Annotated in this window: 82 protein-coding genes, 3 tRNA genes and 1 pseudogene; 43 read left to right on the top strand and 43 right to left on the bottom strand. The window is 70.5% G+C overall.

Annotated elements, in window-relative coordinates; genetic code table 11:
• From ABD366_RS39910 to ABD366_RS39890, 5 genes and pseudogenes are all read right to left on the bottom strand, one after another.
• Positions 1-186: pseudogene (locus tag ABD366_RS39910) on the bottom strand (DUF475 domain-containing protein); the annotation flags it as partial.
• Positions 187-268: 82 nt separating this feature from the next.
• Positions 269-844: a TerD family protein gene (locus ABD366_RS39905; RefSeq protein ID WP_324776043.1), complete on the bottom strand. Its 576-nt coding sequence runs from the start codon at positions 842-844 to the stop codon at positions 269-271.
• Between the two features lie 105 nt (positions 845-949).
• Positions 950-1,525, bottom strand: a complete 576-nt coding sequence (locus ABD366_RS39900; protein ID WP_324776040.1) for a TerD family protein — start codon at positions 1,523-1,525, stop codon at positions 950-952.
• A gap of 153 nt (positions 1,526-1,678) precedes the next feature.
• Positions 1,679-2,137, bottom strand: coding sequence for a peroxiredoxin (locus tag ABD366_RS39895; protein WP_324776038.1), 459 nt, complete (start codon positions 2,135-2,137; stop codon positions 1,679-1,681).
• A 164-nt stretch (positions 2,138-2,301) separates the two neighbouring features.
• The gene (locus tag ABD366_RS39890; RefSeq protein WP_324776036.1) at positions 2,302-2,733 is read right to left on the bottom strand and encodes a DUF3052 domain-containing protein; all 432 of its coding nucleotides are present in this window, start codon (positions 2,731-2,733) and stop codon (positions 2,302-2,304) included.
• A gap of 455 nt (positions 2,734-3,188) precedes the next feature.
• Here ABD366_RS39890 and aceE point away from each other — a divergent pair, with 455 nt between their 5' ends.
• Positions 3,189-5,936 carry a pyruvate dehydrogenase (acetyl-transferring), homodimeric type gene (gene aceE, locus ABD366_RS39885; protein WP_324776034.1) on the top strand — a complete coding sequence of 916 codons (2,748 nt, stop codon included), beginning with the start codon at positions 3,189-3,191 and terminating at the stop codon, positions 5,934-5,936.
• Between the two features lie 831 nt (positions 5,937-6,767).
• On the opposite strand, the gene ABD366_RS39880 is transcribed toward aceE, so the two are convergent.
• From ABD366_RS39880 to ABD366_RS39870, 3 genes are all read right to left on the bottom strand, one after another.
• On the bottom strand, positions 6,768-7,079 hold the full coding sequence (locus tag ABD366_RS39880; RefSeq protein WP_324776032.1) for a small hydrophobic protein: 312 nt from the start codon (positions 7,077-7,079) through the stop codon (positions 6,768-6,770).
• A gap of 83 nt (positions 7,080-7,162) precedes the next feature.
• The gene (locus ABD366_RS39875; protein ID WP_324776030.1) at positions 7,163-7,549 is read right to left on the bottom strand and encodes a peptidase inhibitor family I36 protein; all 387 of its coding nucleotides are present in this window, start codon (positions 7,547-7,549) and stop codon (positions 7,163-7,165) included.
• A 259-nt stretch (positions 7,550-7,808) separates the two neighbouring features.
• Positions 7,809-9,419, bottom strand: coding sequence for an MFS transporter (locus ABD366_RS39870; protein WP_324776028.1), 1,611 nt, complete (start codon positions 9,417-9,419; stop codon positions 7,809-7,811).
• 110 nt (positions 9,420-9,529) lie between these two features.
• Here ABD366_RS39870 and ABD366_RS39865 point away from each other — a divergent pair, with 110 nt between their 5' ends.
• From ABD366_RS39865 to ABD366_RS39835, 7 genes are all read left to right on the top strand, one after another.
• Entirely contained in the window at positions 9,530-10,171 is a 642-nt protein-coding gene (locus tag ABD366_RS39865; protein WP_324776026.1) for a TetR/AcrR family transcriptional regulator, read from the top strand.
• 182 nt (positions 10,172-10,353) lie between these two features.
• A complete protein-coding gene (locus ABD366_RS39860) occupies positions 10,354-11,565 on the top strand; it encodes an alpha/beta hydrolase (RefSeq protein WP_324776024.1) in 1,212 nt (403 codons plus the stop codon).
• Positions 11,566-11,641: 76 nt separating this feature from the next.
• Positions 11,642-12,520: a DUF4429 domain-containing protein gene (locus tag ABD366_RS39855; protein ID WP_324776022.1), complete on the top strand. Its 879-nt coding sequence runs from the start codon at positions 11,642-11,644 to the stop codon at positions 12,518-12,520.
• Positions 12,521-12,621: 101 nt separating this feature from the next.
• Positions 12,622-14,007 (top strand): sensor histidine kinase, encoded by a 1,386-nt coding sequence (locus tag ABD366_RS39850; protein ID WP_324776020.1) that lies wholly within the window; start codon positions 12,622-12,624, stop codon positions 14,005-14,007.
• 15 nt (positions 14,008-14,022) lie between these two features.
• A complete protein-coding gene (locus ABD366_RS39845) occupies positions 14,023-14,697 on the top strand; it encodes a response regulator transcription factor (RefSeq protein WP_324776018.1) in 675 nt (224 codons plus the stop codon).
• A gap of 247 nt (positions 14,698-14,944) precedes the next feature.
• Positions 14,945-16,075 (top strand): alpha/beta hydrolase, encoded by a 1,131-nt coding sequence (locus tag ABD366_RS39840; protein ID WP_324776016.1) that lies wholly within the window; start codon positions 14,945-14,947, stop codon positions 16,073-16,075.
• Complete coding sequence (locus ABD366_RS39835) at positions 16,072-17,301, top strand: acyltransferase family protein (RefSeq protein WP_324776014.1); 1,230 nt, start codon at positions 16,072-16,074, stop codon at positions 17,299-17,301. The genes ABD366_RS39840 and ABD366_RS39835 overlap by 4 nt, the downstream gene beginning before the upstream one ends.
• A gap of 144 nt (positions 17,302-17,445) precedes the next feature.
• Here the strand turns inward: ABD366_RS39835 and ABD366_RS39830 are convergent, their stop codons facing one another.
• A complete protein-coding gene (locus ABD366_RS39830) occupies positions 17,446-18,579 on the bottom strand; it encodes an aldo/keto reductase (RefSeq protein ID WP_324776012.1) in 1,134 nt (377 codons plus the stop codon).
• Positions 18,580-18,602: 23 nt separating this feature from the next.
• Positions 18,603-19,067 carry a MerR family transcriptional regulator gene (locus ABD366_RS39825; RefSeq protein WP_324776010.1) on the bottom strand — a complete coding sequence of 155 codons (465 nt, stop codon included), beginning with the start codon at positions 19,065-19,067 and terminating at the stop codon, positions 18,603-18,605.
• 240 nt (positions 19,068-19,307) lie between these two features.
• Between ABD366_RS39825 and ABD366_RS39820 the strand changes: the two genes are divergently transcribed.
• Complete coding sequence (locus ABD366_RS39820) at positions 19,308-20,117, top strand: serine hydrolase domain-containing protein (protein ID WP_324776008.1); 810 nt, start codon at positions 19,308-19,310, stop codon at positions 20,115-20,117.
• A gap of 69 nt (positions 20,118-20,186) precedes the next feature.
• Here the strand turns inward: ABD366_RS39820 and ABD366_RS39815 are convergent, their stop codons facing one another.
• Entirely contained in the window at positions 20,187-20,843 is a 657-nt protein-coding gene (locus ABD366_RS39815; RefSeq protein ID WP_324776006.1) for a pirin family protein, read from the bottom strand.
• Positions 20,844-20,937: 94 nt separating this feature from the next.
• Between ABD366_RS39815 and ABD366_RS39810 the strand changes: the two genes are divergently transcribed.
• The 5 genes from ABD366_RS39810 to ABD366_RS39790 all read left to right on the top strand — a co-directional run bounded on the left by ABD366_RS39810 (position 20,938) and on the right by ABD366_RS39790 (position 25,937).
• On the top strand, positions 20,938-22,170 hold the full coding sequence (locus ABD366_RS39810; protein WP_411293882.1) for a PucR family transcriptional regulator: 1,233 nt from the start codon (positions 20,938-20,940) through the stop codon (positions 22,168-22,170).
• A gap of 89 nt (positions 22,171-22,259) precedes the next feature.
• Positions 22,260-23,207 carry an ACP S-malonyltransferase gene (locus ABD366_RS39805; protein ID WP_324776002.1) on the top strand — a complete coding sequence of 316 codons (948 nt, stop codon included), beginning with the start codon at positions 22,260-22,262 and terminating at the stop codon, positions 23,205-23,207.
• An 18-nt stretch (positions 23,208-23,225) separates the two neighbouring features.
• Positions 23,226-24,257 (top strand): ketoacyl-ACP synthase III, encoded by a 1,032-nt coding sequence (locus tag ABD366_RS39800; protein ID WP_324776000.1) that lies wholly within the window; start codon positions 23,226-23,228, stop codon positions 24,255-24,257.
• Positions 24,258-24,329: 72 nt separating this feature from the next.
• Positions 24,330-24,578 (top strand): acyl carrier protein, encoded by a 249-nt coding sequence (locus ABD366_RS39795; protein ID WP_324775998.1) that lies wholly within the window; start codon positions 24,330-24,332, stop codon positions 24,576-24,578.
• Between the two features lie 87 nt (positions 24,579-24,665).
• Complete coding sequence (locus ABD366_RS39790; RefSeq protein WP_324775996.1) at positions 24,666-25,937, top strand: beta-ketoacyl-[acyl-carrier-protein] synthase family protein; 1,272 nt, start codon at positions 24,666-24,668, stop codon at positions 25,935-25,937.
• A gap of 125 nt (positions 25,938-26,062) precedes the next feature.
• Here the strand turns inward: ABD366_RS39790 and ABD366_RS39785 are convergent, their stop codons facing one another.
• Entirely contained in the window at positions 26,063-26,557 is a 495-nt protein-coding gene (locus ABD366_RS39785; RefSeq protein WP_324775994.1) for a DUF3145 domain-containing protein, read from the bottom strand.
• Between the two features lie 324 nt (positions 26,558-26,881).
• Here ABD366_RS39785 and ABD366_RS39780 point away from each other — a divergent pair, with 324 nt between their 5' ends.
• Entirely contained in the window at positions 26,882-27,871 is a 990-nt protein-coding gene (locus ABD366_RS39780) for an SGNH/GDSL hydrolase family protein (protein WP_324775991.1), read from the top strand.
• A gap of 31 nt (positions 27,872-27,902) precedes the next feature.
• A complete protein-coding gene (locus ABD366_RS39775; RefSeq protein ID WP_324775989.1) occupies positions 27,903-28,898 on the top strand; it encodes an aldose epimerase family protein in 996 nt (331 codons plus the stop codon).
• Positions 28,899-28,964: 66 nt separating this feature from the next.
• Here the strand turns inward: ABD366_RS39775 and ABD366_RS39770 are convergent, their stop codons facing one another.
• Entirely contained in the window at positions 28,965-31,430 is a 2,466-nt protein-coding gene (locus ABD366_RS39770; protein WP_324775987.1) for a beta-glucosidase family protein, read from the bottom strand.
• A 131-nt stretch (positions 31,431-31,561) separates the two neighbouring features.
• Between ABD366_RS39770 and ABD366_RS39765 the strand changes: the two genes are divergently transcribed.
• Positions 31,562-32,266 (top strand): TetR family transcriptional regulator, encoded by a 705-nt coding sequence (locus tag ABD366_RS39765; RefSeq protein WP_411293881.1) that lies wholly within the window; start codon positions 31,562-31,564, stop codon positions 32,264-32,266.
• A 44-nt stretch (positions 32,267-32,310) separates the two neighbouring features.
• Here the strand turns inward: ABD366_RS39765 and ABD366_RS39760 are convergent, their stop codons facing one another.
• The 4 genes from ABD366_RS39760 to ABD366_RS39745 all read right to left on the bottom strand — a co-directional run bounded on the left by ABD366_RS39760 (position 32,311) and on the right by ABD366_RS39745 (position 35,150).
• A complete protein-coding gene (locus tag ABD366_RS39760) occupies positions 32,311-32,640 on the bottom strand; it encodes a YrdB family protein (RefSeq protein WP_324775985.1) in 330 nt (109 codons plus the stop codon).
• Positions 32,637-33,461 (bottom strand): EI24 domain-containing protein, encoded by an 825-nt coding sequence (locus ABD366_RS39755; protein ID WP_324775983.1) that lies wholly within the window; start codon positions 33,459-33,461, stop codon positions 32,637-32,639. The genes ABD366_RS39760 and ABD366_RS39755 overlap by 4 nt, the downstream gene beginning before the upstream one ends.
• Positions 33,462-33,510: 49 nt before the next feature.
• Complete coding sequence (locus tag ABD366_RS39750) at positions 33,511-33,933, bottom strand: organic hydroperoxide resistance protein (RefSeq protein ID WP_324775981.1); 423 nt, start codon at positions 33,931-33,933, stop codon at positions 33,511-33,513.
• A gap of 191 nt (positions 33,934-34,124) precedes the next feature.
• Positions 34,125-35,150: an NADP-dependent oxidoreductase gene (locus ABD366_RS39745; RefSeq protein ID WP_324775979.1), complete on the bottom strand. Its 1,026-nt coding sequence runs from the start codon at positions 35,148-35,150 to the stop codon at positions 34,125-34,127.
• A gap of 100 nt (positions 35,151-35,250) precedes the next feature.
• Between ABD366_RS39745 and ABD366_RS39740 the strand changes: the two genes are divergently transcribed.
• Positions 35,251-35,688 (top strand): MarR family winged helix-turn-helix transcriptional regulator, encoded by a 438-nt coding sequence (locus ABD366_RS39740; protein ID WP_324775977.1) that lies wholly within the window; start codon positions 35,251-35,253, stop codon positions 35,686-35,688.
• A gap of 145 nt (positions 35,689-35,833) precedes the next feature.
• Here ABD366_RS39740 and ABD366_RS39735 read toward each other — a convergent pair whose 3' ends face one another.
• Positions 35,834-36,517 (bottom strand): SCO2400 family protein, encoded by a 684-nt coding sequence (locus tag ABD366_RS39735; RefSeq protein ID WP_344443422.1) that lies wholly within the window; start codon positions 36,515-36,517, stop codon positions 35,834-35,836.
• Positions 36,518-36,740: 223 nt separating this feature from the next.
• On the opposite strand from ABD366_RS39735, the gene ABD366_RS39730 reads away from it, so the two are divergent.
• The 8 genes from ABD366_RS39730 (at position 36,741) to ABD366_RS39695 (ending at position 46,543) form a co-directional block, all read left to right on the top strand.
• Positions 36,741-37,898 (top strand): mandelate racemase/muconate lactonizing enzyme family protein, encoded by a 1,158-nt coding sequence (locus tag ABD366_RS39730; protein ID WP_324773189.1) that lies wholly within the window; start codon positions 36,741-36,743, stop codon positions 37,896-37,898.
• On the top strand, positions 37,895-38,899 hold the full coding sequence (locus tag ABD366_RS39725; RefSeq protein WP_324773187.1) for a zinc-dependent alcohol dehydrogenase: 1,005 nt from the start codon (positions 37,895-37,897) through the stop codon (positions 38,897-38,899). Before ABD366_RS39730 ends, ABD366_RS39725 begins: the two co-directional genes overlap by 4 nt.
• A 67-nt stretch (positions 38,900-38,966) precedes the next feature.
• Entirely contained in the window at positions 38,967-39,923 is a 957-nt protein-coding gene (locus tag ABD366_RS39720) for a hypothetical protein (RefSeq protein WP_324773185.1), read from the top strand.
• A gap of 142 nt (positions 39,924-40,065) precedes the next feature.
• On the top strand, positions 40,066-41,184 hold the full coding sequence (chvE, locus tag ABD366_RS39715; RefSeq protein WP_324773183.1) for a multiple monosaccharide ABC transporter substrate-binding protein: 1,119 nt from the start codon (positions 40,066-40,068) through the stop codon (positions 41,182-41,184).
• Positions 41,185-41,220: 36 nt separating this feature from the next.
• Entirely contained in the window at positions 41,221-42,783 is a 1,563-nt protein-coding gene (mmsA, locus tag ABD366_RS39710) for a multiple monosaccharide ABC transporter ATP-binding protein (protein ID WP_324773182.1), read from the top strand.
• Positions 42,780-44,024 carry a multiple monosaccharide ABC transporter permease gene (mmsB, locus tag ABD366_RS39705; RefSeq protein WP_324773181.1) on the top strand — a complete coding sequence of 415 codons (1,245 nt, stop codon included), beginning with the start codon at positions 42,780-42,782 and terminating at the stop codon, positions 44,022-44,024. The genes mmsA and mmsB overlap by 4 nt, the downstream gene beginning before the upstream one ends.
• Positions 44,025-44,090: 66 nt before the next feature.
• On the top strand, positions 44,091-45,260 hold the full coding sequence (locus ABD366_RS39700) for an aldose epimerase family protein (RefSeq protein ID WP_324773179.1): 1,170 nt from the start codon (positions 44,091-44,093) through the stop codon (positions 45,258-45,260).
• Positions 45,261-45,343: 83 nt separating this feature from the next.
• Positions 45,344-46,543, top strand: coding sequence for a pyridoxal phosphate-dependent aminotransferase (locus tag ABD366_RS39695; protein ID WP_411293834.1), 1,200 nt, complete (start codon positions 45,344-45,346; stop codon positions 46,541-46,543).
• A 6-nt stretch (positions 46,544-46,549) separates the two neighbouring features.
• Here ABD366_RS39695 and ABD366_RS39690 read toward each other — a convergent pair whose 3' ends face one another.
• The 10 genes from ABD366_RS39690 to ABD366_RS39645 all read right to left on the bottom strand — a co-directional run bounded on the left by ABD366_RS39690 (position 46,550) and on the right by ABD366_RS39645 (position 56,224).
• Positions 46,550-47,008 carry an RrF2 family transcriptional regulator gene (locus ABD366_RS39690; protein ID WP_324773177.1) on the bottom strand — a complete coding sequence of 153 codons (459 nt, stop codon included), beginning with the start codon at positions 47,006-47,008 and terminating at the stop codon, positions 46,550-46,552.
• Positions 47,005-47,925 carry a sulfite exporter TauE/SafE family protein gene (locus tag ABD366_RS39685; protein ID WP_324773175.1) on the bottom strand — a complete coding sequence of 307 codons (921 nt, stop codon included), beginning with the start codon at positions 47,923-47,925 and terminating at the stop codon, positions 47,005-47,007. Before ABD366_RS39685 ends, ABD366_RS39690 begins: the two co-directional genes overlap by 4 nt.
• A gap of 200 nt (positions 47,926-48,125) precedes the next feature.
• On the bottom strand, positions 48,126-49,634 hold the full coding sequence (arfA, locus tag ABD366_RS39680; protein ID WP_324773173.1) for an arabinosylfuranosidase ArfA: 1,509 nt from the start codon (positions 49,632-49,634) through the stop codon (positions 48,126-48,128).
• Positions 49,635-49,703: 69 nt separating this feature from the next.
• Positions 49,704-50,675, bottom strand: a complete 972-nt coding sequence (locus tag ABD366_RS39675) for an arabinan endo-1,5-alpha-L-arabinosidase (RefSeq protein WP_324773171.1) — start codon at positions 50,673-50,675, stop codon at positions 49,704-49,706.
• Complete coding sequence (locus ABD366_RS39670; RefSeq protein WP_324773169.1) at positions 50,672-51,535, bottom strand: carbohydrate ABC transporter permease; 864 nt, start codon at positions 51,533-51,535, stop codon at positions 50,672-50,674. The genes ABD366_RS39675 and ABD366_RS39670 overlap by 4 nt, the downstream gene beginning before the upstream one ends.
• A complete protein-coding gene (locus ABD366_RS39665; protein WP_324773167.1) occupies positions 51,532-52,476 on the bottom strand; it encodes a carbohydrate ABC transporter permease in 945 nt (314 codons plus the stop codon). Before ABD366_RS39665 ends, ABD366_RS39670 begins: the two co-directional genes overlap by 4 nt.
• Positions 52,473-53,822, bottom strand: a complete 1,350-nt coding sequence (locus tag ABD366_RS39660; RefSeq protein ID WP_324773166.1) for an extracellular solute-binding protein — start codon at positions 53,820-53,822, stop codon at positions 52,473-52,475. The genes ABD366_RS39665 and ABD366_RS39660 overlap by 4 nt, the downstream gene beginning before the upstream one ends.
• Before the next feature lie 437 nt (positions 53,823-54,259).
• On the bottom strand, positions 54,260-55,120 hold the full coding sequence (locus tag ABD366_RS39655; protein ID WP_324773165.1) for an SMP-30/gluconolactonase/LRE family protein: 861 nt from the start codon (positions 55,118-55,120) through the stop codon (positions 54,260-54,262).
• Positions 55,117-55,890: an IclR family transcriptional regulator gene (locus ABD366_RS39650; RefSeq protein ID WP_324773163.1), complete on the bottom strand. Its 774-nt coding sequence runs from the start codon at positions 55,888-55,890 to the stop codon at positions 55,117-55,119. Before ABD366_RS39650 ends, ABD366_RS39655 begins: the two co-directional genes overlap by 4 nt.
• A gap of 121 nt (positions 55,891-56,011) precedes the next feature.
• Entirely contained in the window at positions 56,012-56,224 is a 213-nt protein-coding gene (locus ABD366_RS39645) for a hypothetical protein (protein ID WP_324773197.1), read from the bottom strand.
• Between the two features lie 132 nt (positions 56,225-56,356).
• On the opposite strand from ABD366_RS39645, the gene pgfA reads away from it, so the two are divergent.
• The 8 genes from pgfA (at position 56,357) to ABD366_RS39605 (ending at position 66,496) form a co-directional block, all read left to right on the top strand.
• The gene (gene pgfA / locus ABD366_RS39640; RefSeq protein WP_324773161.1) at positions 56,357-57,361 is read left to right on the top strand and encodes a cell envelope lipid trafficking protein PgfA; all 1,005 of its coding nucleotides are present in this window, start codon (positions 56,357-56,359) and stop codon (positions 57,359-57,361) included.
• Positions 57,362-57,490: 129 nt separating this feature from the next.
• A complete protein-coding gene (locus ABD366_RS39635; protein ID WP_324773159.1) occupies positions 57,491-58,684 on the top strand; it encodes a glycosyltransferase family 4 protein in 1,194 nt (397 codons plus the stop codon).
• Positions 58,681-59,418: a class I SAM-dependent methyltransferase gene (locus ABD366_RS39630; RefSeq protein ID WP_324773157.1), complete on the top strand. Its 738-nt coding sequence runs from the start codon at positions 58,681-58,683 to the stop codon at positions 59,416-59,418. The genes ABD366_RS39635 and ABD366_RS39630 overlap by 4 nt, the downstream gene beginning before the upstream one ends.
• A complete protein-coding gene (locus ABD366_RS39625) occupies positions 59,415-63,578 on the top strand; it encodes an alpha-(1->3)-arabinofuranosyltransferase domain-containing protein (protein WP_344443432.1) in 4,164 nt (1,387 codons plus the stop codon). Before ABD366_RS39630 ends, ABD366_RS39625 begins: the two co-directional genes overlap by 4 nt.
• A complete protein-coding gene (locus ABD366_RS39620; protein WP_324773155.1) occupies positions 63,575-64,840 on the top strand; it encodes a condensation protein in 1,266 nt (421 codons plus the stop codon). The genes ABD366_RS39625 and ABD366_RS39620 overlap by 4 nt, the downstream gene beginning before the upstream one ends.
• Positions 64,837-65,556 carry a class I SAM-dependent methyltransferase gene (locus ABD366_RS39615; protein ID WP_324773153.1) on the top strand — a complete coding sequence of 240 codons (720 nt, stop codon included), beginning with the start codon at positions 64,837-64,839 and terminating at the stop codon, positions 65,554-65,556. The genes ABD366_RS39620 and ABD366_RS39615 overlap by 4 nt, the downstream gene beginning before the upstream one ends.
• Before the next feature lie 60 nt (positions 65,557-65,616).
• Complete coding sequence (locus ABD366_RS39610) at positions 65,617-65,844, top strand: Trm112 family protein (RefSeq protein ID WP_324773151.1); 228 nt, start codon at positions 65,617-65,619, stop codon at positions 65,842-65,844.
• Between the two features lie 55 nt (positions 65,845-65,899).
• Positions 65,900-66,496, top strand: coding sequence for a hypothetical protein (locus ABD366_RS39605; RefSeq protein WP_324773149.1), 597 nt, complete (start codon positions 65,900-65,902; stop codon positions 66,494-66,496).
• On the opposite strand, the gene ABD366_RS39600 is transcribed toward ABD366_RS39605, so the two are convergent.
• Entirely contained in the window at positions 66,459-66,674 is a 216-nt protein-coding gene (locus ABD366_RS39600; RefSeq protein WP_324773193.1) for a DUF397 domain-containing protein, read from the bottom strand. The two genes, ABD366_RS39605 and ABD366_RS39600, sit on opposite strands and share 38 nt — an antisense overlap.
• Before the next feature lie 8 nt (positions 66,675-66,682).
• The gene (locus ABD366_RS39595) at positions 66,683-67,534 is read right to left on the bottom strand and encodes a helix-turn-helix domain-containing protein (protein WP_324773147.1); all 852 of its coding nucleotides are present in this window, start codon (positions 67,532-67,534) and stop codon (positions 66,683-66,685) included.
• A gap of 215 nt (positions 67,535-67,749) precedes the next feature.
• Between ABD366_RS39595 and ABD366_RS39590 the strand changes: the two genes are divergently transcribed.
• Complete coding sequence (locus tag ABD366_RS39590; protein WP_324773146.1) at positions 67,750-68,157, top strand: ATP-binding protein; 408 nt, start codon at positions 67,750-67,752, stop codon at positions 68,155-68,157.
• Positions 68,158-68,174: 17 nt separating this feature from the next.
• Here ABD366_RS39590 and ABD366_RS39585 read toward each other — a convergent pair whose 3' ends face one another.
• The 3 genes from ABD366_RS39585 to ABD366_RS39575 form a co-directional block, all read right to left on the bottom strand.
• Entirely contained in the window at positions 68,175-69,050 is an 876-nt protein-coding gene (locus ABD366_RS39585) for an ATP-grasp domain-containing protein (protein ID WP_324773144.1), read from the bottom strand.
• A gap of 220 nt (positions 69,051-69,270) precedes the next feature.
• Positions 69,271-69,555 carry a DUF4190 domain-containing protein gene (locus ABD366_RS39580; RefSeq protein WP_324773191.1) on the bottom strand — a complete coding sequence of 95 codons (285 nt, stop codon included), beginning with the start codon at positions 69,553-69,555 and terminating at the stop codon, positions 69,271-69,273.
• Between the two features lie 163 nt (positions 69,556-69,718).
• Positions 69,719-70,441 carry a FadR/GntR family transcriptional regulator gene (locus tag ABD366_RS39575; protein ID WP_324773142.1) on the bottom strand — a complete coding sequence of 241 codons (723 nt, stop codon included), beginning with the start codon at positions 70,439-70,441 and terminating at the stop codon, positions 69,719-69,721.
• Between the two features lie 126 nt (positions 70,442-70,567).
• On the opposite strand from ABD366_RS39575, the gene ABD366_RS39570 reads away from it, so the two are divergent.
• Entirely contained in the window at positions 70,568-72,025 is a 1,458-nt protein-coding gene (locus ABD366_RS39570; protein WP_324773140.1) for an acyl-CoA synthetase, read from the top strand.
• Positions 72,018-73,460, top strand: a complete 1,443-nt coding sequence (locus ABD366_RS39565; RefSeq protein WP_324773138.1) for a carboxyl transferase domain-containing protein — start codon at positions 72,018-72,020, stop codon at positions 73,458-73,460. The genes ABD366_RS39570 and ABD366_RS39565 overlap by 8 nt, the downstream gene beginning before the upstream one ends.
• A 249-nt stretch (positions 73,461-73,709) precedes the next feature.
• Here the strand turns inward: ABD366_RS39565 and ABD366_RS39560 are convergent, their stop codons facing one another.
• Together ABD366_RS39560 and ABD366_RS39555 are read right to left on the bottom strand one after the other, a co-directional pair.
• Positions 73,710-74,648 carry an LLM class flavin-dependent oxidoreductase gene (locus ABD366_RS39560; protein ID WP_324773136.1) on the bottom strand — a complete coding sequence of 313 codons (939 nt, stop codon included), beginning with the start codon at positions 74,646-74,648 and terminating at the stop codon, positions 73,710-73,712.
• Positions 74,649-75,095: 447 nt separating this feature from the next.
• Positions 75,096-78,764, bottom strand: coding sequence for a S8 family serine peptidase (locus tag ABD366_RS39555; protein ID WP_324773134.1), 3,669 nt, complete (start codon positions 78,762-78,764; stop codon positions 75,096-75,098).
• A 349-nt stretch (positions 78,765-79,113) separates the two neighbouring features.
• Here ABD366_RS39555 and ABD366_RS39550 point away from each other — a divergent pair, with 349 nt between their 5' ends.
• Both ABD366_RS39550 and ABD366_RS39545 read left to right on the top strand, forming a co-directional pair.
• Entirely contained in the window at positions 79,114-80,154 is a 1,041-nt protein-coding gene (locus ABD366_RS39550) for a rod shape-determining protein (protein ID WP_324773132.1), read from the top strand.
• 32 nt (positions 80,155-80,186) lie between these two features.
• Positions 80,187-81,665, top strand: coding sequence for a sensor histidine kinase (locus ABD366_RS39545; protein WP_324773130.1), 1,479 nt, complete (start codon positions 80,187-80,189; stop codon positions 81,663-81,665).
• 113 nt (positions 81,666-81,778) lie between these two features.
• On the opposite strand, the gene ABD366_RS39540 is transcribed toward ABD366_RS39545, so the two are convergent.
• The 3 genes from ABD366_RS39540 to ABD366_RS39530 form a co-directional block, all read right to left on the bottom strand.
• Positions 81,779-81,855, bottom strand: a tRNA-Ile gene (locus ABD366_RS39540).
• A gap of 177 nt (positions 81,856-82,032) precedes the next feature.
• Positions 82,033-82,105 (bottom strand) — tRNA-Asn (locus ABD366_RS39535).
• A 5-nt stretch (positions 82,106-82,110) separates the two neighbouring features.
• Positions 82,111-82,183: transfer RNA gene (locus tag ABD366_RS39530), tRNA-Asn, on the bottom strand.
• A gap of 146 nt (positions 82,184-82,329) precedes the next feature.
• On the opposite strand from ABD366_RS39530, the gene ABD366_RS39525 reads away from it, so the two are divergent.
• From ABD366_RS39525 to ABD366_RS39510, 4 genes are all read left to right on the top strand, one after another.
• The gene (locus ABD366_RS39525; RefSeq protein WP_324773128.1) at positions 82,330-82,641 is read left to right on the top strand and encodes a YtxH domain-containing protein; all 312 of its coding nucleotides are present in this window, start codon (positions 82,330-82,332) and stop codon (positions 82,639-82,641) included.
• A gap of 71 nt (positions 82,642-82,712) precedes the next feature.
• A complete protein-coding gene (locus ABD366_RS39520) occupies positions 82,713-84,143 on the top strand; it encodes an FGGY family carbohydrate kinase (RefSeq protein ID WP_324773126.1) in 1,431 nt (476 codons plus the stop codon).
• A gap of 190 nt (positions 84,144-84,333) precedes the next feature.
• Entirely contained in the window at positions 84,334-86,073 is a 1,740-nt protein-coding gene (locus ABD366_RS39515) for an ABC transporter ATP-binding protein (protein WP_324773124.1), read from the top strand.
• Positions 86,073-88,001 carry an ABC transporter ATP-binding protein gene (locus ABD366_RS39510; protein WP_324773122.1) on the top strand — a complete coding sequence of 643 codons (1,929 nt, stop codon included), beginning with the start codon at positions 86,073-86,075 and terminating at the stop codon, positions 87,999-88,001. Before ABD366_RS39515 ends, ABD366_RS39510 begins: the two co-directional genes overlap by 1 nt.
• Before the next feature lie 107 nt (positions 88,002-88,108).
• Here the strand turns inward: ABD366_RS39510 and ABD366_RS39505 are convergent, their stop codons facing one another.
• The 5 genes from ABD366_RS39505 to ABD366_RS39485 form a co-directional block, all read right to left on the bottom strand.
• Entirely contained in the window at positions 88,109-89,395 is a 1,287-nt protein-coding gene (locus tag ABD366_RS39505; protein WP_324773120.1) for an RNA polymerase sigma factor, read from the bottom strand.
• A gap of 156 nt (positions 89,396-89,551) precedes the next feature.
• Complete coding sequence (gene dnaG / locus ABD366_RS39500; protein WP_324773118.1) at positions 89,552-91,456, bottom strand: DNA primase; 1,905 nt, start codon at positions 91,454-91,456, stop codon at positions 89,552-89,554.
• Positions 91,457-91,490: 34 nt separating this feature from the next.
• Positions 91,491-92,765, bottom strand: a complete 1,275-nt coding sequence (locus ABD366_RS39495; protein ID WP_344443410.1) for an NAD(P)/FAD-dependent oxidoreductase — start codon at positions 92,763-92,765, stop codon at positions 91,491-91,493.
• A gap of 115 nt (positions 92,766-92,880) precedes the next feature.
• Complete coding sequence (locus ABD366_RS39490; RefSeq protein ID WP_324770673.1) at positions 92,881-94,221, bottom strand: deoxyguanosinetriphosphate triphosphohydrolase; 1,341 nt, start codon at positions 94,219-94,221, stop codon at positions 92,881-92,883.
• Between the two features lie 49 nt (positions 94,222-94,270).
• Complete coding sequence (locus ABD366_RS39485) at positions 94,271-95,116, bottom strand: sirohydrochlorin chelatase (RefSeq protein WP_324770672.1); 846 nt, start codon at positions 95,114-95,116, stop codon at positions 94,271-94,273.
• Positions 95,117-95,209: the final 93 nt, after the last annotated feature.

Here is a 95,209-nt window from a genome sequence, read left to right as displayed (position 1 = left end):
CTGCCAGAAGGCATTCATCTTCTTCAGGATCCCGGCGTTGACCACCGCGTTGTCGAAGGAGAGCGAGATCTCCATGATGGCGAGGATCGCGACGAGCCCCAGCGCGGTCCATCCGTCGTAGAACACCGCCGCGATCAATCCGAGCACGGTGATCGCGAACGACCAGCCGAAGGTTTTCAGAACCACTGACTAACCCCATCGTGTGTACGGGTTTCCCCGTGCTGGTTGTACGGGGCTCCCCCGCTCCGTGCACGGCTTTAGGAACGCTTTATGAAACGTTGACTCCGAAGTCTAGAGCGATGCCGCGCAGACCGGACGCGTACCCCTGCCCGACTGCACGGAACTTCCACTCCCCGCCGTAGCGGTACAGCTCACCGAAGATCATCGCGGTCTCGGTGGAAGCGTCCTCGGAGAGGTCGTAGCGGGCGAGCTCTTGGCCGTCCGCCTGGTTCACGACACGGATGAAAGCGTTGCTGACCTGGCCGAAGGTCTGCCCGCGGTTGTCCGCGTCATGGATCGAGACAGGAAAGATGATCTTGTCGCAGCCGGCCGGCACGGTGGCCAGGTCCACGATGATCGACTCGTCGTCACCCTCGCCCTCACCCGTGAGGTTGTCCCCGGTGTGCTCGACCGAGCCGTCGGGGCTCTTGAGCTGGTTGTAGAAGATGAACCATTCGTCGCCCATGACCCGGCCGCCACTGCACAGCAGCGCGCTGGCGTCCAGGTCGAAGTCGGCCCCGGTGGTGGAACGCGCGTCCCAGCCGAGCCCGACCAGGACCTGGGTGAGATTCGGTGCGGCCTTGGAGAGGGAGACATTGCCCCCCTTGGCGAGCGTGACGCCCATGATCGTGATCCTCCCCGCGTGTAGGCAGTGCTGTTGTCGAGCACGTCCGGCGCCGCACTGAAGGAGTGCGGCGCCGGACGGGTGAGCGTGGTGGTGCGCTTCGGCTCAGACGTTGACGCCGAAGTCCTGCGCGATGCCGCGCAGACCCGAGGCGTAGCCCTGGCCGACGGCGCGGAACTTCCACTCCGCCCCGTTCCGGTACAGCTCACCGAAGACCATGGCGGTCTCGGTGGAGGCGTCCTCGGAGAGGTCGTAGCGGGCGATCTCGGTGCCGCCCGCCTGGTTCACGACGCGAATGAACGCGTTGCGCACCTGGCCGAAGGACTGCTGGCGGTTCTCGGCGTCGTAGATCGAGACCGGGAACACGATCTTGTCGACGTCGGCCGGAACCGTCGCGAGGTCGACCTTGACCTGCTCGTCGTCGCCCTCGCCCTCACCGGTGGTGTTGTCACCGGTGTGCTCGACCGAGCCGTCCGCGCTCTTCAGGTTGTTGAAGAACACGAAGTCCTGGTCGTTGCGGACCTTGCCCTCCGCGTTAATCAGAATGGCGCTGGCATCGAGGTCGAAGTCCGTACCGGTGGTGGTGCGAACATCCCAACCCAGGCCCACGACGACCGCCGTGAGGCCAGGGGCCTCCTTGCTCAGCGATACGTTGCCGCCCTTGCTGAGGCTGACTCCCACGAGTCCTCCCTATGGTCTGTAGGGGCGGGGAGCCCCGTAGTGCGTCTGGTATCGGATCAACGTCTGGATCCTAGTGAGGGGTTCCCGTCCCCGGCGAGGCTTCCTGCCGGGTGTCGTACCCCAGGAGCGCTCGAACGAGCGCCGCGGCGGTGCTCAGAGGGTTTCGAGCGCCTTCGCGTACTCGTTCAGGTCACGGGCGTCCGGCAGGCCGTTGACGACGGTCCAGCGGACCACGCCCTCCTTGTCGATGATGAAGGTGCCGCGCACCGCGCAGCCCTTCTCCTCGTCGAAGACGCCGTACGCGCGCGACGCCTCGCCGTGCGGCCAGAAGTCGCTCAGCAGGGGGTACTCGAGCCCCTCCTGCTCGCCGAATACCCGCAGCGTGAACGGGGAATCGTTCGAAACGGCGAGCAGCTGCACGTCGTCGTTGACGAACTTGGGCAGCTCGTCGCGGAGCGCGCACAGCTCGCCCGTGCAGACCCCGGTGAAAGCGAACGGGTAGAAGAGCAGCACCACGTTCTTCTCGCCGCGGAAGTCCGAGAGCTTCACGGTCTCCCCGTGCTGATTCCTGAGCTCGAAATCCGGAGCCTTGGTGCCGACCTCGATCGCCATGGTGAAGCTTCCCTTCGGTGGGGCTGTTCGGGTGGCTTCACCCTAGTTGGCGACGGAAAAGGGCCCGTCACCGGCTGCCGGCCCATGCGCATGCGTGAGGCCCCGCGGGCGCACTCTCGCGCCCGCGGGGCCTCACCTGGGGTATCCCGTTCCGCCGGGACGGCTTACCGCTTCTTGGCCGCCGTCTTGGGCGTCACCAGCCTGCTCCCGGTCCAGTCCTTGCCCACGCTGACGCCCTTGGTCTGCGAGAGCCCGGCGGTCGTGGCAGCCTCACCGATCTCACTCGGCTCGACGTACCCGTCCCGGCCGGTCTTCGGCGTCAGAAGCAGGATGTAACCGCCGTCTTCGATGTACGTGGTGGTGTCCACCAGCGCATCAGTAAGGTCCCCGTCGTCCTCACGGAACCAGAGCACCACGGCATCAGCCACGTCGTCATAGTCCTCGTCGACGAGCTCTGTGGTGGTTGTGGCCTCGATGGCCTCACGGAGCTCCTGATCGACGTCCTCGTCGTAGCCGATCTCCTGGACCACCATGTCGGTCTGGAAACCCAGCCTTACGGCAAGGTTCGTCTCCGCGTGGTCCGCGGTCGCGCTCACGGATTGCCTCCTGATCATGTTTACGAAGTTGTCTGCAGCATCGCGCACGCGCGAAGCGTTGGCCGTAGTCCACACGTGCGCGACGGATCGCGCAAGTACCCGGCCGTCGAGACCGCCGAAACGGTGACGTTCCAGGCCGTGCCACCACAACTCCTGTCAAGGATTCCCGCAGGCCGGTGATGTACGCCACAGCATTCTGCCGGGTTTGCCCGCCCTGCTCCCGCACACAGCGTAACCAGGGCCGAACAGCCCCACAGAACACCTGCTCGAGATGGGCATAACGGGGTGATTTGTTCACAGCTGCTCACCCGCCGCCCGCCGGACCTCTGTTTTACCTCTCGGTAGAGATGACGATTCCGATTCCGAGGTACACGATGAGGTACACGATGGACAACGGCGTACCGACGGCGTACCCGACAGTGGAACAGTGGCATCACCGACAGTGAAGGAACAGCGTGGTTTCCGGATCCGATCGCAACCCGATCATCATTGGCGGTCTTCCCAGTCAGGTCCCGGACTTCGATCCAGAAGAGACTCAGGAGTGGCTCGACTCCCTTGACGCGGCAGTCGACGAGCGCGGCCGCGAGCGAGCCCGCTACCTGATGCTCCGGCTGATCGAGCGGGCCCGCGAGAAGCGTGTGGCCGTGCCCGAGATGCGCAGCACGGACTACATCAACACGATCGCCACCAAGGACGAACCGTTCTTCCCCGGCAACGAGGAGATCGAGCGCAAGGTCCTCAACGCCACGCGGTGGAACGCCGCGGTGATGGTCTCCCGCGCCCAGCGCCCCGGCATCGGCGTCGGCGGCCACATCGCCACGTTCGCTTCCTCGGCGTCGCTGTACGACGTGGGCTTCAACCACTTCTTCCGCGGCAAGGACGAGGGCGACGGCGGCGACCAGATCTTCTTCCAGGGCCATGCCTCGCCCGGCATCTATGCCCGCGCGTATCTCCTGGACCGCCTCACCGAGGACCAGCTCGACGCGTTCCGCCAGGAGAAGTCGAAGGCGCCCAACGGGCTTTCCTCGTACCCGCATCCGCGTCTCATGCCGGATTTCTGGGAGTTCCCCACCGTCTCCATGGGCCTCGGCCCGCTCGGCGCGATCTTCCAGGCGCGGATGAACCGCTACATGGAGGCCCGTGGCGTCGCCGACACCTCCAAGTCGCACGTGTGGGCCTTCCTCGGCGACGGCGAGATGGACGAGCCCGAGTCCCTCGGTCAGCTCTCCATCGCCGCCCGTGAGGGCCTCGACAACCTCACCTTCGTCGTCAACTGCAACCTGCAGCGCCTCGACGGCCCGGTGCGCGGCAACGGCAAGATCATTCAGGAGCTGGAGTCCCAGTTCCGCGGCGCCGGCTGGAACGTCATCAAGCTGGTCTGGGACCGCAGTTGGGACCCGCTGCTCGCGCAGGACCGCGACGGCGTCCTGGTCAACAGGCTGAACACCACCCCCGACGGCCAGTTCCAGACCTACGCCACCGAACCCGGCTCCTACATCCGCCAGCACTTCTTCGGCGACGACCACCGCCTGCGCGCCATGGTCGAGAACATGACCGACGACCAGATCCTGCACCTGGGCCGCGGCGGGCACGACCACAAGAAGATCTTCGCGGCGTTCACGGCGGCCAAGGAGCACAAGGGCCAGCCGACGGTCATCCTCGCGCAGACGGTCAAGGGCTGGACCCTCGGCCCGAACTTCGAGGGCCGCAACGCCACGCACCAGATGAAGAAGCTGACGGTCGACGACCTGAAGGGCTTCCGCGACCGCCTGCACATCCCGATCTCCGACGCACAACTGGAGGGCGGCGCCCCGCCGTACTACCACCCGGGACGCGACTCCGAAGAGATCCAGTACATGCACGACCGCCGCAAGTCGTGCGGCGGCTACGTCCCGACCCGTGTCGTCCGCGCGAAGCCGCTCCAGCTTCCGGACGACAAGACGTACGCGACCGTGAAGAAGGGGTCCGGCCAGCAGTCGATCGCCACCACCATGGCCTTCGTCCGGCTCCTGAAGGACCTCATGCGGGACAAGGAGATCGGCAAGCGCTTCGTGCTGATCGCACCCGACGAGTACCGCACCTTCGGCATGGACTCCTTCTTCCCGAGCGCGAAGATCTACAACCCGCTCGGCCAGCAGTACGAGTCCGTGGACCGCGAACTCCTGCTCGCCTACAAGGAGTCGCCGACAGGACAGATGCTCCACGACGGCATCTCGGAGGCCGGCTGCACGGCGTCCCTGATCGCCGCGGGCTCTGCTTACGCGACACATGGCGAACCCCTCATCCCGGTCTACGTCTTCTACTCGATGTTCGGTTTCCAGCGCACCGGCGACCAGTTCTGGCAGATGGCCGACCAGTTGGCGCGCGGTTTCGTCCTCGGCGCGACCGCGGGCCGCACGACTCTGACCGGCGAGGGCCTTCAACACGCCGACGGCCACTCGCAGTTGCTGGCCTCGACCAACCCCGCCTGCGTCGCCTACGACCCGGCGTACGGCTACGAGATCGCGCACATCGTCAAGGACGGCCTGCGCCGGATGTACGGCCCGACCGCCGACGGCCAGCCCGGCGAGAACGTCTTCTACTACCTCACCGTCTACAACGAGCCGATCCAGCACCCCGCGGAACCGGCCGACGTCGACGTCGAGGGCATCCTCAAGGGCATCCATCGCATAAGCACCGGGAGTTCGGGCACGATCCCCGCGCAGATCATGGCCTCCGGTGTCGGCGTCCCCTGGGCCATCGAGGCCCAGCAGATCCTCGCCCAGGAGTGGAACGTGCGGGCCGACGTCTGGTCCGCGACCTCCTGGAACGAACTGCGCCGCGAGGCGGTGGACGTGGAGCGGCACAACCTGCTGCACCCCGAGGAGGAGCAGCGCACGCCTTACGTCACTCAGAAGCTGTCCGGTTCACAAGGTCCTTTCATCGCGGTCTCGGACTGGATGCGGTCCGTGCCCGACCAGATCTCCCGCTGGGTGCCCGGCACGTACCAGTCGCTCGGCGCCGACGGGTTCGGCTTCGCCGACACCCGGGGTGCCGCGCGCCGCTTCTTCCACATCGACGCGCAGTCGATCGTGGTCGCGGTCCTCACGGAGCTGGCGCGTGAGGGGAAGGTCGACCGGTCGATCCTGAAGCAGGCGATCGACCGCTACCAGTTGCTGGACGTCATGGCCGCGGACCCGGGAGCGGCCGGGGGCGACGCGTAGCGGTTTGTGGGGGCGGTCTGTTGGGGGCGGCCCGTACGGGGCGGTCCCTGGGGGCGGTCTGTTGGGGGCGGCCCGTACGGGGCGGTCCCTGGGGGCGGTCTGTTGGGGGCGGCCCGTGCAGGGCGATCCCTGGGGGCGGTCTGTTGGGGGCGGCCCGTGCAGGGCGATCCCCGGGGACGGTCTTTGGGGGCGGCCCGTGCAGGGCGGTCTCGTAGGGGCAGTTTGTAGGAGCGGGCTGTTCCAGGGCGGTGGGGCCGTTGGTCTCGCCGCCTTTTGGCGTTTCGGGCTCTGCGGCGCCGGGGGCGTTTGGTGCGGCGGCTGTGGGCGGTGCGTGCAGGTGGGGCCGGGTGCGGCACCCGTTGGTGATGCGGGTGGGACCGAGCGCGCGGCACGCCAGCGTTACGGGGCGGGGCCGGGTGCGGCGCCCGTTGGCGATGCGGGTGAAACCGGGGCACGCGGCACGCCAGCGATGCGGGTGGGGCCGGGTGCGGCGCCCGTTGGCGATGCGGGTGAGACCGGATGCGGCGCACGCCGGTGGTGCCAGGTGACACCAACTACGCCGCACGCCCGCAGTGCGGGTGACGCCAGCTACGTCCCGCGCCAGCGGTGCGGGTGACGCCAGCTACGTCCCGCGCCAGCGGTGCAGGTGACACCAGCTATGCCACACGCCGGCGATGCGGGTCCCTTGAGTGCGGGAGCGCAACTCATGACGCAGGTGACCCGAGATGCGAGGCACGCCGGTGACACAGGCTCCTCGGCGGACGACCCCGGGAACTACCCCGGGGCCGCGTCGAGTTCCCGCTCGGAGCGGTCAGTCGCTCGTACTCGGACTCAGAACAGTCCACCCGCCGCCGAGCCGGTCGCTGAGGCCAGCCAGACAATCGCGAGCAGCGTGTCGATCGCGCCGAGAACGAGGGCGACCAGCGCCGGCACCGACTGCGTACCGGTCCAGCGTCGGCCCATGGCCAGCCAACCGCAGACGACGGCGACCGGCCCCAGCACGATCCCCAGGACGAAGAACCCGGCGATCGCGCAGATGAGTCCGATGATTCCGAGCGACGCGCGGTCCGGCCCGCTCCGCGATCCTGCGCGGCCGCGTGAACGGGGGTGCTTGCGCGTGGTGTGACCGAAGCCCGCCATCATCACTCCTCGAGTTCGTCCGGACTCGGGCGATGAATCGAGTACCCCGTCTCCCGGCGTCTACCGCCACCGGCACCCCCTTTTGCTCATCTTTCCCAGACCTTGAACGCCCGCGCCCGGTAAGGCGATTCGGGCTCCCAGGTACCGCTGCCGGGATAGGTCTGGAACTCCCCGGTCTCCCCGCACTCCACGGACTGGTAGGTGGTGACGGGACGACCGGTCCGATTCGCGAGGGACGCCGCGCTGCTCCCCTCCGGCAGCGCGACGCAGCTCTCGATGTCGATCCCGGCCAGCTCGTAGGTGTGCCGGGGCCCCTTGAACCCGGTCTTGCCCCACAGGCACAGCTCCCCCGCCCCGCAGTCGCCGAGTGTCGGTGGCGCCGCCGCTGTGGCAAGGCCGGGAGTGAGAGCCATCGCGGCCAATGCGGCTGCGGCAACGGTGAAGGTGACGGTCTTGGTCAACGGAATGTGCATGGGCATGGACGTACTCACGTGTTTGAACCCCCGTGTCATGTCGACCAGTTGCGGTCGCGGCTGATCGCTTGACACACACTTTGGCCCGGCGGATCCGGTTCCGGGAAGGGCTTCCGATGGACGTCACTCGGATAAGCGAAAGCCCCCGGATAGTTCCCGGGGGCTTCCCTCACAAGAGCGGTTTCAGCACCTTGCGCACGGCTGAGGACGGCGCCGTCCAAAGCCCATGGGCCGGGCTTCGGACGCGGGACCGTCGGTGTCAGATGTGCGCGGCGCCCGCCGCGGCGTCCGCGTTGGCACCACGCTTGGTCAGCATCGCGACGAGAACCGCGACGACCGCGACCCCCGAGGCGACCAGGCAGGCCAGGCTCATGCCGGAGATGAAGGTGTCGTGCGCGACGCCCGTGATCTTCTCGGCGATTGCGGCCGGCGTGCCGGGCGGCACCGGCGCCGCGCCGACCTGGACGGCTTCGGACGCCTGGTCCAACTGGCTGGACGAGAGCGGCGGGAGCTTGGCGTCCGCCCAGTTGCCCGCGAGGTCGTTGTCCACCTTCGACGCCATGACGGCGCCGAGGACGGCGGTGCCGAGGCTGCCACCGATCTGCATGGCGGCCTGCTGGAGTCCACCGGCGACACCGGACAGCTCCATCGGCGCGTTGCCCACGATGACTTCGGTGGCGCCCACCATGACCGGCGCGAGACCGAGGCCGAGCAGACCGAACCAGACGGACATGATGCCGCTTCCGGTGCCTGCCTCCAGCGTGGACATGCCGTACATCGCGATGGCCGTGCACGCCATACCGCCCGCGAGCGGGATGCGAGGGCCGACCTTCGTGATCATCGCGCCGGCCAGCGGCGAGGCGACGATCATCATGCCGGTCAGCGGCAGCAGATGCAGACCGCTGTCGATCGGGCTCATGCCGTGCACGTTCTGCAGGTAGAAGGTGACGAAGAACAGGCCGCCCATGAACGCGATGGCCATGAGCACCATCAGCACCACACCGGCCGACAGCGGCACGGAACGGAACAGACCCAGCGGGATGAGCGGCTCGGCGACGCGCGTCTCCCAGAGCGCGAACACGACGAAGCACAGCACGGCCGCCGCGAGGAACGTCCACGTCAGGCCATCGCCCCAGCCCCACGCAGGCGCCTTGATGAGGGCCCAGACCAGGCAGAACATCGCGCCGGACAGCAGCAGGATGCCGGGGATGTCGAAGGACCGCGGCGCGTTCTTGGCGCGGTGGTCCAGGAGGATCACGAGCCCCAGGACGAGCGCGAGGACGCCCACGGGAACGTTGATGAAGAAGACGGACTGCCAGCTGACGTGCTCCACGAGCACACCGCCGAGGATGGGGCCGCCCGCGGTCGACGCGCCGATGACCATGCCCCAGATGCCGATCGCCATGTTCAGCTTCTCGGCGGGGAAGGTGGCGCGCAGCAGTCCGAGCGCGGCGGGCATGAGCAGCGCGCCGAACAGACCCTGGAACACGCGGAACGTGACGACGAACGCGATGCTGTGGGACAGGCCGATGGCCCCGGAGGCGGCGGCGAACCCGACCACGCCTATGAGGAAGGTCTGCCGGTGCCCGAACCGGTCGCCGAGCTTGCCCGCGGTGATGAGCGTGACCGCGAGGGCGAGGAAGTAGCCGTTGGTGATCCACTGGACGTCGGCGAAGCTCGCGCCTAGGTCCTTCTGAATGGCCGGATTGGCGATGGCGACGATGGTGCCGTCGAGGGCGACCATCATCACGCCGATCGCGACGGAGAAGAGGGTCAGCCAGGGGTGGCCGCGCAGCCCCTTGGCCGGTGCCGGGACGGGGTCGGGCTCCGGAACCCGGTTCGCCTTGTCGACAGTGGTCTGACTAGTCATACGTTCGAGGCTAGTGACAGTCCCTGACAGTTGACAAAGCATTTCACAAGTCGGTAACTGTCACGTCGCTCACACTACGATGGGTAGTACAAACAGCAAGAAAGAGGACCATGGCGACGCGATTGAACCTGCGTGAACTCAAGAAGCAGCGCACCCGGAACGCGCTGCTGCGCTCCGCCCTTGAGCTCTTCACCTCGCAGGGATTCGACCGCACCACGGTCGATGAGATCGCCGAAGCCTGTGAGGTCTCCCAGCGCACCTTCTTCCGCTATTTCGCGAACAAGGAGGAGGTCGCTTTCGCCGTACAGGAGATGGTCGAGTCCCGTTTCGTCGTCGCCCTGCGTGAACGTCCCGCACAGGAGAGCCCCTTCGAGGCCCTGCGCCACACGGTTCTGGGCACCTGGGAGGCCCTGAGCCGCTCGGTGGAGGAGGTCATCCCGGTCGAACTCCACATGCGCACCTACCAGATGATCGAGTCGACGCCGGCCTTGCTCGCCGCCCATCTGCGCCGCTCCATCGAGCTGGAGGAGGAGGTCGCGCGCGTGATCGCCGAGCGGGAGGGGCTCGACGTGGACGTCGACCCCCGGCCGCGCGTGGCGGTGGCCGCGTTCAGCGGGGTGATGCGGATGACGGGCCGCCTGTGGGGTGCGGGCGAGGACGCGAGCGTCGACGCCATCCGTCGGCTCACCGAGTCCTACCTCGACCACCTGAAGCCGTCGTTGGGCGAGCGATGGACTCATGACCGAGTGTGAGGGACGTGGGCGCCGTCACGTGACACCCGTCGCACCCCGCGCGCGTGGGGCACTTCGCCTCCTTACGTAGCGTGAAGGCTTCCCTGCAACTGCGCCCGCTTTTACCCAAATAACCCGCCGAAAACGTGATCCGCCTCACCCGAGCCACGGGGGCCCGTGCGCTTCTCCTAGGGTGTCCCGCAGTGACTTCCTTCGACACCTCCCCCCAGCTCAACGTTTGGCGCGCGCTGCTTGCGCTGGCCGTCGTGTTCGTCATGTTGGCGACCACCGGCTGGACCGCGGTGCGTCAGCACCAGAGCGTCACATCGCCGCTCCGGACCGCGCTCACCGCATGGGAGCACGGCCGCCTGAACGGTCACGCCCTGCCCGCGCCCGACGGTTCCCCCACCCGCCTCGCGCACTTCTTCGCCTCGCTGCCACCGCACCAGCGCAGTCGGCTCGTCAACCGCTATCCACTCGCGGTCGGCAACATGAACGGCGCACCCGTCGAGCTCCGATATCGCGCGAACCGGATCGCCCTCGACCAGGCCCGCAAGGTCGAGGCCGAACGCGTACACGACGCCCGGCTGTCCACTGTCGGCCACTCCGACGCCGCTCGGCGCATGAAACGCTTCGCCCTTCTGAGCGACCCCGACCGCAAGATCCTCGCCTTCGACCCGATGGGCAACGGCCGTGTGGCCGAGGTCTTCGGCAACCTCGACAAGGCGCAGCGCGTCTCCGTCGTAGTGCCGGGCGTCGACACGAATGTGCTGACTTTCCAGCGCACCTTCCGTAAGTACTCGGCTCCCGTCGGCATGGCCCGCTCGCTGTACGCCGCCGAGCGCACGGCGAGCCCGCGCACCCGTACCGCGGTCATCGCGTGGGCCGACTACACCGCCCCGGTCGGCCTCGGCGTGGACGCCGCCACGTCGATGCGCGCCGACGACGGCGCTCCGCGGCTCAACGCGATGCTGCGCGGCCTGCCCGGCCGCTCCCCCGTCGCCCTGTACTGCCACAGCTACGGCTCCGTGGTGTGCGGTGTGGCGGCGCACCACCTGCCCTCGCGGGTGAGTGACATCGCGGTGGCCGGCAGCCCGGGCATGCGGGCCGACAACGCTGCGGGCCTGGGCACCCACGCGCGCGTGTGGGCCGCCCGCGACGAGGACGACTGGATCCAGGACGTGCCGTACATGGAGGTGGGCGGTCTCGGGCACGGCGCCGACCCGGTCTCCTCGGAGTTCGGGGCGCGGGTCATCTCCTCAGCGGACGCCAAGGGCCACACCGGTTACTTCGAACCGGGCACCGAGAGCCTCAGCAACTTCGCCGAGATCGGAACTGGCTCGTACCGATCGGTGCGCTGCGCGGACGCGGATCACGACTGTCAGGAGGGTTTTTCCGGTAGTGCCTCCGCCTGACGCGCGTAGAAATCAGCGAAACGATGGTCCGACGCAACAGGCGACGGAGGCGCGCGTGCCGCATACGATGAGCCGCATGGGTGATGTACTGGCCGGATTTCATGCCGCCTGGGAGTTCGAGTCGGACTCCGTGCTCATCCGCTTCGAACGGGGGATCCGTACGCCGAAGCTCTTTCAGGCGCTCGGCGAACGCCGCATCCCTCTGGAAGCGATTGCGGCCGTGACTCTGACTCCTGGTAAGCGCGGGACCGTGGTCCTGCATGCCGTGCCGAGACCTGGCACCGATCCGTTGATGGACGCCGCGGCGGGCCAGCTCAAGGAGGGCAGCGACCCATACCGTCTGGTGCTGCCCGCCGAGCGGGAGACACTCGCCGAGTACTACGCGGACGAACTGCGCGGCAAGCTCGTCGCCGACGAGGACGTCTGGCCGGACGGGTACCTGGTGCCTCCACCCGAAGCGCCGCTGCAGTTCAAGGCGTACGACGGCAAGGCCTCCTTCGACGGTGCGGCGGTCTCGTTCCGCTGGTTCTGGACGGGAGCGTCGTCCGCGAAGTGGAAGGCGGGGGACAAGACGTTCCCGGTCTCGGACCTCAGCGGAGTGGACTGGCGCTCCCCCGAGCTCTTCGAGGGGCATCTGCGCCTTCTGCACCGTGAGACCACCGATGGGCAGCCGGGGCAGGCCGACCAGGATCCGGCCGCCGTGGTCTTCGGACTCGGCTACGGGCCCGTGCACGAGTCACTGCCTTTCGCCGCATCGGTGCTCGCCGCTGTACGGTCCACGAGTCCCGCGCCACCGGCAGCCGGGCAGTTGCACACCGGAACTGCTTCGGCGGGGCGCCGTGACCCGGCGGACATCGCCGATCGCATCCGCCATCTCGGCGAGCTGCATCAGGCGGGCCTTGTCACGGACGCGGAGTTCTCGACGAAGAAGGCCGAACTGCTCGCGGAGCTGTGACCGCCGTACCCGGCGCCGCCGGTGATACCTGAGTATGAGGTGCGGTTGAGCACCTCGGTATGACGGCACGCACAGTCCTCATTGCCTACGCTGATCTGGCGATGAGTACTCCACCGCCCCCTCCCGAGCAGGTCCCCCGCCCACCGGACGAAGACTCCGGGCGTGCGGGGCGCCGGCGCATGCGTGATGTGCTGGGTCGTGATCTGCGCAGCACCGGCGCCAGGCTGGGCACGGCCGGTGCGGCACTCACGGTCGCCGTGGGGGGCGATCGCTCCGAGCCGCTGCTGGCCCAGGCACCCAAGCGCTGGATGCGGCTGCTGCCGTATCTGGTCGCCTTCGGGTTCGTCGTGGTCCTCATCCCGGTCACGACGCAGGTCCTGTCGCACGACTACGGCGTGAACAGCGGCCTCGCCGGCGCCATCGCCGTCGCACAGTCCGCTCCTCTGCTTCTTGCCGTCGGCCGTCCACTGACCGCTTGGTACATCACGATCGTCGCCGCCGTACTGGGCACGATCCCGCTGTTCCCGGGCGACGCACACAATCCCTCGCCGTGGACGCCCATGGTCGTCATCGGCTACGTGGTGCTGTGCATAGCCCTGGCGCTGCGGGAGAGCCGCCGCACTCTCATCGGCATCTGGCTGGTCACGGTCGTCGTCAGCATCATCCTCGGCTCTTTCCGCGACGGGAGCAGTCAGGACACGGGTGTGCTGCTCATCGTCCTGAGTGGCGGAGTTCTGTTGCTGGGTGCCCTGTTGAGAGAGCGAGGCGAGACACAGCGCAAGCTCGTCGAGCAGGAGACGATCAGCGAAGCCGAGCGGACCCGCCGGACGCTGCTGGAGGAACGGGCGCGAATCGCACGCGAGTTGCACGATGTCGTGGCCCATCACATGTCGGTGATCACCGTGCAGGCCGACTCCGCGCCCTACCGGCTCCACGGTCTGAGCGGGGAGACGCGCGAGGAGTTCGAGTCCATCGCCGCGGGTGCACGCGAGTCGCTGACGGAGATGCGCCGTCTCCTGGCCGTCCTGCGCAGCGAGGGCACACAGAGCGATCTGGTGCCCCAGCCCGGCCTCGCGCATTTGGAACAGCTCGTGGAGGCGACGATACGAGGCGGGGTGCCGGCCGAGCTGTCGTACCCGGAGCTGACGCTCGTGGGTCAACTGGCGGATGTGCCGCCCGCGGTGGACCTCTCCGCGTACCGCATCGTGCAGGAGGCGCTCGCGAACGTGGTGCGGCACGCCCCCGGGGCGCGGGCGCAGATCTCGGTCGGCCTGGACGAGGACGCACTGCTGGTGATCGTGGTCAACGGGCCGGCAAGGGAGCCCGTCTCCCCCATCGAGTCCACCGGCACGGGACACGGCCTGATAGGGATGCGCGAGCGCGTACGGTTGGTCGGCGGCACGCTGGACGTGGGACCGCTGCCCGCCGGGGGATTTCGTGTCGCGGCCCGGCTCCCCTTGACCGTGACCGACTCTCCTCCGGCGTAAAGGAATTCAGCACGCATGACCATCCGCGTGATCATCGTCGATGACCAGAGCATGGTGCGGGCGGGGTTCGCCGCGCTGCTGTCCGCGCAGAGCGACATCGACGTCGTGGGCGAGGCGCCGGACGGCAGGCAGGGTGTCCATGTCAGCCGGTCCACCCACCCCGATGTGGTGCTCATGGACGTGCGCATGCCCGAGATGGACGGACTGGCGGCGACGCGCGAGCTGCTGACCCCGCCACCGGGGGTGGTGCACCGTCCCAAGGTGCTCATGCTCACCACGTTCGACGTGGACGACTATGTGTACGCCGCGCTGCGGGCGGGTGCCTCCGGCTTTCTGCTCAAGGACGCGCCGCCGGCGGACCTCATCAGCGCGGTGCGCGTCGTCGCGGCCGGGGAAGCATTGCTCGCGCCGACCGTCACCAAGCGCCTCATCGAGGACTTCGCCAAGACCCGCCCGACGCGCAGGGACCGTTCTCCGCGGCTCAAGAGCCTGACGCCGCGCGAGATCGAGGTTCTTGAGCTGATCGCGCGCGGCCTGTCCAACCAGGAGATCGCGCAGAAGCTGGTCCTGGCCGAGCAGACCGTGAAGACCCATATCGGCCGTGTGCTGGCGAAGTTGGGGCTGCGCGACCGGGCCCAGGCCGTGATCTTCGCCTATGAGTCCGGGCTCGTCACGCCAGGCGATCAGTAACACCCGGTACCCGGGTATCTGTTTTCCCGGCGAGCACCTCGCGTCGGCCTGCGTCCACCAACTCCAACCGTTGCGGTAGCACCTCCTTTTACGGGGTCAGTGGTGTGCGGCGACGCCACCCCCTACTGCGGTATGAGGTACGGATACCCAGGTATCAGGCCCGAGTTGGCTCCGCGGTGTGACGTGTCGACCGGAGCCGGCTCTTTACCTTCCCCTCGTCATGCCAACGGTGGAGGGGAGACGGGCGATGGGCCTGGGTTCATGGAAACGACGCGGTCGCCGTACTTTGGTTGCCGTCGCGCTCACGACGACGATCGTCGCGGGTACCGCAGGCTGGGCATCCGGCCACGAGCAGCGTCCTCTCACCGGGCCGCCGCCGGGCACCGCTTCCTGGCGCGCGGACGGCATGCTGGGGATGCCCCTGCCCGACCCCGCGACCGCGAGCCCCATCCGTATGGCGGCCTTCTTCCGCGGGCTGAGCGCGACAGACCAGCGCAAACTGACCGCCCGGCACCCGTCGGTCGTCGGCAACCTGGACGGCGCGCCGATCCCCCTGCGCTACAAGGCGAACGCGCTCGCGCTGCGCGCCGAGAAGGCCAGGGCCCACGCCGACGCACAGGACACGACCCTGACTCCACAGGCCCGAGCGACAGCGCGTGCCCTCGCCGAGCGCTGCGCCGATCTACTCGCCCCCGACCGCCGGATACTCGCCTTCGACCCGCGCGGCCGAGGGCAGGTGGCCGAGGTCTACGGCGACTTGCGCACCGCCCGCCACACCTCCGTCGTCGTACCGGGCTCGGACATCGATCTGCACTCCTTCGACCGGACCAAGGACGTGTACGGGACGCCCGCCGGGATGGCGAAGTCGTTGTACACAGCGGCACTTGGGCGTACGGCTGTGGTGGCGTGGGTCGGATACACCACGCCGGTCGGCCTCGGCCCGGACGCCGCCACGGGCCGGCTCGCCGAGGCGGGCGCCCCTCGCCTGAGCCGCTTCGTGCAGGGCCTCACCGCGGTCGGCACACCGAAACCGTCCGTCTTCTGCCACAGCTACGGATCGGTGGTGTGCGGGCTCGCCGCCTCCCGGCTGCCCGCGTCGGATCTGGTCGTCCTCGGATCCCCCGGCCTGCGCGCGGACAACGTGTCCGAGCTGCGCACTCGGGCCCACGTCTGGGCGGCGCGGGACGACAGCGACTGGATCGCCAAGGTGCCCCACGTCGAGCTGCTCGGCCTGGGCCACGGAGCCGACCCCACCGATCCCTCCTTCGGGGCCCGACGAGTGCCTGCCGAGCGCGCCAAGGGCCACACCGGCTACTTCGCGCCCGGCACGGACTCGCTGCGCGCCTTCACCGACATCGCCACCGGAGTCTCGTCATGACCCTCACTGCCCTGCGGAGCTCCGCAGCCTCGGCTGTCACCACGATCGACGCGAAGACTCCGGCCCACCGTGACCGGGCGGTCGACGGGCTGCGCGCCCTGGCCCTGCTCGCCGTTCCGACCGGCCATTGGCTTCTCGGGGGCTTCACTCTGGACACCCACGGCGCCCTGCACAACGCGAGCCCGCTGACCGCGTTCGGCTTCTTCGCCCCAGTGAGCTGGGTGCTGCAGATGCTCGGTGTCTTCTTTCTCGTGGGCGGATACGCGTCGGTCCTGTCCTACCGCCGGGCACAGGAGCGCGGTACGTCTACGACGCGCTGGCTGCGGGGCCGACTGGCCCGACTCGGCCGCCCGGTTCTGGGGGTGACGGCGGTCTGGGCCGCGATGATTCCGGTGTTGTACGCACTGGGCGTGCCGGAGACGACGCTGCGGACGGGATCCACCCTGGTGATACAGCCCCTCTGGTTCGTCGGGGTCTACACCGTGATCACCGCGCTCACACCCTGGTGTATTCGAGTCTCCAGCAGGCTCGGCGCCTGGGCTGCCGCACCGCTCCTGGGCGCCGTCGTCACCGTCGACTTCCTTCGGTACGGGCCCTTCGCGTCGGCCATGCCGTCCTGGCTCAGTCTGCTGAATCTGCTGCCGGGCTGGATGTTCGCCTACCAACTGGGCGTCAGCTGGGGCGAGAAGAGGCTGGGACGACGTGCCGCCTGGATGCTGCTCGTCGGCGGAACAGCACTGTTCGCGGCGCTCCTGCTCGCCTTTCACTACCCGATGTCGATGGTCGGTGTACCGGGTGAGACACGGACGAACTCTCATCCGCCGTCGCTTCTGGTCCTGGCGCTGGCTGCCGCGCAGAGCGGCGCAGCGATACTGCTGCGAGATCGCATCGGCCGAGCGCTGCGCCGGCCCGCGCTGTGGGCGCCGGTCGTGATCATCAACCTGTCGGCGATGACCATTCTGTGCTGGCACCAGACAGCGATGCTCGCGGCAGCGGTCCCCGCGTCCTTCGCCGGGCAGATACCGGGCCTGACCGCGGGGCCGGACACCGTGGCCTGGATAGCGGCCCGCCTGGCGTGGTTGCCGCTGTTCGCGGCGCTGCTCGCCCTGATAGGTCGCTATGCGCGGGGTTTCGAATCGCCGTGGCAGCAGGTGAGCCGGGGCCGCCGAGCACTGGCCGGGCTGCTCGCCGCCGGGTTCACGGTGTTCGCGCTGGGGCTGGCGTGACGGGGGCCTGCACCGTCCTCGGTGGCAGGACAGGACCGGTCCGGCTGCGCCTCTCGCCCCGCAACCCACGCACCCCACAACCCACCAGCCCACCAGCCCACCAGCCCACCAGCCCACCAGCCCACCAGCCAGGCTCCGACTCTGCTACTCGCGGCCCGCCGACGTGAAGGTCATGTCGGCGTAGCGGTCACCGGACACCTGGGCGGCGATCGGTTCCAGGAGCGCCATCTCGTCCTCGGTGAGGGCGATGTGGGTCGCCGCAGTGTTCTCCTCGACGCGGCTGCGCTTCCGGGTGCCGGGGATGGGGACGGCGACGACGCCGAAAGTCTCGGCCTTGCGCTGCACCCAGGCCAGGGCGATCTGGCCGAGGGAGGCACCATGGGCGTCGGCGACCCGGCGGACCGGTTCGAGGAGGGCCGCGTTGGCCGACGCGTTGTCGCCGGTGAACCGGGGCTGCTGGCGGCGGAAGTCGTCCTCGGCCAACTCCTTGTCGGCGCTGACGAAAGCACCGGTGAGGAAGCCGCGGCCGAGGGGTGAATAGGGGACGAGCGCGATGCCGAGTTCCGCGGCGGCCGGCACCACCGACCGTTCGATGTCGCGGCTGAACAGCGACCACTCGGACTGGACGGCCGCGATCGGGTGGACGGCCTGGGCGGCGCGCAGTTCGTCGGCGGTGACCTCGCTGAGGCCGAGGTGCTTGACCTTGCCGGCGGCGACGAGTTCGGCCATCGCGCCGACCGTCTCCTCGATGGGCACCTTCGGGTCCCGGCGGTGCATGTAGTACAGGTCTACCGAGTCGACGCCCAAGCGCTGAAGGCTGGCGTCGATGCAGGTCCGGATGTAAGCGGGGTCGTTGTTGATGACGCGCTTGTACGGAGCGCTGGGATCGACCCCGATGGCGAACTTGGTGGCCAGGACGATCTCGTCCCGGTGCGCCTTGACGAAAGGAGCAAGGAACTTCTCGTTCTCGCCGGCACCGTAGGCGTCGGCGGTGTCGTACAGGGTGACGCCGAGCTCCAGCGACCGCTCCAGGGTGGCTCGTGCCTCGTCGGCATCGGTCGGACCGTAGGCCCAGCTCATGCCCATGCAGCCGAGGCCTTGAATGCCCACCACGGGCCCGTTGCTTCCCAACTCAACAGTGCGCAGGCGCTCCGCACCGGAGGGGTGCACCTCGGTGGTGGGGTGCACCCCACCGGAGAAGCGGTCTCCGGTGGGGATGCGGCCCCCGGTGGAGCTGCGGTCTTCGTCCGCTCGCGGCGTTCGTTCCGTGCCGGTCATGTGGTTCAGGTCCTTTCCGACGCCTACTGGGCACCCGCGTAAAAGTTGATCTTGTGGTCGAGTACGGCCAGGGTGTCCTGGAGTTCGGCCATCCGGTTCACCACGTCGCGACGGGTCGACTCGAGGAGTTCGCGGCGCTCCTCGAAGGTCTGCTCGCCGAGGCGGACGAGTTCGGCGTAGCGGACCATGTGGGCGACCGGCATTCCGGTGAGCCGCAGCTTGCCCACGAAGGCGAGCCAGTCCAGGTCGCGATTGGTGTAGCGGCGCTGCCCGGTGTGAGAGCGGTCGACGTCGGGCATCAGGCCGATCCGCTCGTACCAGCGCAGGGTGTGCGCGGTCAGTCCGGTGAAGGCGACGACCTCACTGATCGTGTACCGGTCCTGGCCGTCCGGACGCGGATGGGCGCTCGGTGCCGAGGCACAGGCGTCGACCTTGGTCGGATCGTCGTCGGTCGAGGTGGGTGCGGGCGGGCTCTCCATCACCGTCATGCTCCCCACGCTAGAACCTTGGAGTGCGCTCCAAGCAAGCATTCGCGGGGAATTCCTGACGACAGCCGCACGGGGGCTACTCGCGCGCCTGCCTGGAGGCGCTCCTCGACTGGTACCGGGAGCGCGGCGTGCGCCGGATCGATCTGCACGCGACCGCGCAGGGCGAGCCGCTGTACACGTCGCTCAGGTTCGCCCGCACCCCTTCACCCGCGATGAGACTGACGCTCTAGGCTCGTACGTATGCAGAGCCTCGCGTTGATCGAGAACTGGCCGGTCCCGACCGCCGCCGCAGCCGTCGTCCGTGCGGACGGCACGGTGCTGGGCACGCACGGCCCGACGGAGCACCGTTTCCCGCTGGCCTCGGTCACCAAGCCGCTCGCGGCCTACGCGGCGCTCGTGGCGTACGAGGAAGGGGCGATCGAGCTCGACGAGTCGGCCGGCCCGGAGGGCTCGACGGTGCGGCATCTGCTGGCGCACACCAGTGGGCTCGCTTTCGACGAGCACCGGACGACGTCGGCGCCGGGGACCCGGCGGTTGTACTCGAACGCGGGCTTCGAGGTGCTCGGGGACCACATCGCGAAGGCGACGGACATCCCGTTCGCCGAGTATCTGCGCCAGGCCGTGCTCGAGCCGCTCGGGATGACCGCGACCTCGCTGGACGGCTCACCCGCCAAGGACGGGGTGTCGACGGTGGACGACCTGATGCGGTTCGCCGCGGAGGTGCAGGCGCCGCGGCTGCTCGATCCGCGGACGGTGGCCGAGGCGATGACGGTGCAGTACCCGGGGACGAAGGGCGTGCTGCCGGGCTACGGGCACCAGAACCCGAACGACTGGGGCCTCGGGTTCGAGATCCGGGACCACAAGTCGCCGCACTGGACGGGCGGTTCCTCGTCCCCGCGGGCGTTCGGGCACTTCGGGCAGTCCGGCACGCTTCTGTGGGTCGACCCGGATGCCGGGGCGGCGTGCGTCGCCCTGACGGACCGGGCGTTCGGGCCCTGGGCGGTCGAGGTGTGGCCGCCGTTCACCGACGCGGTGCTCGCCGAGCTCTGACCGGAGCCCGGTGCTCGCCGAGCTCTGACGGGGGCCCGGTGCTCGCGGAGCTCTGACGGGGGCCCGGGCTCAGCCGTTCATCTCCCAGATCAGCAACTGCGCGCCCGTGAACGCCAGTAGCTCGGGGCCGGCGGGCTCCGTGATCCGGGCGGCGTCCCCCTCCCCCAGCTCCTTGCCGTCCAGCAGCACTGCGCCGTGGACCACGTGGAGGTAGACGTACGGGGCGGTCGGCAGCTCGGTCCGCTCGCCCTCGGCCAGGCGCCGCACATGGAGCATGGCGCCGGCCGCGGGGACGTCATAGGGCGTCGAGTCGGCGATCCCATGCACTACTTCGTACGCGGGGTCACCGCCCGGGTCGCGGGGGGCCAGCCACATCTGGATGAAGGTGAGGGGCTCGATGCCGTCGTTGCGTTCGACGTGACGGACGCCGCCGCCCGAGCTCAGGCGCTGGACGTCTCCGGGCCGCACAACGGTCTCGTGCCCGGTGGAGTCGCGGTGGGTGAGTTCGCCGGAGACGACCCAGGTGATGATCTCGGTGTGGCTGTGCGGGTGCTCGTCGAAGCCGGCACCGGGGGCAAGACGTTCCTCGTTGCAGGCCAGGATGGCGCCGAAGCGCAGGTTGTCCGGGTCGTAGTGCGGGCCGAAGGAGAACGCGTGGAAGGACTGGATCCCCGCATCGGGTTCGCCTCCGGGATAGCGGAAGCCGGCACGGCGCACATCAATCACGCGCTACACCGTAGCCGTCGTTTCCGGTCGCCCGCCGGGGTCTGCCCGGACCCTCGGCTCCGCCGGGCCGCCCCGGTAAGGCAGTCTTGTCCCCGTGCCCCATTCGGAATCAGCGCAGCCTTCAGCGAACGAAACATCGGACCGCCGCCGGGACGCCCGTGTGGACCCCCATCCGAACTCGGCGACCCTGAAGCGCCTGGAGAAGTCATCCGGGGCGCTCGCCGCGCAGGCGATCACGCGCATGGACGAGACGCTGTCCTGGTACCGGGCCATGCCTCCGGAGAACCGGTCGTGGATCGGGCTGGTGGCGCAGGCGGGTATCGCCGCGTTCACCGAGTGGTTCCGGCACCCGGACGCCCCGCAGGCCATCTCGACGGATGTCTTCGGCACCGCGCCGCGCGAGTTGACGCGGGCGATCACCCTGCGCCAGACCGTGGAGATGGTGCGGACGACCATCGAGGTCATGGAATCGGCCATCGACGAGGTGGCCGCGCCCGGTGACGAGAGGGTCCTGCGCGAGGCGCTCCTGGTGTACGCGAGGGAGATCGCGTTCGCGACCGCCCAGGTGTACGCGCAGGCGGCGGAGGCTCGGGGCGCATGGGACGCGCGGCTCGAGTCCCTCGTGGTGAACGCCGTGCTCTCCGGGGAGGCCGACGAGGGCGCGATCAGCCGGGCCGCGGCACTGGGCTGGAACTCGCCGGAGCATGTGTGCGTGGTGCTCGGGACCGCGCCGGACGGCGACAGCGAGCTGACCGTGGAGGCGATCCGGCGGGCGTCGCGGCACGCCAAGCTGCAGGTGCTGACCGGGGTGCTCGGGGACCGCCTCGTGGTGATCGCGGGCGGCAGCGACAATCCGCTGGCGGTGGCCAAGTCACTGATCGGACCGTTCGCGGCGGGGGCCGTGGTGGCCGGGCCGGTGATGCCGGACCTGCTGGCCGCCACCCGGTCCGCCCAGGCCGCGGCCGCCGGACTCAAGGCGTGCGGGGCCTGGCAGGACGCCCCGCGTCCGGTTCTGGCGGACGATCTGCTTCCGGAGCGCGCGATCGCGGGTGACCCCTCCGCGCGGGACCAGTTGGTGGAGGAGATCTACAGACCGCTGGAGGAAGCGGGCTCGGCGCTCCTGGAGACGCTCAGCGTCTATCTGGAGCAGGCAAGCAGTTTGGAAGGGGCGGCCCGGATGCTCTTCGTGCACCCGAACACCGTCCGCTACCGGCTTCGACGTGTGACCGACGTCACCGGATGGTCTCCGTCGGATGTCCGCTCGGCGTTCACCTTGAGGATCGCGCTGATCCTGGGGCGTCTGGCCGACGCAGATCCTCAGTCATAGTCTTTTGTCGGGGGTCTACAATTCCCCCTTCGGTTCTTCGTCCCTGTCCCCACGGGCGGCCCGCACCGTCCACAAGAGAGAGTGTGAGAGTGCTCGTACTCGTCGCTCCCGGCCAAGGCGCTCAGACGCCCGGCTTCCTGACTCCCTGGCTCGACCTCCCAGGCGCGGCGGACCGCCTCGCCGCGTGGTCCGACGCCATCGGACTCGACCTTGCCCACTACGGCACGCAGGCCGACGCCGACGCGATCCGTGACACGGCCGTGGCCCAGCCGCTCCTTGTCGCGGCCGGGCTCCTTTCGGCGACCGCGCTCGGCGACGTCACGCCGGATGCGGTGGCGGGGCACAGCGTGGGCGAGATCACCGCGGCCGCGTTCGCCGGGGTACTCGACGACACCGCCGCCCTGAAGCTGGTGCGCCGGCGTGGCGTGGCCATGGCCGAGGCCGCCGCGGTCACGCAGACCGGTATGTCGGCGCTGCTCGGCGGTGACCCCGAGGTCACCGTGGCGCACCTGGAGAAGCTGGGCCTGACCCCGGCGAATGTGAACGGCGCGGGCCAGATCGTGGCCGCCGGCACGCTCGAGGAGCTTGCCGCGCTCGCGGAGGACAAGCCCGAGGGCGTGCGCCGCGTGGTGCCGCTGAAGGTGGCCGGCGCGTTCCACACCCGGCACATGGCCCCGGCGGTGGCGAAGCTGGCGGAGGCCGCGAAGGAGCTGACTCCGGCCGACCCCCGGGTCACGTACGTGTCGAACAAGGACGGCAAGGCGGTCGCGACCGGCGCCGAGGTGCTGACCCGGCTGGTGGGCCAGGTGGAGAACCCGGTCCGCTGGGACCTGTGCATGGAGACGTTCCAGGAGCTCGGCGTGACCACGCTGATCGAGGTGTGCCCGGGCGGCACTCTCACCGGCATCGCCAAGCGCGCCCTGCCCGGCGTCAAGACCCTCGCCCTCAAGACCCCCGACGACCTCGACGCAGCCCGCGCCCTGATCGCCGCCGAGACATCTGCCGCTGCCGCGGCGGGTCCCGAAGCCACGGCCTGACAAGGAGATCCGAGCAGCATGTCGAAGATCAAGCCCAGCAAGGGTGCCCCGTACGCGCGCATCCTCGGCGTCGGCGGATACCGGCCGACGCGGGTCGTGCCGAACGAGGTGATCCTCGAGAAGATCGACTCGTCGGACGAGTGGATCCGTTCGCGCTCCGGTATCTCCACCCGCCATTGGGCGAACGACGAAGAGACCGTGGCGATGATGTCCGTCGAGGCGTCCGGCAAGGCCATCGCGGACGCGGGCATCCGGCCCGAGCAGATCGGCGCCGTGGTCGTGTCGACCGTCTCGCACTTCGCGCAGACGCCGGCCATCGCGACGGAGATCGCGGACAAGCTGGGCACGCAGAAGGCGGCGGCGTTCGACATCTCCGCCGGCTGTGCCGGGTTCGGCTACGGTCTGACGCTGGCCAAGGGCATGATCGTCGAGGGCAGCGCGGAGTACGTGCTGGTCATCGGCGTGGAGCGGCTCTCGGACCTGACCGACCTGGAGGACCGGGCGACGGCCTTCCTGTTCGGTGACGGCGCCGGTGCCGTGATCGTCGGTCCGGCCCAGGAGCCCGCGATCGGCCCCACCGTGTGGGGTTCCGAAGGCGACAAGGCCGGGACGATCAAGCAGACCGTGCCGTGGGACCAGTTCAGGATCGGCGACGTGTCCCAGCTGCCTCTCGACTCCGAGGGCAATGTCAAGTTCCCTGCGATCACGCAGGAGGGCCAGGCGGTGTTCCGCTGGGCCGTGTTCGAGATGGCGAAGGTCGCCCAGCAGGCGCTGGACGCGGCCGGGATCAGCCCGGACGACCTGGATGTCTTCATTCCTCACCAGGCCAACGAGCGGATCATCGACTCGATGGTGAAGACTCTGAAACTGCCGGAGCATGTCACGGTCGCCCGTGACGTGCGTACCACCGGCAACACCTCGGCCGCCTCGATTCCGCTCGCGATGGAGCGGCTTCTGGCGACCGGCGAGGCGAAGAGCGGCGACACCGCGCTCGTCATCGGCTTCGGGGCGGGTCTCGTGTACGCCGCCACGGTCGTTACCCTCCCCTAGGCATCCCGTCCGGATCACCGGTCCGTACGGATGCCGCCACACCCTCTGGATACACACCGAAGGAGCGCCCTAATGGCCGCCACTCAGGAAGAGATCGTCGAAGGTCTCGCAGAAATCGTGAACGAGATCGCCGGGATCCCCGTTGAGGACGTCAAGCTGGACAAGTCCTTCACCGATGACCTGGACGTCGACTCGCTGTCCATGGTCGAGGTCGTCGTCGCCGCCGAAGAGCGCTTCGACGTCAAGATCCCGGACGACGACGTCAAGAACCTCAAGACCGTCGGCGACGCCACGAAGTACATCCTCGACCACCAGGCCTGAACCACCAGGTTCAGACCGTAGGTCAGTCGCTCCGCCACCCGGCGGTGGCGCCGCTGAATCCCTCGCATCCGTTGGAGAAGAATTCCTGTGAGCTCGACCAATCGCACCGTGGTCGTCACCGGTATCGGCGCAACCTCACCGCTGGGTGGCGACGCGACAACCACCTGGGAGGGCCTGGTCGCCGGACGTTCCGGTGTCAAGCCCCTCGAGCAGGAGTGGGCCGCCGAGCAGGCGGTCCGCATCGCGGCGCCGGCCGCCGTGGACCCGAGCGAGGTCATTCCTCGCCCGCAGGCCCGCAAGCTGGACCGTTCCGCGCAGTTCGCGCTGATCGCCGCCAAGGAAGCCTGGGCCGACGCCGGGTTCACCGACAAGGCGGGCGATGACCCGGCCGTCGAGCCGGAGCGTCTGGGCGCTGTCATCGCGTCCGGCATCGGCGGCGTGACCACGCTTCTCGACCAGTACGACGTGCTGAAGGAGAAGGGCGTCCGCCGCGTCTCCCCGCACACCGTGCCGATGCTGATGCCCAACGGCCCGTCCGCCAACGTGGGCCTGGCCGTGAACGCCCGGGCTGGTGTGCACACTCCGGTGTCCGCCTGCGCGTCGGGCGCCGAGGCCATCGGCTACGGCATCGAGATGATCCGCACCGGCCGCGCCGACGTCGTCGTCTGCGGTGGCACCGAGGCGGCCATCCACCCGCTGCCCATCGCCGCGTTCGGCAACATGATGGCGATGTCCAAGAACAACGACGACCCGCAGGGTGCCTCGCGCCCCTACGACACCGCCCGGGACGGCTTCGTCCTCGGTGAAGGTGCCGGCGTCGTCGTCCTGGAGTCGGCCGAGCACGCCGCCGCCCGCGGCGCCCGCGTCTACGCGGAGGCTCTCGGCCAGGGCATCTCCGCCGACAGCCACGACATCGTGCAGCCGGAGCCGGAGGGCCGCGGGATCGCGCAGGCTCTGCGGAACCTGCTGGACAACACCGACCTGGACCCGGCCGAGATTGTGCACGTGAACGCGCACGCGACGTCCACGCCGGCCGGTGACGTGGCCGAGCTGAAGGCGCTGCGCAAGGTCTTCGGTGACGACACCGACCACATCGCCGTCTCCGCGACGAAGTCCATGACCGGGCATCTGCTCGGTGGCGCCGGTGGCGTCGAGACCGTGGCTTCGGTGCTGGCCCTGTACCACCGGGTGGCTCCGCCGACCATCAACGTGGAGAACCTGGACCCCGAGGCCGAGGCTGCCGCGGACATCGTCCGCGGTGAGGCGCGCAAGCTGCCCGTCGAGGGCCGTATCGCCGCGCTGAACGACTCGTTCGGCTTCGGTGGGCACAACGTGGTTCTGGCGTTCCGTTCCGTCTGAGACACGTGATCGCAGCGGGGCCGGAGCCCCGCGAACGTGCGGTGGGCCCGCCCGGGGAATCCCGGGCGGGCCCACCGCCGTACAGTCCGCGGATCCGCGGATCACGCCGCCTGTCACACCACCTGTCACACCACTTGATGGAGCCAGCGGACCGGCGCGCCCTCTCCGGCATAGCGGAACGGCTCCAGTTCGTCGTCCCAGGGCTTGCCGAGGAGCCGGGCGACCTCCGACTCCAGATCGGTCTCGCCGCCCGTGGAGCGGGCCAGTGCGGCGCGCAGACGGTCCTCCGGGATGAGGATGTCGCCGTGGATTCCGGTGACGGCGTGGAAGATGCCGAGTTCGGGCGTGGCGCTGTAGCGCTCTCCCTCGGCGCTCGCGCAGGGTTCGGCCGTCACCTCGAAGCGGAGCAGTTGCCAGCCGCGCAGCGCGGAGGCCAGCTTGGCGGCCGTGCCCGCCTCGCCCCGCCAGCTGAATTCGGATCTCCAGGTGCCAGGCGCCGCGGGCTGCCTGATCCAGTCGAGGCTGACGCGCACGCCTAGTACGCCCGCGACCGCCCATTCGACGTGCGGGCACAGCGCGCGCGGCGCGGAGTGCACGTACAGAACTCCACGTGTCGTCACCGGACCTCCAGTGTGGGTCGAGGTTCGCCTTCCCCAGCGGCCTCGCGCCCGTGCCGAGCCTTCTTCCCTCTGTGCCCGGATCGAAAAGGTCCAGACAAAAAGGGACACATCTGACGTGTTGTAATTTAGCGGAACCGGTACAGCGGGGTCTCACTGGGTCGACCGGGGACCCCGGGGCGAGGCTATCGCGCAGCGGTGCAAGGAGTGTGACGTACTGTCGGTCCCGGGGCGCACAAACGCCGACCTTTCACCCGGCGGGGCGCAACCTCGGCCACGCGGAGGACGGTAGCCGCGGCGACAGCGAGTAGTGGAGGGGATATCCGGATGCGGAAGCGAAGCCACGAACCGACCGCGGCCCGGCGCTCCCTCACCTCCCGGCGCTCCCTCGCCTCCCGGCCGTCCCCCCTCTCCCAGCGGTCGATCACCTCCCGGGCTGTCGTCGCCGCCGTGTCCGCGGCTGTGCTCGGTGTCACGGCGCTGACCGCGTGTGACGCCTCCGGTGGTAACTCCCCGGGTCCGAAGGGGTCCACGGCGCCCGCGAAGCCGTCGCCGACCGCTCCGGTGTGGGACACGAGCCCGCGTTCCGTTGCCGCGGTGGGCGATTCGATCACGCGGGGTTTCGACGCGTGCAGCGTGTTGTCCGACTGTCCCGAGGTGTCGTGGGCGACGGGGACGGACGCGCGGGTCAAGAGTCTGGCCGTACGGCTGCTCGGCAAGAGCCGGGCCAAGACGCACAGTTGGAACTATGCGCGGACCGGGGCGCGGATGGCGGATCTGCCGGCGCAGATGCGGCAGGCCGGTGCGGTCCGGCCCGAGCTGGTGACGGTGATGGCCGGGGCGAACGACGCGTGCCGGCCGACGGCCCGGTCCATGACGCCGGTGGCGCGCTTTCGGACCGATTTCGAGGAGGCGCTGCGGCAGTTGCGGCGGGCGGCTCCCAAGACGCAGGTGTACGTGATGAGCGTGCCGGATCTGAAGCGGCTGTGGTCCGAGGGACGGGCCAATCCGCTGGGCAAGCAGGTGTGGAAGCTGGGGATCTGCTCGTCGATGCTGGCCGACCCGGACGCCATGGACGTCGCGGCCACCTCGCGGCGTGATGCGGTGCAGGAGCGCGTAGAGGCGTACAACGAGGTGCTGAAGGACGTGTGCGCGAAGGACCGGTTGTGCCGGTCGGACGAGGGCGCGGTCTTCGGGTACCGGTTCGGCGAGAACCAGTTGAGCCAGTGGGACTGGTTCCATCCCAGCAGGGACGGGCAGGCGCGGCTCGCGGCGCTGGCGTATCGCGGGGTGACCGCGAAGGAGCCGCTCGTCTGAGGGCCCGGGCGGCGGGCGTAGGGTCTCGATCATGCGCAGTGAACTCTTCGACGCCCTTCCCGATGGCACCGACGTCCACCGCTGGATCCTGGAACGGGACCGGGTGCGGGTACGCGTCCTGACGTACGGGGGCGTCCTGCAGACGGTCGAGGTGCCCGACCGTGAGGGGGCCACGGACAATATCGTGCTCGGCTTCCCCGACCTGGCCACGTATCTGGCCCGTCCCCAGCCCTACTTGGGCGCTCTGGTGGGGCGGTACGCGAACCGGATCGCGGGTGGCCGTTTCACGCTCGACGAGCAGGTCTACCACCTCGCGCGGAACAACGGGGCGAACTCGTTGCACGGCGGTGAGCGCGGTTTCGACAAGCGGGTGTGGGACGCGGAGGCGGTCGGGGAGCATGCGCTGCGGCTGACCCGCGTCTCCCCGGACGGCGAGGAGGGGTTCCCGGGCCGGCTCGAGATCGCGGCGACGTACACGCTGGAGGAGGGCGGGGTGCTGCGCCTGTCCTACGAGGCCACGACCGATGCCCCGACGGTCGTGAACCTGACCAACCACAGTTACTGGAACCTGGGCGGAGCGGGTTCGGGGAACGCGGCGGGCGGTCATGAACTGCGGATCGACGCAGCGCTGGTGACGGCCGTGGACGACGAGCTGATTCCGTCCGGTGAGGCGGCGGCGGTCGACGGGACCCGGTTCGACTTCCGGCAGAGCCGCAAGCTCGGCGCGGGGTACGACCACAACTATGTGCTCGACAAGGGGGTCACGGCGACGGCCGAGGAGATCGCCGAGCTGCACGATCCGGCGTCCGGCCGGGTGCTGAGCATCGCCACGACGGAGCCGGGGATCCAGCTCTACACCTCGGACGGGTTCGACGAGACGCTGCCGTTCGCGCCGGGTGACGGGATCGCGCTGGAGACGCAGCACTTCCCGAACTCGCCGAACCGGCCCGACTTCCCGTCCACCGTGCTGCGGCCGGGCGAGGTGTACCGGTCGCAGACGGTGTACGGGTTCGGAGTGCGCCCGTAGAAGGACGCAAGCGCACAGGGGCGGCGGGGTCAGGTGCCGCCGCCCCTGAGTGAAGGGGGCCGGGCGTCAGGCGACGATCGTCTCGCTGACGCGGCCGTCGGTGAGCGAGCGGCCTGCCGTCAGCTCGTACCGGCCGGGCTGGTGGGCCCAGGCGCCCGCGTCCTCGTCCCAGATCTCGAAGGTGCGGCGCGGGAGTTCGACGACGGCCTCGACGCTCTCGCCGGGGGCGGCCGTGACGTTCGCGAAGCCGGCCAGCCAGCGGGCCGGGCGGGCCTCGTCGGGCCCGCTCGGGGACAGATAGAGCTGGACGGTCTCGCGGCCGGGGCGGGCTCCCGTGTTGCGGACGCGGACCGTGGCGGTCGTGCCGGTCACGTCGAGCGACTCGTACGTCCAGTCGGTGTAGCCGAGACCGTGGCCGAACGGGTACGAGGGGGTGGCCCCCGATTTGTCCCAGGCGCGGTAGCCGATGAACACGTCCTCGGTGTACGTGAGTTGGCCGTCGGTCGGCGTCACCCGGGTGACCGGGGCGGCGTCGAACGCGCCCCAGGTGGTGGGGAGCCGCCCGCCCGGTTCCTCGGCGCCGAGCAGGACGTCGGCGAGGGCGTCGCCGCCCTCCTGGCCGGGGAACCAGCTCAGCAGGACGGCCGCGACCTCCTCGCGCCACGGGAGCTCCACCGGGGAGCCGGAGTTGACGACCACGACGGTGTTCGGGTTGGCGGCGGCGACCGCGCGCACCAGGTCGTCCTGACGGCCGGGAAGGCGGAGGTCGGTGCGGTCGAAGCCCTCGGACTCCACGCGTTCGGTGGTGGCGACCACGACGACGGCGACCTCGGCGTCCCGCGCGGCCTCGACCGCCTCGGCGATCAGGCTGTCCGCGTCGCGGCGCGGTTCGAGGTGCATGAGGCTGAAGATCACGGCGGGCAGCGGCATGGCGAGGGACTTGTCCAGCGGGTGGAACAGGGAGATCTCCACCGGTTCGCCGGCCGTGAGCGTCGCCTTGCCGCGCTCCAGCGGGGCGCCGAAGAACGCCTCGAAGGGGTCGGACTCGGTCCCCATGGACTGCACGCCGTCGTAGAGGCCGGTGCCGTCGACGGTGAGGGTGAAGGCGCCGAGGCCGCGCGTGCCGAAGGCGTGGTCGCCGCTCACGCGCGGGGTGAACGTGCCCTTGATCTCGATGCTGTGCAGCGTCTCGTGGGTGACACCGGCGGGCAGGTCGGCGCCCATCCACTGGAGCTGGCCGCTCGGCAGCGAGCCCTCGCCGATGACGGTGCCGTCGGCGTCGCGGCAGACGGCGCGCAGCTCGAACCCCACGCCGGCGGGCGCGAGTTCGTCGCTCGGGTCGGCGCCGAGGGCGTAGGTGAGGGAGTCCGTGGCGGCGCGCAGGCCGTCGAGCGGGGAGACGATGTGGTCGGGGAAGACGGTGGCGGAGCCGCCGCCGAGGACGCGGGCATCGCGGGCGGCGGCGCCGATGAGCGCGATCCTGGCGTCCCTGCGCAGCGGCAGGACACCGGAGTTGCGGACGAGGACGAAGGCGCGGCGGGCGATCTCGCGGGCCAGGGCCACGCCGTCGATCTCCCCGGGCACCTCACCGACGGCCGGCTCGGCGCCTTCGAGGATGCCGACGCGGGCGGCGAGCCGCAGCACGTTGCGCACGGCGTCGTCGACCTCGGACTCCTCGGCCTCACCGGCTCGTACGGCGGCGGCGAGCGCGGGCCCGTACACCGTCTGCGGTCCCGGCATGGCGACGTCGAGGCCGCCCTTGAGGGCGCCGGTGGTGGAGCGGGCGGCCAGCCAGTCGGAGACGTTGAAGCCGTCGAAGCCCCATTCGCCGCGCAGGACCTCGTTCACGAGGTGGCGGTGCTCGGTCATCGTCGTGCCGTTGACCGTGTTGTAGGCGGTCATGATGCCCCACGGGTGGGCGCCCGCGACGATGGTCTCGAAGGGGGCCAGGTACAGCTCGCGCAGGGCGCGCGCGGAGACGAGGTTGTCGACGGTGAAGCGGTCGGTCTCGGCGTCGTTGGCGACGAAGTGCTTGACCGTGGTGCCGACGCCGCCGGACTGGACGCCCTGCACGTAGCCCGTGCCGATGGCGCCGGTGAGGAGCGGGTCCTCGCTGTACGCCTCGAAGTGGCGGCCGCCGAGCGGTGAGCGGTGCAGGTTCACGGTGGGGGCGAGCAGGACGTGGACGCCCTTGCGGCGGGCCTCCTGGGCGAGGAGCGCGCCTGCCCTGCGGGCGAGCGAGGGGTCCCAGGTGGCGGCGAGCGCCGTCGGGGAGGGCAGGGCGATCGACGGGTCGTCGGCGGTCCAGCGCACTCCGCGGACACCGATCGGGCCGTCGGACATGACCAGTGAGCGCAGGCCGATCTCGGGGAGTTCGGGCAGCGACCACATGTCCTGGCCGGCGAGCAGCCGTGCCTTGGTGTCGAGGTCGAGCTTGCCGAGTGCGGCCTCGACGACCGCCTCGCGAGCCCGGGCCCGGGCCCCGTCGTCGCCGCTGAATCCGTCCGCGGAACCGTCTGCCTGCGTCGCCATGCCGGCCCTCCTCGTCGAGGTCATCACCTGTGTACCTACGTCTGAGCGCATCCATCCTGCACCCGGAGACCTGTAGAGCGGTAGGTTTCGTTATTCTGGTGTTATAAACACCGCTCGGAGGCGCTTTCGTCATGTCGTACGGTGACCGCATGAGCAGCACCAGAACCCCCCGTAGCGAGGAACGGCGGGCCGAGATCCTGCGGGCGGCGCTCGAGGTGATCGCCGAGCGCGGGTACCGGGGCGCGAGCCTCTCGGCGGTCGCGGAGCGCGTGGGGCTCACCCAGCAGGGGCTGCTGCACCACTTCCCGACGAAGGAGACGCTGCTCGTCGCGGTCCTCGCCGACCGGGACCGATGGGACGCGGTGCCGAACAGTCAGTGGCGCCTCGACCTGCTCGGCTCCCTGGTCGAGTACAACGCGATGCGGCCGGGGATCGTACAGACCTTCTCGGCGCTGCTCGGGGAGTCGGTCACCGAGGGACATCCGGCGCGGGGGTTCTTCACCCGGCGCTACGTCGACGTGCGCGCGTCGATGGCGGAGGTGCTGCGCGCCGAGTACGGGGACCGGCTGCCGAGCGGGCTCACGCCGGAGCGGGCCGCGCCGCTGCTCGTCGCCGTGATGGACGGGTTGCAGTACCAGTGGCTGCTCGACCCGGAGTCGGTGGACATGCCGGGTGCGTTCCGCGATTTCCTGACACTGCTGGGCGAGCCCGGGAACGAGGCCGAAACCGAGCCCGGGAGCGAGGCCGAAACCGAGTCCGGGAGCAAGGCCCACACGGAGGCCCACACCGAGCCCCGGAACGAGCCCGAAGCCGAGGCCGGGCCCCAGCCGGGCTGAACCGGAGCCGGGCTGAACCGGAGCCGGGCAGAACCGGAGCCGGGCTACTGGTTCCAGTGCACGGCAAGCGCCTTGCTCAGCGCGCAGACCGCCGCGAAGACGACCGCCCAGACGTACGCGCCGGAGAGGGCCAGGGCCGCGACGCCCGCGCCGAACCAGACGGTCTCGAAGGCGACGCGGGTCGCTCCGCGGGTCTTGTAATGGGCCTTCTGCGAGCCGAAGAGGGCCCAGGTGGTGATCATGAGCGCCAGGCCGAGCAGTCCGTAGAGCCAGGCAAGGGGCGTCGCCACGTCGCGGGTGAAGCCGTAGGCGCCCACGGCGCCGAGAGCGACGAGTTCTATGGCGAACAGGACGCCCAGGTTCGCTGTCTTCATGCCGTCATTCCCTGGGGAGTCTCGTCTGTCCCGTCACCGTGGGATGCGGGGTGCGGGTCGTTCGTGGCCGGGCGCGCCCCAGTCGCGGCGCCCTCCATGTCACGCACCATCAAGGTGGCGCCCGCGACGGCCCCCGGCATCAGGAACACCGCCACCACCGGGACCAGGAAGGCCACCGCCAAGGGCGCCCCGAAGCCCCACGCCAGTCCCTTGCGCGAGCGCAACAGGGCCAGGCGGTCGCGGAGTTGGACGCCTCGCCGCTGAAGGGCCACCGACGTGAGTTCCTCGGAGAGGAAGAAGCCCGTGACGAAGAAGCCGAGGACCGGGATCACCGTCTGGCCGATGAAGGGGACGAAGCCGAGCGCGAAGAGGAGGACCCCCCACAGGCAGGCCCGCACCAGGATGCGCAGGCTGTCGCGCGCCGAGATCCACAGGTCGCGCCAGAGCGGCAGGCCGGACTCCGGGGCGTGGCCGCCCTCGGCGATGTCTACCTGCTCGGAGAGGGACTCGTAGAAGGGCTGGCCGATCAGGAGGGTGACCGCCGTGAAGGTCAGCACCGCCAGGAGCAGGGCCAGGGCGAAGAGGACGGCGGTGAGCAGGCCGCGGAAGAGGCCGAGCCAGGGCGACGACCAGTCGTCGGCGAACGGGGTCGCCCAGCCGACGAAGTCGGCGCCCCACAGGGCGAGGCAGACCAGGGCCGCCGCATACAGGACGAGGGTGATGAGGCCGGGCAGCAGGCTCCAGCCGAACTGCTTGCCGTGCTGGGCAACCCAGCGCTGCCCTTTCATCAAATAGCCGAAGCCCGCCCCGAGATCACGCATGGCGCAAACCTTACGGGACGGGCAGCGGCAGTCGGCCGGTCGAGCCCGGTCAGACCGAGAGCGTGACCGTGATGTTGCCGCGGGTCGCCTTGGAGTACGGGCAGACCTGGTGGGCCTTCTCGATCAGGGACTGGGCGGTGACCGTGTCCGCGTTCGGGATGACCGCCGAAATGGAGACGATCAGACCGAAACCGTCGTCGTTCTTGCCGATGCCGACCTTCGCGGTGACGGTCGAGCCGGTGATGTCGATGCCCTCCTGGCGGGCGACGACGGCGAGGGCGCCCTGGAAGCAGGCGCTGTAGCCGGCCGCGAAGAGCTGCTCCGGGTTGGTACCGGCGCCCGAACCACCCTGCTCCTTGGGCGGGTTGACGACGACATCGAGCTTGCCGTCGTCGGTGGCGACGCGGCCGTCGCGGCCGTTCTCGGCGGTGGCTACGGCGGTGTAGACGACGTCGGACTGCGTGATGGCCATACCCGTACTCCCTAACTCCACAACGCTAACTCCACGATGCGGAAAGTCTCATCCGTCAGATGGAAGCAGCCTATCGAATGGTCGGCGTAACGAAAGTGGCCCCCATCACAAACCAAAGTGACCCCCGCCCCAAACCAAAGTGGCCCCCGTCACAGAGGACGAGGGCCACCGCTACAAGAAGACGCCGGGTGTCAGAGCTTGACGACCATCTTGCCCGTGTTGTCGCCGCGCAGGACGCCGAGGAACGCCTCCAGGTTGTTCTCGATGCCCTCGACGACCGTCTCGCGGTACTTGAGCTCGCCGGAGCGGACCCACGCGCCGACCTCCTGCACGAACTGCGGCTGGAGGTCGTAGTGGTCGCCGACGAGGAAGCCCTCGATGCGACCGCGGGTCTGGATGAGACGGGCGAGGTTGCGCGGGCCGGGGGCCGGCTCCGTGCTGTTGTAGACGGAGATCGCGCCGCAGATGGCGATGCGGCCGTCGCGGTTCAGCCGCGCGATGGCGGCTTCGAGGTGGTCGCCGCCGACGTTGTCGAAGTACGTGTCGATGCCGTCGGGGGCCGCCTCCTTCAGCTGCTCGTGGACGTTGCCGGTCTTGTAGTTGAAGGCCGCGTCGAAGCCGTACTCCTCCAGGAGCAGCTTGACCTTCTCGTCCGAGCCGGCCGAGCCGACGACGCGCGAGGCGCCCTTGAGCTTGGCGATCTGGCCGACCTGGCCGCCGACCGCGCCCGCGGCGCCGGAGACGAAGACACTGTCGCCCTCCTTGAAGGAGAGCGTGCGCAGCAGGCCCGCGTACGCGGTGAGGCCCGTCATGCCGAGCACGCCGAGGTACGTCGACAGGGGCGCGGCCTCGGGGTCGACCTTGACGGCCTGCTTCGCGTCGAACGTCGCGTACTCGCGCCAGCCGAAGAAGTGCAGGACGTGGTCGCCGACCGCGACACCCTCGTCGTTCGAGGCGATGACCTCGCCGACGGCGCCGGCCTGCATGGGCTTGCCCAGCTCGTAGGGGGCGACGTACGACTTCGCGGCGCTCATACGGCCGCGCATGTACGGGTCGACGGACACGTAGAGGTTCTTGACGAGGACCTGGCCGGGGCCCGGCTCGACCACCGGGGCCTCGCGGAGCTCGAAGTCCGAGGGCTCGGGCCAGCCGACGGGACGGCTGATCAGGGCCCACTCGCGGCCGGTGGCGGGGATCTGGGGGGTGTCGGCGGGCATTCGCTGATCCTTCATCACAGAGAGACAACTACTTCAGTACGTGAAACAACCATGCTCCTGAATATTTCAGGATGTCAAGTAACTGGGTACCCTGGAGACCATGACCGTCACCCGTCCGCGCCGTACCGATCCGCTCACGCTCGAAGTGGTCGAGCTGATCGGGGCTGTCGTCGCGCGCTACTACCAGGAGTACGAGGAGGCGGCCGCGCGGCACGGGCTGACCGGGGCGCAGGCGCGGGTGCTCAGCCTCCTGGCGCTGGAGCCGCTGCCGATGCGGCAGATCGCGCAGCGTCTGAAGTGCGAGCCGTCGAACATCACGGGGATCGTGGACCGCCTGGAGGCGCGGCAGCTCGTGGAGCGGCAGCCGTCGCCCGGGGACCGGCGTGTGAAGGTGGCGGCGCCCACGGAGGAGGGCGCGCGTGTGGCGCGGAGTCTGCGGGACTCCCTCGACTTCGCGCGCGAGCCGCTGGCCGGGCTGTCCCGGGACGAGCGCCTCGCACTGCGGGACATGCTGAAGACGATGGTCGGGGCGGAGTGATCCCGCCCGCTCAGGGCCAGACGCCCGACATGCAGCGCCAACAGGGCCGGACGCCCTACATGCAGCACCCATAGGGCCGGACGCCCTACATGCAGCACCCATAGGGCCGGACGCCCTACATGCAGCACCCATAGGGCCGGACGCCCTACGTGCACCACCACAGGAAGCGGTCGCACGTCTCCGTCGGGGTCGGTTCGGGGGTCGGGGACGCGGTCGTCGGGTCCGGGTCCGGGCTGGTCGGCTGCGAGGTCGACGGGGAGCCCGGGGTCGAACCGGCCCTGGACGACGGGGCGTTCACCGGCGTACCGCTGCCGTCGTCACTGTCATCACCACTGTCGGCGTCCGCCGAAGGGGAGCCGCTGCTCTCGTCCGCGCTCGGTGACGCCGAGGCCGACGCGGACGCGGACCCGGACGCGCCGGGTGACGCGGAGGCCGAGGCCGAGACGCTGCCGGGCGGGGCCGCGGCGCTCGGGGACCCGCCGTCACCGCCCGCCTCCGTCACGGCGTCCGCGGTGTCCGGAGCCGCCTGGGCGTCGCCACCGCCGGAGGACTCGGTGGCGAGTTCGGCGAGGCTGAGGCCGCCCGCGGCGAGGGCGAGGCCGGCCGTGGCGAGGAGGATGCGTCCCCGGCGGCGGCGGTGCGCCCTGCGGGGGCGGCGTCTGCTGCGCGGGCGCGCGGACTCGCCGTCGTGCGGCGTCTGCGACTCGTCGGCCGACTCGTGCGCGTCGAGCGCCTCGGCGTAGGCGCGCACGGCGTCGGCGGGGGTGCCGCAGCCGGGGCAGGCCAGAGCCCCGTTGAGGTGCCTTCGGCACGGGTGGCAATAGTCCATGACGTAGGGAGGCTAGGCGCCCGGCCGGTAACGGAAAAAGCCGGTGCTGTGAAACTTCTGTGCGAAACAGCGTGTTCCGAGGGACGAAGCACAACGAAGAACCTCTGCGCAACCTCTGCGCAGACCATTGACACCCCCACATGGCCGTCTTTACTGTCACGCCAGCATTTCGAACGAGTGACGAAATATCGAACGGCAACGATCGGCACAGGGGGCAATTGCCTTGCGCATCACGGGAATCAGCACGCATGTGGTCGGAACGCCCTGGCGGAATCTGACCTACGTCCAGGTGCACACCGACGAGGGGATCACCGGCGTCGGCGAGACCCGCATGCTGGGCCACACCGACGCGCTCATCGGCTACTTGAACGAGGCGCTGGCCAATCACATTGTTGGGTCGGACCCGTTCGCCGTCGAGGATCTCGTCCACCGGATGAAGTACGGCGACTACGGGCGGGCCGGCGAGATCGTCATGTCCGGCATCGCCGTGGTGGAGATGGCCTGCTGGGACATCAAGGGCAAGGCGCTCGGCGTTCCGGTCTGGCAGCTGCTCGGCGGCAAGGTCACCGACAGGGTCAAGGCGTACGCCAACGGCTGGTACACCACCGAGCGGACCCCGGAGGCGTACCACAAGGCCGCGCAGGCGGTGATCGAGCGCGGGTACAAGGCGCTGAAGATCGACCCGTTCGGCACCGGGCACTTCGAGCTGGACCACGAGCAGTCCCTGTACGCCGTGTCGTTGATCGAGGCCGTGCGGGACGCGATCGGGCCCGACGCCGAGCTGATGCTGGAGATGCACGGCCGGTTCTCCCCCGCGACCGCGATCCGGCTGGCCAAGGACCTGGCGCCGTTCAAGCCCGCGTGGCTGGAGGAGCCGGTGCCGCCGGAGAACCTCAAGGCGCTGGAGAAGGTCGCCGCCAAGGTCGACATCCCGATGGCGACGGGCGAGCGGATCCACGACCGGATCGAGTTCCGTGAGCTGTTCGAGAGCCAGGCCGTCGACATCATCCAGCCCGACGTCGGCCACCTCGGCGGCATCTGGGAGACGCGCAAGCTCGCCGCCACCGCCGAGACCCACTACATGCTGGTCGCCCCGCACAACGTGGGCGGTCCCGTGCTGACCGCCGCCTCCCTCCAGGTCGGGTTCACCTCCCCCAACTTCAAGATCCTGGAGCACTTCAACGACTTCGCGGACGCGGAGATCAAGAAGGTCGTCAAGGGCGCTCCGCAGGTCGTGGACGGGTACTTCGAGCTGTCGCACGAGCCCGGCCTCGGCGTCGAGCTCGACGTGGACGCGGCCGCCGAGTTCCCGCAGCAGCAGGCCCGTTTCGACCTGTGGGCCGAGGGCTGGGAGAAGCGCGCGCCCAAGGGGTCCGAGTGAGTTCCGCGGTCGTCGTCGACGGGCCCGGCCGGCACCGGGTCGTGCCGCACGAGCCCGCGCCGCCCGGCCCGGGTGAGGCGCGGGTGCGCGTGCACGCCGTGGGGATCTGCGGCAGCGACCGCGAGGTCTACCAGGGCAACCGGCCCGAGGGGTACGTGCGTTACCCGCTGACCCCCGGGCACGAGTGGTCCGGGGTCGTGGAGGCCGTGGGCGACGGGGTGCCGGACGGGCTGGTCGGCCGCAAGGTCGTCGGCGAGGGCTTCCGGAACTGCCAGGTGTGCGACCGCTGCCACGCCGGTGAGACGACGCTGTGCACCGCCGGGTACGAGGAGACGGGCTTCACGCAGGCCGGGGCGATGGCGGCCACGCTGGTCCTCCCGGCCCGCCTCCTGCACGTACTGCCCGACGACGCCGATCTGAGCGCCGCCGCCCTTCTGGAGCCGGCCGCGTGCATCGCCGCCGCGGCGCTCAAGGCCGAGGCGCGGCCGGGTCAGCGGGTCGCGGTGGTCGGGACCGGGACGCTCGGGATGTTCGCCGTGCAGTTCCTCGCGGCGAACTCGCCCGCCGAGCTGCTCGTCGTCGGCACGAGGAACGAACGGGAGGCGCTCTCCCGGCAGTTCGGGGCGACGGACTTCCGGCTGCGCACGGATCAGCTGCCCGACGACATCGATGTCGTGATCGAGACCGCGGGCTCCGCGTCGGCGGCCCGGACCGCCGCGTCCCTGCTGCGGCGGGGCGGGCGTCTGGTGCTCACCGGCATTCCCGCGGCGGGCGCCGAGGGGCTCGACCCCACCGATCTGGTGGTGCGCCAGCTGGAGGTGCGGACCGTGTTCGGGGCCGCCCCCGACGCCTGGGCGCACGCCGTGCGGGTCTTCGGTGCGGGGCTCCTCGATCCGCTGCCGCTGGTGACGCACGAGGTGCCGCTGGAGCGGTTCGCCGAGGCCATCGAGTGGGTCGGAGCCGGGGATCCCAAGGTGGGCAAGGTGCTGCTGCGGCCGTAGCCGGCCCTCCCCCTTCCCCTTCCCCGGACAAATTCTTCTGAGACCTCGAACAAAACAAAGGACGAGCGTGACCGACTCACCCCGCCGACCCGGCGAACCCGCCCTCTCCTCCCTCGGGCTGAGCGCACCCGCTCCGGACCCGGCGGACACCTCCCCGCACACGTTCCCGGACGGCGGGACGTGGCGCGTGGAGGTCCCCTCCGTCGAAGGGCCCGAGGCCGTCGGCGTCGTATTGAAGGAGTCCTCGCGGCTCGACGTCCCCATCCACCGGATCAGCCAGGGCAGCGGCGTCTGGATGCTGCGGGACACCGAGATCGTCGAGATGGTCGAGGCGACCGCCGAGCGTGACATCGAGCTGTGCCTGTTCACGGGGCCGCGCGGCACCTGGGACACCGGCGCCTCCGTGCGCACCGACTCGCGCGGCGCCGGGCTGCGCGCCCGCGGTCACGACGCCGTCGCCGGCTGCGTCGAGGATGCCGTACGGGCGACGGAGCTGGGCGTCAAGTGCCTGCTCGTCGCCGACGAGGGCGTGCTGTGGACGCTGCACCGGGCGCGCGCCCAGGGGATCATCCCGGCCGACACGACGCTGAAGGTCTCCGCGCTCATCGGGCCCGTGAACCCGGCCTCGTACGCCGTGTACGAGGGGCTCGGCGCCGACTCGCTGAACGTGCCGTCGGACCTGACGCTCACCCACCTCACCGAGATCCGCCGGCTGTCCGCGGCTCCGATGGACATGTACGTCGAGGCCCCTGACGACCTCGGTGGCTATATCCGGATGTACGAGATCGCCGAATTGGTGCGCCGCGGCGCCCCGTTGTACCTGAAGTTCGGGCTCGCCAAGGCGCCCGCCATCTATCCGTACGGCACCCATCTGCGTGACGTCACCCTCGACACCGCCCGTGAGCGGGTGCGCCGGGGCCGGCTCGCGCTCGATCTGCTCGCCCGGCACGGGGCCGACGGCGGTATGTCGCCGCTCGGTTCGCGGCTGCCGGGAACGCTCCGGCGCTTCGGCGCGGCTGAATAACGTTCTGGACACGTAACTTCACAGAACACGACAGAGCCGCGCACAATCCAACGCACTTCGGTTCTCGGTCAACCCCCGCTCTCCGTCAGCGACTTCGCTTCTTCCGACCGGGCCCCGCACTCACACATCAAGGATGATGACCATGCGAAACCGCCGAGCCGCTGTAGCCGCGATAGCCGCGACCGCCTCCCTCGCGCTCACCCTGACCGCCTGCGGCCAGAACAGCGAGGGTGGCAAGGAAGAGGGCAAGAAGGACGCCAAGGGATCCACGGTCGGCGTCGCGATGCCGACGAAGTCCTCGGAGCGTTGGATCGCGGACGGCAACAACGTCGTCAAGGCCCTGAAGGACAAGGGCTACAAGACGCAGCTGGTGTACGGCGAGGACGACCCGGACCAGCAGGTCTCCCAGATCGAGAACATGATCACGCAGGGTGTCTCCGCGCTGATCGTCGCCGCGATCGACAACAAGTCGCTCAGCTCGGTGCTCCAGCAGGCCAAGGACGCGAACATCCCGGTCATCGCCTACGACCGGCTGATCCTCGACACCAAGAACGTCGACTACTACGCGACGTTCGACAACGAGAAGGTCGGCGAGCTGCAGGCCACGTCGCTGGTCGACAATCTGGGTCTGAGCAAGGGCAAGAAGGGCCCGTTCAACATCGAGCTGTTCGCCGGCTCCAACGACGACAACAACACCAAGTACTTCTTCGGCGGCGCGATGAAGGTGCTCCAGCCCTACATCGACAAGAAGCAGCTGGTCGTCAAGTCCGGCCAGACCAAGCTCAACCAGGTCACCACGCTGCGCTGGGACGGCGCCACCGCGCAGAAGCGCATGGACGACATCCTGACCTCGACGTACAAGGGCAGCAACCGTGTGGACGCGGTGCTCTCCCCGTACGACGGCATCTCCATCGGCATCATCTCGGCGTTGAAGTCGGACGGCTACGGCTCCGCGTCCAAGCCGCTGCCGCCCGTCTCCGGGCAGGACGCCGAGGTCGCCTCGGTGAAGTCGATCATCGCGGGCCAGCAGTACTCGACGGTCTACAAGGACCTCCGCAAGCAGGCCAAGGTCGCCGCGGGCATGGTCGACAGCGTGCTGAACGACAAGAAGCCCGAGCTCAACGACACCAAGACCTACGACAACGGCGTGAAGGTCATTCCCGCGTACCTGCTCAAGCCCGTCCTGGTCACCAAGGACAACTACGAGAAGGAACTGATCGACACCGGTTACTACACCAAGGCCGACCTGGGCCAGAAGTAAGTACCCCTGTCCGACCACTAGTTGAAGGGCACGACCATGGCGGGACCCGTCCTGGAAATGCGCTCGATCGTCAAGACCTTTCCCGGTGTGAAAGCGCTCTCGGACGTCAACCTGACCGTACGTCAGGGCGAGGTCCACGCCATCTGCGGGGAGAACGGCGCCGGCAAGTCCACCCTGATGAAGGTCCTCTCCGGCCTCCACGCGCACGGAAGCTACGAGGGGGAGATCCTCTTCGAGGGGCAGCCCTGCCAGTTCAAGGACATCAACGCGTCCGAGAAGCGGGGCATCGTCATCATCCACCAGGAGCTGGCGCTGGTCCCCTACCTGTCGATCGCCGAGAACATGTTCCTCGGCAACGAGCACGCCACGCGCGGGCTCATCGACTGGCGGCAGACCTTGATGCACGCCACCCGGCAGCTGCGCCGGGTGGGCCTGGAGGAGAACCCCAACACCCGGATCACCGACATCGGTGTCGGCAAGCAGCAGCTCGTGGAGATCGCCAAGGCGCTCGCCAAGGACGTGAAGCTGCTGATCCTGGACGAGCCGACCGCGTCGCTCAACGACGAGGACTCCGGCAAACTCCTCGACCTGATCCTGGAGTTGAAGGAACAGGGCATCACCTCGATCATCATCTCCCACAAGCTGAACGAGATCCGCCGCGTCGCCGACTCCGTGACGATCCTGCGGGACGGCCGCACCATCGAGACCCTCGACGTGCACGCCGAGGAGACCACCGAGGACCGGATCATCTCCGGGATGGTCGGCCGCGACCTGGAGCACCGCTTCCCCGAGCGCACCCCGCACCAGGCCGAGAAGGGCGCGGCGCCGGCCCTGGAGATCCGCAACTGGACCGTGCACCACCCCCTGGACCGCGAGCGCAAGGTCGTCGACGACGTCTCCCTGCACGTACGCCGCGGGGAGATCGTCGGGATCGCGGGCCTGATGGGCGCGGGCCGCACCGAACTCGCGATGAACGTCTTCGGGCGGACCTACGGCCGGTACGCGGCCGGCACCGTGCTCAAGGACGGCGCCGAGATCCGTACGAAGTCGGTCGCGGAGGCCGTCGCGCACGGCATCGCGTACGCGACCGAGGACCGCAAGCACTACGGCCTCAACCTCCTCGACACCATCAACCGCAACATCTCCCTCGCGGCCCTCGGCAAGGTCTCCAAGCGCGGTGTGGTCGACGAGCACGGGGAGCGGCAGGTCGCCGAGGAGTACCGCAAGTCGATGAACATCAAGGCCCCCACGGTCTTCGAACCGGTGGGCAAGCTGTCGGGCGGCAACCAGCAGAAGGTCGTCCTCAGCAAGTGGATCTTCGCGGGCCCCGAGGTGCTCATCCTCGACGAGCCGACCCGCGGGATCGACGTGGGCGCCAAGTACGAGATCTACACGGTCATCGACAAGCTCGCGGCCGAGGGCAAGGCGGTGGTGTTCATCTCCTCCGAACTGCCCGAGCTTCTCGGCATGTGCGACCGCATCTACACGATGAGCGCGGGACGGCTGACCGGTGAGGTCACCCGCGCGGAGGCGACGCAGGAGTCCCTGATGCGCCTGATGACCAAGGACAAGAACGGGACAGAAGAGGTATCTCGATGAGCACGGACGTGATGGACAAGTCCCCGGCCCCCGCGCCGCCGGGCAAGGACGGAGCCGCCGGCGAGGGCGGGCTGCTGCGTCTCGTGCTCGACGGGATGCGCCGCAACATGCGCCAGTACGGCATGCTGCTCGCGCTCGGCCTCCTCGTGGTCGTCTTCGCCGTCTGGACCGACGGCGACCTGATCCTGCCGCGCAACGTGTCCAACCTGGTGCTGCAGAACAGCTACATCCTGATCCTCGCGATCGGCATGATGCTGGTCATCATCGCCGGACACATCGACCTGTCGGTGGGATCACTGACCGCGTTCGTCGGTTCGACGGCCGCCGTCCTCATGGTCAGTCACGACGTGCCCTGGCCCGTCGCGGCGGTCATCTGCCTCGCGATGGGCGGCGCCGCCGGCTGCATCCAGGGCTGGCTGATCGCCTACGGAGGCATACCGTCCTTCATCGTGACCCTGGCGGGCATGCTGGTGTGGCGCGGTCTCACGGAGATCCTGCTGAAGGGGCAGACCCTCGGCCCGTTCCCGGAGGGCCTGGGCAAGCTCGGCAACGGCTTCCTGCCCGAGGTCGGCCCCAACACGAACTACCACAACCTCACCCTGCTGCTCGGTGTGGTGCTCGCCGCGGCCGTGGTCGTGCAGGAGCTGCGCGACCGGCGCCGCCAGCAGGAGTTCGCCCTGGACCTGCCGCCGTTCAACCTGTTCATCCTGAAGCTGATCGCGATCGTCGCCGCCATAGCCGTGGTGACGCTGCTGCTCGCCAGCTACAAGGGCGCCCCGATCGTCCTGCTCATCCTCGGTGTCCTGGTCGTCGGCTACGGCTACCTGATGCGCAACTCGATCTTCGGCCGTCACATCTACGCCATCGGCGGCAACCTGCCCGCGGCCAAGCTCTCCGGCGTGAAGGACAAGAAGGTCTCCTTCTACGTCTTCCTCAACATGGGCGTCCTCGCGGCCCTGGCGGGCCTGGTCGTGGCCGCCCGCCTGAACGCGGCCTCGCCGAAGGCCGGTCTCAACTTCGAGCTGGAGGCGATCGCCGCCTCCTTCATCGGCGGCGCCTCCATGAGCGGCGGGGTCGGCACCATCCTCGGCGCGATCATCGGCGGTCTCGTCCTCGGTGTGCTGAACAACGGCATGAACCTGCTCGGCGTCGGCTCCGACTGGCAGTCGGTGATCAAGGGCCTCGCCCTGCTCGCCGCGGTCGGCTTCGACGTGTGGAACAAGCGCCGCGCAGGTTCGTGAGCGCACCCACTCCCCACACGCACGTCGCACTTCATCAGGCACCACTCCCCGCTTTAGGAGCGTCAGATGGACACGACCAGACGCACGGTGCTCGCGGCGGCCGGCGCCGCGGGCATCGCCGCCACCACCACGCTCGGCGGCACGGCACATGCCGCGCCGTCCGCGCCGGCCGCGTCGGGAAGGAAGCCGGCGAAGGAGCTGTTCGGCAAGCTCGCCGACGGCACGAAGATCTACCGCTGGAGCCTGGCCAACGGCGGGACCCGCCTGAAGGTCCTCTCCTACGGCGGCATCGTGCAGTCCCTGGAACTGCCCGACCGGCGCGGCCGGTACGTGAACGTCTCCCTCGGCTACGACAACATCGAGGGCTACGTCACCGGCACCACGTTCTTCGGCGCCACCATCGGCCGGTACGGGAACCGCATCGCGGGCGGCCGTTTCACCCTGGACGGCAAGGCGTACCAGCTCTCCGTCAACGACGGGGACAACTCGCTGCACGGCGGTGCGAAGGGCTTCAACACGCGGGTGTGGGACGTGGAGCCGTTCGCGTCCGGCTCCGACGTCGGCCTGCACCTGCACTACACGTCGCTCGACGGTGAGATGGGCTACCCCGGCACGCTCAACGTGACGGTCACCTACACCCTCACCGCGCGCGGCGACTGGCGCATCGACTACAAGGCGACGACGGACAAGGCCACCGTCGTCAACCTCACCAACCACACCTACTACAACCTCGCGGGAGAGGGCAGCGGTGGCATCTACGACCACGAGCTGACCCTCGCCGCGTCCCGCTACACGCCCACCGACGCGGGTCTCATCCCGACCGGTGAGCTGGCGAAGGTCGCGGGCACCCCGTTCGACTTCCGCCGTCCGAAGGCGATCGGCGACGACATCCGTGCCGCTCACCCGCAGCTCGTCACCGCCAAGGGCTTCGACCACAACTGGGTGCTCGACAAGGGCCTCACGAACCGCCCGGTGCACTTCGCGACCCTGCGCGACCCGGGCACGGGCCGCACCCTGAAGATCGCCACGGACCAGCCCGGGGTGCAGTTCTACTCCGGCAACTTCCTCGACGGCACGCTCGTCGGCCCGTCCGGGCGCACCTACCGGCAGGGCGACGGACTCTGCCTGGAGACGCAGCACTTCCCGGACTCGCCGAACCAGCCGGCGTTCCCGTCGACGGTGCTGCGGCCCGGGGAGACGTACCGCTCGACGACGGTGCACTCGTTCGGTGTCTAGCACCTCGTGAGCACCAGCGTTTGAACGCTGTCCCGCCCGTATCCGTAATCAAGTCCGACACGGATACGGGCGGAGGCATTTTCATGAGCGGAAGCGTCGTCTCACTCTTCCGGAGCGCCACGGCCCACAGCCCCTCGTACGGCCAGCTGACGCGGGCCGGCGCGGGCGGTGGCGCCGAGGGCCCGGTGACCGACTTCTGCATCCCCTGCAACCCGTACTTCCCCACGCCCGCGATGCTGGACGCGCTGCGCGGGCGGCTGCACGAGATCCTGACGTACTACCCGAGCGACGCGGCGACGATCACGGCCGAGCTCTGCCATGTCCTCGGGCTCAACCCCGCGACCGTCGCGATGGGCAACGGTTCCACCGAACTCATCACCTGGATCGACCACTTGCTGGTCCGCGAGTCCCTGGCCGTGCCGGTGCCGACGTTCGGGCGGTGGACGGACCAGCCGATGGAGACGGGCAAACGGGTCGACATGTTCCCGCTGCCGGAGCGCGACGGATTCGCCCTCGACCCGGCGGCGTACGCGGAGTTCATCCACGCGCGCGGCTCGCGCACGGCCGTCGTCTGCAACCCGAACAACCCCGACGGCGGGCTGCTGTCCCGCCGCGCGCTGCTCACCCTCGTCGACGAGCTGCGCCACCTGGACCTCATCGTCATCGACGAGTCGTTCCTGGACTTCGCCGACGCGGAGGGCGGCCAGGACCCGAGCCTCGTCCAGGAGGCCGTCCTCCGCCCGAACGTCATCGTCCTGCGCAGCCTCGGCAAGAACTTCGGCCTGCACGGCATCCGCTTCGGCTACCTCGTCGCCAACCCGGGCCTGGCCGGGCGCGTGCGGGCCGCGCTGCCGAAGTGGAACCTCAACTCCTTCGCGGAGACCGTGGTGTTCATGCTGCGCGAGCACCGTCAGGAGTACGCCGACAGCATCCGGCAGGTCTGCCGCGACCGCCAGGACATGCGCCGGCACCTCGGCCGGCTGCCCGGCCTGACCGTGTACCCGTCCCAGGGCAATTTCCTGTACGTGCGTCTGCCGGACGGGGTCGACGGGGTGGAGGTCCGCGATCAGCTGCTCGCGCGGCACGGGGTCCTTGTGCGCGAATGCGGCAACAAGATCGGCTCGTCCAGCGGCTTCCTGCGCCTCGTGGTACGGCCTCAGCCGGATGTCATGCGGCTGGTGTCGGGACTTGAGGCGCTGCTCGGGGCCGGGTCCCCCAGTGTTACGCAGCCCTACAGCTCGGGGACGGCGGCGGTGGACCGGCTGATGTGGGCGGGTTCGTGACCGGGATCAGGGGTTGCGCCAGGCCGCCGGGTCGTCGGCCAGTTCCCGTACCGGGTCCGGGAGCCGGTCGCGGGCGATGTCGTCGAGCGTGACGCCCTCCAGGATCTTGCGCACGTTGGCCCGCAGCGCCACCCACACCGGGAGCAGCGGCTGGGCCGGGCCCGAGTAGGTGAGCACGCTGGGCCGCTCGCCGCGCACCGACACGATGGGCCCCTCGACGGCCCGTACGACATCGGCGACCGTGATCGCGTCGGCGGCCCGTGCGAGCAGGTATCCGCCGTTGCCGCCGCGCCGGCTGACGACGATGCCGCCGCGCCGCAGGTCGCTGAGGATCCCTTCCAGGAACTTGTGCGGGATGTCCTGCGCGGCGGAGAGGGCCTCCGCCTTGACCGGTTCGCCGTTCTCGCGGACGGCGAGTTCCAGGCTGGCGCGCACCGCGTAGTCGGCTCGGGCTGAAATCCTCATGGGGTCATTGTCGGGGACCGCTCGGGGGCCGCGGTCGTGACGCCGGGGTTGTCGTCGGCCCGCCGGGTGCGCAGGGTGACGGTGGCACCGACGGCGGCGATGACGAGGCAGAACACGACCAGGGGGATCCCGCCGAGCCCCCACATCGCCAGACCCGAGCCCGTGAGCAGGACGATCAGCGCCCAGCGCAGGGCGGGGCCCGCGACCCGGGTGGACAGCACGGCCCCGCCCAGGACGCCGGGGATCGCGCCGATCAGCAGGGTGCCGGCGAGGCCGAGGGAGACGTCGCCGACCAGGAAGTGCCCGAGAGCGGCGGCACCGACCAGCGGGACGGCCTGCACCAGATCGGTGCCGACCAGGTGATTGGCCTTGAGCCGGGGGTGGGCGAGCATCAGCATCACGATGATCAGCGAGCCGGAACCGACCGAGGTCATCCCGACGACGACCCCGCCGACGAGGCCGATCAGCAGCGTGGCGATGGGCCGGACCCGCACGTCGGCGTCCTCGGCCGCGGCCGACCCCAGACCGCGACGCCGGTCGAGCCACATCCTGGCGACCATGCCCACCACGGCGAGCAGCAGAGCGCCCCCGATGACGTACTTGACCCGCGTCTGAAGCTCCTCCCCGTCCCCGAACGCCTGGAGCAGCAGGGCTCCCCCGAACGCGGCGGGCACGGCGGTGGGCAGCAGCCACCGGACGATGTCCCAGCGGATCGTCCCGGCCTTCTGGTGCACGGCGGCGCCGAACGGCTTCATGAACAGCGAGGTCGCCAGGTCACTGCCGATGGCGGCGGTGGGGTTGACCCCGAAGAACATGACCATGATCGGCGTCATCAGGGCGCCACCGCCCATCCCGGTCAGCCCGACCGCGAGCCCGACCAGGGCCCCGGCGACGACGATCGTCCACGAGAAATCCATGCGAGCCACTGTGCACACCTTCCCTATGGGAAAGGTATGAAATACCGCTGGATCTCAGATACCGGACTCGGCGAAGAAGATCTGCCGACGGAGGCAGGACTGTGCCGCTGTGCGACGGCGACATTGTCCGGGGCACGGTCTCCGGCTGTGAGTTGCACCGCCCCCGCCCGCGTCCAGGCAGGCGGGGGCGGCAGACGGGCTCATGCCAGCCGGATCACGTTCCAGGAGAGGGGTTCCAGGGACGAGCGCAGGGTGCCGTCCGTGACGGTCGTGCCCGCGGCGGCCGCGTGCGGTGCCACCCGCTCCGGATCGTCCAGCGTGTTGCGAGCGTCCGGGTCGGCGTCGGCGAGGACCGAGTGTTCGACGACCTCGCTCAACTCCAGTCCGTGCAAAGCGACTTCGAGCGGCAGCGCCTCCGTCTGGCTGCGGTTGACCGCGAAGACCGTGACCGTGCCGTCCTCCGCGCGGACGGCGGTCGCGTGCAGGAGGTCCGCGGTGCCGTGCCGCTTCGTGTCGTACGTCGGGCCGGAGACGCGGACGTCCAGGACTTCACCGCGGCCGTACTTCGCGGCCTGCGCGAACGGGAAGAACGTCGTCTGGCGCCAGGCCGGACCGCCGGGCTCGGTCATGATCGGGGCGATGACGTTGACCAGCTGAGCGAGGCAGGCGACGGTGACGCGGTCCGCGTGGCGCAGCAGGGCGATGAGGAGCGAGCCGAAGACGACCGCGTCGGTGACCGAGTAGACGTCCTCCAGGAGGCGCGGGGCCTCGGGCCAGTCGAGGGCCGAGACCTGGGCCTCGGTGCGGGACATGTACCAGACGTTCCACTCGTCGAAGGAGAGGTTGATCTTCTTCGGCGACTTCAGGCGGGCGCCCACGTGGTCGCAGGTCGCGACGACGTTCTCGATGAAGGACTCCATGTCCACCGCGGAGGCGAGGAAGGAGTCGCGGTCGCCGTCGTGCTCCTCGTAGTAGGCGTGCAGCGATATGTGGTCGACGAGGTCGTACGTCTCGGCCAGGACCTTCGCCTCCCACTCGGCGAACGTCTCCATGGACTGGCCCGAGCTGCCGCAGGCGACGAGTTCGATGTCCTTGTCGATCTGGCGCATGGCGCGGGCCGTCTCGGCGGCGATCCGCCCGTACTCCTCGGCCGTCTTGTGGCCGGTCTGCCAGGGACCGTCCATCTCGTTGCCCAGGCACCACAGCCTGATGCCGAAGGGGTCCTTGTCGCCGTGTTCCACCCGCAGGTCCGAAAGGGCCGTACCGGAGGGGTGGTTGGCGTACTCCTGGAGTTCGATGGCCTCGGCGACGCCGCGCGTGCCCAGGTTCACCGCCATCATCGGCTCGGCCTGCGGGCCGACCTTCTTCAGGAACGCGATGTACTCGGAGAGGCCGAAGCGGTTCGACTCGGTCGTGCGCCAGGCCAGGTCGAGGCGGCGCGGACGGTCCTCGACCGGACCGACCGAGTCCTCCCACTTGTAGCCGGAGACGAAGTTGCCGCCGGGGTAGCGGATCGCCGTGACGCCCAGTTCGCGGACCAGGTCGAGGACGTCGGTGCGCAGGCCCGACTCGTCCGCCGCCGGGTGGTCCGGCTCGTGGATGCCGGTGTAGACGCAGCGGCCCAGGTGCTCGACGAAGGAGCCGAAGAGGCGGGGGTTGACCTCGCCGACCGTGAACGCGGGGTCGAGGGTGAAGCGAGCGGTACGCAAAATATGCCTTTCGTCTTAAAGACAGGCTCTTACGGTGGTGAGTGGCTGGTCGCGCGGTTCCCCGCGCCTCTAGAGGACTCTGGGCCAGCCGTCCCGGCCCCAGCTCAGTTCGTTCAGGCCCAGCTTGGGCGTGCCCGCGTCCTCGGCGTCGTAGTAGTGGTACGCGAGCACGTCGCGGCCCTTGTCGCGGAAGACGGTCTCGCCGCCGGTGCCGATGAACCGGCCGTGGCCGGCCAGGAGCAGCGTGCCGCCGCCTTCGAGCAGCGGTGTGCCGTCCCTGTCGGTGTACGGGCCGGTGACCGACGTGGAGCGGCCGACGCGGATCTTGTATGTCGAGTTCACGCCGGAGCAGCAGGCGTCGTACGAGGCGAGGAGGTAGTAGTAGCGGCCGTGCTTGACGACCGCGGGGCCCTCGACCGCGTACGGGGCGTCGGGGCGGGTCGCCAGGTGGTGGACCGGGGCGTCCGTGCGGGCCTTGCCGGTGCGCGGGTCCAGTTCGACCATGCGGATGCCGGTCCAGTAGGAGCCGAAGGACATCCACAGCCTGCCGTCGGCGCGGACGAGGCCCGGGTCGATGGCGTTCCAGGTGTCCGTGGTGTCGGACGTGAAGACCTTGCCGTGGTCGGTCCAGGTGCCGGGCAGGCCGGACGGGGAGGTCGCGACGCCGATCGCCGAGTGGTTCGTGCCCCAGGACGAGACCGCGTAGTAGAGCCAGTACGTGCCGGCGCGGTAGGAGATGTCGGGGGCCCAGGGGTCGCCGGTGTCGTTGTACTCGTACCACCAGCTCGGCGGGGTGGCGAAGGCGTTGCCCGCGTCGTCCCACTGCTTGCGGTCCTTCGAGACGCGGGCGCCGATGACACCGCCGGTCGAGTAGGCGACGTAGCGGCCGTCCCGGAGCTTGATGACGGTCGGGTCGTGGATGATCTGCTGGCCGGTGATCGGCTGCGGGTCGGGGTAACTGGCCGCGGCCTGAGCTGTGTTGGGGAGGAGCGCGAGGAGGGCGGCGGCGGCGAGGGCCGCGAGCGGTCTGCGTACGGTCATTGGCCCGCCAATCCCGTGTGGGCGACGCCCGCCACGATCTGCCGCTGGAAGAAGACGAAGACGATGATCAGCGGCAGGCCCGCCATCAGGCCGCCGGCCATGAGCTGGGCCCACTGGATGCCGTAGGAGTTCATGACGGTCGCGATGCCGTTCGGCATGGTCATCAGGTCGGGGTTGTTGGTGACCATGTACGGCCACAGGAAGTTGTTCCACGACGCGATGAAGGTGAAGATGCCGACCGCCGCGAGGGAGGGGCGGGCGAGCGGGACGACGATGGTGAAGAAGATCCGCCAGCGGCCCGCACCGTCGATGAACGCGGCCTCCTCCAGTTCGCGCGGGATGCCCTGGAAGAACTTGTAGAGGATGTAGACCATGGCCGCGGGGGCGCACTGGGGCAGGATCATGCCCCAGTAGGTGTCCACCATGCCCATCTGCTGGACCGTGGTGAAGAGAGGGACACCGAGGACGGCGGGCGAGATCATCAGGCCCGCCATCACGACGCCCATCAGGACGTTCTTGCCGCGGAACTCGGTGCGGGCGAAGCCGTATCCGGCGAGCGCGGCGACGCACAGCACCACGGTCGTCACACAGACGGAGACGACGAGGGAGTTCACGAACCAGTTGGTGATGTTGCCGGTCTCGAAGAGCGCCTTCCACGCCTGGCCCGTCCAGTCCTCGGGCAGCCAGTGCGGCGGCACCTCGACCGCCTCGGTCTCCGACTTGAGCGAGGTGAACAGCGCCCAGGCCAGCGGCGCCAGGAACACCGCGGAGACGGCGGCCCCGAGCAGGGACAGGACGATCTGACTGGGTGTCCAGGTGCTGCGGGGCTTCAGCCGCAGTGGTGCTTGCGTGCCGCTCATCGCGCGCCCTCCTCACGGTTGCGCAGCAGCCACATCCGCCCGAGGGCGACGGCCGCGATGATCACGAAGAAGATGATGGAGATGGCGGAGGCGTAGCCCACGCGATAGCTGGTGAAGCCCTCTTCGAGGGTGTACTGCACGAAGGTGCGGGTCGATTCCTCCGGGCCCGGCGTGAAGTCCATGATCGTGACGGCCTGGTCGAAGACCTGGAGCGAGGCGAGGATCTGCAGGGCGATGACGAGGCCGGTGATGTTGCGCAGCATGGGCAGCGTGATGTGGACCATGCGGTGCCAGGCGTTCGCGCCGTCCAGCTTGGCGGCCTCGTAGAGGTGGGCGGGGATGCCCTGGAGGGCGGCGAGGTAGAGCAGGAAGCTGAAGCCGACCGTCCACCACAGGGTCGTGATGACGACGGCGAGCATGGCGTACGACTTGTCGGTCAGCCAGGGTGTCTCGATGCCGAAGACATGGTTGATCATGCCGGTGCCGGGGTTGAACAGCCACTGCCACAAGTTGCCCGCGACGGTGGACGGCAGCAGGAACGGCATGAAGAAGCAGAGCCGCCACAGCCATTTCCCGCGCTCGATGTGGTGGGCCAGCATCGCGAGGAGGAAGGCGAGGACGGTGATGCAGGGCACGACCAGGAGCGTGAAGTACGCGCTGTGGCCGAGCGCGTCCCACATCAGCGGGTCCTGGAGGGCCTCGCGGTAGTTGTCGAGGCCGACGAAGCCGGGGCTGTCACCGGAGATGTTGGCGTCGGTGAAGCTGAGGTAGACGCCGCGCAGCAGCGGCCAGATCACGAAGAGGGCGAACAGGAGGAGGAACGGGGCCACGAACCAGCCGCCGTGCTGGAAGCCCTCCTTCCGGCGGGCGGCGGCGCCGGGCGCGGCGGCGCTTCGCGCGCGCGGCGGAGCGATGACGGTCTCGGCGCTGGTCGTCGTCATGCGACGGCACCTCCCTGCGCGGCGGTCTTGCCGTCCATGGGGTTCTTCATGGCGAGGAGCTGGCTGAGCGCGCTCTTCATACGGCGGGCGGCGGCCTCCGGCTTCGCGGAGCCCATGGTCGAGGAGACGACGATCGGGCCGACGCGCTGGGCGAGGACGCCGGTGGAGCCCGCGAACCACACCTTCGGCTCGGTGGCCTGGTGGTCCATGGCCGACACGTACTCGTTCTGCGGGGCGAGCTTCTTGTACGCATCCGTGGAGAGGGTCGGCGTGTAGGCGGGGATGTGGCCGCCGGCCGCCCACTGCTGGGCGTGCTTGACGACGTAGGCGGCGAGCTGGTGCGCGGCCTCGTTGGCGGCGCCGCCGCGGTCCGACTGGTGCGGCAGCACGAACGAGTGCGACTCCGCGTGCGTGGCCTGCTTGCCGAAGACGGGCGGCAGCGGGGTCGCGCCGTACTCCAGCTTCGCGCCGGAGAAGACCGGCACCGACCAGTTGCCCTCCCAGGTGAACGGCGCGCCGTTGATGAACTGTTCGCCGTCGGCGGCGCCCTCGATGGAGTACCCGTCGGTGACGTGCTGCCGCAGGAACTCCAGGACCTGGGTCGCCTTGCCGGTGTCGAAGGTGACCTCGGTGTTGGCGGCGTCGAAGTAGGTGCCGCCGAGCTGGGTGTAGAACGCGACGAAGAACCACCACATGAAATTCTGGTCGTTGGCGTGCAGGCCGAGCGTCTGCAAGCCCTTCTTCGTGGCCTTCTTCGCCTTCTTCAGCAGGTCGAACCATTCACCGGTCGATGTGACGGGCACGATCCGGCCGTCGTCGCCGAGCAGGTCGGCCTTCTTCAGCACGTCCTTGCGGTAGAAGCTGAGCTGTACGTGGATGTCGAGGGGCAGGGCGTAGAGCTTGCCGTCGATGACGGCGCGTTTCCACAGCTCCGGGTTGAAGTCCGCTTCCCTGACGCCGTACTTGGTGAGCAGGCCGACGTCCCAGGGGTCGAGCAGACGGCCCGGGGAGAAGCCGGTGACCCGGCCCAGGTGCATGACGCCGAGGTCCGGGGCGCGGTTGCCGGCCGCCGCCATGGCGAGCTTGGTGTAGAAGGGGCTGCCCCACTGGAGGGTGGAGTCCTTCACGTCGATGCCCGGGTTCGCCTTCCGGAAGGCGTCCAGCATCGCGATCATGTTGTAGCCGTCGCCGCCGCTGAAAAGGTTCCAGTAGCGCACGCGGGTGTCGGCTCCGGAGGCGAGCGCGTCGGCCCCGGTCCCGAGCGCCGCGAAGCCGAAGCTTCCGGCGACGGTCAACCCGCCTGCTGTGGCGAGAAGTTGCCTGCGACTCAGGCCAGGTCGTCCCATGCCCTGCCCTTACGTTTGAAGTGGCTGTGCGAGATGGCTGTTCGAGATTTCGGCTCTTGCTCGTAACTTCGAACGGGACCGTAGGTTCGAAGCGCTTCGACGTCAATGGGTCGCGCCGAAATATCGGCTTGGCCCATGGAAAAAGCCGCCCTCGCGGCTGCCATGTTGATGAGCGGTCGCGAGTGCGGCTTGTCCGTGGTTGCGCGCGCAGTTCCCCGCGCCCCTGGAGCATGCGGCTTCGCCGCAGCCCCAGGGCGGCGCGCTTCACGCGCCCTCTGAGATGGCGCACGCGGTGCGCATCTCAGGGGCGCGGGGAACTGCGCGACCAGCCCCCACCGAACCCGCAGACGAATGTCTTTACAGGGGCGCGGGGAACTGCGCGAGCAACCCCCACCGGGTCCACAGACGACAGCAGACCGCCCGGCAGGGCTGTGCGCTCAGCCGGCGAAGGCAGGCTGGGCGATGCCGCGCCCCACACCGGGCAGGACCAGCAGGGAACCCGCCAGCGGATGCGGGGAGTTCAGGCCCACGCGGGCCGTCGAGACGTACAGGTCGGTCAGGTCCGGGCCCCCGAACGCGCACGCCGTAGGGCGTTGGACGGGGAGCGGGACAGTGCGGTCGAGCGCGCCGGACGGGGTGTAGCGGCGCAGGGCCGCGCCGTCCCAGAGGGCCACCCAGACGCAGCCCCCGGCGTCGACGGTCAGCCCGTCGGGGAACCCGGCACCCTCCTCGATGGTCGCCAACTCCCGTCGCCCCGCCACCCGTTCGCCGTCCACGTCGAAGACATCGATGCGCCGCGTCGCGGTGTCGACGTAGTACATGAGTGTGCCGTCGGGGCTCCAGCCGGTGCCGTTGGAGACGGTGACGTCGTCGAGGACGGTCGTCACCGAGCCGTCCGGGGCGAGGCGGATCAGGTTGCCGCCGCCGGGCGTCTCGTCGTACGTCATCGAGCCCGCCCACAGCGCGCCGTCGGGGGCGACGGCCGCGTCGTTCCCGCGCCGGCCGGGTACCGGTTCGCGGTGCAGCCAGCTGAAAGCACCCTCGGGCGAGTAACTGCCCACACCGTCACGGAGGTTGACGACGAGGCCGCCGTCGGCCCGCGGCTTCGCGGCGCCCACGTGCTGCTCGGTGGCCAGCACTGTGCGACGGCCGCCGTCCGGCTCGTACGTGTGCACGCGGGAGCCGAGGATGTCCACCCAGATCAGCCGGCCCGTGGCCGCGTCCCAGGTCGGCCCCTCGCCGAGCTCCGCCGCCTCCCGTACCGCGACCTCCGCCCTGAGGACCTTGGAGGCGCTCATGCCGTCCCCCGGTGGCCGAGCCGCTCCGACAGATCGGCCGCGCCCTTCGCGGCGAGCTGTGCCAGCTCGTCCTCGCGGGCGTCGGTCCAGCGGATCATCGGTACGGAGATGGAGAGCGCGGCGACGACCCGGTTGGTGCGGTCGCGTACGGGGGCGGCGACGCACGACACGTCCGTGTTCGACTCCCGGCTCTCGACGGCGATGCCGCGCCGCCTGATGTCGGCCAGGTGCGCGTGGAGCGCGGCCGGGTCCGTGATGCTGTTCTCCGTCATGCCGGTCAGCTCGGCGTCGGCCGGGACACGCGCGGCCAGTTCGTTCTCGGGCAGGGAGGCGAGGAGCATCTTGCCGACCGAGGTGCAGTGCGCGGGCAGCTTGCGGCCCGCGGCGGAGACCATGCGCACGGCGTGCGTGGAGTCGACCTTGGCGATGTAGATGACGTCCGCGCCCTCCAGGATCGCCACGTGGACCGTCTCGTCGCAGGTCTCGGCGACGGTACGGGCGACCTGCTGGCCCTCGGCGGCGAGGTCGAGCTGCTCCGCGTACCGGCTGCCGAGCTGGTAGGGGCGCACCCCGAGGCGGTAGCGGCCGGGCTGGGACGGGACCTGCACGATGTACGAGCGGGCGGCGAGCGTGGTCACCAGCTCGTGGACCGTGGTGCGTGGCAGCTGTAGCTTGCGGACGATGTCGGGGGCGGACAGCGTGCCGTCCCCGTCCAGGAAGAGCTCCAGTATGTCCAGAGCCCGGGTCACTGCGGGTACGAGGCGTCCCACGACCGGCCCCCTTCTATGTTCGATATTTCAACAGACGGTCGGTATGACGAACATAGGCTACGCACAGGGGGGTTGACCGGGCAATGGGGTCGGGAAAAGCGCAGGCCAGGGCGGTCGGATGTCAGGGCCCCGGCTCGCGGCGCATCTCGTCGGGGATGTCCTGGGGGATGTCCTCGGCGGGCCGGGGCGCCCCGCCCGGCGTCTCGTACGTCACCAGCGGTGTGTTCGGCTGGTCCGGTGTCGCGTTGATCAGCGCGAGCACACCGAAGGACGCAGCGAAGGCGAGCGCCGCCCCGGCGGCCGCGGACAGCGCGGCGGCGAGCAGTCGGTTCATCGCAGGGTCAGCCTCTCGTCCGTGCCGTATGCGGAGTGCCGAGGTCGCCGCCCACCTTACGTGTCCCGCCAAGTCCCCATTTTTGAGAGCAGATTGACACCCCGTCAAGTGAGCGTCTACGGTTCCCGGCCCATGAAGCCGTCGAGGATTCCCTTCGTCTGCGTAGGTCTCGGCACGTTCCTGCTCGTCCTCGCGGGCCTGCTCGCGTGGTACGTGGAGCCGCGCGCCGAACGCACCGGCATCGACGTCGACGCGACGACCGTGCTCACCGGGACCGGCAGCTACTTCGACACGGCCGAGGGCGGAACGGTCCGCGACCAGCGCCTGACGATCACCCGGCGGGCCCGCGGCGACGTGGCCGAGAGCGAGCGGAGCGGCCGGGCGGTGTGGGACGTGACGACGTCCGTCGACTCGGACGCCACGCTGCCCGCCGCCGATCCGCACAACGCGCTGCAGTGGACCGAGGAGCGCTGGGTCACCGACCGCGCGACCAACGCCCCGGTGCACTGCTGCGGCGAGCGGCCGGCGTTCGAGGGCGAGGCCTACCTGAAGTTCCCCTTCGGCGTACAGAAGCGCACCTACACCTGGTGGGACAGCACGCTGGGCGCGACGATCCCGCTCCGCTTCAGCGGTACGACGAAGGTCCAGGGGTACGGGGGCTACTGGTTCACCGGCGCCGTCGCGCCCGCCAGGACCGGCTCGCGCCTGGTGCCGGGCCGCATCGTGGGACAGCCGAAGAGGGGCTGGGTCCTGGCCGAGGAGTGGTACGCCAACCACCGCGTCGAGCTGGTCGCCGACCAGCGCACGGGCCGGATCGTGTACGCGGCGACCGGGCCCCGCAAGACGCTGCGCGCGCCGGGGACGACGAAGGACGCGGCGGTGCTCCTGGACAGCGAGAGGATCGCGTTCACCCCGGCCACACAGCGCGCACAGGTGGCACTGGCCCGGGACGACAACGACCGCCTCACGCTGATCGGCACGACGCTGCCCCTCGGGGCGGGTGCACTGGGTGCGCTCCTGGTGGCGGTGGGCGCCTTCCTGGTGTTCTGGGGCAGGGGTGGCCGGCGGAAGCCGGACGGGCCGGGGTGCCCTGATCCCGCTTCGTCCCCGACGGCCGCGAAAACGTCCGCAATGTGACGGTACGTCAGCTGCGCGGGCGGCAAAACTTATCACTCAGGTGAGTAGCCGCGTCGAACAGCGGGGCGAAAACTGTCCCACCCCACCTTGCGCACCGACCCGACCACCTCGAGACGAGTTGGAGCACCCATGCCCCAGCACGTGCCATCGTCGCTGCGCAACGCGGATGCGCACACCGCGGATCCGCGCGGCGCGGGGCCTCACGCGGCCGGTCCCGTACGGCCGCGCCGCATCGTCTTCCTCGCCCACCGCGACCTCGGCAACCCGGCCGCGGGCGGCTCCGAGATGCTCGTCGACCGGCTGGCCGCGGGGCTGACGGAGCTGGGCCATCAGGTGACGCTGCTGTGCGGCGGGCCGGCCGGGCACGGAGCCCTGCGGGACTACCGGGTCGTGTCGGCGGGCGGCCGGACCACCCACTACCTGCGCGCCCGCTCGGCGTTCGCCCGCCGGATAGGCGCCTGCGACCTGCTGGTGGAGGTCTGCAACGGCATGCCGTACCTGGCCCCCCTCTGGCACCGCGGCCCCACGCTCTGCCTGGTCAACCACGTCCACACGGACCTGTGGCGGATGCGCCTGCGCGGACCATGGGCGCCCGCGGCCCACGCCGGGCGAAGACTCGAGCAGTGGGCGCTGTCCGGCGCCCAGCGGGGCGGTCTGCTCGTCGCCGTCTCACCGTCGACGGCGAGCGCGCTGCACGCCATCGGCGTGGACCCGGGCCGTATCCGCCTCGTCACGACCGGCGTCGAGGAGCCGGGACCGCGCGCCGACCGGTCGCCCGAGCCCCTGTTCCTGGCCGTGGGCCGCCTGGTCGAGTACAAGCGGATCGATCTGCTCCTTCGCCTGTGGGAGCGGGTGCGGCCGGTGACGGGCGGCCGCCTGCTGATCGTGGGCGACGGCCCGGAAGGCCCGCGCCTACGCCAACTCGCGGGCCGCGCCGTCGAGTTCACCGGCCATGTCTCCGAGGCCGAGAAGCACCGCCTGCTGTGCGAGGCATGGCTGCTGCTGCACCCCTCGGCCGTCGAGGGGTGGGGCCTGGTCGTCATGGAGGCGGCGGTACGCGGCACGCCCGCGCTCGGCTTCGACGTGCCCGGTGTCCGCGACTCGATCGAGGACGGCGTCACGGGTCTGCTCGCCCACGGAGCGTCGTCGTTCGCGGCGGCCTGGTGCACGCTCGCCCTGTCCACGCGCCGCCGCGAACTGATGGGCAAGGCGGCCGAGGAACGCGCCGCCGGCTACCGGTGGGCGCACACGGTACGCCGGTTCCGGGCGGTCGCCGCGGAAGCCGCCAGAGGGCCGGGGCCCCTCGGAAGCCGGGCGCCATGACCGCGGCCGGGTTCAGGGACCCGTCGCCGACCAGGTCCCTCACACTCCTGCGGGCCTTCCTGCGCGAGCGGCGCGACCCCGAGAGCTGCTACGCGCTGCTCGCCCGGGACGCCGCCGACCAGGTCGAGGCGTACGGGAAGGTCGCGGGCAAGGTCGTCGTCGATGTCGGCGGCGGCAGCGGTCACTTCACCCGTGAGTTCCGCGCGCGCGGCGCCCACGGCTACCTCTTCGAGCCGGACGCCCGGGAGCTGGGACCCGCTCCCCCGGCCTCCGCCGTGCTGGCCGACGGCTATCTGCTGCCGCTCGCCGACGCGTCGGCGGACGTCACGTTCTCCTCGAACGTCCTGGAGCACGTCGCCGACCGCGACACGTTCCTCGGCGAACTCGTCCGGGTCACCCGGCCCGGCGGCCTGATCTACGTCTCGTTCACCAACTGGTTCTCCCCGTGGGGCGGCCACGAGTGGGCGCCCTGGCACTACCTGGGCGCCGGCCGGGCGCAGGCCCGCTACCGGCGGCGGACGGGCCGGGCGCCCAAGCACACGCTCGGCGAGAACCTCTTCGCCCACCACGTCGGGCCGACGCTGCGCCATGTGCGGGCCCGTGACGACGTGGCGCTCGTCTCGGCGCGCTCCCGCTACTGGCCCTTCCTCACCGAGGCCGTCGCGCGGGTGCCCGGGGTGCGCGAGTTCGCCACCTGGAACCTCCTCCTCATCCTCAGGCGGTGTCCCCCGTGACGACCATGGTCCAGGCCCCACCCGCCGCGCCGACGAGCCCGGACCCCGAGCCGGGCCCGTGTTCGCGCCGCTGGCTGCTGTCCTTCTGGGCCGTGCTGTTCGTCGCGTTCTGCGCGGTGCGTCCGGGCCGGATGACGTTCGAGACGAAGCTCGGCGTCGCGCTCGACCCGTGGCGGTTCATCGAGGACCTCGGACAGCTGTGGCACGACCGCGCCGGGTTCGGCGGGCTCGCGGACCAGTACATCGGCTACGCGTTCCCGATGCTGCCCTACTACGGCCTCGCCGACCTCGTGCGGCTGCCGGTGTGGCTGGCCGAACGGCTGTGGCTGTCCCTCGTCGTGACGGCCGCGTTCTGGGGCGCCCTGCGGCTCATGGAGCGGCTCCGCATCGGCTCCCCGAGCGGCCGGCTGCTCGGCGCGGTGGCCTACGCGCTGTGGCCCACGTACACCATCGTCATCGGCTCGACCTCGGCGGCGGTGCTGCCCGGCGCGCTCCTGCCCTGGGTCCTGCTCCCGCTGACCAACTCCCGCAAGTCACCGCGTATTTCAGCGGTCCACTCGGCGCTGCTCGTCCCTTTCATGGGTGGCGTGAACGCGGCGGCGACCCTCGCCTCGCTCCTCCCGGTGGGCCTCTACCTCCTCTCCCGGCCGCCGTCGCCCCGCAAGCGGCGGCAGATCTCCTGGTGGTTCCCCTCGGTGGTCCTGGCGACGCTGTGGTGGACGATCCCGTTGCTGCTGCTCGGCGTGTACGGCGAGAACTTCCTGCCCTACGTGGAGAACGCGCGGACCACGACCGACACGATGGCGGCGACGGAGACCCTGCGCGGCGCCGGCAACTGGGTCGCCTATCTGCATCTGGGCGAGGCCTGGCTGCCCGCCGGGTGGACCGTGGCGACCTCCGTCGTCGTGATCGTCTGCTCGGCCCTGGCCGCCGCGTTCGGCCTCGCGGGGCTCGCCCGCCGCGATCTGCCGGAGCGCCGCTGGCTGCTGCTGACCGTGATGGCGGCGGCCCTCTTCACCCTCGCCGGGTACGGGGGTGCGCTCGGCGCCCCCTTCCACGACACGGTCCAGTCCTGGCTGGACGGCCCCCTGGCCCCGTTCCGCAACATCTACAAGTTCCAGACGGGCCTCGCCCTCGCACTGGTCCTGGGCCTCGCGCACCTCGTGGGCGTCGCCCCCGAGCCCCGCGGCACCCGCCCCCTGCGCGGACGCAGGTATGCGCCCCTCCTGGTGGCGGTTCTGATCCTGCCGGGCCTCGCCTGGCCCTACCTGAACGGTTCGATCCTCCAGCCGGGCCCCTTCAAGAAGCTGCCCGCGTACTGGCAGTCGACGGCTGACTGGCTGCGCACGTACTCCCCCGACTCGCGCGCCCTCGTCGTGCCCGCCACCGCGCACGGCATCTACACCTGGGGCTCCCCCATCGACCAGCCGCTCGACGTCCTCGCGGACTCCCGCTGGGCGCAGCGCGACTTCGTCCCGTTCGGCACGGCGGGCAACCGCCGCACCCTGGACGCGATCGAGCAGGCTCTCATGTCAGGCATTCAAGTGCCGGGCTTGCAGGACTACTTGAGCCGCAGCGGCCTCTACTACGTGGTCGTCCGCAACGACCTGGACCCGGACCAGTTCGGCTACGTTCCCACGGCCACCGTCACACGCACGCTGACCGAGTCCGGCTTCCACCGCGTCACCGCCTTCGGCCCGCCCGTCACCGGCGGCCGGATCGCCGAGAACACCCCGGTCCAGGTCGAGGGCCTCTTCCCGCGCCCGCAGGCGGTCGAGATCTACGCGCCCGACACCGGCACCCGCCGCCCCGGCCAGGCGGAACTGCTCCCGGCCCGCGCGACGGCGGAGGTCAGCGGCGGCCCCGAGGCCCTCCTCCCGCTCTCCTCCGAGCCGTCGTTCCGCGACCGCCCCACGGTCCTCACCGGCGACCACCACCCCGGAGTAGGAACGCCCGCTCTGGGCACGGCAGTTGACGGACTGCGCCGCGCGGACACCCGGTTCGGCCTGGTCAACACCAACACGTCGTATGTGTACACCCCGACGGAACGCAACAGCCCCGAGGCCGAGCAGAACTCGGGCGAGGAACCGAAACAGATCCTCCCGACGCGGGGCCCCGCCCATCAGACGACGGCCCGCATCGAAGGAGCCCGCGCGGTCTCCGCCTCGTCCAGCGGCAACTGGCTGCTGTACCTCCCCCAGTTCGACCCGGTGAACGCCTTCGACGGTGACCCGGACACGGCGTGGGCCGAGGGCGCCTCGGACTCGGCGAACGGCGAATGGATCCGTATCGACTTCGCCCGCCCCACACCGATCCCCGCCACGGTCCAGCTGACTCCGCTCCCGCAGGAACAGGTACGGGCGGCGCCCACCCGCATCCGTATCGAGACGGACAAGGGCAGCACGACGGCCGACCTCCTACCGAACGGCACCTCGCAACGTGTCAAAGCCCCCGAGGGAGTGGCGAGTTGGCTTCGCGTGACGCTCCTGGACACCCAGGCCACCCGCCCCTGGCTCACCGGCGCGGGCTTCTCCGACATCACCATCCCCGGTGTCCGGGCGAGCCGAGTGCTCCAACTCCCCGCGGATTCAGTCCACTCGGACCAGTTCACCTTCCGCCGCGCGACAGGCGACGGCTCCCTCACCCTCACCGACTTCGAACCCGCCCTGAACCGCGCCTTCACGACGACCGGCACCTCCCGCTACACCTTCGAGGCGACGGCGCTCCCCACCCCCACGGCCGCCCTCGACTCACTGCTCTACTCGGTCGCCCCCGACCAGCGCCGCAAGATCACGGTCACCGCCGACTCCACGGCCCGCCTCGGCAGCAACATCTCGGCGCGCAACCTCACCGACGGTGATCTGACCACGGCCTGGATCGCGGGCCCCGACCCCACGATCCACCTGCGCTGGCCGGGCAAGCGACGCGTCTCCACGCTCGTGCTCCCCGCGGCCGGCGGACTGTCCACCCGCCCGGAGAAGATCGAGATCAGCTCTCCGAACGGCGCCGCGATCACGAACGTCGACGAGAACGGCGTGGCCCGCTTCGACCCGATCACCACCGACCGCCTGGACGTCACCGTCACCGCCACCGCCCCGCTCACGCTCCACAACCCGGTCGCGGACGAGGACCTCCGGCTCCCGGTGGGCCTGACCGAGGCCTACCTCCCCGCACTCGACAAGTACCGGGTGCGCCGGCCCGCACCCGAACGAAAGTTCAGCCTCCCCTGCGGCAAGGGCCCGACGGTCACCATCGACGGCACCCGCCACCGCACCTCGGCCAGGGGCACCCTCGCGGACCTGACCCAACGCCGCCCGGTCGCCCTGACCCTCTGCGACCCCCTCACGCTCGCCGCGGGCCCGCACACCCTCAGCACGGACAGCGGCGGAGCACTGGCCCCCACGCGGATCACCCTCACCCGCGCCGGAACCGACACGGACGCGGTCCCCACCACCCGCGACCTCACGGTCCTGGACTGGCTCGGCGACCGCCGCACGGTCCAGGTGGGCACGGGCGAGGCCACGTATCTGACGACGTACGAGAACGCCAATGCCGGCTGGCAGGCCACCCTCAACGGCGAGAAACTCACCTCCCTGCGCCTGGACGGCTGGCAACAGGCGTGGCTGATCCCGGCGGGTACGTTCGGCACGGTCGAACTCTCCTACCGGCCCGCCACCACCTACGACGTGGGCCTGCTCGTGAGCGGCGCGGCCCTCCTGACACTCATCGCCCTGGCCCTGTGGCGCCGCACCCCACCCGACCCCGCGAACGCCCCCGCACCGCCCCCACCCCCCGGCTGGATCCTCGGCACGGCCGCCCTCACCCTCATCGGCATCGCGATAGCGGGCTACTGGGCAGCCCTGATCCCGGCCCTGGCCCTCATAGCCTGGAAACGCCCCGCCCTCCTGGTCCCGCTCTCATTCCTCACGATGACAGCGGCGGGAGCGGTAGCCGCGACGGCGGCGGGCGCCCCGCCACTCGACGGAAGGGGGGCGTTCAGCGGGCCGGCGCAGGTGCTGGCGCTGACGGGGTTGTTCGCGGCACTGGTGACAACCCACATCCAAGCCCCTCCGGCAATTGAGGAGCGGGGTCCGGGGCAGAGCCCCGAGTCCTCCACGCCAACCCCCCACCCCACTCCGGACGAGCGGCCCCACCCATGACAACCCCCTTCCCGACAGTCGACGAAATCTCCCGCCATTGCCTCCACCCCAACGAACCCGAAACCGTCCACATAGAGGTCCACCTAACCGGCCACCTGGACCCGCCCAGACTGACCGAATCCTTCACCCGGGCCCTGACCCACCACCCCCGCATACTCATCCGCGAGGCCCCCCGCCACTGGTACACGTGCCGCTACACATGGGAGCTGACGAACACCCCCGACAAAGCCCCCGTGTCGTTCCCCGCCCCAACCCCGAACGCGCTGGAAGAGGCCCGCACCCGCGCCCTGACCCAGCCCCCGCCCTTGACCACCGCCCCACCACTCCGCCTGGAATCCGTCCCCCACCCCGAGACCGGCAACACCGTCCTCTTCCTCACCATCAACCACACGGCACTCGACGCCCCGTCCGGCCTGCGCGTACTCGCAACGACAGCGCACCTCTACGGCGACCGGGACAACTCCCCACCACCCGCACCACCCCCGCCCCCACGCCGACCGGCCCCGTCCGATCTGCCCGCCCCCTGGGCCCGCCCGGCAAGGATCGCCCCGGGCACCCCCGGTCAGGATCGCCCCGGCAACGGCCTCCTCCTCTGCGACCTCCCGGTACCGCGCCGCCCCAAGAGCGCCCCGTACACGGTGAACGACCAGCTCATGGTGGCCACGGCCCGCACGATCGCGGCCTGGAACAAGGAACAAGGCGACCACCGCTCCCGCCACCCCCACCACCCTCTGCGCATCACGATGCCGGTGGACGACCGCCCCCGGGACGCGACGATGCCCATGGGCAACGGCACCCGCCTGGTAGAAGTCCCCTTCACCGCATCGGAGTTGAAGCAGCCCACCCCCACCCTCCTCCACCTCACAGCCACCCGCACCACAGCCCTCAAGTCCACCCCGCTACCTCAACTGGGCTACAACACAACCCTGTTGACGACGCCCTACGCCCCCGTGGCCTGGCGCGCCGCCGCCACCCGCACCCTGCGCAGGGCAGCCGCCCCGTGGACGTCGACGACGCTGCTCAGCAACGTCGGCCGCGTCCCGTACCCGCTGGACTTCGGCGACGGCGGCCGGGCGCAAGCCGTCTGGTTCTCGGCGCCGGCCCGCATGCCGCGAGGCCTCAGCGTCACGACGGCGTCCACGGCGGGCCGTCTGCACCTGGCGCTGCGCTGGTCGCGCACGCTCCTCGGCGACGGCGACGGGGCGCACCTGCGTGACCTGTTCGCACACCACCTCCAGACGACACAGGAGGAGGCACCATGACATCCACCCGGCCCGCCCTACGCGACTTCTACGAGAACCCATCCGCCCCGGTGGCCTCCGGCACCCCCCGTACCCTGCGCCAGACCCGGATCCTGGCGGCCGCGCTCACCGGCACCCGCCGGGCCACCGTCCTCGACGTGGGCTGCGGCGACGGCAGCGCGGCGGCCATCACGGCCCGCCGGCTGCCCGGCCACCACCTGATCGGCGTCGACTGGTCCCAGAACGCACTGCGCCGCGCCGCGATCCGCGTGCCCGAAGTCGTACGAGGTGAACTCACGGACCACGGGCTCCCGTTCAGGGACTCCGCGGCCGACGCGGTGCTGCTGTCCGAGGTGATCGAGCACCTCGTGGACCCCGACACCGCGCTCGACGAACTCCGCAGGGTGCTGCGCCCGGGAGGCCATCTGATGCTGTCCACCCCGAACCTGGCCGCCTGGTACAACCGCGCTCTGCTCCTGGCCGGTGTGCAGCCCGTCTTCTCCGAGGTGAGCCTGCGCGCGATCCACGGCCGCCCCGGCACCGAGGTGGTGGGCCATCTGCGCCTCTACACGCGGCGGGCGCTGTGCGCGTTCGTCGCCGCCGCCGGTTTCGAGATCGTACGGGTGACGGGGGCGCCGTTCCACGGAGTGCCGCGCCCGCTGCGGCCGCTGGACCGCGTCGCCTGCGCGGCTCCGTCGCTCGCGTCGATCCTTCTCCTGCACGCCCGAAAGACGTGACGCCCCGCCCCCGCGTTCCTCACCCCCGGCCCGCCACCTCTCCCGGAAGTTGCTCCCTTCATGAGCCCTGACGACCCGCTGCTGCGCATCCTCGCCTGCCCGCTCGACAAGGGGCCGCTGCTGCTCCTCCCCGACGGGGCCGCGCTCTACAACCCGCGTCTGCACCGCCGCTACCCGATCGTCGACGGCATCCCGCAACTGCTGCCGTCGTCCGGCGAACAGCTCCCCGAGGACGAGCACGAACGACTCCTCGAACAACTGGACCAGCCCCGGCGCCCCGCCCCCTGACCGCTCGCCGCCGCCCCCCGGGCCGGGTCAGCCTCTGTGCGCGACCATGGGAGACATGTCACGCCCCACATCCCCCGGCCCCGCCGAACCCTTCACGCCGCTCCACTTCCAGCTCGTGCTGCTCCGCCGCATGGCCGACCACAACCCGGAGCTGGTGGAGACCGCCCGCGCCGACCTGGGCGTCTCCGTGGCCGACATGCGGGAGGCGAACCGCCGCTGGCAGGCGATGCTCCACGCCCGCGGTGGCCGCTCGGCGGTGTCCCGCTACCGCTCGATCCTGGGCACCCCGGAGCGCAAGCTGCTCCGCAAGATCGGCGACCTGGAGTGCGAGGCCCTGCTCTGGCCGGTCCCGCTCTGGCCGGACCTCCGCTTCGAGGTCCTCCTGTCCCCCACGGGCGCGGTCTGGAACGAATGGCTGATCCGCACCCCGGGCACCCCGGCCCCACCCCTCCGCACCCTGGCCGACCTGACCCCGTGGTCCTGCACGGTCGACGAAGCGGCCCGCGCCTTCTCCCCGGCCCGCCCCTTGGAGGGCTCGGCCCCCACCCGCTGGGGCCTGGAATTCACGGCCCCGGACGACGTCTCGGGCACACCGCGCCAGGTGAGGGCGGAGTTCACATGGGGGTTGTTGCAGCGCTGGCAGGAGGTGTGACGGCGAGGTCCGCGATGAATGCGGCGAAGACACTGCGCGGGACGGCCAGGATCCCGCCGTCCGGGGTCTTCGAGTCGCGGATTTCTACGCGAGTAGGTTGGGCGGCGATCTCCACGCAGTTGTTGCCGTCTCCGCCACCGGAGTAAGACGACTTTCGCCAGATGTAGGAGCGGGCCATGGTGTACCTCACAGTTCCTTCGCCAATGCGTGGATGAAGTCACGGGAACGTTCAGGTTCGAGCGCCACTGCTTCTACCTTACGGAAGAGGGCCCGAAAAACCCCGAGTTGAGCTTCACAATCGATGAACGTGACGCCATGAGGAGCGTCCCGAACCGCAGTGTCCAGCCGGGAATCGGCTCCGTCCGCCAGCATCATCGTGCTCCAGGTCCCGCCGAAACCGTCAAGGTCAAACGGGATGACACGCAGGCTGATGTGGTCCGCCTCAGACGCCTCGAGCACTCGCCTCAACTGAGCTCGCGCGGCAGCCCGGTCACCGACCCGAATGCGAAGTGCCGCCTCATGAATCACGGCGTCGTAAGGGACGGGCGTCGGGCGCTCCAGAATCGCTTTGCGCCGCATACGGTGCTGCACGCGCAACTCCAGTTGCTCCGCCGGTATTGCAGGGATGCGTGAGGAGAAGATTGCGCGTGCGTAGTCGTCCGTCTGGAGCAGCCCCGGAATGAGCAGGAACTCGACGTCGCGCCGCCGCGTGGCGTGGTGCTCCAGCTCAGCGACGTCCATGAATGACGTGGGAAGCAGCCCTCGGTACTCCTCCCACCAGCCCCGCGTCCGATCGTTGGCCATCGCGGCCAGCGCGGAGATCAACTGCTCGTCCGTACAGACGTAATGGGACGCGAGGAGCCGCAGCCGCTTCTCACTCACACCCGTGAGGGCGGACTCGATCTGGCTGATCTGCGCGGAACCCACCCCGAGCAGGGCCGCCGCTTCGCGGGAGGTCAGGCCGGCCGCCAGGCGCAGTCTGCGCAACTCGGTCGCCAGGCGGGTCTGACGAGCCGTCGGTTCGCTCCTGAGCGCCACTACGACCCCTCAACCTGCTGACTGGCATGCCTCGTTCGGGGTCATGTTACGCGACCCACTTGCAGGACTTAAAAAGTTAGGTCTACCGTCGGTGACACGACGCACACTCTGCGAATTCCCGGGACCCCGGAAGCGCACCGCTCCGTCCAGCCATGACAGACGCGGCATGCCACCGCCCCGCGACCCACACCTCCCCCACCGAACGGAGCCGACGCATGCCCGACAAAGAACCCTGGGAGTACTCCCTCTACATCCCGAACGACCTCCGCGCGGTGACGGTCAGCCGCCGCACCCTGCGTCTGATCCTCACCATGCACGGCCTGATCCGCCTGGTAGACGTGGTGGAACTGCTCGCCGCGGAGTTGGTGGGCAACGCCGTACGACACACCAAGGGCCCGGCGGCGCTGAGAGTGCGGTGGGCGGTCGGGGTGCTGCGCATCGGGGCCTGGGACACCGCCCCGGAACCGCCCGACCCACCCGGCGCGGGCGCGTGGGACACCGAGGCGGAGGAAGGGCGGGGCCTGGTGCTGGTCCGGGCATGTGCCGATGAGTGGGGCTGGCATCGACTGGACAACGAAGGCAACCGGGGCAAGTACGTTTGGTGTGAACTGGCGGCCGCGTAAAGCGGTTCCCCGTGGGGTCAGCCCGCCGCCTTCAGGATCGCCTCCGCGACCGTACCCACCGACCCCGGGTGCACCGTGTTGAGGAACAGGTTCGGCTCGACGAGTTCCAGCTCCATGACGCAGGGCTGCCCGTCCGCACCGTCGACCAGGTCGACACGTGCGTACAGGAGTTGCTCGGCGCCGCCCGGCACGAGGGCCAACGCGGCTGCTGCCACGGCGAGTTCGGCCTCGGTCGGCTGCCACGGCTCCAGCGCCGGGTGGGCGACCTTGCGCTCGTCGTAGGCGACACCGGGGGCGAGTACGGCGCCCTTGCGTATGGAGTGCAGAAAGGCCCCGCCGTAGAACAGCACGGCCCGCTCCCCGCTGACGTCGATCCCCGCGACGTACGGCTGCACCATGGCGGTCAGCCCCTCGGCGTGCATCCGGGCCAGGTGGCGCAGGGCGACGTCCCGTTCGGCGGGGGTGTAGCGGGCGGCGTACCGGGAGCCCGCGCCGGAGGTCGGCTTGATCACGTACTCCGTGTCGGCGGGCAGCGCGGGCGCCTCGCCGGGGGCGACGTACGACGTCGGCACGGTGGGCACGCCCGCGCGGGCCAGGTCGCCGAGGTAGCGCTTGTCGGTGTTCCAGCGGAGCACGTCGACGGGGTTGGCGAGCCGGGTGACGGCCGCACAGCGCGCGGCCCACTCCAGGAACTCGTCGCGCCGCCAGCTGTAGTCCCACGTCGACCGGATGACAGCGAGGTCGTACGACGCCCAGTCGACCTCGGGATCGTCCCAGTACGCGATGACGGCCTCGGCCCCCGCCCGCTCCAGCTCCGCCGCGAGCAACGGCAGATCGTGGTCGACGCTGATGTGGGGCGCGGGCCGGCAGGTGACGAGGGCTATGCGGGTCATACGGGGTTACTCCTCCAGGGACGTACGGGCCCGTCGCGCTCCACCGCGGGCCATTCCCGGACGCCGCACGACCGTGCCACGAGGCTAACGCGACGAGGCCGTCCCTCGGAATCCGGCCGTGCCCCATCGCGTCGTCACCGAAAAACCTCGGCGGGGGAATGCGCAGTACGCGCATTCCCCCGCCGAGGAATAGACCGGTTTCCCCGGACGGCAGCCAGCGTCACCCGCCGACGTACCAGCTGAATCCACCGTTGGCCGCGACAATTATCATCACGATGAAGAGGATCACGTCGACGATGCCCAGGATGAGACCCGCCTTCGCCATTCCGGTGCCGCCCTTGGCCGTCTTCTGGCGCAGCGCGAGCGCACCGAAGATGATCGCGAGCGGGCCCAGGACGAAGCTGAGGAAGAACAGTCCGACGATGCCGCAGACAAGTCCGGCTATCGCGAGGCCATTCGTCCGGGAGCCGGAAGAAGCAGCAGGCTGATTACCGTAAGCCGACATGGTCCACACCCCTTGCAGGTCGCTTTGCAGAACGTCGTTACGCACCTCCGGGTGCCCCGGAATTCGGCGCACACTCAGCCAGGTAATCGAAATTAAGCGGAATTCGCGATTCGCGCCACGGCCGAGCCGCACGCTCCGCGCCTCCGCCGAGCCGCCCCGCGCGTCACGCCTCCGCGGCGTCCGGATCCCACTCCAGGAGCCGCACCTTGGCCACCGAACGGACGTGCCTGCGCATGGCCGCCGCCGCGCCGCGCCCCTGCCCCGCCTCGATCGCGTCGAGGATCGCCCGGTGCTGGGCGAGCGAACGCCCGGGCCGGCGCGGCTGGCGCAGCGACTCCGTGCGGGACTCCGCGATCGGCTCGTCGATCTCCCGCATGAACTCCGCGAGGAGCACGCTGTGCGCGGCCGCGGTCACCGCCGCATGGAACAGCCGGTCTCCCTCGATGCCGAGCCCGCCCGCGTCGATGTCGCCCGCCATGTGGTCGAGCGCCGAGCGCAGCGCGGCCAGGTCGGCCTCCGTGCGGCGCTCCGCCGCCAGCTCGGCCAGCTTCGTCTCCAGCGCCTCGCGCGCCTCCAGGACGTCGGGCAGCCGCTTCTTGCGGGCGACGAGGCTCTCCACCGGCTCGACCTCGACACTGTCCAGGCTGTCGCGCATGAGATACGTGCCGCCGCCGTGCCGCGCCTCCACCAGGCCCTGCACCTCCAGGACGACGATGGCCTGCTTCACCGAGGCCCGGCTGACCCCGAGCCGCGCCGCGAGATCGCGCTCGGTCGGCAGCCGGTCACCAGCGCGCAGGCCGCCCTCCGCGACGTACGTACGCAGCCGGTCGAGCACCTGCTCGTACAGGCGCGGGCGCGCCGTCATCGGCCGCAGTGCGTCGCTCATGCCGGCCCTTTCTCGCCCTGTTCGTGCCACGTCATGTGCCCGGCAGCGTACGTCCTTGACGTGGACGGCTGCCAGACGGCACGCTCGGATTGGCTCAGCCACTGAACCAATCCTAGGAGTGTTCACGTGCCCCGACTCCTCCCGGCCCTGGCCGACACCCCCGACCGCCCGGCCCTGCGCTTCGGCGACCGCGCCCTGACCTACGGCGAACTGGCCTCGGCCGCCGCCCCTCTGGCGTCCCGGCTCGACGGCTCGGCGCGGGTCGCCGTGTGGGCGACGCCGACCCTGGAGACCGCGGTCGGCGTGGTCGCGGCACTGCTCGCCGGAGTCGCCGCCGTCCCGGTCAACCCGAAGTCGGGCGACAGCGAGCTGGGCCACATCGTGGCGGACAGCGCCCCCGACGCGGTCCTGGCGGCGCCGGGCACCGAACTCCCGCCCGCACTCGCCGCGTTGGCCCGTATCGACATCGACGTACGCGTGGATCCGGGACCGCCGGCCGTGCTTCCCGTCGAGCCCGACGACCCCGACACGCCCGCCTTCGTCGTCTACACCTCCGGCACCACCGGCCCGCCCAAGGGCGCCGTCCTCCCACGCCGCGCCGTCTCCTCCACGCTCGACGCCCTGCGGGACGCCTGGCAGTGGACGGACCGGGACACCCTCGTGCACGGGCTGCCGCTGTTCCACGTCCACGGCCTGATCCTGGGCATCATCGGCCCGCTGCGCCGGGGCGGCTCGGTGCGGCACCTGGGACGGTTCGACACCGACGGCGTGACCCGCGAACTGGCGTCCGGGGCGACGATGCTGTTCGGCGTACCCACGATGTACCACCGCATCGCGGAGGCGCTGCCCACCGACCCGGCGCTCGCGAAGGCCCTGTCCTCGGCCCGCCTCCTCGTCTCAGGTTCGGCGGCGCTGCCGGTCCACGACCACGAGCGGATCACCGCCGCCACGGGGCAGCGCGTCGTCGAGCGGTACGGCATGACGGAGACGCTGATGAACACGAGCGTCCGGGCGGACGGCGACCCGCGGCCCGGCACCGTCGGCGTGCCGCTGCCGGGCGTCGAGCTGCGCCTCGCGGAGGACGACGGCACGACCGAGGTCCCCTCCGGCGACCCCGAGGCCGTCGGCGAGATCCAGGTACGCGGACCCAACCTGTTCCTGGAGTACCTGAACCGGCCCGACGCCACGGCGGGCGCGTTCGCGCCAGGCGGCTGGTTCCGTACGGGCGACATGGCCGTGCGCGACCCCGACGGCTATGTCCGGATCATCGGCCGCAAGGCCACCGACCTGATCAAGAGCGGCGGCTACAAGATCGGCGCGGGCGAGATCGAGAACGCGCTCCTGGAGCACCCCGGCGTCAAGGAGGCCGCGGTCAAGGGCGCCCCCGACACCGACCTCGGCGAGCGGGTGGTGGCCTGGATCGTGCCGGCCGACGCCCAGAACCCGCCGGGCGCCGAGGAGTTGGCGGACCACGTCGCCGGGCGCCTGTCCCCGCACAAGCGGCCCCGCACCGTCCACTACCTCGACGCGCTGCCCCGCAACGACATGGGCAAAATCCTGAAGCGGTCCCTTCCCGATGGCTGACCCGGGGGCCGACCCGAGGACCGACGGCACGGGCACGTCCGGCATCGGCGGCACGTCCGGCATCGGCGGCACGGGCGCGCGCGGCTTCCTGGACGCGCTCTGCGACCCCGGCACCTTCCGCGAACTCCCGCCGCCCGCCCCGCCGGACCGCCCCGACCCGCTGAGCTGGCCCGGCTACGACGGCGCGCGGGCGCGCGCGGCCGAGCGGACCGGTGAGACGGAGTCCGTCGTCACCGGCACCGCCGCGATCGACGGCACCACCGCCGTCTTCATCGCCTTCGAGTTCGGCTATCTCGGCGGCTCCCTCGGCCAGGAGACGGGCGACCGCATCGAGGCGGCCCACGTCCACGCCCGCGCGCACGGCCTGCCGGTGGTCCCGGTCGTCGCCACGGGCGGCAGCCGGATGCAGGAGGGCATGGTCGCACTCACCCAACTCCAGCGCGTGGCACGCCAGTCGGCGCTGACCCGGGCCGCGGGCCTGCCACAGATCGCCGTGGTGCGCGATCCGACGACAGGGGGCGGCTGGGCCACCCTGGGCGCGGGCGCCGACCTGACGCTCGCCCTTCCGGGGGCGCAGATCGGTTTCGCCGGCTCCCGTGTACGCCCGCCCGACGCGGACCCGGCGGCGTACACCGCGGAGGCTCAGCTGCGGGCGGGCGCGGTCGACGCGGTCGTGGCGCCGGACGCGCTGCGTGCCACGCTCGGCCGGCGGCTGCGCCTGCTGACCCGGCCCTCCGACGGCCCCGCACCGGTCCCCCGCCCCCTCGGCCGCACCGACCTGCCGCTCACCGGATGGGACGCGGTCCAGCGCGCCCGGGACCCCGAACGACCGCGCGCCCGCGCCTACTTGGACGCCTACTTCACGTACCGGGAAGAGCTGCGCGGAGACCGGGCGGGCGGCACCGACGACGGCATGCTCTGCGGTTTCGGCGAGTACAAGCCCGAGCAGGGGCACGGACAGGAACGCGGGCACGAAGGGCGGACGATCGCCTACGCCGCCCAGTGCGGCACGGCAATCACCCCGGCCGGTTACCGCACGGCCACCCGGCTGCTCCGGCTGGCGGGCCGCCTCGGCATCCCGGTGCTCACCCTCGTCGACACGCCGGGAGCGGCGAGCGGCGACGCGGCCGAGCGGGCGGGCGCGGGCGCGGCGATCGCCGAGCTGTTCCTCGCCGTCGCCGAGTCACCTGTGCCGGTCACCACGCTGGTCATCGGCGAGGGCGGTTCGGGCGGCGCGCTGGCGCCGGCCGCGCCCGGCAGCACCTGGGTGACCCCGGACGCGTACTTCTCGGTGATCGCGCCGGAACTGGCCACCGCGATCCTCAAACGCCCGCCCGACCAGGCACAACACACGGCCGGGCAACTCCGGCTCCGGCCCCAGGAATTGGTGGACCTGGGCGTCGTCCGGGGCATCGCGGGAAGACCGTCGGACTGATCCTTACGGGGACTCGCACTTGATGCGTACCTGATCCGTAAACGAACAGGCGCGCAGTTGTTCCCACGAACAGGTGATCGTGGCGCCAGAAATTGCATGAGGCACGGATGACCAACGATGCTTACGGTGCGCAAGCAACGGGCTGCAGACCGTAGTTGCCGCGCACCCGGCCCATGTCCCATACAGGGCCGGGGTGTTGGTCCCACACACATGCACCATCGCAAGGAGAACGTCACACCATGAACCTGCTCACCGACATCCTCGCCGGCATCGTCCACTTCGTCGGCTGGCTGGTGTAACACCGTCGGACGCCAGCGCGGCGCCGTCTCCCCCCGTCCCAGGGGGAGGCGGCGCCGCCGCGTTCTCCCAGGCATCGTCGGCGGAGAGCAACTCCCTTAGCCGCGGCGCCACCTCGCCGCCCACACGCAGGGCGTCGTCCGGGTCCGGGCTTCCCGAGAGCACGAACTCGTCGACGCCCGAGCGACAGTACGTGTGCAGGCGCCGGGCGACCTCGTCGTCGCGGCCGACCGCGGAGAGCCGCAGCGCGAAGCGCAGGGCCGGGTTCCGGTCACGCAGCCGGGCGACGCGCGCGGCGACGGTCTCCGGCGGCTCGGCCGGTTCGCTCCACATGAGGTGGACGTCGGCCCGCCGCGCGGCGAGGTTCTCGGCGGCCCCCGACACGCCGCCCAGGTACAGCGGCACCTTGTGCTCGACGGCCGGATCGGTCAGCCGCGCACCCTCGACCTGGACGTGCTGACCCTGGAAGTCGATGCGCCCGCCGTCGAGAAGGCTCCGCAGGACGGCCATGACCTCGTCGGTACGTCCGTACCGCTGGTCGTGCGCCAACTGGTCGCCGGGTGAGCGGTGTTCGGTGGAGTCGCCGCCCGTGACGAGGTTCAGCCGCAGCCGCCCGCCCGTGAACCTCCGGAAGGCGTCGGCCTGTTGCGCCAGCAGCGTGGGGCTGACGGCCCCGGCGCGGACGCCCACCAGGAATCCGATGCGCTCGGTGTGCCCGGCGAGCACCGAGGCGAGGTGCCAGGGGTCGACGCGGCCTGGCCCCACCGGGGCGAACAGCGAGGTGAAGCCCGCCTGTTCGGCGGCGCGCGCGACCCGTGCGGGCCGGCCGGTATCGGCCCGGTCCTCACCGGTGGGCAGGAACCAGTGCAGCAACGGGTGGTTCTCGGGCATGGGCACCTCGGGCCTACGACGGGTCGGCTGGGGCAGGACAGCACCCCGGACGGCCGGGGACGGCAGGGGTGCGAGCGTCAGGAAAGTGCCGCTACGGGGATACGGGCGGAAGTACGCCGGCGACCGGTGGAAGTCTTCATCAACCGGAAACCGGCACCGGCAACCGGCGGAAGGCTTCGGCGACCGGCGGAAGTACGTCAGCGACCAGCCGTGCGGCGACGCGCGGAAGCCCGACAGAGCATCGTCGCGACACGCAGCAGATCCACGTGACGACGCGAGACGAGTAGGGGGGCCATACCCGCATCCTGTCCGGGCCCTGGTGACCGCCACAACCCACGGTCCGCATCCCGGACGGCCGCGTATCACCCCTTGACATGCCGGGGCCCGGCACGGATTCGCTCCGCGCCGGGCCCGGCCCACAAATCCGCCGCTCAGCGGCGTACTTCCCTACCGGACACCCACCGCCCTGATGATCTCCTGCGTCACGGATCCGCCCTTGTCGTCCTTGGCGGAGGCGCGCAGCGAGACGTACTCGGCGCCGCGCGGCACGCTCAGGCTGCCCTTCCAGGACGCGCCGTGCCCGCCCAGGGCCACCGGCTTCCAGGTCGCGCCGTCGTCGTAGGACACCTCCAGCTCGCCGCCGCCGATGGTGCCGGTGCCGGACGCGTCCTTCACGTACTGCCCGTAGATCCCGACCGGGACGCGCGAGCCGCCGCGGACGTCGCCCGCCAGGTCGGTGTCGACGTCGAAGCCGAGGTTGATCAGCGGCAGGTACGTCCAGCGGTCGTCCGGTGTCGCCGCCGACCTGAAGGTCCACTCGGCGTGGCCCTTGCTCGACAGTTCCCAGCGCGCGGGGTCGAGCGTGGTGTCCGTGGCGACCTTGTACGTGTGCTCGGCCGGATCGGCGTCCCACACGTACACGCCCGAACTCTTCTTGCGGTCGACCTGCACCCCGTCCACGGACACCGACGTGTACTGGTCGATGCCGTTCGTCTCGCTGCTCCACGCGTCGCCGAAGCCGGTGTGGTCGGGCCCGGAATCGCCCCAGCCGGGCGTGTTGAACTGCAGGGTGGAGCCGGCGCGCTGCTGCCCCCAGCCGAGCCCGCTGCCCAGCCACGGATGCCAGACCGGCTTGAACCAGTCCAGTTCCTTGTGTGTGCCGCCCTTGTACGTGACCAGGCCGCTGCGCTGCTCCAGGTCCGTCGGCCCGGTCTGTACGGACTCGTGCCAGGTCTGGCCGGTGCCGGTGGAAACGTACTCGGTGCGCTCGGCCGGGTAGGCGATCTTCTCCAGGAAGCCGAGGCCGACCGGGAACGTGTCGGTGATCGAGTAGCGGAACTCGCCGCCGTCCTGCGGCTTCACGGCATGGAACTTGGTGTCGAGGACCGCGAGTTCACGCTTCCCCGGCCGGTACTTCAGGTCGCCCTTCGGCACGCCGCCCTTGTGCTCGTCGGTGAGGTCGTACACCCACGGCGTGTACTGCGTGCCGGTCATCGAGAGGGTGCGCCCTGTCTTGGCGAGCCCGGCCAGCGTGGCGCCGTCGGCCGCGTCGACGGACGCGATCTGCAACGGCCGGTCGGAGCCGTCCTCGGGCCCGAACCAGGCACTCAGCCGTCCGGCCTCGTCATCGGTCACGAACAGCGCCTTGGCTCCCGCGTCCTGCGCGGCCTGAGCGAGCCGGTCCGGAGCGAGGGCGTCGCTGCGGCGCACCAGGACGGCCTTGCCGCGCACGTTCTTGCCGGTGTAGTCGGCGGGCGCACCCTCGCCCGCGTCGACGACGCGGAGGCGGCTGCGGCCCTCGATCAGGGTGCCGCCCGCCTGCAAGGTCGCCTCGCGCAGGCCGTCGGCCTGGAGCATCGGCTTCCCGAGGCGCCACACCGTGCGGTACTCGAAGCTGCCGTCGCTCACCTTGCGGGTGGGTGCGGCGAAGACGCTGTCGTACGTGACGGGCAACTGCACGGCGCTCATGTAGGCGGCGCCGCCCGCCGTGCGGTCGGCCTCCATGATGAGCTGCCGGGTCTGCGTGGTGCGTCCGACGTCGGCGGTGATCTCCTTCAGCTGCCGTCCGTCGAGGGTGATCTCGCGGTCCCGGTCGAGCTTGATCTCCGGGTCGGCGAGATAGCCGAGCCCGAGCGAGTCCTTGCCGTGGCTGCCGCGCACGTCGAGGTAGGACTCCAGGTAGTACGAGCCGGGCTTGAGCCGCAGCTGGAGCGTGCCGGACTCGCCGACGGTGGCCGGGAACGGGTCGGTGCCCGCGGTGAGCTGCTGCACGCCGAGGTGGGCGGCGCTCGGCGCGCCGGCCCGGTCCTTCACATGGACGGTGAGCGTGTACCGCTCCTCCTCCTTCACGAGCCCGAACGCCGTGTGCGCGACGGTCTTCCCGCCCGCACTGGCGACGATCTGCCCGCTGGTGTTGCCGACGTGCGCCGCGGCGCCGTCCCCGGTGACGGTGGTGGAGGCGGTGCCGTGCGCCGGGACGCTCAGCGTGCTGTCGGCGAGCGTGGCGACACCCTCGCCCGCACCCTGCACGGCAAGGCTCAACTCGACGGCCTGATCACCCGTGTTGCTGTACGTGACGGTCTTCGTCACCGCCTTGTTGTCCTCGTACGGCCACTTGTAATAGCCGAGGTCGGCGCTGCCGGTGGCGGTGACCTGCGCACCGATCGCGTCGGGCACGCTCACCCTGCCCGCACCCAACTCATAGGCGGACGCGTCCAGTTCCGTACTGCTGGACATCAGCGCGTCCTTGAGCTGTGCACCCGTCCAGTCCGGGTGTTCCTGGGCGAGCAGCGCGGCGACACCGGCGACGTGCGGCGTCGCCATCGACGTACCGCTCATCTCGGTGTACGCGCCTTCGCCCGCGGCCAGCGAGGAGCGGGCGGCCAGGATGTTCACGCCCGGCGCCGAGACGTCGGGCTTGAGGGCGTTGTCGCCGAGGCGCGGGCCCTGGCTGCTGAAGTAGGCGGCCTGGTCGGCGGAGTCGACGGCGCCGACGGTGAGCGCGGAGTCGGCGGCGCCGGGCGAGCCGATGGAGGTGGGCGCGCCGCTGTTCCCGGCGGCGATCACGAACAGGGCGCCGGTCTCCTCGGACAGGGAGTTGACGGCGGCGGCCATCGGATCGGTGCCGTCACTGGCCTCCTGCGAGCCGAGGCTCATGGAGACGACCTTGGCCCCGATGTCCTTGGCGGCCCACTCCATACCGGCGATGATCTGCGACTCTGTGCCGGAGCCCTCGTTGCTGAGGACCTTGCCGACGGCGAGGGCGGCGTCCGGGGCGACGCCCTTCTCCTTGCCGTCGGAGGCGGCGCCGGAGCCGCCGACGGTCGAGGTCACGTGGGTGCCGTGCCCGTCGAGGTCGGCGACCTCCTCGCCCTCGATGAAGGACTTCGACTCGGTGACCCGCGCGGCGAGGTCGGGGTGGGAGGGGTCGTAGCCGGTGTCGAGGACGGCGACCTTCACGCCCTTGCCGGTGAGGCCCGCCTCCCAGGCCTTCGGGGTGCCGATCTGCTCGTTGCTCTCGGCCATGTCGGCCTCGACGCGTCCGTCGAGCCACACCTTGCCGACGCCGCCGGCGAAGCCCGTGCCGGTCGTCGCGGCGTTCCAGAAGGTCCGCCCCTTGTCGGCGTCGAGGGCGGCGCCGCCGATGCTGGTGAGCGCCCGGGTCCGCTCGGCGCCCTTGGGGACGGCTCCGGCGCTGCGGGCGGCCTTGCTGCCGTAGGTCACGATGAGGGGCGTCGCGTCGGCCCTGCCGTCCGCGAGGCCCTGGCGTATCAGCTCGCTGACGTTGAACAGGCGTGCGTCGAGGGTGCCCGCGGCCAGGTAGGGCTGGGCCTCGTCGGGCACGACGCTGACGTCGCCGTGCGCCACCTGCGTGCGGACGGCGCCGGTCGCGCCCTTCGCCCGGTCCACGGTGACGGTCCTCTTGCCGCCGCCGAGCTCCGTCACGGTCACCTTGTCGCCGGTCACCAGGGTCACGGTGTGCGCGGCGGCAGCGGCCTTCGTCGCCTTCGGTACGGCTGCGGGGGCGGCCTGTGCGCCGCCGCCGGGCAGCAGCGCGAACGCGATGCCGGCCGACAGCAGGGCCGCGCCGCGTCTCGCGGCAGGTCCTCTGGTCATCGTCGCCTCTCTTCGTAGGCCTCGGATCGGGGGGCACCCGAGTGCTGTGAAGAGTCTCAAGCCCCATGTGTTTCAGAGGAGTTGAAGGGACCTGGCGGGAAGCTGCCCTGGCACGTTCCCGCCACGGGCCCCGGACGGGACGCCGGACCATGACTGAAAACCCGATGCCACGTCAGAAACAAGCCAGGCGCCTGTCTCTGATGGCTGGTCAGCTCATCCGAACTTTCACCTGTACGGCCCCGCCCCGCCCGGCCCATCCCAGCGCGCGCGAACCGGGTCCCGCCCGCACGATGCCAACAGGGCCGCAGCAGCGTCCCTGTCACGGTCCGCGCTCTCGGGAGGAACTGCCATGACCGTCAGTCTGGAGCAGCTGCAACGCTGTCACTTCGCCGTCGACCTGGGTGCCGCACGCACCCGCGTCTATGTGAAGGGTGCCGGCCTCGTCGTCGACGAACCGAGTGCGGCGGCGGTCAACACCCGGACCGGCGCCCTGATCGCGGTCGGCGAGTTCGCGGAGAAGATGACGGGCCGCACCCCCGAGCACATCCGGGTCGTGCGCCCGGTCAGCGGCGGCAGCGTCATCGACATCGACATGGCCCAGCGGATGCTCCGCCATCTGATCGGCGACAAGATGCGGCGGGCCCTGCGCCGCAAGCCCCGGCTGCGCGCGGCGGTCTGCACCCCCCACGACATGGACCCGCTCGCCCGGCGCGCGACGATCGAGACGCTGGTCGGTCTCGGCGCGCGCCGCGTCGAGACCGTCGACACCCTCATCGCGGCCGCCGTCGGCTGCGGCCTGCCGGTCGAGCAGCCCGAAGCCTCCATGATCATCGTGAGCGGCGCGGCGTCGACCCAGATCGCGGTGCTCTCCATGGGCGCGATCGTGACGGCCGACCGGGTCCCGGTCGGCGGCCAGGCCATCGACCAGGCGGTGGTCCAGCACCTGCGCCAGCAGCACGAGCTGATGCTTCCTCTGCAGACCGTCCGCCCCTTGCAGCTCGCCCTGAGCGGCAACGGACTCACCACGCAGGGCCCGGTACGGACCGAGATCCACGGCCGTGACGCGGCGACGGGCCGGGCCCGCTCGGTGCACGTCGACACGGCGGCGGTCCGGGACGCGATCCACACCCCGCTGACCGCCGTGCTCGACGGCATCAGCAAGGTGCTGCGCGGCTGCCCGCCGGATCTGGTCGCCGACCTCGCCGACCGCGGCATCATGATGGTCGGCGGTTCTGCCCGGCTGCCCGGCCTGGACGCGATGCTGAGCGAGGCGACGGGCATGCCGGTGCGGATCGCCGAACGCCCGGACGTCTGCGCTGTGCAGGGCCTCGGCGCCATGATGGAGGGAAAGATCCAGCCCATGGTGGTCGTGAACCCGCTGGCCGGCTGACCGGGCCGGGCACGAGCGCAGGCAGACCCACGATGACCGCAGCAGCAGCGCGCGAGCCGGGCGCCCCCAAGGGCCTCTCCGTCCTCCTGGAAGCCGTGCTGAACGTCGGCTCGGAGCTCGAACTGCGCCCCACCCTCCAGCACCTGGTGGAGAGCGCGGTCGCCCTCACCGGCGCCCGGCACGGTGTCCTCGGCGTCCTCGACCCGGGCCACGGCGGCCTGGTCGAGGCGGTCGGCACCGGGGACACGCGGCCCGCCCTGCCGCCGGACGAGGCCCCGGACTCGGTCGTCCACGAACCGGACACCCTCGCCGTCCCCGTCCACGTACAGCGGACGGTCTTCGGCCGCCTGCGCCTGACCGGCAAGCCGCCCGTCGAGGGCCCCGGCGGCTTCACCGACGACGACCTGGCCCTGGTGCGGGTCCTCGCCACCCAGGCGGGCATCGCCATCGGCAACGCACGCCTGTACGAGACCGCCAAGCAGCGCGAGCGGTGGATCGAGGGCGCCGCCGCGGTGACCACGGCGCTGCTCACCGGCCGCCCCGGCGATGCGCTGACGACGGTCGCGGAGCAGGCCAGGCTGCTCGCCGACGCGGAGGCCGGGGTCGTCCTGCAGCCCACGGAGGCGGGCGGCATGGAGATCGTGGCGGCGGCCACGACCGACGACCCGACGACCCTGATCGGCGCGACGATCCTGCCGGGCAGCGCGGTCCTGGCCCAGCTCCTGACCGGGGAGCCGGTGTTCATCGACGATTCGGCGACGGACCCCCGGATGACGACCGAGGTGCGCTCCCGCTTCGGCCCGAGCATGATGCTGCCGCTCCAGGCGGACGGCCGGCTGATCGGCACGCTGGCCCTGCCCCGCGGCCCCGGCTCCCGCCCCTACACCTCCGTCGACCACCTGCTGGCCACCCAGTTCGCCACGCAGGCGGCGCTCGCCCTGGTGCTTGCCGAGGCGCAGACGGGCCGCGAGCGCCTCGCCGTCTTCGAGGACCGCGACCGCATCGCCCGCGACCTGCACGATCTGGTGGTCCAGCGGCTGTTCGCGACGGGCATGATGCTGGAGTCGACGCAGCGCCGCACCCGGGCGGAGGACGTGCGGGAGACCCTCGCCCACGCGGTGGACGAACTGGAGTCGACGATCCAGGAGGTCCGCACCACGATCTTCGCGCTCCAGCAGCCGCCGGCCGACGCCCCCACCACGTTCCGCGGCAAGGTCCTGCGTGAGACGGCGGGCGCCGCCGCGCTTCTCGGTTTCTCTCCGTCGGTGCACTTCACGGGCCCGGTCGAGACGGCGCTCGACGAACCGGTGCAGGCCCGGCTCCTGACGAACCTGCGGCGCGCCCTGGCCGCGGCGTCACGCCGGCCGGCGATCTCCCGTATCGATGTGGTGATCGACACGGCGACGCCGCTGCCGGACGGCCGGCCCGGTGTGCGGCTGACGGTGGCGGACGACGGTGCCCGCGAGGACGGCGAGACGGCCGCTCCGGCGGCCTGGCAGGCCCCGCTGTGAGGGCCCACGGGCCCGGGTCCGTGCTGAACGGGTGACAAGAGGGCCGCCACTGTTTCCGTGACGGCCCATCAGGTTACGTACGTCCTGGTCGCATCGTTTCTGCGCCACGACCGTGGTGGGGCGGGTGGGACTCGAACCCACGGCCGACGGATTATGAGTCCGCTGCTCTAACCGGCTGAGCTACCGCCCCGATACGGCGCGCCGTGCACATATGTGCGCGCCGTCTGCCGCAGCATAGCCGCTCATACGATCTCCTGCCTCGAATGGTTCGGCTCTGCACGACCTTGAGGACTCCGCAGTCACGCACGCGGTTCCACCAGGCAGGAAAAAGCCCTCCGGAGTGTTCTCCGAAGGGCTTGTTCCACAGCTCTCCCGACTGGACTCGAACCAGTAACCTGCCGGTTAACAGCCGGCTGCTCTGCCAATTGAGCTACAGGAGATCGAGCTCCCCCGACTGGACTCGAACCAGTAACCTGCCGGTTAACAGCCGGCTGCTCTGCCAATTGAGCTACAGGGGATTGCTTCATTGCTTCGAACGCACCCACCTGGGTACTTGCCAGGCGGCGGGCGCTCGCTGCGACACATACATTAGCGCAAGCAGGGGGGTGCTCCGCCAATCGGTATCCCCTCAGTGATCACGACTAGCTACGGAAGGGTGGCCGTCATGCGCTACCGGCTCACATTCATCGCCGGTCTGGCCCTCGGTTACGTGCTGGGGACGCGCGCCGGGCGCGAGAGGTACGAGAAGCTGAAGAAGACCGCTCGTGAGGTCGCCCAGAACCCCGCTGTGCGCAACACCGCGGAGTCCGCGGCCCAGCAGACGCGGACCTACGCGGGCAAGGCCTTCCAGTCCGTGAGCGAGAAGGTCGAGGGCCGGGTGCCGGAGTCGGTGGCCGGCCGGGTCCGCTCGCTGCGGGAGCGCGGCGGCACGAGCGGCGGCGCGAGCGGCGACGACTGGGGCACCAGCAACACGTAGCGGAGCGGCCCGGCACCGCGAAGCGGAAGCTGCGGTACGGGAGGGTCCGGCGGTGCGGCAGAATTTCTGTCATGGGGATAGTCGCCGGGCTGGACAGTTCGCCCGATTTCACGCGCATTGTGGTTTGTGACTCCGACACCGGGGCCGTACTGCGGCAGGGGTACGCCCCGCATCCGCTGGACCCGGTGGAGGGCGGCGGGCGGCCCTCCGATGTCGATCCCCAGGCCTGGCTGCTCTCGCTGGGCGAGGCCGCGGGCGGCGGGCTGCTCGAAGGGGTGCAGGCCATCGGCGTCTCCGCCCAGCAGAACGCGCTGGTGCCGCTGGACAGCCAGGGCAACACGGTGCGTCCCGCGATGGTCGGCAGCGACAAGCGGGCGCAGGCGTCCGCCGCGGATCTGATCGACCGGCTCGGCTCGCGCGAGGCGTGGGCCGACGCCGTCGGGTCCGTACCGCAGGCGGCTCAGCCGGTGACGAAGCTGCGGTGGCTGGCGCGCACCGAACCGGAGAACGCGCAGCGGGTGGCCCTGCTTCTCCAGGCCCACGACTGGCTGGTGTGGCAGCTCCTCGGCCGGCCCGCGCGGCGGACGACGGACCGGGGCGGCGCCTCCGGCACCGGGTACTGGTCCGCGGCCACCGGGTCCTGGCGGCCCGATCTCGTGGAGCTGGCGCTCGACCGGCAGGCCATGCTGCCGGAGGTGCTCGGCCCGGGCGACGCGGCGGGCACGACGCCGGAAGGGCTGATCATCTCGGCCGGGACCGGCGAGACCATGGCCGCCGCCTTCGGGCTCGGCATGCAGGCCGGCGACGCCGTGGTGTCGCTCGGTGCCTCCGGGTCCGTGATGGCCGTGCACCATGAGGCGCTGGTCGATTCGAGCGGCGCCATCACCTCGCTCGCCGACGCCACCGGGCTGCATCTGCCCGTCGTGCATACGTCGAACGCGGTGCGGGCGCTGCGCGGCACCGCCGAGATGCTGGGCCTCGACGGAGGACTCGAGGGGCTCTCCGAACTGGCCATGAAGTCGACGCCGGGCGCCCACGGGCTCGTACTCCTGCCGTATCTGGAGGGTGAGAAGACGCCGAATCTGCCGCACACCGCCGGGACGCTCAGCGGGCTGCGGCGCGAGTCGATGAAGCCCGAGCACCTGGCGCGGGCCGCCTTCGAGGGCATGGTCTGCGGCCTCGCGGACGCCATGGACGTGCTGCGCGGCCGGGGCGTGGAGATCCGGCGGGTGTTCCTGCTCGGCGCCGCCGCCGAACTGCACGCCGTGCAGGCCGTGGCGCCGATGCTGTTCGGGGCGCAGGTCGTGGTGCCACAGCCCGCGGACTACGCGGCGATCGGCGCGGCCCGGCAGGCCGCGTGGGCGCTGAGCGGGCAGTTGCCGCAGTGGCAGGGCGCGGCAGCCCAGGTCTTCGAGCCGGGCGAGGAGGCTGCCGTGGGGCAGGCGGTGCGCCAGCAGTACCGGTCCGTGCGGGAGCAGATCCACCCCGGGGCGTTCTCCTAGCCCGTCCGGCGCGGTCCGGGGATGGGCCGATCTTTGAGTGCTCTTGGGTAAATCGGTTGAGGTAACGCGGGTGGAGTGTCCGACGATAGGGGTCCATGCGTCCTCGTTCAGGTGAGGACGCAGCTCCCCGGCCCCACCCTCCCCGGTCCACCGCTCACACTCAAAGACCGCCGACACCGAGAGACCGAGCGTGCTCATACGACTTCTGCGGACCTACCTGGCTCCGTACAAGAAACCCATCGGGCTGCTGGTGCTGCTGCAGTTCCTGCAGACCTGCGCCGCGCTGTATCTGCCCACCCTGAACGCGGACATCATCGACAACGGTGTCGTGAACGGAGACACCGGCTACATCCTGGAGTTCGGCGCCCTGATGCTGGGTGTCACGGTCGTCCAGGTCGTCTGCAACACCGGCGCCGTTTTCTACGGTGCCCGGACCGCCGCGGCCCTCGGGCGCGATGTGCGCGGCTCCGTCTTCGACCGTGTGCAGTCCTTCTCCGCGCGGGAGCTCGGCCAGTTCGGCGCGCCCTCGCTGATCACCCGGACCACGAACGACGTGCAGCAGGTCCAGATGCTGGTGCTGCTCTCGTTCACGCTGATGGTGTCGGCGCCGATCATGTGCGTCGGCGGTGTGGTCATGGCCCTCGGGCTCGATGTGCCGCTGTCCGGGGTGCTGCTGGCCGTGCTGCCCGTCATGGCCGTCGTGCTGTCGCTGATCATCCGCAAGCTGCGGCCGCTGTTCCGGTCCATGCAGGTCAAGCTGGACACCGTGAACCGGGTGCTGCGCGAGCAGATCACCGGCAACCGCGTCATCCGTGCCTTCGTGCGCGATGACTTCGAGAAGGGCCGGTTCGGTGAGGCGAACTCCGATCTGACCGGGACGTCGCTCGCGACCGGCCGGATCATGGCACTGATGTTCCCGTTCGTCATGACGATCGTGAACGTCGCGTCGATCGCCGTCGTCTGGTTCGGCGCGCACCGCATCAACAGCGGGCACATGCAGATCGGCGACCTGACCGCCTTCCTCGCGTACCTCATGCAGATCGTGATGAGCGTGATGATGGCCACCTTCATGTTCATGCAGGTGCCGCGCGCCGAGGTCTGCGCCGAGCGCATCCAGGAAGTGCTCGACACCGAGTCGAGCGTCGTACCACCGGCCCCGGAGACCGCCGTACGAGAGCTGCGCCGCCACGGGCACCTGGAGATCCGCGGCGCGGACTTCGGCTACCCGGGCGCCGAGGAGCCGGTGCTGCGCGGGGTCGACCTGGTCGCGCGGCCCGGCGAGACCACCGCGATCATCGGCTCGACGGGCAGCGGCAAGTCGACGCTGCTCGGCCTGGTGCCGCGGCTCTACGACACCACCGCCGGCGTCGTGTACGTCGACGGCGAGGACGTCCGCGGGATCGACCCCGAGCTCATGGCGAGGACCGTCGGACTCGTCCCGCAGAAGCCGTACCTGTTCTCCGGGACCGTCGCCTCGAACCTGCGCTACGGGCGGCCCGACGCCACCGACGAGGACCTGTGGCACGCGCTCGAAGTGGCGCAGGCCAAGGAGTTCGTCAGCAGGCTCGAGGGCGGGCTCGAGGCGAGCATCACCCAGGGCGGCACGAACGTCTCCGGTGGTCAGCGCCAGCGCCTCGCCATCGCGCGCACGCTCGTGCAGCGGCCGGAGATCTACCTCTTCGACGACTCGTTCTCGGCGCTCGACTACGCCACCGACGCGGCCCTGCGCCGGGCTCTGGGCGCGGAGACAGCCGAGGCGACCGTGGTGATCGTGGCCCAGCGGGTCGCGACGATCCGCGACGCCGACCGGATCATCGTCCTCGACGAGGGCCGGGTCGTCGGTGAGGGCCGCCATCACGAACTGATGGCCGACAACGGGACGTACCGGGAGATCGTCCTCTCCCAGCTGACGGAAGCGGAGGCCGCCTGATGAGCGGGCCGATGGCGGCACGGATGGCGGCCGGTGGGCCGGGTTCGCGTTCGATGGACTTCAAGGGCTCCGGCAAGCGGCTGCTCAAACGGATGGCGGCGCACCGCTCGGCGGTCCTCGCCGTACTGGTCGCGGTCCTGATCAGTGTCGGTCTCTCCGTGGTGGGGCCGAAGATCCTCGGCCACGCGACCGACCTGCTCTTCGGCGGGATCATCGGCGGGAACCTGCCGGCCGGCCAGACCAAGGAACAGGTCATCGAGGGCCTGCGCGCCAAGGGCGAAGGCGGCATGGCCGACATGCTCCGCAGCGTCGACTTCACCCCCGGCCAGGGCGTGGACTTCGACGCGATCGGGCAGGTACTGCTGCTCGCGCTCGCGGTGTTCGTGGTGGCGGGCTTCGCGATGCTGGCCGGCACGCGCCTCGCCAACCGGGTCATCAACCTGGCGGTGGCCCAGCTGCGCAAGGAGATGCAGGCGAAGCTGGCGCGGCTGCCGCTGTCGTACTACGACAAGCAGAAGCGCGGCGAGGTGCTGAGCCGGGCGACCAACGACATCGACAACATCGGGCAGACGCTTCAGCAGACCATGGGGCAGATGCTCAACTCGCTGCTGACCATCATCGGCGTCCTCGTGATGATGTTCTGGATCTCCTGGCTGCTCGCGCTGGTCGCGCTCGTGACGGTGCCGCTGTCGGTGCTCGTCGCGGCGAAGGTCGGCAAGCGCTCGCAGCCGCAGTTCGTCCAGCAGTGGCGGACCACCGGGGTGCTGAACGCGCACATCGAGGAGATGTACAGCGGCCACAACCTGGTGAAGGTGTTCGGGCGGCAGAAGGAGTCGGCGGAGCAGTTCGCCGAGCAGAACGAGGCGCTGTACGAGGCGTCGTTCAAGGCCCAGTTCAACAGCGGCGTCATGCAGCCGCTGATGTTCTTCATCTCGAACCTGAACTACGTCCTGGTGGCCGTCGTCGGTGGACTGCGGGTGGCCTCCGGGTCGCTGTCCATCGGTGACGTGCAGGCGTTCATCCAGTACTCACGGCAGTTCTCCATGCCGCTCACGCAGGTCGCGTCGATGGCGAACCTGGTGCAGTCCGGGGTCGCCTCCGCCGAGCGGATCTTCGAACTGCTCGACGCGGACGAGCAGTCGGCGGAGCCCGTACCCGGTGAGAAGCCGGCCGATCTGCGCGGGCACGTCGGGTTCGAGCACGTCGCCTTCCGCTACGAGAAGGACAAGCCGCTCATCGAGGACCTGTCGCTGACCGCCGAGCCGGGCCACACCGTCGCGATCGTCGGCCCGACGGGCGCGGGCAAGACCACGCTCGTCAATCTCCTGCTGCGGTTCTACGAGGTCACCGGCGGGCGGATCACGCTCGACGGGGTCGACATCGCGAAGATGGAGCGGGACGAACTACGGGCCGGCATCGGCATGGTCCTCCAGGACACCTGGCTGTTCGGCGGGTCCATCGCGGAGAACATCGCGTACGGCGCCGTGAAGGACGTCTCACGGGAGGACGTCGAGGCCGCGGCGAAGGCCGCACACGCCGACCGGTTCATCCGGACTCTGCCGGACGGGTACGACACCGTCATCGACGACGAGGGCACGGGGGTGAGCGCCGGTGAGAAGCAGCTCATCACCATCGCCCGGGCGTTCCTGTCCGACCCGGTGATCCTGGTGCTCGACGAGGCGACCTCCTCCGTCGACACCCGGACCGAGGTGCTGATCCAGAAGGCGATGGCCCGGCTGGCCTCCGGGCGGACCTCGTTCGTCATCGCGCATCGTCTTTCGACGATCCGCGATGCCGACACGATTCTCGTCATGGAGGGCGGGGCGATCGTGGAGCAGGGCTCGCATGACGATCTCGTCTCCGCGGGTGGGGCGTATCAGCGGTTGTACGAAGCTCAGTTCGCGCAGGCGGTTGCCGAGGTCGACTAGGCGCCGCAGGGGGGCGGTGAGCTGCCGTGTGCCGGTCCGTCGTGGCTGGTCGCGCCCACGCGGCGGAGCCGCAGATCGACACAGCCCCGCGCCCCCCGGGCGGGGTTCTAGTCCAAGTAGCCACGCAACTGGTCGGCGAAGGCGTGGTCCCTGAGCTTGTTGAGGGTCTTCGACTCGATCTGGCGGATTCGTTCGCGGGTGACGCCGAAGATGCGGCCGATCTCCTCCAGGGTGCGGGGGCGGCCGTCGGCGAGGCCGTAGCGGAGCTGGACCACCTTGCGTTCGCGCTCGCCGAGCGTGGAGAGCACGGCCTCCAGGTGTTCCCTGAGCAGGAGGAACGCCGCCGATTCGACGGGGCTCGTCGCGTCGCCGTCCTCGATGAGGTCGCCGAGCGCCACGTCGTCCTCCTCGCCGACCGGGGCGTGCAGCGAGACCGGCTCCTGTGCCAGGCGCAGCACTTCGCTGACGCGCTCGTGCGGGAGGTCCAGATGGGCGGCCACCTCTTCCGGTGTCGGCTCGTAGCCGCGCTCCTGGAGCATGCGGCGCTGCACGCGGACGACCCGGTTGATCAGTTCGACCACATGCACGGGGACGCGGATCGTGCGGGCCTGGTCGGCGAGCGCGCGGCTCATGGCCTGCCGGATCCACCAGGTCGCGTACGTGGAGAACTTGTAGCCGCGGGCGTAGTCGAACTTCTCGACCGCCCTGATCAGGCCCAGATTTCCCTCCTGGACGAGATCGAGCATGGTCAGGCCGCGGCCCACGTACCGCTTGGCGACCGAGACGACCAGGCGCAGGTTCGCCTCGATGAGGCGGCGCTTGGCCATCCGGCCCATGACCACCAACTTGTCCAGGTCGAGAGCGAGTTGGGAGTCCAGATCGGGGGCGTGGGTGAGCTTCTCCTCGGCGAACAGGCCCGCTTCGACGCGCCGCGCCAGCTCCACCTCCTCGGCCGCGGTGAGCAGCGGGATGCGGCCGATCTCGCGCAGGTACTGGCGGAACAGGTCGGAGGACGGGCCGCTCGTGTCCGTGCGGGTGCCGCGCACCGGTTCGGGCGGCTCGACCGTCTCGGCGCGCTCGGGTTCTTCCGTCGTCTCCGGTGCGGCGGTGGCCGCCTCGGGGTGGTGCGCCACGCGGCTCTGCGGCGGCACCGGGGTGAGAGCCTCGCCCTCCGGTTCGGCTTCGGGGTCGGCGAGGGCCTGGGCTGCGCTGTCGCTCTGGCTGAGGGTCTGGGTCTGCACGGGGGCGACCTCCAAGGTGATCGCTGCTGAGGCGTGCGGCAGGGGGGCGGGAGCGGCGGCCGCGCCGCTGTCCGTCCCGTACGCGATGAGCGGAACCGCGGGGCTGTCGGACCCGATGTCCGGGCTCCGGCCGCGCTCCGAGGACTCAGGCACCGCACCCAGTGTGGAGTACGACACAGCGCCGCCACGAGGGGCGTGCGATGACTTTTTGAGTCCGGTGCGTGACCGCACGGTTACCGAGCTGTACGAGTGCCCGCTCTTCCCGGTCTCGAACAAGCCGAAACGGCGCGCGAAAGCGCGGCCCGGCGGCTACAGAGCGTCCGCGCCCCGCTCGCGCAGTGCCTGGTCGTACTGCTGGAGCACCCACAACTCGTTCTGTACGAGCGCCAGTTGCGCCGGGTCGCCGCCGGAGCCGAGGCGGGTGAAGGTGCCCTGCACATCGCGGATGCGACGCTCCACCGCCCGCCTGCGCACGGTGACGAGCTGCTCGCCCGCATATGCCTCGTCGACCGTCTTGCGGTGGATCGCCTCGACGGCCAGCTCGGTCACCATCGCCCGGACCGCGTTGTCCGGAGCCGCCTCACGGACGCGGACGAGGTATTCGTGCGGATCGTGGATGCCCTGCTCGGCACCGCCCGCCTCCAGGACGGCCTGGCGCACCGCCGCGTACGGGGCGGCGGTGAACTCGTCGATGCCGTACGCGTCGAAGGCCGGGGAGACCAACTGCGGGTACTGCAACGCGAGTTTGAGCAGTTCGCGCTCGGTGGCGTACACCGGGTTGCGCAAGGTGAGCGCCGGCCCGCCGAACGCCCGGGCGGGCGCGGCGGCCTCGGGCTCCGGGCGGCCCCGGCCCGCGCTGGGGGCCGGGCCCTTGCCACCACGGTCCCGCGCCCAGCGGGCCAGCTGCGCGACGCGCTTGACGACGAACTGGGTGTCGAGGATGCCGAGCATGCCCGCGAGCTGGACGGCGACCTCGTGCTGCGAGGCGCTGTTCTTGATGCGGGCGACGATCGGCGCGGCCTCGTCGAGGGCGGCGGCGCGGCCCGCAGGGGTCTCCAGGTCGTAGCGCGAAACGATCTGGCGCAGCGCGAACTCGAACAGCGGCGTGCGCGGCTCGACCAGCTCGGCGACCGCCTCGTCGCCCTTGGCGAGACGCAGGTCGCACGGGTCCATGTTGTCCGGCGCGATGGCGATGTAGGTCTCGGCGGCGAACTTCTGGTCGTCCTCGAAGGCGCGCAGGGCGGCCTTCTGGCCGGCCGCGTCGCCGTCGAAGGTGAAGATGACCCGCGCCGACCCGTTGTCCATCAGCAGTCGGCGCAGGATCTTGATGTGGTCGCCGCCGAAGGCGGTGCCGCACGTGGCGATGGCGGTGGTGATCCCGGCCAGATGGCAGGCCATGACATCGGTGTACCCCTCGACCACGACGGCGCGGGAGGCCTTGGCGATGTCCTTCTTCGCGAGGTCGATGCCGTAGAGGACCTGCGACTTCTTGTAGATCGGCGTCTCGGGCGTGTTCAGGTACTTCGGTCCGTTGTCGTCCTCGCGCAGACGGCGGGCGCCGAAGCCGACGACCTCGCCTCCGATGTCGCGGATCGGCCACATGAGACGGCCGCGGAAACGGTCGATGGGCCCGCGGCGGCCCTCCTGGGAGAGCCCGGAGAGGGTCAGCTCCTTGTCGCTGAAGCCCTTGCCGCGCAGGAAGCGGGTCAGGTGGTCCCAGCCCGCCGGGCTGTAGCCGACGCCGAAGTGCGCGGCGGCGGCCTGGTCGAAACCGCGCTCGGCGAGGAACTTGCGGCCGATCTCCGCTTCCGGGGACTCCAGCTGCTCGGCGTAGAACTGCGCGGCGGCCTTGTGCGCCTCGACGAGGCGGATGCGCTCGCCGCGCTGGTGCGAGGGGTTGTACCCGCCCTCTTCGTAACGAAGGGTGATGCCGGCCTGGGCGGCCAGGCGCTCGACCGCCTCGGAGAAGGTGAGGTGGTCGACCTTCATCACGAACGTGATGGTGTCGCCGCCCTCCTGGCAGCCGAAGCAGTGGAAGAACCCCTTGCTCGGGCTGACCTGGAAGGACGGGGACTTCTCGTCGTGGAACGGGCACAGGCCCTTCAGGTTCCCGCCGCCCGCGTTGCGCAGTTGCAGGTACTCGGAGACCACGGCGTCGATCGGGACCGCGTCCCGAACCGCCTTCACGTCGTCGTCATTGATCCTGCCTGCCACGCATGAATCCTACGGCCCTCCACTGACACTCCCGTCACCCCTCCAGAAGATCACCGAGCGGGACCGTCGGGTCGGACAGGCGCTCCGTGCCGGGCCGCAAGCCCGTGCGGATCAGCTGCTGGATCTGGTCGGTGACGTCCCACACATTCACGTTCATCCCCGCGAGCACCTGGCCGTCCTTCAGCCAGAAGGCGACGAACTCGCGCTTGCCCACATTGCCGCGGAGCACCACCTGGTCGTACGAGCCCGGGGGCGCCCAGCCCGAGTACTCCAGGCCCAGGTCGTACTGGTCGGAGAAGAAGTAGGGCACGCGGTCGTAGGCGAGGTCCTTGCCGAGCATGGCGCGGGCCGCGGCCGGGCCGCCGTTCAGCGCGTTCGCCCAGTGCTCGACGCGCAGGCTGCCGAGCCCCGGCGAGAACGGCGGGTGCTGGAGCGCGGCGACGTCCCCCGCCGCGTAGATGTCGGGGTCGGAGGTCCGCAGCGCGGCGTCGACGGCGACGCCGCCGCCGTGCTCCCGCCCCGCCAGGGTCAGGCCCGCGGCCTCGGCGAGCCCGGTGCGCGGGGCGGCGCCGATCGCGGCGAGCACGTCGTGCGCCGGGTGCTCCTCGCCGTCGTCGGTGTGGGCGGCCAGGACCATGCCGTCCTGGCCGGAGATCTCGGTGAGCCGGGCGCCGAAGTGGAAGCGGACGCCGTGGTCGCTGTGCAGCTCGGTGAAGATCTGGCCGACCTCGGGGCCGAGCACGGCGTGCAGCGGCGTCGCCTCCGGCTCCACGACGGTCACCTCGGCGCCGTACTCACGGGCCGCCGCGGCGACCTCCAGGCCGATCCAGCCGGCGCCGGCGATGACCAGGTGCCCGTTGTCCCGCCCGAGCGCGGCCAGCACGTTCTTCAGGCGCTCGGCGTGGGCCAGGCGGCGCAGGTGGTGGACGCCGACGAGATCGGTGCCGGGGATGTCGAGACGGCGCGGTTCGGCGCCGGTGGCCAGCAGGAGCTTGTCGTAACTGATCGTGGTGGAGTCGCCGAGCCGGACCGTCTTCGCGGCGCGGTCGATCGTGGTGACCGTCTGGCCCAGGTGCAGCTCCACGTCGTTGCTCGCGTACCAGGCCGGTTCGTGGACGAATGCCTTCTCCCGTGGCTCCTTGCCCTGGAGGAACCCCTTGGACAGAGGCGGGCGTTCGTACGGGTGGTCCCGTTCGTCACCGATGAGGATCACCCGCCCGGTGAAGCCCTCCTCGCGAAGTGTCTCGGCGGCCTTCGCGCCGGCGAGCCCTCCTCCGACGATGACGAACGTCTGGTCCGCGTCGACCACTTGATGCCTCCTCGTTGCGCTGCCGTCATATGCGAGCGTCCCGCACACAGCGTGATGCGGGAAGGGGGCGTGGCCCTAACGGGGCACCTTTCTCCTGCGATTTCTGCCGGCGTCGTCACGCCGAGTGGTCGCCGGCGAGGTGTGCGTGCAGGGAACGGGCCGAGGCGTCGGTCAGGGAGGCGATCTGGTCGACGATGACGCGCTTCCTCGTACGGTCGTCGGGCGCATCGTCGAACAGGGCCCGGAACTGGGGGTCGAGGCCGTCCGGGGCGCGGGCCGTCAGCGCCTGCGCCAGCTCCGCGACGACGATGCGCTGGTCGGCGCGGAGCCGCTCCTGCTGCGGCCGCTGCATCACGTACCGGTCGGCGACGGCCTTGAGGACGGCGCACTCGTGGCGGGCGGCGCGCGGGACGACCAGCTCGGCCGCGTAGCGCGTGAGCCGGCCCGTGCCGTACCGCGCGCGGGTCGCGGTCTCGGCGGCGAGACAGAAACGGCCGATGAGCTGGCTGGTGGCGTCCTTCAGACGGGCCTGGGCGACCGCCGTGCCGTCGTAGCCGCGCGGCCACCACTCCTGGTCGAGGAGCCGGTCGAGGGCGGCGGCCAGCTCGGCCGGATCGGTGTCCGCGGGCACGTACCGCCCTATGGCCACGCCGAAGACGTCGGCGCGCTCCGGCTCGGCATGCAGCATGTTCGGATCCAGATGGCCCGCGTGCAGGCCGTCCTCCAGATCGTGCACCGAGTACGCGACATCGTCCGACCAGTCCATGACCTGGGCCTCGAAGCAGATGCGGCGCCCCGGCGCCTCTTTCCTGACCCAGTCGAAGACGGGCCGGTCGTCCTCGTAGACACCGAACTTGGAGGAGGCCGGATCGCTCGGGTGCTCGCCGCGCGGCCACGGGTACTTGGTGGCGGCGTCGAGCGCGGCCCGCGTCAGGTTCAGCCCCACGCTGACCAGCTCGCCGCCCTCCTCCAACCGCACGAACCGCTTGGGCTCGATACGGGTGAGGAGCCTGAGCGACTGCGCGTTCCCCTCGAACCCGCCGCAGTCCTGCGCCACCTCGTTCAGCGCCTGCTCGCCGTTGTGCCCGAAGGGCGGGTGCCCCATGTCGTGCGAGAGGCAGGCCGTCTCCACGAGATCCGGGTCGCAGCCGAGGGCCGCCCCCAGCTCACGCCCTACCTGCGCACACTCGAGCGAGTGCGTGAGGCGGGTGCGGGGGCTGGCGTCCCATTGGCGGATGGGGGTCCCCCCTGCTCGAGCTTGTTCGAGAGCTTGGGGGAGCGTGCCCGGCGTCACCACCTGGGTCTTGCCGGCGAGCCTGCGCAGCGCCGAGGAGTGCAGGACACGGGCCCGGTCGCGCTGGAACGCGGTGCGGCCCGGACGCTTGTCGGGCTCGGGGGCCCAGCGCTCGACGTCCGCTTCCTCGTACGTACCGGAACCTTCGTCCGTGGTCTTCATGCACTGACACTAAGGCCAGGCACCGACAAAAGGGGCGGGGCCGGGGAGGTCAGGCGACCGCCGGCTGCCGGACCGTCCCGGCGGAGGCCAACAGGGCGCTGTCGTACCGGTGCAGGGCGAGGCGGGCCAGGTCCGGGTGCGCGCCGAGCGGGGCCGCGACGACGTCGCCGGGGAACGCGGCCGCCGCCTCGGTGGCGAAGCGGCCCGGCGCCGTGAAGTACGAGGCCAGCGCCGTCGGCCGGCAGCCCCGGGCTGTGAGAGCGCGGACCGCCGCCGCCACGTCGGGGCCCGGCCCGGACGCGTAGGCGGGCACGACCGGCACACCGAGACGCCGAGCGAGGAGCGCGGCGGTGCGCCGGGTGTCGATGGCGGCCTCCGGATCCCGGGACCCTGAGGCGGCGAGCACGACCCCACCACCTCCCCGCTCCCTCCAGCCGGCCTCCCGCAGCCGGTCGTGCAGTACGTCCACGAGCAGGGCGTGCGGGCCGAGGGGCTCGGCGACGCGGGTGAGCAGGTGCCCGGCGGCCTGTGCGGCGTCGGGCAGATCGCGCTTGACGTGGTACCCGCGGGACAGCAACAGCGGCACGAGCACGGCCCGCCCGCCTCGGGGCAGACCGGCCAGGACCTCGGACACGAGCGGCTCGTTCAACTCGATGTGAGCGAGCCGGACGTCGAGCCCCGGCCGCTGCTCCCGCACGCGCTCCACCAGTTCACCGACGGTGGTCAGGGCACGCGGATCCCGGCTGCCGTGCGCGACGAGCACCAGGGCAGGCCCGGGCCGCCGTCCGCGCGGGGCCCGGTGACCGAGCTGCTTGCCGAGCTGATCGCTGATCATGGTGAGAAGTCCCGCCGCCGTACTTGCCGAGTGGTCGAGGTGTCCCGACGCGTCCGTCATGCAGTGATCCTGCCGGGCGGTGGTTGCCGGTCTGTTGCGCGGGGGTGACGGGCCATTGCGGGCGCTTCACGGTCGGGGTGGGGCGGGGGTGAG

The sequence above is a fragment of the Streptomyces kunmingensis genome, from assembly GCF_039533535.1.
In the GTDB taxonomy this organism is placed as follows: Bacteria; Actinomycetota; Actinomycetes; order Streptomycetales; family Streptomycetaceae; genus Streptomyces; species Streptomyces kunmingensis.
Note: the sequence above shows the minus strand (reverse complement) of the source record. Positions and strands in the feature narration are given on the sequence as shown.

Coding starts and splice junctions, on each gene's coding strand:
- ABD366_RS39905 (WP_324776043.1), bottom strand. CDS start 844: ATGGGCGTCACGCTCGCCAAGGGGGGCAATGTCTCCCTCTCCAAGGCC.
- ABD366_RS39895 (WP_324776038.1), bottom strand. CDS start 2,137: ATGGCGATCGAGGTCGGCACCAAGGCTCCGGATTTCGAGCTCAGGAAT.
- ABD366_RS39880 (WP_324776032.1), bottom strand. CDS start 7,079: ATGATGGCGGGCTTCGGTCACACCACGCGCAAGCACCCCCGTTCACGC.
- ABD366_RS39875 (WP_324776030.1), bottom strand. CDS start 7,549: ATGCACATTCCGTTGACCAAGACCGTCACCTTCACCGTTGCCGCAGCC.
- ABD366_RS39870 (WP_324776028.1), bottom strand. CDS start 9,419: ATGACTAGTCAGACCACTGTCGACAAGGCGAACCGGGTTCCGGAGCCC.
- ABD366_RS39865 (WP_324776026.1), top strand. CDS start 9,530: ATGGCGACGCGATTGAACCTGCGTGAACTCAAGAAGCAGCGCACCCGG.
- ABD366_RS39855 (WP_324776022.1), top strand. CDS start 11,642: ATGGGTGATGTACTGGCCGGATTTCATGCCGCCTGGGAGTTCGAGTCG.
- ABD366_RS39850 (WP_324776020.1), top strand. CDS start 12,622: ATGAGTACTCCACCGCCCCCTCCCGAGCAGGTCCCCCGCCCACCGGAC.
- ABD366_RS39845 (WP_324776018.1), top strand. CDS start 14,023: ATGACCATCCGCGTGATCATCGTCGATGACCAGAGCATGGTGCGGGCG.
- ABD366_RS39840 (WP_324776016.1), top strand. CDS start 14,945: ATGGGCCTGGGTTCATGGAAACGACGCGGTCGCCGTACTTTGGTTGCC.
- ABD366_RS39835 (WP_324776014.1), top strand. CDS start 16,072: ATGACCCTCACTGCCCTGCGGAGCTCCGCAGCCTCGGCTGTCACCACG.
- ABD366_RS39830 (WP_324776012.1), bottom strand. CDS start 18,579: ATGACCGGCACGGAACGAACGCCGCGAGCGGACGAAGACCGCAGCTCC.
- ABD366_RS39825 (WP_324776010.1), bottom strand. CDS start 19,067: ATGACGGTGATGGAGAGCCCGCCCGCACCCACCTCGACCGACGACGAT.
- ABD366_RS39820 (WP_324776008.1), top strand. CDS start 19,308: ATGCAGAGCCTCGCGTTGATCGAGAACTGGCCGGTCCCGACCGCCGCC.
- ABD366_RS39800 (WP_324776000.1), top strand. CDS start 23,226: ATGTCGAAGATCAAGCCCAGCAAGGGTGCCCCGTACGCGCGCATCCTC.
- ABD366_RS39795 (WP_324775998.1), top strand. CDS start 24,330: ATGGCCGCCACTCAGGAAGAGATCGTCGAAGGTCTCGCAGAAATCGTG.
- ABD366_RS39780 (WP_324775991.1), top strand. CDS start 26,882: ATGCGGAAGCGAAGCCACGAACCGACCGCGGCCCGGCGCTCCCTCACC.
- ABD366_RS39775 (WP_324775989.1), top strand. CDS start 27,903: ATGCGCAGTGAACTCTTCGACGCCCTTCCCGATGGCACCGACGTCCAC.
- ABD366_RS39770 (WP_324775987.1), bottom strand. CDS start 31,430: ATGGCGACGCAGGCAGACGGTTCCGCGGACGGATTCAGCGGCGACGAC.
- ABD366_RS39765 (WP_411293881.1), top strand. CDS start 31,562: ATGTCGTACGGTGACCGCATGAGCAGCACCAGAACCCCCCGTAGCGAG.
- ABD366_RS39760 (WP_324775985.1), bottom strand. CDS start 32,640: ATGAAGACAGCGAACCTGGGCGTCCTGTTCGCCATAGAACTCGTCGCT.
- ABD366_RS39755 (WP_324775983.1), bottom strand. CDS start 33,461: ATGCGTGATCTCGGGGCGGGCTTCGGCTATTTGATGAAAGGGCAGCGC.
- ABD366_RS39750 (WP_324775981.1), bottom strand. CDS start 33,933: ATGGCCATCACGCAGTCCGACGTCGTCTACACCGCCGTAGCCACCGCC.
- ABD366_RS39745 (WP_324775979.1), bottom strand. CDS start 35,150: ATGCCCGCCGACACCCCCCAGATCCCCGCCACCGGCCGCGAGTGGGCC.
- ABD366_RS39740 (WP_324775977.1), top strand. CDS start 35,251: ATGACCGTCACCCGTCCGCGCCGTACCGATCCGCTCACGCTCGAAGTG.
- ABD366_RS39735 (WP_344443422.1), bottom strand. CDS start 36,517: ATGGACTATTGCCACCCGTGCCGAAGGCACCTCAACGGGGCTCTGGCC.
- chvE (WP_324773183.1), top strand. CDS start 40,066: ATGCGAAACCGCCGAGCCGCTGTAGCCGCGATAGCCGCGACCGCCTCC.
- mmsA (WP_324773182.1), top strand. CDS start 41,221: ATGGCGGGACCCGTCCTGGAAATGCGCTCGATCGTCAAGACCTTTCCC.
- mmsB (WP_324773181.1), top strand. CDS start 42,780: ATGAGCACGGACGTGATGGACAAGTCCCCGGCCCCCGCGCCGCCGGGC.
- ABD366_RS39700 (WP_324773179.1), top strand. CDS start 44,091: ATGGACACGACCAGACGCACGGTGCTCGCGGCGGCCGGCGCCGCGGGC.
- ABD366_RS39695 (WP_411293834.1), top strand. CDS start 45,344: ATGAGCGGAAGCGTCGTCTCACTCTTCCGGAGCGCCACGGCCCACAGC.
- ABD366_RS39690 (WP_324773177.1), bottom strand. CDS start 47,008: ATGAGGATTTCAGCCCGAGCCGACTACGCGGTGCGCGCCAGCCTGGAA.
- ABD366_RS39685 (WP_324773175.1), bottom strand. CDS start 47,925: ATGGATTTCTCGTGGACGATCGTCGTCGCCGGGGCCCTGGTCGGGCTC.
- ABD366_RS39675 (WP_324773171.1), bottom strand. CDS start 50,675: ATGACCGTACGCAGACCGCTCGCGGCCCTCGCCGCCGCCGCCCTCCTC.
- ABD366_RS39670 (WP_324773169.1), bottom strand. CDS start 51,535: ATGAGCGGCACGCAAGCACCACTGCGGCTGAAGCCCCGCAGCACCTGG.
- ABD366_RS39665 (WP_324773167.1), bottom strand. CDS start 52,476: ATGACGACGACCAGCGCCGAGACCGTCATCGCTCCGCCGCGCGCGCGA.
- ABD366_RS39660 (WP_324773166.1), bottom strand. CDS start 53,822: ATGGGACGACCTGGCCTGAGTCGCAGGCAACTTCTCGCCACAGCAGGC.
- ABD366_RS39655 (WP_324773165.1), bottom strand. CDS start 55,120: ATGAGCGCCTCCAAGGTCCTCAGGGCGGAGGTCGCGGTACGGGAGGCG.
- ABD366_RS39645 (WP_324773197.1), bottom strand. CDS start 56,224: ATGAACCGACTGCTCGCCGCCGCGCTGTCCGCGGCCGCCGGGGCGGCG.
- pgfA (WP_324773161.1), top strand. CDS start 56,357: ATGAAGCCGTCGAGGATTCCCTTCGTCTGCGTAGGTCTCGGCACGTTC.
- ABD366_RS39635 (WP_324773159.1), top strand. CDS start 57,491: ATGCCCCAGCACGTGCCATCGTCGCTGCGCAACGCGGATGCGCACACC.
- ABD366_RS39630 (WP_324773157.1), top strand. CDS start 58,681: ATGACCGCGGCCGGGTTCAGGGACCCGTCGCCGACCAGGTCCCTCACA.
- ABD366_RS39620 (WP_324773155.1), top strand. CDS start 63,575: ATGACAACCCCCTTCCCGACAGTCGACGAAATCTCCCGCCATTGCCTC.
- ABD366_RS39615 (WP_324773153.1), top strand. CDS start 64,837: ATGACATCCACCCGGCCCGCCCTACGCGACTTCTACGAGAACCCATCC.
- ABD366_RS39610 (WP_324773151.1), top strand. CDS start 65,617: ATGAGCCCTGACGACCCGCTGCTGCGCATCCTCGCCTGCCCGCTCGAC.
- ABD366_RS39605 (WP_324773149.1), top strand. CDS start 65,900: ATGTCACGCCCCACATCCCCCGGCCCCGCCGAACCCTTCACGCCGCTC.
- ABD366_RS39600 (WP_324773193.1), bottom strand. CDS start 66,674: ATGGCCCGCTCCTACATCTGGCGAAAGTCGTCTTACTCCGGTGGCGGA.
- ABD366_RS39590 (WP_324773146.1), top strand. CDS start 67,750: ATGCCCGACAAAGAACCCTGGGAGTACTCCCTCTACATCCCGAACGAC.
- ABD366_RS39585 (WP_324773144.1), bottom strand. CDS start 69,050: ATGACCCGCATAGCCCTCGTCACCTGCCGGCCCGCGCCCCACATCAGC.
- ABD366_RS39580 (WP_324773191.1), bottom strand. CDS start 69,555: ATGTCGGCTTACGGTAATCAGCCTGCTGCTTCTTCCGGCTCCCGGACG.
- ABD366_RS39575 (WP_324773142.1), bottom strand. CDS start 70,441: ATGAGCGACGCACTGCGGCCGATGACGGCGCGCCCGCGCCTGTACGAG.
- ABD366_RS39565 (WP_324773138.1), top strand. CDS start 72,018: ATGGCTGACCCGGGGGCCGACCCGAGGACCGACGGCACGGGCACGTCC.
- ABD366_RS39560 (WP_324773136.1), bottom strand. CDS start 74,648: ATGCCCGAGAACCACCCGTTGCTGCACTGGTTCCTGCCCACCGGTGAG.
- ABD366_RS39555 (WP_324773134.1), bottom strand. CDS start 78,764: ATGACCAGAGGACCTGCCGCGAGACGCGGCGCGGCCCTGCTGTCGGCC.
- ABD366_RS39550 (WP_324773132.1), top strand. CDS start 79,114: ATGACCGTCAGTCTGGAGCAGCTGCAACGCTGTCACTTCGCCGTCGAC.
- ABD366_RS39545 (WP_324773130.1), top strand. CDS start 80,187: ATGACCGCAGCAGCAGCGCGCGAGCCGGGCGCCCCCAAGGGCCTCTCC.
- ABD366_RS39525 (WP_324773128.1), top strand. CDS start 82,330: ATGCGCTACCGGCTCACATTCATCGCCGGTCTGGCCCTCGGTTACGTG.
- ABD366_RS39520 (WP_324773126.1), top strand. CDS start 82,713: ATGGGGATAGTCGCCGGGCTGGACAGTTCGCCCGATTTCACGCGCATT.
- ABD366_RS39510 (WP_324773122.1), top strand. CDS start 86,073: ATGAGCGGGCCGATGGCGGCACGGATGGCGGCCGGTGGGCCGGGTTCG.
- ABD366_RS39490 (WP_324770673.1), bottom strand. CDS start 94,221: ATGAAGACCACGGACGAAGGTTCCGGTACGTACGAGGAAGCGGACGTC.
- ABD366_RS39485 (WP_324770672.1), bottom strand. CDS start 95,116: ATGACGGACGCGTCGGGACACCTCGACCACTCGGCAAGTACGGCGGCG.